The organism is Vibrio sp. 1401, from assembly GCF_033340295.1.
Map to the genome: position 1 here is coordinate 1 of NZ_JAWOWF010000005.1, position 115,343 is coordinate 115,343.

Below are 115,343 nucleotides of genomic sequence, written 5' to 3' on the forward strand. Positions count from 1 at the left end.
GCTTCCACTCGGCTATCGCTTCCTCATCAATCCAAAAGGTCAGAGAACCACGGTTTATTAAGGCTTTGTTGTACTGCTTCCAGTTAGTTGTTTTGTAACGAGGTTTAGGCATGAGGCTACGACGATTAATGGGTGTAGCCGATCAGATCGTAGCTTCTTGATTTAGTTCCATCGATTTAAGCAACAAAGCCGATTCTATATTGTGTATACACTTGCGTGTCCAAGGGATAGTCGTATTTCCCTCAGATTCGAGAATTTTTAGAACGTCGTCTACCATATACAATGGTCCATCGATATGGATACGTTTATCTGTTGTGGCAGTAGGTGGTTCCTGTTCAAAAGCACTAACGTTGAGTTGATTATTTACCATTATGGTAAGTTTTTCCAGTTGTTTTTTATGATGTTCGCATTTCAGAATCCAAAAATGCGTTGATTTGTGCTCTATATTACATGGTGTGAAGCGCATATGGCAATGAACAGAACCTTACAATACTGGTCGATTAACCTTGTTCCTCAAGTCTCACTATCCTTTAAATTTTCAGTACATCTTCAATTTTTACACCAAGGTCTCCAATCGTGGCTTCGAGCAGATACTCACTCTCTGTTTAGAATCCAATCATCTTCACACGTAAATTAGAATTCATTATCTTCATTGCAGGAAGAATCAAACGACCAATTTTGGTATTCGTACCGATAAACACGTCTAACTGTTGTAACTTACTCATACCAACCGTCCTCATTGCTTCTCACGCTGTTTTCAGCTTGGGAGGTTATCTGGCTGTGTGGACGAACAAATATGTTTAAATCGATAAGGCGTAGCGATAGTCCTAAGATGTCCATGAGGACGAGTACATTGGCAAAGGTGACACTGGTATCGCCTTTTTCTACCTTCATGACGGTTCTACGAGATAAGTTGGCTTTTGAAGCGAGATCATCAATACGCCAGCCTCTATCGGTGCGCTTTGAGCGAATGGCGCTCCCCAGTGTTTCCATACTGAACTCGGTATTCAAATCAGGCATAGGTTGTGCCTTTACCATCTTACCTTTTTTCATAAGTGCCTTTTAATGTACTTTTGTCACTATTGGGTTCGTCTTAATATATAAGTTCACTATAAGTTACTTTTGTAGTGACTGTATAAGAAATTATCTATAAGTGCAATTTAAGTCACTCATGGTTGGTTTGCGAGTTTAATACCTCTCTTTGTTCTCTATGAAAGATATTCATCAGCCAGAAGGGATATTTGGCAACAGCGTAGTATTCAGATTAGTATTGGAAGAAGACAGAGAAGAGTGCGTGATCGGGGCTTACCTGACCCATTACCTGACCCAAAATCGTCAGGTACAAAAAAAGGTTAGTAAACACTACGCTTACTAACCTTCTGGAATTTGGTGGCCCCTCCCAGACTTGAACTGGGGACCAATCGATTATGAGTCGACTGCTCTAACCACTGAGCTAAGGGGCCTTAATAGGACAACGATTATAGGGGAAGCGTTGCAAGGTGTCTAGATACCAACTAGGGCAATTGCGCTTAGTTTTTATCCACTTAGAACAGTAGATAATAAAAAAGGTGACCTAAAGTCACCTTTTTTGATTTCTAAAAGCTTGTATGCGCTGCGATTATTCGTCTAGGAAGCTGCGCAGAGTCTCTGAGCGGCTTGGGTGACGAAGTTTACGTAGTGCTTTTGCTTCGATCTGACGGATACGCTCACGAGTAACGTCGAACTGCTTACCAACTTCTTCTAGAGTATGGTCAGTGTTCATGTCAATACCAAAACGCATACGAAGTACTTTCGCTTCACGTGGCGTTAGACCTGCAAGCACGTCTTTTGTTGCCACCTTAAGGCTAGTTGCAGTTGCAGAATCTAGCGGAAGTTCTAGCGTTGTATCTTCGATAAAATCACCTAGATGCGAATCTTCGTCGTCACCGATTGGTGTCTCCATTGAGATAGGCTCTTTAGCGATTTTTAGAACTTTACGAATCTTGTCTTCTGGCATTTGCATGCGCTCTGCCAGTTCTTCCGGTAGTGGCTCGCGACCCATCTCTTGCAACATTTGACGAGAAATACGGTTTAGCTTGTTGATCGTTTCGATCATGTGTACCGGGATACGAATCGTACGTGCTTGGTCCGCGATTGAACGAGTGATTGCCTGACGGATCCACCACGTTGCGTAAGTCGAGAACTTGTAACCACGACGATATTCGAACTTATCTACCGCTTTCATCAGACCGATGTTACCTTCCTGGATCAGATCCAAGAACTGTAGGCCACGGTTGGTGTATTTCTTCGCGATAGAAATTACAAGACGCAAGTTCGCTTCAACCATCTCTTTCTTCGCACGGCGAGCTTTTGCTTCACCGATAGACATACGACGGCTGATGTCTTTAATGTTCTGTACGTTTAGAGAAGTCTCTTCTTCAATCATTTTTAGCTTAGCGATTGAACGACGGATTTCTTCTTCGTTACGTTTGATCTTTTCAGCGTATGGCTTGTCTGAAGCAAGAACTTCATCCAGCCAAGCTTCACTTGATTCATTACCAGTGAACAGCGCGATGAATGATTTCTTCGGCATTTTGCCGTATTCAACCACAGACTTCATGATCAGACGCTCTTGTGTACGAACGCGATCCATAGCAGTACGCAGTTCATTCACTAGGTGATCAAACTGTTTAGGCGTTAGACGAAACTCGCGGAATACGTCTAGCATCATTTCATTAGCAACGGTTGCTTTCGGGCTGTTATAGCCGTACTCGTTGATTGCTAATTGAAGATTTTGATAGGTGCTGCGTAGTTGGTTGAATTTCTCTAGCGCTAATTCTGGATCGATACCTACATCTTCTTCAGAATCATCTGAATCGTCATCGCTATCTTCGTCATCATCAACGTCTTCATCGTCTTCTTCTTCTAACTGAGATTCAGTCAGTTCAGAACCGATGTGTGTTGCCGTTGGTGCAGCGGTGTCGTCAGCATCTGGATCTACAAAACCTGAAATTAGGTCTGTAAGACGTAGTTCTTCAGCTTGAACTTTGTCAAATTGCTCAAGAATGTACGGAATTGTGCCTGGGTATTCAGCAACAGACGATTGAACTTGGTTAATACCTTCTTCAATACGTTTTGCGATGTCGATTTCGCCTTCGCGAGTTAGAAGTTCGACAGTACCCATCTCACGCATGTACATACGTACTGGGTCTGTTGTACGACCAATCTCACTCTCTACGCTAGAAAGTGCAGCGGCTGCAGCTTCGGCTGCGTCTTCATCGGTAATATTTGTGTCATCGTTCAGTGCTAAATCATCAGCATCAGGAGCAGTTTCTACTACCTTAATGCCCATGTCGTTGATCATCTGAATGATGTCTTCTACCTGTTCTGAATCTACGATTTCAGCAGGTAGGTGGTCATTTACTTCGGCGTAGGTCAGATAGCCTTGTTCCTTGCCTTTAATAACAAGTGACTTTAGCTGTGACTGCGGATTGTGATCCATAGACGGTATCCAACTTCGTAATCTGGTGAAGGAATCAGTATGCGAAATGCAAACCACTTACTATAACAAATTAAATCGTTGCTGACTAATTAAACAGGGTTACGCTTTTAAATCTAGCATAAGTGCTAGCAGCTCCCTTTTCTCTTCGGCTGATAAACCGACACTTCTTGCTTTGGCCTGCAGGTTTTCAATTTGTTTTTCTACGCACTGGGCAATAATTTTATCCAGTGAGTCTAAAAAGATTTCTTCTTGGTTGTCCTCATCGAGTGGAATGTCCCAACTCGCGAGACGAGACAGAAGGGTCTCATTTTGGCTGTTTCGCCAATGCTCTAATAATTGGCCTGTGTTGATATGGGGATGCGCTTGGCATTTATCAAGTACATCAACAAATAAACTTAGACCAGGAATGGGCAAATCTCTAACGCTAGTTAGATCTGGCACCATACTTACGTATTGTGGGTTTTGAATCAGTAACGCGATCACTTCTCGCATCGGCGTTCGCTTGATTTCTTTATGAGGTTGAGGCCTTTTATCCTCTTTACCTTGTTTTGAAATTAGCTGCTGTAGTTGGCGTTCATCAACCAAACCCAAACGGCGGCCAAGCAATTCTCTCAAGTATAGTCTTAAAGTGCCGCCAGGGACTTTATCAATGAGAGGAACCGCAAGAGTACTCAGTTTTGCCATGCCTTCTTTCGTGCTCATATCGACCTGCTGAGTCAATGAGCTGAACATGAATTCAGACAAGGGCATCGCATTAGACACTTGCTGCTCAAATGCTTGTTTTCCGTTTTGTCGGATATAAGAGTCGGGATCTTCTCCATCCGGCAAAAACATGAATTTTAACTGGCGACCATCCGTTAGGTAAGGCAATGCATTTTCCATGGCACGCCACGCGGCTTCACGGCCTGCGCGGTCACCGTCATAACAACACACGACGGTGCTTGTTTGCCTGAATAACACTTGCAAGTGATCACCCGTTGTCGAGGTTCCCAATGAGGCAACGGAATAATCTACGCCATATTGAGCAAGCGCGACAACATCCATATAGCCTTCAACCACTAAAATTTGTGGTGGCTCACGGTACGCTTGTAGTACTTCATAAAGGCCATACAACTCTTTACCTTTATGAAATATCGGGGTTTCGGGTGAGTTGAGATATTTTGGTGTCCCATCACCTAATACTCGACCACCAAAGCCTATTACTCGACCGCGTCTGTCTCGAATAGGAAACATCACTCGACCACGGAATCGGTCGTAGCGGTTGCCTTTATCGTTTTCAATCAACATGCCGCCAGTGACGAGCATGTCTTGGTTTTCTTTATTCTGGCCAAAGTTCTTACGAACTAAATCCCATTCATCAGCCACATAGCCGATGCCAAACTTCTGGACGATTTCACCAGACAGGCCGCGATCTTTTAGATACTCAATCGCCACCTTACTTGCTGGCTGTTTGAGTTGGTTACGATAAAATTGAGCAATGCTGCCCATTAAGTCGTATAGGTTACGTTTTTCACTGCTGCTTGCTTGTGGGCCTGATTGAAACGAACCATTACCGCCGCTACGTTGTTCGCGAGGAACATCTAAACCCAAGTATGAAGCGAGTTCTTCAATGGCTTCGACGAATTCTAGTCGGTCGAATTCCATCAAAAAATCGATGGCATTTCCATGCGCGCCACAACCAAAACAATGGTAGAACTGCTTTTCTTGACTGACACTGAATGAGGGTGTCTTTTCGTTGTGGAACGGGCAGCATGCGCCGTAGTTTTTGCCTTTTTTCTTAAGTTTCACACGTGCGTCGATGATATCGACAATATCAAGTCGAGCTAGAAGGTCATCGATAAAACTGCGAGGGATGTGTCCAGCCATAAAACCTAACAAAAAAAGAAGATGATGAGTGGAGTGAATGCCTTAAAAGAATGAGCGTATTGCCCATTGATTTCATTCCATCCATCCAGATACAAACAAGCCGTGCGCTCCAAAGGATAGCACGGCTTGCTGCAATTGGGTGGGGTACCTTAAGCCAATTTAGCGCGAACTAAACCGCTTACTTTACCCATATCTGCACGCCCTTGAATTTGCGGTTTCAGAACGCCCATTACTTTGCCCATGTCTTGCATGCCAGCTGCGCCAGATTCAGCAATCGCGTTCTCGATGAGAGCCGCTACTTCTTCGTCTGTCAGTGGTTGAGGCATAAAGTCCTCAAGAACGGTAATTTCTGCTTGTTCCGCATCAGCAAGATCTTGACGACCCGCTGCTTCAAACTGCGCTACAGAATCGCGACGTTGTTTAACCATCTTGGTCAATACTGCAAGAATGTCGTCATCGTTCAGAGTAATCTGTTCGTCAACTTCACGTTGCTTGATTGCTGATAGGGCTAAACGAATAGTACCAAGGCGCAATTTGTCCTTGGCTTTCATCGCTAATTTTTGCTCTTCTTTGAGTTGATCAATCAGAGCCATAACTAAATTCCTTTTGGAGCTCAGTTATTAGTACAGGCGAACGCGACGAGCGTTTTCGCGAGCTAGCTTCTTAGCGTGACGCTTTTGAGCTGCTGCTTTAGCGCGTTTGCGAACTGTAGTTGGTTTTTCGTAGTGCTCACGACGACGCACTTCAGAAAGGATACCTGCTTTTTCGCAAGAGCGCTTAAAACGACGTAGAGCAACGTCGAACGGTTCGTTTTCACGTACTTTAACTACTGGCATATGCCTTTCACCTCAGGGGTTATTCGTTAACGCTGGTATTCAACAGACCAAATCACAATTGTTAGGTCTCTTACCAGCTTGATCAAAAATGGTGCGGAATTTTAATCCGATCACAACTACTTTGTAAAGCCTTTTGTCGATTATTGTCTGTACAAAATTTGTTTGCAGCACCAAGGCGAGGTAATATGACGCCCAAATTTCCTCTATACAGAAAGCATACTGAGAAAACCATGCGCATTATTGGTATTGAAACCTCTTGTGACGAGACTGGCATCGCAATTTATGACGATGAAAACGGTCTCTTGTCACACAAGCTATACAGCCAAGTAAAACTGCACGCAGATTACGGCGGTGTGGTGCCTGAGTTGGCTTCACGTGACCACGTAAAGAAAACCATTCCTCTTATTAAAGAGGCACTAAAAGAAGCGAACTTAACTTCAAAAGACATCGATGGTGTCGCGTATACCGCGGGGCCTGGTCTTGTTGGGGCGCTATTAGTGGGTGCGACTATCGGTCGCAGTATTGCTTATGCTTGGGGAGTGCCAGCGGTACCTGTTCATCATATGGAAGGTCACCTATTGGCCCCAATGTTGGAAGATAACCCTCCACCGTTCCCGTTTGTGGCGGTATTAGTATCGGGCGGTCACTCTATGATGGTGGAAGTGAGAGGCATCGGTGAGTACAAAATTCTAGGTGAGTCGATTGATGATGCGGCGGGCGAAGCGTTTGATAAAACAGCGAAGCTAATGGGTTTGGATTACCCAGGCGGTCCACTATTATCTAAACTGGCGGAAAAAGGTACACCGGGCCGCTTTAAGTTCCCGCGCCCAATGACGAATGTGCCAGGTTTGGACATGAGTTTCTCTGGTCTAAAAACCTTTACGGCTAACACGATTGCTGCAAACGGTGATGACGAGCAAACCCGCGCGGACATCGCATTGGCATTTGAAGAGGCTGTGTGTGCTACGTTGGCTATTAAATGTAAGCGCGCGCTTGAGCAAACAGGCATGAAACGCATTGTTATTGCTGGTGGTGTGAGTGCTAACCGTCGTTTGCGAGCTGAGTTAGAGAAGTTAGCGAAGAAAGTTGGCGGCGAAGTTTACTACCCACGTACTGAGTTCTGTACAGATAACGGTGCGATGATCGCTTACGCAGGCATGCAGCGCTTGAAGAATGGCGAAGTGGCTGATATGTCAGTAGAGGCTCGTCCACGTTGGCCAATTGATCAACTAACACCTGTCGCTTAGTCAAATTTATGCGGTAGGTTTGAAACCGGTTCTGTGTAATAAAGGTCTCTGCTCCTCAGAGGCCTTTATTTTTAATTATTCAATGAACCGCCTCGTTTTACATTCTGACTGATGCGATCAGTTCGCGATTGTTTCAGTGCTAGGATGACGTGGAAGAATAAGAAATGGATATAACAATGAATAAGTTTGAAATTGAAGGTCAGCAACTTGCTTATCTAGATAAAGGTGAGGGCCCTGTGCTTCTATTTGGTCATAGTTACCTTTGGGATAGCCAAATGTGGGCGCCGCAAGTTGAGGTTTTAAGCCAGTCATTCCGTTGTATTGTGCCAGATCTTTGGGCACATGGTGAATCGGACGCTGCACCTGCATCGACACAGTCATTGGCCGACTATGCACAACATATGTTGGCATTGATGGATCATTTAGATATCGAAGAGTTCTCGATAGTGGGCTTATCTGTTGGCGGCATGTGGGGAGCAGAGCTAACGGCTCAAGCGCCGCAACGTGTTAAGTCACTGGTATTGATGGATACCTTCATTGGCTGGGAGCCAGAAGTTACGTATAAAAAGTATTTTGCAATGCTTGATACCATCAGCCAAGTCCAAGCAGTGCCTGCGCCAATTATTGAAGCCGTTGTGCCGCTGTTCTTTGCCAACAACGTCAATCAGGATAACCCTAAACTTGTCGCTTCATTCAAACGCAGTTTAGAAGAGCTGAACGGTGAGCGTGCGGTGGAAGTAGCTCGCATAGGGCGCATGGTGTTTGGTCGCCGGGATGTGATTGAGGATTCGGAAAAATTTGCTCTGCCGACGTTAATTGCAGTGGGCTGTGAAGATAAACCCCGTCCAGTTTTTGAATCTTATTTAATGAAAGACTGTATCACAGGCAGTGAGTTGGTGGAGATTCCCCAAGCTGGACATATCAGTTGTTTAGAGCAACCTGAGTTCGTCAACCAGATGTTGTTGAACTTCCTGAATCGAGTTCATGCATAACCAATACATCCTTCTTTAAACGAAAAACTCGGCATTAAGCCGAGTTTTTTTGTGTCAGTTTTTTCTCGCCGATTTTTGGCTCGTCGCCAGACAAAAGCCGACGAATATTTTGATGATGCTTAAATACGATTAAGCAGCACAGCATAGCAACAGGTAACGTGTATTGCGGTTTAAACATCCAAGTATAAAACGGAGTGACCAAAACCGTGACGAGAGCCGCTAAGGATGAATAGCGGAATAGCGCGGCTACTGACAGCCAAGTTAACATTACCAATCCTGTTAAGTCCAAACCAATCGGAGCGATAGCGCCAAGCGCGGTTGCGACACCTTTTCCGCCTTTAAAGTGGAAAAAGATGGGGTACATGTGGCCAAGACAGGCAGCAATGGCGATGACGCCAAGAATGATAGGGTCGATACCAAGAAAGTATCCGCCCCACACGGGGATAGTGCCTTTGAGCATATCGCACAACAAGACTGAAACAGCGGCTCCTCGTCCGCCAATACGCAATACGTTCGTTGCTCCAGGATTGTTAGATCCCACACTGCGTGGGTCTGGCAGTTTTAAGAGTCGACAGATCAAAACCGCACTGGAAACCGAACCTAATAAATAGGCGGCCATTGTCATTATCAGTGCCAGTGCGTCCATAGAAGTCCTTGATGGATTGGAATTTAATGCTCGGTTCCCGCGTAGTTGCTATCATACCCCGAATTTACATAATGCAGAAATCCTCACTGTGATAGAGCTTGCATTATGTGATTTCTTGTATATAAAGATGCTTTCGCAGTTTATACCTAAGTAACATTGTGATGACCAAAGTAAATGTTACTTAGGTATAGAATACTACGATCAAATTACCCCTCACGGGTATCCGACCTCTGTAATAGAAGGACATAAGATGGCTCTGGATAAAGTTTTTATTGAACAGTTAGAAGTAATCACCACAATTGGCGTGTACGACTGGGAGCAACAAATCAAACAAAAGTTGGTTCTAGATATTGAAATGGCACACGATAATAAACCTGCGGGCAAAAGTGATGATGTGCAAGATGCACTGGATTATTCGCAGGTGAGTGAGGCGGTACTTAACCACATTGAAAATGGTCGTTTCTTACTGGTCGAGCGCGTGGCTGAAGAAGTAGCAGAGCTTATCATGCAGCGTTTCTCTGTGCCTTGGGTGACAATCCGCCTAGCGAAGCCTGGCGCCGTGCCGCAAGCACGTGCTGTTGGTGTGGTGATTGAGCGAGGCCGAGCATGATCACCACTTATATTGGTGTTGGGACGAACGTAGAAAGAGAGCAACATGTGCTTGCTGCGTATCAGGAGCTGCAACGGCTTGGAGAAAATCTCCTCGTATCACCGATATATGAATGCGAACCTATTGGTTTTAGCAGCAAGAATTTCTACAACTTTGTCGTTGCAATGCGTACCGAGTTGTCATTAGAAGAGTTGAGCCATCAACTACGCGAGATTGAATTTAAGTGGGGACGCGAAGAAAACGCGCAAAAGTATCAGGATCGAACACTGGATCTCGATATAGTGTTGTTCGGTGAGCGCGTCTCCAAGAAAAAACCTGAGCTACCTCGCAGTGATATCTACAAATATCCTTTTGTCACAAAGCCGCTGTATGATCTCGAACCGCAATTAGTGATCCCAGGCGATGGACGCACAGTCGCAGACATTTGGCATGCTATGCAGCCAGTCGATTCGCTCAAACCCGTTTCCTTTCATTTTTAATTTGAGTTGTTTACATGAGTTATTTTGAAGCCTTTATTTTGGCTCTGATTCAGGGGCTGACAGAGTTTTTGCCTATCTCAAGCTCTGCCCATTTGATCCTGCCTTCCGCTATTTTAGGATGGGAAGACCAAGGTCTGGCCTTTGATGTTGCTGTTCACGTCGGTACATTAATGGCTGTCGTGATCTATTTTCGTCATGAAGTAATCACTTTGTTTCAAGCGTTATTTGCTTCGATCTTTAAAGGAGATCGCAGTAAAGAAGCTAAATTGGCTTGGATGATCGTGATTGCGACGATTCCAGCTTGTGTGTTCGGCTTATTGATGAAAGACATCATTGAAGTGTATCTACGTAGCGCTTACGTCATCGCGACTACTACGATCGTATTTGGCCTGTTGCTATGGTGGGTAGACAAAAACGCTAAACTCGTTGCCGATGAATACCAAACGGGTTGGAAGAAAGCTGTATTTATCGGTATTGCTCAAGCCTTAGCGATGATTCCTGGAACTTCACGTTCAGGGGCGACCATCACAGCAGCGCTTTACCTTGGCTTTACTCGAGAAGCGGCTGCCCGATTTTCGTTTTTAATGTCGATCCCAATCATTACATTAGCTGGTAGCTACTTAGGCATGAAGTTAGTGACCAGTGGTGAACCTGTCCATGTTGGTTTCTTACTTACTGGCATTATCACATCGTTTATCAGTGCGTACATCTGTATCCACTTCTTCTTGAAGATGATTTCACGCATGGGCATGACACCGTTTGTGATTTACCGTCTCATTTTGGGAGTCGGTTTGTTCGCTTTTCTATTAAGTGCATAATTGATGCTAACGAAAAACGCCCGCGAAATCCGCGGGCGTTTTTGTTTGTTCGTTACTTCTTAAGTACTGCTTTCACTGCTTCAATACGTCGTTTTTCTTGCTCGTCACGAATCGCAGGGCCTTTAAAGCCCTCTTTGATTATGGTTTGAACGTCAACTGCCGCTGCTGCTTGGTAGGCTTGCCTAAAAATATCCGCCTGTGGATATGGTTGCGTTTCCAGTCCTTTACGACCAGCGTGATCCGCTTGGCAGCAAAGCAAGATATCTTGCAGACGTTCGGAGTTACGCCACACATCAAGTTTATTGAGTATTTTAATTATGGTTTGTGGTTTAAGTTCAGCCGCGCGATGAATATTGGAGTGCTGTTCGCACACCATCAAGGCTAAATCACGAAACTCATTTGGTACCCGGACACGTTCGCACAGCTTTTTGATCAGTTTTAATCCTGTATGGCAATGCATTTTGTGGCTTGGCCATTCGCTCTCTGGTGTCACGCCTTTACCCAAGTCATGCACTTGGGCGGCAAACCTGACGGGGAGTGAGTTACTCAATTTTGCGGCTTGCTCTGCCACCATCAAAGTATGGATGCCAGTATCGATTTCTGGATGCCACTTCTCAGGTTGAGGTACGCCAAATAGTGCATCAATTTCAGGTAACACCACGGTTAATGCACCACAGTCTCGTAGAACCGATAAGAAAATATCAGGGCGAGGAGTAGAGAGAGATTTATGCCATTCTTGCCAAACACGCTCGGGAGTCAGTGTGCTCAGCTCTCCGGACTCTGCCATGTGACGCATTAACCGCATAGTTTCGTCGGCAACCGTAAAGTTTAGATCAGCAAGCTTTGCAGCGAAGCGAGCGACACGTAAAACGCGTAGAGGGTCTTCAATAAAGGCGTCTGATACATGGCGTAGCAGTTTATCGTTGAGATCTTGCTGGCCACCATATGGGTCATGGATCGTGCCATCACTCTCCATTGCCATCGCGTTAATGGTTAAATCACGACGTATCAAATCTTCTTCTAAGGTGACGTTTTGATCGAAGAAACATTCAAAACCAGTGTAACCAGAACCTGACTTTCTCTCTGTTCGTGCAAGGGCATGTTCTTCTTTACTTTTGGGATGCAGAAATACAGGAAAGTCTTTACCAACGGCGGTGTATCCTTGGGACAGCATCATCTCGGGCGTCGCGCCTACGACCACCCAGTCGTTGTCATAACTATCAATTCCGAGCAATTTATCTCGAACTGCGCCACCTACTAAATAAACTTGCACGAATTACCTCTTAATTTATGGATATGCCGTTGGACATTGTAGCAAGCAATGGTACTTTTCTTTACTCCTAAGAATAGAAGAAGAGCGTTTATACCATGTCTGACTATTCCCAGGTGGTTTTTTAGCTGGAGAGCCTAATGTATAAGGACTTTTTTGGGTTTGTCGAACAACCATTTTCGATTGTTCCAAACTCACGTTATTTGTATTTAAGCCAACGTCACAAAGAGGCAATCACACATCTCCAAGCTGGGCTAGGCGATGGCGGTGGCTTTGCTATGCTTACTGGCGAAGTAGGTACAGGCAAAACGACCGTCGCAAAAGCGATGCTGGCGAATTTGGGTGATAACACCAAAGCGGGTCTTATTCTCAATCCCACGTTTTCGAGTAGAGACTTGCTCGAAGCCATTTGCGATGAGTTCAAAATCACCTATCCGCCAGACGCAAACCTCAAACAGCTAAACCAGGTTATCCATCAATATTTGCTGCGTAATTATCGTTCAGGCTGGCAGACATTGCTGGTCATTGATGAGGCTCAACACCTTGCTGCCGACGTTTTAGAGCAGTTGCGCTTGTTGACTAACTTGGAAACCGATACCAGAAAACTGCTCAAAGTGTTGTTGGTCGGGCAGCCTGAATTGCAGCGGTTATTACAAACAACACAACTACGCCAACTTGCCCAGCGTATTACCGGGCGTTATCACCTGTTGCCGTTGGATGAAAAAGAGACAGAAGATTACATCGCATTTCGACTACATACAGCTGGTGGCGACCAGCAACTGTTTAATCGTGCTTCTTGTAAACTTATAGCCAAATACAGTCACGGTATACCGCGGCTCATCAACCTTATCTGTGACAAATCCCTCAACATCAGTTATCACCAGGGTAATGTGGTTGTGGATAAGCAAACCGTTCAGCAGGCCTGTGAAGAGGTGATGCAGTTTCAGGCAGATATTTATCAGCAAGATAAAAAAGAGCGCCGGACTTTCCGTTGGCCTGCTTGGGGCTCTGTCACGGTAGGCCTTATTGCTGCATTAAGTACGGGGTGGGCGATCGTGAATTATATGCCAGCTCAAGCGACGTCAGTGTTGACACAAGTGACGGAGCCAAGAGTAGAGCCAACACCAACCGTCGTCAGCCAACAGTTAACGGATGAGCAGCGTGCTTTATTGTTAACACAAAAACAGTCGAACCTCGCTGTAAATGATTTGTATCGTTTGTGGGGGTATCAAGCATCGGTTCGCGATAACCTTTGTTTGTCAGAACCGCAGTCGACTATGCGTTGTGAGCGTAAAATGGCGACTTGGCCGCTGTTGATGCAACAAAATCGCCCTGTGATCTTGGAGTTGAATTATCAAGGTGATGTTGGGTATGTCATTCTATATGCCGTCGGTAATGACCAAGCTGAAGTGCTCAATGGTAAGCAGCGTCTCCGTCTGCCAATTTCATGGTTAAAGCCGTTGTGGCAGGGCAATATTATCGAACTGTGGCATGCTCCGCTGAATGAAACATTACGTTTAGACATGGAAGGCCCTGCGATTGAAGTATTAGACCGATTATTAGCAGAAGCGGTGAGTGAGCCACTGCTTGAAACGTCTATTTTTGATGGTGCGATGAAAGAGCGAGTCGAGTTATTTCAACGCTGGCAAGGAATTGGTGTCGATGGTATTGCAGGTAAGCGAACGCTAGACCGACTTCAGCAAAATGTTCAGCCAGATGCGCCTCAACTGGCGAGAATAGAGAAGGAGGACGCATAATGTCAGCTGTGAAACATATAGGTCTGTTCTTGCTGCCAATCACTGCTTCTGCTATTGGAGTCGCTTGGTACTTAGATCTCTTTGCACCGAGTGTTGAAGTAGATACAACGTCCCCGATAGAAAAGGTCGAAGTGGTATCACCTTTCAAAGTATTAGACTATCCAGAGAACACCCAGTTGGCCCAATTGCCAAGAGAGTGGCCAAGTGCAGAGCTATCGCGTGATTTTGGTACATTTACCACCCCCGATGAATACACGAGCCATACACCAAGCAGAGATGAAACACGCAACTCAGCATCAACCCAAACGACTTCTGCTGCTGAAGAGGACCTCGGGTTGTCTTTGGATGATCTGGATTTATCCTCATTATCTCCTGATTTAGCTAGGAAGGTCGAAAATGCCTTATCCCGAGATGATGACAACTCTTCATCACAAACGGCACGCGTGAACGATTTAGAGCGCAACGCTCACCAGTGGCAAGGGCGTCTACCTGCGCTTAATTTGCAAACCCATATGTACGCTAGTGATGAAAATCGCCGTTGGGTGAAAATTAACAATGTTGAGTATCATCAAGGGGATGTCGTTGATGATCAGGTCACTCTAAGAGAAATACAACCGCAAGCTGTGATTGTTGAGTTCCAAGGTGAGCAAATTCGTATACCAGCGTTGTATGAGTGGAAAGGCTAACTCTTGTAGAAACACATCAAGCCAGCGAAATCATATCGCTGGCTTTTTATTTTTCAGAGCATCTTTTGCATCTATTCTGGTGATGATTTTTAGATACTCAAACAAGCAAAATATAGCTTTTCTCAGTCGTTTAAATAGCACCAATATCATTCATCTATTGATAGCGCGACTCCAGTCAGCGTTGTGTAAAAAGACACCATTTTCACGAACTTCGGAGTAATGACTTGGTCCACGTTAGACCCCATCACATAATAGGAGTCTAAACAGAGACACATGCGTATTCTGATTTTTTCTTTAAGCATTGTTGCATCGACAAGCTATGCAGCAAAGCCAGACCCATTCCCAGTTACACCAGATAGTCGCGGGCAAGATTTCATGGTCAGTGCGACGAATCCTTACGTGAGCAGTACCGGTTACTCAATATTGAAAGAAGGCGGTAACGCTGTTGATGCTATGGTCGCGATGCAGATGGTGATGTCTGTCGTTGAGCCAGATATGACCGGAATTGGCGGCGGGACTTTCGCGCTGTTTTATCAACATGACGAGAAAAAATTTCTGGCCCTTGATGGTCGAGATGAAGCGCCCTCTAGCGCGAACCCTGAAATGTTTGTTGAGAATGGGGAAGTACTCAGTCGCAACGAAATATTAGGCCCTCGTTCTGTTGCGGTTCCAGGCACGTTGCGGTTGCTTTACACCACTCATGAACAATACGGCAAGTTGCCATGGGCAGAGCTGATTAAGCCGGCGATTACATTGGCGAGCAATGGGTACGCGATGAACAGCTACACCTACGACATCGTAGTAAGAGAGCAAAGCCGACTTGAGCAAGATCCGGAAGTGAAAGCCTTGTATTGGCAAGGGGACGATATTAAGCCGACGGGAACCTTGATGAAGAACCCTAAGATGGCTGAGACGCTGAGGAAGATCGCGCAACAAGGCGATAGTTACCTTTATGGTGGTGAGCTTGGTCAGCACATCGTAGAGACGGTTAATAGTCGTATTAACGACCAACACGAGAAGTTGTCTTTAGAAGATTTTAAACATTACCAAGTGAAGCAGCGTGACATCATTGAGAGCGACTACCGTGGGAATAAAATCGTCTCTTTTGGTTACCCAGCTTCGGGCGGTGTGATGGTCGCTCAGAGTCTTGAACTGCTTGCACCCTATGACATTGCCCATATGGCGAAAACGGATGTGGAACCTTGGCGTCTCATGACTGAAGCGATGCGAATTGCAAAAGCAGATCGTATTGCGTATGCCGGAGATCCGGATTATGTGGAAGCGCCAGTTGAACAGTTGTTGTCTAAAGCCTATCTAGATCAGAGACGTGATTTAATCCCCGATAATGGCACTTCAAAAGAGGATCCAAAAGCAGGACAGATAACGCAAACTCAGTATGCGCAATATCAAGGCTTCGAGAGCAAAGATACAGGGCATATTTCTATCGTCGATAGAGATGGAAATGCAATAGCAATGACTAGTACGGTAGGAACGGGTATGGGCTCGGGTGTGATGGTCGATGGCGTTATCTTGAACGCGCAGATGGCTAACTTCTCACCTCTGCCAACGGTTAACGGCAAACCTACGCAAAACTCAATTGAAGCGGGCAAGCGTCCACGTTCGGCTATTACGCCATTAATGGTGATGGACAGTGATGATAATTTGCGTTTGGTGGTTGGGTCACCAGGTAGTTCACAAATCCCGGGGTATGTACTCAAAACCGTGGTTGGGGTGCTGGATTGGAACTTATCAGCGCAAGAGGCTATTGACTTACCAAACATCCAGTATGGCACTAAGATAGACCGCACCAAGTCTTATGACCCGACTGGTTTGCTGGTGGAAAAGAAAACGTTCGCAGAAATGTTGGTGCCTGAGTTTATGGAGCTTGGCTACCCAGTGCACGTTATTCCAGTGGTAAGCGGTTTGAATGCAATTGAGCTAAAAGATGGCAAGCTTTATGGCGCAACGGATCGTCGTCGAGCCTCTAGTTCAATGGGGGAGTAGTACTCACTTCTATCAAACGAAGCAAACTAAAAAGCCAGTCAATATCGACTGGCTTTTGCGTTCTTTTTAAAGATAAAAGCGTAAGGGTTTATGCCCAACCTGCAGGAGAGCGCTTTCTACGAGGCATGACATGCGGAAGAATCAAACCAAATAGTAAACCTAAACCTGCGACACCGCCGCCATAAGTGAAGTACTTAAGCAGCATGTCATCTTTTTGAGTATCCAGTTTTGCGCGTAGCTCGCGGTTTTCTGTTTCAACAGAAGTAAGCTGATCGCTGATCTCAGAGTATTTATTTTCTAGATCTGAAATTTGTTGGTTACGTGTTTCGAGAGAGGTAACAAGACCGGCTTTCTCTGCATCAGAAGTTTGACGAGCATTAGCAAGCTGCTCTTTTACTTCGGCTAGCTCTTTCTCAATGCGAGGAAGGCGAATTGCCATGCTCTCTTGGTTTGTCACAAACTTGCTTTGTACCCAACCAGTGCGACCACGGTCATCACGAACTTGCGTATAGCCAGTATCTCGGTTGGTTTTAATCAGTTGTACTTTAGAACCGGCGTTAACACTACCAATAATACGGTAGGTGTTATTTGGACCTGAGTGCATAAAAGTGAAGAGGTCATCAGAAATATAACGGTCTGCTGCTAGGGCCGCTGGCGCTGCTAGCAAAGTAAACAAAACCGTGATGATTAGTTTTTTCACAGTAAATCCCTTAACGATTTTTCTTGGAGACAGCGTTGGCACCGAATGATTGGAGCCGGAAATAGACGAATAGTATGCAGTTTCAAACCTCGGTGCAACAAAGAAGGGAGGCAAAGCCTCCCTTTCTGTGCGTTTGAGTCAATAATGACAAAGCGCTTACATTCTATTGACGAGTGTCTTAAGCGAACATCGCTTGAAGTCCGTAGAAGAATACTACGGCCAATAACGCACCCGCTGGTAGTGTAACGATCCATGATGCCACGATGTTACGAACTACGCCTAGGTTCAGTGCTGCGATACCACGAGCAAAGCCAACACCGAGAACCGCACCAACCAATGTTTGAGTGGTTGAAATTGGCAGGCCTGTACCAGACGCTAGAACTACTGTACATGCTGTTGCTAGCTGTGCTGCAAAACCGCGGCTAGGCGTTAGCTCAGTGATGCCTGTACCAACAGTTGCCATTACTTTGTGACCTAGTGTTGCAAGACCGACCACGATACCAATACCACCAAGAGGTAGAATCCACCAAGCGATGGTGCTTTTCGTGCTGATTTCGCCCATGTGTTCAACAGTCGATACGACAGCAGACAGCGGACCAATGGCGTTTGCAACGTCGTTTGAACCGTGTGCAAATGCCATCGCACAAGCGGTGATAACCATCAGAACGCTGAAGATACCTTCCACGCCAGAAAAGCTGCGGTCCTCTTCGCGATTAGCGAATTTTTTCTGGATGTATACGTAGCCGCCAATCATCACAAGTGCTGAAACTGCTGCTGCCCACATCCAGGCTTCACCATTGGTCAGGTGAAGACCAACGTGTTTTAGACCTTTTTTGATGGTTACAAGTGCAATCACCATTGTTGTGATGAACATGTAAACAGGTACAAAACGTTTCGCGTTAAACAGAGGGTTCTCAGTATCAAAAATCAGGCGTTGTGCGCTGACAAAGATAACGTAAGCAAAGAAACCTGAAATCACTGGCGTAATAATCCAGCTACCAACAATGCCTTGAACGCTGCCCCAGTCAACCGCTTCAGTACCTACTGATACGCATGCAAAACCAATGATTGCACCGATGATTGAGTGAGTCGTTGATACTGGCCAGCCCATGTAAGAAGCAAGAAGCAGCCATGTACCTGCTGCTAAAAGCGCAGACATCATGCCGTAGACAAGAACATCTGGTTGACTAGCAAATAAAGAAGTTTCGATTACACCTTTACGGATAGTGTCGGTTACTTCACCGCCTGCAAGGTAAGCACCTGCAAATTCGAAGATCATCGCAATGATGATAGCTTGTTTTACAGTTAGCGCTTTTGAACCTACAGATGTACCCATCGCATTAGCAACGTCGTTCGCGCCAATACCAATCGCCATCATGAAACCAAAAATCGCTGCAACAATAATCAGGACAGTGCCGTAGTTCGCAAGGATATCCATCGTAATACCTAGTTGTTTTATAACAAGCGGAACAAAATTTTACGCGCGCCAAACCATAAGACGATGAAAATAGTCATCGTCCCTATGACACGTGTTAATTATGCTCTTCGTTATGTCGTTAACTTTATGTTTTAAGATCGAGATAGCATGACTTCCAAACGAGCACCTACGCGCTGCGCTTGGTCGGCAATACCACCTACCCATTCAAGAATCTTGTATAGGAACATGACATCGATAGGGTTCATGTCAGCTTCAATCACCATCAACTGTTGGCGAAGTTCAATCTGCATGGCATCGGTATCATCTTCGATAACGTCTAATTGATGAATCATTTCAGCGACGAGCGTCACTTCACGGCCTTTGAAGCCGGTTTCTAGCAATTCATCAAGTTCATTGATTACCTTTTGCGCCTGATCGGCAGCATCAAGACAACGTTGAACGTAAGCGAGGAAGTTTGGTTGGAGAGCCTCAGGGATGACAAGTTGACGACCATATACACGGCCAGCAATGTCTTTTGCCAGGTTTGCAAGTTTGTCCTGTTGAGTCAAAAGCTCAAGCATGTCAGTACGGTCGACTGGCATGAACAAACCGCGAGGCAGTTTTAGACGGATTTCACGTTTCAGCACATCCGCTTCTTTCTCTAGGTGAGAAATTTGTGCACGGATTTCTGCTGCTTTTTCCCAATCACCCTTTGAAGATACTTCAAAGAATTTCACCAAGTGTGAACAACATTCGTTGACACACACAACGTGGCGTTGCAAAGGCTTAATTGGGGACTTTGCAAATAACCCCATAATTGTATTTACTGGCATGGTCATTCAACCTAATAACTATAACCTTAAAAAAACATACACCATTTCTGAGTGCTTGGCGAAATGTTGAACGATGGCTATAAAGGCGCGCATGGTAACGCATTAAATCGCTCATTAAAACTGTTTTAGATCATCAATCCGGCGATATTTCTCTCTTGCCGTGTGAGAAATTACGCAATATCCTGTTTCTATCTGCTTTGAAAGGTATAGCTATGGAAACCGAAATAGAACTGAAGTTTTTTGTTTCTCCTGAATTTTCAGAAACTTTAAAAGAAAAAATTTCTGAGACAAAAGTACTTCAGCATAGTTGTCGTGACTTGGGTAACACCTATTTTGATACTGCCGATAAATGGCTTCGAAAGCACGACATTGGTTTAAGAATTCGCCGTTTTGATGATGTATTCGTCCAAACCGTAAAGACAGCAGGACGCGTCGTCGCAGGCTTACATCAAAGACCAGAATACAATGCTGAGCACACTAGCGACGAGCCTAATCTGTCGCTTCATCCTCTAGATATTTGGCCTCCAGGTAAAGATGCAGAAACGCTGCAATCCGAGCTTATGCCATTATTCTCGACCAACTTCACACGTGAACAATGGCTGATTGGCATGCCCGATGGCAGTCAGATTGAAGTTGCTTTTGACCAAGGCTTAGTTGTAGCCAAAGGTGAAGACGAAGAAGAGAAGCAAGAGCCAATTTGCGAAGTTGAACTGGAACTTAAGTCTGGCCAAACCGAAGCTTTATTCACACTGGCACGCAGCTTTTGCGAGCAAGGTGGTATGCGCTTGGGTAACTTGAGCAAAGCGGCGAAAGGTTATCGACTTGCAAGCGGTTATGCGGGTGATGAAGTAAAATCATTGGCACTTGTGGACAGTAGTCCGACGGATACCGTTGAATTTTGCTTGATCAACTCTTTAGAGCACGCTTTGTCTCATTGGCATTATCACGAGCAAATTTATGCGGAGCGTGACAGCGTGGAAGCACTGCGTGAAATCAGTAATGCCATTCGTTTCATTCGTCAAACATTGACCATTTTTGGCGGGATTGTCCCTCGTCGCGCGAGCGCGATTCTGCGCCAAGAGCTTAAATGGTTGGAAGAAGAACTGAGTTGGTTGGATGAGCATGCACACCTTGAAGAGCTTTTAGATGACAAAGGCAATGTGCTGCGCAAGTTGGATGCACGTAAGTTCTTAGTATCTGAGTTGACTCAGCAGTTACAAGAGTTGCCAAGCCGTGAAGAAGTGCTAGGGTTGCTCAATTCCGCGCGTTACACAGGGTTACTGCTGGATCTAAGCCGCTGGATCTTAGCGCGCGGTTGGCAGCCATTTCTTGATGAAAAAGCACGTGAAAAAATGGCAAGTAATATCATGCCGTTTTCAGTTACTCAGCTCGATCGCACTTGGGCTGAGCTAATGGAAGCTTTCCCAGCAGAGCGCGATTTGACGGCGCAAGAGTACGTTGATCAGCGTTATCGCTTATTGCGTAACCTCTATACTGGTATTGGTTTCGCGAGTTTGTATAACTCGGATGAGCGTAACAGCTTCCGTTTACCATGGGCGGATCTAGTGCATGGTATCGATGATCTGCTAATGCTGAACCACTTACTCCCGTTGGTTGATATGCTGGAAGACGCAGAAAAAGAGCAGTTAGAACGCTGGTTGCACCGTCAAGAGCGCTCAATTTTGCATGCAATGGATCAAACCCGAGCGATCAGTGTGGAAGTTCAGCCTTATTGGCGTGAATGATCGTTCTGGTGATAAGAACAAAAAAATAGGACCGCATGGTCCTATTTTTTTGTTTCTGTTTTACGTTGTTGTAGCTCTTTTTCCATGAAATCGAGTCGTTCTAGTATTTGCGCTTGTTGGCTTAGGAGCTGCTCGAGCATACGTTCTTTATTGATTGAACTGTGCGTCTGTTGTTTCGTTGGGGCAGTAAGGATAGAGGTGATAAGACCCGAGATCATACCAAAGATACCCACCCCGCAAACAATGATGATGACAGCCAAAAACTTTCCTATGGAGGTCACAGGATAATGATCGCCGTAACCAACCGTTGAGATCGTTACAAATACCCACCACAAAGCATCGGCGCCAGTGCGAATATTCGCTTCTGGGTTTTTCGCTTCGATAAACAGCATTGCACTAGAACCGAGCGTTATGAGTATAACCATCAATAGCAGTATAGAGGCGACCGTAGTTTCGCGGCGGTTTTCTTTGAGCTGATGCAAAATGAACTTTGACGAACGCAGTACTAATACCACTCGCATAATATGAAAAATACGAGCAAAGCGCAGGGGCTCTATCAATGGGATGCTCGCCACGAAATCTATCCAATGACGTTTAAGGAATAACCAGCGATCTGTGGACCGGATCAAATCAATGGTGAGCTGTAGTAGAAAAATACTACAGATTATGAAATCCAGACCGATAAGAACTTGACGGGTTTCGTGATCGATCGGGAAAAACAACAAGCCAGAGATCACAAATAGTGCCATAAAAGACAATATTAGTGACAACAGGCCCATCGGTCGTGTGCTGTCTTTGATATCATTGTTTTTCATACGAAGCTCAAAATAAATCGCGTAACCACGCAAAGCGCGAACATAACTATAAGTAATATAAAGATTATAGATAAAGACTATATAAGACTCGGTGGAGAACTGACAATGGAAAAGCTGGCATTTAAGCCATGGGAAAGGGTCATATCCGACATTCGACTGGTGCCTAAAATGGTCATGTTGATGGTCTTCAGTACTGTCCTGATCGTGGCAAAACAACTGTGGGACGCAAACACTTTTTACGACTCACTTTTAGCGGCGACACAAAACGCGCAAGTTGCCCAACAGCATTATGAAGCATACTTAACGCAAGTTGCTTGGCAAACCGCCTTATTGATAGTGGTTTTTGTCGTGCTCTTATTAGCGGCGGCTAGAGTGATGTTGCGTCAAACACAGTATCTGAGCGACGCGATCAAACTGATGGCGAGCAAGAACCTCTCTGTTCCATTTGGTATGGATTGTAAAGATGAATACGGAGACGTGGCACGTGAATTAGAAAAGACACGTCGACAATTGCACGATGTGATTCAAATGCAAATTAATGCGTCTGATGAATTATCAACGCTCACCGAAGTCATGACACTGAGCATGTCGGAAACTAAGGAATCGGCGCAAGAAGAGTTTAACGAAATTGATCAACTTGCTACGGCGATGAGTGAAATGTCGTCGACGGTCCAAACGGTTGCGGAACATGCCCAGACGGCATCTTCTCTGACAGAGCAAGCTTCCGCACAAGCAATTTCTGGTCAGCAGTTCTTGCAAAGTACAATGGCGAAAATGAGTGAACTTTCGTCGGATATCGCTTCATCGGCACAAGCGGTTAACCAAGTTGAAGAACGTGTTGAAGCCATTGGTAGCGTTGTAGGGACGATTCAAGGCATTTCTGAGCAAACCAACCTGCTTGCACTGAATGCGGCGATTGAAGCGGCGCGAGCTGGCGAGGCTGGGCGGGGTTTTGCTGTGGTTGCAGATGAAGTTCGTAACCTTGCCCAACGTACACAACAAGCGACGGTAGAAATTCAAGAGATGATCGCACAGCTGCAAACCAGTGCTGAATCTGCGGTAGAACTCATGGAAAAAAGCGTTGTGGAAGCGGCAGATGGAAACGAGCTGGTTTCTAATGCTGGATCTGAGCTTGATGGTATTGTTGGGCAAGTGACGCAAATCAATGACATGAACTTCCAGATCGCGACGGCGTCTGGTCAGCAAAGCAGTGTTGCAGAAGAGATGAGCCAAAACCTCACCAATGTACGTGAGTTGGTGGAAGCCTCAGTTGTTGTCGTTACCGAGCTGCTAGAAACCTCTGAAATGATGCAAAATAATGCAGGTGAGCTAGACAAGAAGATCAAATCTTTCCAAGTTTAATATTCGATCCCGAACTTTTGATAAAACGCCCACAAACCTTTTGTGGGCGTTTTTATTTGCTTTCAGTCTGGTATAAAGAATGAGTTACCGTGCTTTTCAAACAAGGAAGAAAAATGCAGCTGCCTTCGCCACTGATTTCTATCGCTGAATCTGCCGTACAGAACGCCCAAGACGCAGGTTATTTTCCCCTTTGGCCCGATGAGGTTGCGCAGCAATTTCGTTATGTGGCGGGCTTAAGCCAATTTATAACCGAAGCCATTCATCGCGATGAAGTCCTAGCCCGTGAGTTGCCAAGTATGTTAGCGCAGCCAAGTCGTCAGGAGTCTTACCGCTCACGCCTTGCTGAACTGTTGGAACAATGTCCTGATGAGATGTCTGGTCATCGCGTGTTGCGTCAGTTTCGCAACCGAGAAATGGTGTACATTGCGTGGAAGGATTTCACGCATGCATGGTCTCTAGAGACGTCTTTAAGCCACTTATCTGAGTTGGCAGAAGCGATGATTTTTGAAACCTATCAATGGCAATATCAAGTGTGTTGTCAGGAGTGGGGCACGCCAACAAGTGAGGACGGTGAAGTGCAGCCGATGTTAATTATCGGCATGGGGAAACTAGGTGGTGGCGAGTTAAACTTTTCTTCCGATATTGATCTAATTTTCACGTATCCAGAGAATGGCGAAACCCAAGGCGCACGCCGCAGCATTGCCAATGCCCAGTTCTTTACTCGTCTTGGTCAACGCATCATCAAAGCGCTCGACCAACAAACCTTCGATGGTTTTTGCTACCGCGTCGACATGCGACTTCGCCCATTTGGAGAAAGTGGCCCCTTGGTAATGAGCTATGCCGCACTTGAAGATTATTACCAAGAACAGGGGCGAGATTGGGAACGTTACGCGATGATCAAAGCTCGGGTGATGGGATGTGAGATGTACCCGCAGTATCAAGAGCTACGCCAAATGCTGCGCCCTTTTGTTTTTCGTCGTTATATTGATTTCAGTGCGATTCAATCTTTGCGACGAATGAAGTCGATGATCAGTAGCGAGGTTCGCCGCCGAGGTTTGAATAACAACATTAAGCTAGGTGCGGGTGGCATCCGAGAAATTGAATTTATCGCTCAAGTTTTTCAATTGATTCGAGGTGGTCGAGAGCCTTCTTTGCGTAATCGAGGGCTGTTGGAAACGCTGCAAGGCATTGAAGAGCTGGCATTGCTTACTCCACAAGAAGTCAGCGATCTAGAAGCCGCATACAAGTACTTGCGTCAATTAGAAAACTTGTTGCAAGCAATGGCGGATAAGCAAACCCAGACGCTGCCTGATTGCGAAACCGAACGCTTAAAGCTCGCCACTGCGATGAAAATGAGCTGTTGGGAGCAATTAATTGAGCAAACCCAGCAGCATATGGCAAATGTTCACCAAGTTTTTGAATCACTAATTGGTGATGATGAAGAAGACGAGGGGACTACCGTTGCTCGTCATTTTCATGAGCTATGGGATATGGCCGACAAACAAGACGTTCTTGAGCATATCTTGCAGCAGGATATTCAGATTGAAGACTTTGCTTCATGCGCGAAAACCATCATCAACTTTAAAACCGATCTGGCCAAAAAAACGTTAGGCCCACGTGGACGCGAAGTGCTCAATCGTTTGATGCCGAAAGTGTTTGATGCGGTCTTTGCCCATCCTGATGCACAGTTTGGTTTATCTCGTGTACTTCACTTGCTACACAACATCTGCACTCGCACAACTTACTTGGAATTATTGGATGAGCATCCAGCGGCTCTGGTGCAGCTCGTACGTTTGTGTACCGCAAGCCCAATGATTTCAGAGCAGCTGTCTCGTTATCCTATCTTGCTTGATGAGTTAATCGACCCTGCGCAGCTATACAATCCCATTCCATTAGACAGTTACCGTACAGAGCTGCGTGATTATTTGGCGCGTATTCCTGAAGATGATATGGAACAGCAAATGGAAGCGTTGCGTCAGTTTAAGCAAATTTGTATTTTGCGTATTGCAGCGGCAGATATTGTTGGCGCATTGCCAGTGATGAAAGTGAGTGACCATTTAACTTATTTAGCGGAAGCTATCGTGGATGCGGTGATCAGTCAGGCTTGGTTGCAAGTGTCTGAAAAGTACGGCGAGCCAACGCATGTGAAAGATCGTGAAGGTAAAGGCTTTACTGTAATTGGTTATGGTAAAGTCGGAGGGTGGGAGCTCGGCTATAACTCCGATTTGGATATTGTCTTCATGCATGACTGCCCCGTCAATGTCTACACTGACGGCAAGAAAGAGATTGATGGTCGTCAGTTCTACCTTCGTTTAGCACAGCGTATCATTCATATTTTCTCCACTCGCACCGCTTCCGGTATTTTATACGAGGTCGATACCCGATTGCGTCCGTCCGGTGCATCGGGTTTGTTGGTTAGCCCAACAGACGCGTTCGACGACTACCAACATCAAGACGCGTGGACATGGGAACATCAAGCACTTGTCCGCGCGCGCATGATTTATGGTGATGAACCACTGGCAATTGCATTTCACAATACGCGGCATGATGTGTTGTGCAAAGCACGCGATCAAGCTGAACTGAAAAAAGACGTTGTCGAAATGAGAGAAAAAATGCGCGGTCATCTTGGGGGGAAAAAGCCAGGCCGCTTTATGCTCAAGCAAGATGTAGGTGGGATTACCGATATCGAATTTCTCGCTCAGTACCTAGTGCTCAACTATAGTCACGATAAGCCGAAATTGACGCGTTGGTGTGATAATGTGCGCATCTTTGAAACGCTCATTGCGCAAGATGTTATGGACGAAGACCAAGCAATGCAGTTGATACGTGCTTACACGACAATGCGAAACGAAATACACCGCCGAAATCTACTTAATTTAGACGCTGATGTGGTGGAAGATAAGTTTGTTGCCGAAAGGGAGTGGGTAAAACAGGCTTGGAATCAGTGGTTCAGTTAAGACCATATATTTAGCCTCGATAAGGGCTGTGATAAACTCACTTCGATTTAATTTTTGGAGACCAACAATGAAACCAATTCTACCTGATTACAACAGCGCTGGTGTGCTCATCATCGGTGATGTCATGCTAGATCGTTACTGGTATGGCCCAACCGGACGCATTTCTCCTGAAGCGCCGGTTCCTGTTGTAAAAGTAGAAAACAATGAAGAGCGTCCCGGTGGTGCTGCGAACGTTGCGATGAACATCGCATCACTAGGTGGCCATGCTCACATTGTTGGTCTAACTGGGGAAGATGAGCCTGCAAAAGTGCTGACGGAGACGCTGAGCTCACTCAATGTGAAGTGCGATTTCGTTGCACTGCCTGATTACCCAACGATTACGAAGCTTCGCGTAATGAGCCGTGGACAACAGCTTATTCGTCTCGACTTCGAAGACAAGTTTGAAAACACAGATTCTGCGCCAGTGTTATCTCGAATGGATGCCGCACTGCCAAACGTTAAAGCCGTGATTATGTCTGACTACGCAAAAGGTTCGTTAGAGCATGTTCAGGCATACATTCAAAAAGCGCGCGCAGCAAATATTCCGGTTTTCATTGACCCGAAAGGTGCTGATTTTGAACGTTACCGTGGCGCAACACTTCTTACGCCAAACATGAAAGAGTTCGAAGACGTTGTAGGTAAAGTGAAATCTGACCAAGAGCTAGTAGAGAAAGCACTGGCTTTGGTTGAAGAGTTTGAATTTGAAGCGCTTTTAGTGACACGCAGCGAAAACGGAATGACCTTGATTCGTCGTGGCCAGGAACCGTTCCACCTTCCAACTCAAGCGAAAGAAGTGTACGACGTGACAGGTGCGGGCGACACGGTTATCTCTGTATTGGCAGCGTCTGTTGCCGCAGGCAAATCATTTGAAGAAGCGTGTGCATTAGCAAACGCAGCGGCAGGTGTTGTGGTTGGTAAACTAGGCACGTCAACGCTTTCTGAGATTGAATTAGCAGAAGCGGTACATGGCAGCCAAGACACGGATTACGGTGTGATTTCAGAAAAAGCACTGATCGAAGCGGTGAAAAAAGCACGAGCTCGTGGCGAGAAAGTCGTTATGACAAATGGCTGCTTTGATATTCTGCACGCTGGGCATGTGTCTTACTTAAACCATGCTGCTGAACTGGGCGATCGCCTAATCGTTGCGGTAAATACCGATGAGTCAGTAAAACGCCTTAAAGGCCCTGGTCGTCCGGTAAACCCAACCGATCGCCGCATGGCGGTGTTGGCAGGTTTGGGCGCTGTGGATTGGGTTGTACCATTTAGTGAAGATACGCCGCAGCGTTTGATCTCAGAAGTTCTACCAAGCTTGCTAGTAAAAGGCGGTGACTACAAACCAGAAGAGATTGCTGGTGGTAAAGAAGTCATTGCGGCGGGTGGTGAAGTTCGTGTATTGAACTTTGAAGATGGCTGCTCGACCAGTGAGATCATTAATGCAATCAAAGGCGGTAAGGGCTAAGCCTGCTGTTTGTTAGCATTGAAATGCTATTTGCTCATAAAGGTCGCTAAGTGCGGCCTTTTTGATACTTGATGCTCAGAGACACTTTTAGGCTCTGAACTACAAGTAATAAAAAACGCCAGCTGATAACTCAACTGGCGTTTTTATTTATTAAGACCTGAAGTATTCAGTTAGCGGTTATTTTGCCGCTTTCAAACCTGCATCAACGTCCAAGATGTCTTGTTCGCTTAGCGTACCAACTGCTTGGCGTAGCTGAAGAACACTTAAAATGTAGTCGTAACGAGCGTTCGATAGGTTTTTGTTCGCATCGTATAGACGACGAGTCGCGTCCAGTACATCAACGATAGTACGAGTACCTACATCAAAGCCAGCTTCTGTTGCTTCTAGTGCAGAGCGTGCAGAAATAACCGCTTGCTCATACGCACGTAATGCGCCGATAGAGGCGTTAATGTTGTTGTTTTGTGCGCGAACATCTTTGACTACGCTACGGTACTGTGCTTCAAGATCTTCGCTTGCTGCCACGTATGCGTATTCAGCTTGTTTGGTTTGAGAGGTTACGTTACCACCTGTATATAGCGGTACAGCAAGGTTCACACCGATATTGAAGTTGTCACTAGTACGGTCACTATTGGCATTGCGGTTTAGGCCACTATTGAATGTGTTGTCCGTTCCTGAGTAATCTCCGTAATTGTAACCACCATCTAGAGAGAGCGTTGGTAAGTGGCCAGAGCTTGCTAGTGAAATATTGTCACGCGCGATGTCTTGAAGAATACGTGAAGATAGCAAGGTCAGGTTTTTGGTTTTTGCTTCATCAATGAGTGATTCAGCTGGTACGGTCGATGGGCTAGCGGTGAAGCGGCCAGTATCCAAAATGTTGAGATCTTTGTGCTCTTGGCCTGTAATTTCACGCAGTGACTCGTAGCTATTAGTTAGCGCGTTTTCTGCCAACACTTCGTCCGCTAGCACTTGGTCGTACTGAGCTTGTGCGTCATGCACGTCAGTGATTGCAGACAAACCTACTTCAAAACGCTGTTTAGTTTGCTCTAATTGACGACCCACTGCGGCTTTTTCTGCTCGTACGAAAACAAGATTATCTTGCGCGCGTAGAACTTCAAAATATGCTTGTGACACGCGAAGGATCAGTGCCTGTTGCGTCGCTGCGTAAGTCGCGTCTGCTTGGCGAGCGCTTTTCTCAGCAGTATCTAGAGAGATCCAAGATGCGCGATTGTATAGAGTTTGTGAGAAACTTACCCCAGCAGTTAGAGCATCTTGATCATTCGATGATTTGCCCAGAGCGCCATCGTTATAATCGTTGTCACCACGAGTTAAATTGTAACCCGCAGTAAGGTTAATTTGTGGTAATAGAGCACTACGGCTTGAGGTGATTGCTTCGAAAGCTTGGTCACGTTGTGCTGCTACACTGAGCAATTGTGGATCATTTTGTTTTGCCAAGTCGTAGATTTCAGCCAAAGAGTCTGCGAACGCAGACGTACTCATGCTACCTAGCGCTGCACTGATAAATAGTGGAAGCAATTTTTTCATTTTCTATTCCCGCGGTCCATAGATTGGTTAATTCTCAGTAGTTTAACTCAATTTGCACGATATTTACTCTAAAGTTTGCACTTTTTTACACGTAATTATCCACTTGTGCAATAAATTTTTAGCAAAGACTTAAATTAATTTGTAACTATTATACAAAAAGTTGAGCCAAGTCCTTTGAGCAAGCGAATAACAATGAGTAAACTACAGGATTCACTCAGAGAGGTGTTGAATGCAACAGCGTGACAAACAACAACAAGATTTTACTTCGCGAGATGTAAAAGTCATCTCGAAAGAAACCTTATTTGAAGGTTTTTTCAAAATGGTGAAATACCGCTTTCAGCATAGGCTATTTGCTGGTGGTTGGAGTGGAGTTGTCGAACGAGAAATGTTCGAGCGTGGTCACGCAGCAGCGATGCTTCCTTATGATCCAAAGACGGACCAGGTCGTAATCATTGAACAGATTCGTATTGGCGCGTTGGAACATGAACACCCTTGGCAGCTAGAAATTGTCGCCGGTATGATTGACCGCGATGAATCTGCTGAAGCCGTAATTCGTCGAGAGGCTGTCGAAGAAGCGGGGATTCAGGTGGGGCGCGTTGTACCTGTCACTTCTTATTATCCTTCGGCTGGTGGTTGCTCGGAAAAGCTAGACGTCTTTGTTGGTGAAGTGGATGCGTCTAAAGCGCACGGCATTCATGGTTTAGACTATGAGAATGAAGATATCCGAGTTCATGTCATGAGTCGTGAAACGGCGTATCAATGGGTGAAGGACGGGAAATTTGAAAATGGTGCGTCGATTATTGCGTTGCAATGGCTGCAATTACACCATCAAGAGTTAAAGTCAGAATGGGGACAATCCCAAACGGTGGAGAGTGAGTAATGGCACAATTGGCTGAAAAACAACAATATCATGTTGATTTAGCTGGTCTTATGAGAACGTATGAGACCAACTACGCTAAGTTGAACGCCTTATTGCCTGCTTCTGCCGAAGTTGGGGATGTACGTTGCTACCAAGCGGCGAACATGGTTTACCAATTGACCGTGAATGAAATCACAAAATACACCACAGTTGTTGAGATATGTCAGAGTGATGAAACGCCAGTGTTTCCTTTACCGACGATGTCTGTCAGGCTTTATCATGATGCGAGAGTAGCCGAAGTATGCTCAAGCGGAGAGTTCTCTCGCATAAAAGCTAAGTATGATTATCCCAATGACCAACTGATGCAGAAAGATGAAAAGCATCAATTAAACACATTCCTCGGTGAATGGCTGACGTTTTGTTTACGAAGTGGTATCAGTAGAACACCACTTGCCTTCAATTGATCGTCACGTCACTAAAGGAAAATAACAAATAACGATATAGTGGACGAATCAGGTTTTCATTTTGCAATCATCTAGTGACAGCATCAAACTTTTACAAATTACGGATACTCATCTGTTTGCTGCCGATGAGGGAAGTTTGCTAAGCGTAAAAACAGTCGATAGCTTTAATGCTGTTGTTGCTGATGTTTTACGCCGCAACGTGGCGTTTGATTACATCTTGGCGACGGGCGATATTTCCCAAGACCATAGTGCAGAATCTTATCAGCGCTTTGCCAACGGCATTGAACCGCTAGAGAAAGACTGCTTTTGGCTACCTGGTAATCATGATTACAAGCCTAATATGGGCAGTGTTTTGCCTTCGCCACAAATCAAAGCCGCAGAGCATGTGTTGCTTGGCGAGCATTGGCAGTTAATTCTTTTAGACTCGCAAGTTGTTGGCGTTCCTCATGGGCGCTTGAGTGATCAGCAATTAACGCTACTCGAAGAAAAGCTAGCCGAACACCCAGAAAGACACACACTTGTTTTGTTGCATCATCACCCGTTACTGGTGGGAAGCGCGTGGCTTGATCAACATACTTTAAAAGATGCCGAAGCGTTTTGGCAGGTTGTCGAGCGTTTTGATAACGTGAAAGGCATTCTCTGTGGTCATGTTCATCAAGATATGAATGTGCTTCACAAGGGCATTCGAGTGATGGCAACACCCTCAACTTGTGTTCAGTTTAAGCCTAACTCGGATGATTTTGCCCTTGATACCACTTCGCCTGGTTGGCGGGAGCTGCAACTACACGCTTGTGGCGATATTACGACCCAAGTAGGTCGGCTTCCTGATGGCCAGTTCCAACCAGACTTCTCTTCTAACGGCTACTAACGCGCCCGAGCTCTCTGTTCGGGCTCGCTTTTTTGTGCGAGATATCTATGAGTAAACCTTCACTTCTTCTCTATATCCATGGCTTTAATAGCTCTCCACTCTCCATGAAAGCGAATGTGATGAGAGCCTACTGCGAGCAACATAGGCCTGATATTAAGGTGATTGTTCCCCAGTTACCTTGTTATCCTCAGCAAGCGGCGAAAATGTTGTTGGATATTATCGAGCAATATAAAGACGACTATAAAATTGGTCTAGTGGGCAGCTCATTAGGCGGTTTTATGTCAACGTGGCTAAATGACAAGTTTGGGTTTAAAGCGGTAGTGGTCAACCCCGCAGTCAAGCCTTATGAGTTGCTAGTAGATTATTTGGGTAAGCAAACTAACCCATATACGCATGAAACCTATACACTTGAAGCTTGTCATATTGACGAGTTAAAAGCTCTTGATGTACAAAGCATCGCGTCGCCACATTCTTTTTGGTTATTGCAACAAACAGAAGATGAGGTTTTAGACTATCGACAAGCGGTAGATAAGTTTGCAGACGCTAAGCAAACAGTAGAACAAGGCGGTGATCACAGTTTTGTAGGCTTTGAGCGTTATCCTGCACAGATTATCGAATTTCTAGAACTGTAATTCGAAAGCGATTGGAAAAGGCTCATAGTTTTTATTGATATATCCAACCGTTTCTTGACATGGGCGGTATGCTTTCCGACTATGTTTTGCCAAAAGATCTTAAGGGTCGAGGACCCTGGCTACTTTGTTATGCATCATGTTTACAAACTCTTAGTGATGTGAACAGGGTGGCTTTTTCGTTTCCTGAGTATGGGTACGCCCATTGGTGATACTCAGACAACAAGTAAACTTTGAGAATAATTCCGTATTATGACTGAACAATATAATGCTGGTGCCATTGAAGTACTGAATGGCTTAGAGCCAGTACGTCGCCGACCAGGGATGTATACGGATACAGCGCGCCCAAACCATTTGGGCCAAGAAGTTATCGACAACAGTGTCGATGAAGCGCTAGCCGGACATGCCTCAAAAGTACAAGTCATCCTACATGCTGACCAATCACTCGAAGTGATCGATGATGGTCGAGGCATGCCTGTTGATATCCACCCAGAAGAGAAAGTATCAGGCGTAGAGCTAATTCTATGTAAGCTACATGCGGGTGGTAAGTTCTCTAACAAAAACTACCAATTCTCTGGTGGTTTGCACGGGGTAGGTATATCTGTAGTAAACGCGTTGTCAAAACGCGTTGAAGTAACAGTTCGTCGTGATGGTCAAGTGTATGAAATTGCATTTGAACACGGCGAGAAAGTGTCTGATCTGACCGTAACTGGCACATGTGGTCGTCGCAATCGCGGTACCAGCGTACATTTCTGGCCTGATGCGAAGTACTTCGATTCGGCTAACTTCTCTGTGACGCGCTTAGTCAACAACCTGCGCGCAAAAGCGGTTTTGTGTCCGGGCTTAGAAATCACATTAACCGACAAAGTTAATGGCAAAGACTATAAGTGGTACTACGAAGACGGTCTTAAAGACTATCTTGCGGAAGGTGTAAAAGGCTATCCAGTTATTCCTGAAGAACCATTTACTGGTGAGTTCTTGGCGGATACTGAAGCGGCAAACTGGGCGGTAATTTGGCAGCCAGAAGGCGGTGAAATGATCACCGAAAGCTACGTTAACCTAATCCCAACCGCTCAAGGTGGTACGCACGTTAATGGTTTACGCCAAGGCTTGTTGGAAGCGATGCGCGAATTCTGTGAGTTCCGTAATCTATTACCTCGTGGTGTGAAGCTAACGGGTGATGACGTTTTCGACCGCTGTTCTTACGTGCTGTCGGTTAAAATTCAAGATCCACAATTTGCAGGCCAGACCAAGGAACGTCTCTCTTCTCGTCAAACCGCGGCATTTGTCTCTGGCGTTGTAAAAGATGCGTTCAGTCTTTGGTTGAACGAAAAGCCTCAGCTCGCAGAGCAATTGGCAGAAGTCTGTATCGCTAACGCGCATCGTCGTATGCGAGCGGCGAAAAAAGTCGTACGTAAGAAAGTGGCTTCTGGCCCGGCACTGCCAGGTAAGTTGACCGACTGTTCTGCACAGGACTTAAGTCGCACGGAAATCTTCTTTGTGGAGGGTGACTCTGCGGGTGGCTCGGCAAAACAGGCACGTGACCGTGAATTCCAAGCCGTGATGCCACTACGTGGTAAGATCTTGAACACGTGGGAAGTCTCTGCCGATCAAGTTCTTGCGTCTCAAGAAGTACACGATATCTCAGTTGCTTTGGGTATTGACCCAGATAGCGACAACCTCGAGAGTCTTCGTTACGGTAAGATCTGTATCCTTGCCGATGCGGACTCGGATGGTCTTCACATCGCAACGCTGCTTTGTGCTCTATTTACTCGTCACTTCCGCGCACTAGTGGAAGCGGGTCATATCTATGTGGCGATGCCGCCTCTGTATCGAATCGACTGCGGGAAAGAAGTGTTCTACGCCCTCGATGATGATGAAAAAGATGGCATTTTAGAGCGCTTGTCGAAGAAGAAAGCCAAAATCAACGTGCAACGATTCAAAGGTCTGGGTGAGATGAACCCACTTCAGTTGCGTGAAACCACCATGGATCCGAACACGCGTCGCTTAGTGCAGTTAACCATTGACGACTCTACGGCGACCATGGAAATGATGGACATGCTGCTAGGTAAAAAGCGTGCAGATGACCGTCGTTCTTGGCTACAAAACAACGGCGACTTGGCAGAGGTGTAACGGATGTCTACAGAAATTACCTACGATGGCGTCGAACAATTGCCAATGCGCAAGTTCACTGAAGACGCTTATCTGAACTACTCGATGTACGTAATCATGGACCGCGCCTTGCCATACATTGGTGATGGCTTAAAGCCGGTTCAACGACGCATCATTTATGCGATGTCAGAGCTTGGTCTCTCTGCATCAGCAAAATACAAAAAATCTGCACGTACCGTTGGTGACGTGCTAGGTAAATACCATCCGCACGGTGATTCAGCGTGTTACGAAGCGATGGTATTGATGGCTCAGCCATTCTCTTACCGCTATCCATTAGTGGATGGTCAAGGTAACTGGGGTGCGCCAGATGATCCGAAATCATTTGCGGCAATGCGTTATACCGAAGCAAAACTGTCTAAGTTTGCTGAAGTATTGCTTGGCGAACTTGGTCAGGGCACGGTTGAATGGCAACCTAACTTTGATGGCACAATGAAAGAGCCACAAATGTTGCCAGCACGTCTGCCTCACATCCTGCTTAACGGTGTAACCGGCATTGCCGTTGGTATGGCAACAGACATCCCACCGCACAACGTTCGTGAAATCGCGGAGGCGACTATTCATTTGATCGACAACCCGAAAGCAGAACTGCCTGATGTGATGCAGTTCGTTAAAGGTCCGGATTACCCAACAGAAGCAGAAATTATCTCGCCGCAAGCGGATATCGAGAAGATTTACCGCAACGGTCGTGGCAGCATCAAAATGCGCGCGGTTTGGCATAAAGAAGGCTCTGATATTGTTATCACTTCTTTGCCTCACCAAGTATCGGGTGCCAAACTGCTTGAGCAAATCGCTAACCAGATGCGTGCGAAGAAGCTGCCAATGGTTGACGATCTTCGTGACGAATCGGATCACGAGAACCCAACGCGTATCGTTGTGGTGCCTAAGTCAAACCGCGTCGATTGTGATTTGTTGATGAACCACTTGTTCGCATCAACGGATCTTGAGCGCAGTTACCGCGTTAACTTGAACATGATTGGTTTGGATAACCGTCCTCAAGTTAAAGGTCTGGTGCAAATTCTGTCTGAGTGGATCGAGTTTCGTCGTACGACTGTGCGTCGTCGTCTACAACACCGCCTAGACAAAGTAATGGCTCGTCTACACATCTTGGAAGGTTTGTTAGTTGCTTACCTCAACCTAGATGAAGTGATTGAGATCATCCGTACTGAAGACGATCCAAAAGCGGTGCTGATGGAACGCTTTGGTATTACCGATATCCAAGCGGATGCAATTTTAGATACCAAACTTCGTCATCTAGCAAAACTAGAAGAGATGAAGATCCGTGGTGAGCAAGACGAGCTAGAGAAAGAGCGTGAGAAGCTAGAACAGCTACTCGGTTCTGAGCGTCGTCTGAATACACTACTGAAAAAAGAAATCAAAGCAGACGCAGAGAAATACGGTGATGACCGTCGCTCTCCAATGGTTGAGCGTGCAGAAGCAAAAGCGCTGACTGAACGTGACCTCGTACCAAGTGAGCCAATCACGGTTGTGCTTTCTGAGAAAGGTTGGATTCGTCACGCGAAAGGCCATGACGTGGATGCCGAAGGCTTAAACTATAAGTCGGGTGATAAGTATTTAGCGCATGCTCGAGGTAAGAGTAATCAGCCTGCGGTATTCCTAGGTAGTGACGGTCGAAGTTACTCTCTGGAATCGCACTCACTGCCTTCTGCTCGTAGTCAAGGTGAGCCGATTACCGGTCGCTTGAATATTACGGCTGGTAGCAGTATTCGCCAAGTCATCATGAGTGAAGAAGATCAGCTGTGGCTGGTGGGCTCAGATGCAGGTTACGGCTTTGTATGTAAAGGCGCGGACTTGCTGTCTAAAAACCGCAGTGGTAAAGCGCTCGTCACTTTACCTGCCAACTCTGAGATCATGACGCCAAAAGAGATTGAAGATTTAGACTCTGATGAAATCTTAGCAATCACTAACCAAGGTCGCATGCTGCTGTTCCCAATCAAAGACTTGCCACAACTGGCGAAAGGTAAAGGGAATAAGATCATCAACATTCCTGCTGCTAAAGCAAAAGAGCGAGAAGAAGTACTATCTCACTTAATGTCTTTACCAAAAGGTGCATCGTTAACGCTGTACGCGGGTAAGCGAAAGTTGGGTCTTAAACCGTCTGACCTTGATAACTTCCGTGGCGAACGTGGTCGCCGAGGCGGGCTACTACCGAGAGGTTTGCAGCGAGTCACTCGCATTGAAGTTGAGCTAGATGATTCCGATACGACGGAAACACCGAGCGATAGCGAGTAACGCACAAATAAAAATCCCAGCCAATGGCTGGGATTTTTTATGCTTCTTGCTTGTCTTCGGCAATGGTGACTTTCAAGGTCATCTCTTTTCCTTTGCGAATGATACCGACGTCCACGGTGGTGCCAGGACGTAAATCGGTGACGATATCCATAACACTCTGACGCCCTTGCACTTTATTGCCATCAATACTGATAATGATGTCCTGCTTTTGGAAGCCTGCCGCATTGGCTGGACCATTTGGATCAATACCAAGTACGACAATACCACCTATGTGTTCATTTCCAAGTAGGCGAGCAGTGACCGCATTAATGTCTTGGCCGTCGATTCCAATATAACCACGAATCACGCGGCCATCAGCGATGATTTTCTGCATGATCTTACTCGCTAGCGGCGCAGGGATCGCAAAAGAAATACCGTAAGTTTCTAAGTCTGTCGCTTGCTGAAAAGAGGCGGTGTTAATGCCGACGAGCTCGCCTTGTGTGTTCACTAGGGCTCCACCAGAGTTACCTTCATTGATGGCGGCATCGGTTTGAATGAATGCTTGACGACCGTCGCTAATAGATGAACGACCTGTGGCAGAAATAATGCCGAACGTTGTGGTTTGTCCAAGGTTGTATGGGTTACCGATGGCTAGTACTACATCGCCCACTTGTGGTTTGTAATTAGAGTTCAGAGGGATTACGGGCAAATTCGAACCTTCGACACGCAGCACGGCTATATCAGTACGTTTATCTGTCCCTACGAGCTGAGCCGCTGCGGCTCTGCCGTCTTGTAATGCCACAACAATTTGATCAGCTTGAGCAACCACATGATAGTTAGTAATGATGTAGCCTTTCTCACTAACAATGACACCTGACCCCAGACCTTGAGTCGAGAGTTTACTGCGATCATTCTCAACATACTTACGGCTGTAGATGTTTACCACTGCAGGCGCTGCTCTTCGGACCGCTTGATTAAACGTCAATTCGACTGATGCGATATTAACAGGTTGAGGATCAAGCGCGGCAGGAATTACGTTGTTGCGCAAAGATGGAACCGCCAGTAATACCACTGCGGCAGTAGCCAAGCCTAAAAAGACAGAACGTAATAAAAAGCTGAGCATATCCTCTCCATGCGTGAGCGCCAAAATGGCATCGAAGATGAAGAATAGCATTACATTGAAAAATAACAAAAGGGCAGCACGTCATCGCGCTGCCCTTTTCATTAGTTATTGAGCGATAAGGAAAAGTGATCGAGCCTTATCACTCAGTACTATGCATCGAAAACCTTATTTCCTATCACTTTGAAAGTGGTTAACGAATGACAAGATAAATAGTACGTTCACCACGTTGAATATTAAGAGCCAGTACACCTTTGTGTTTCTCTACGATTGTACGAAGCTCGGCAAGGTTTTTCACTCGTTGACGGTTCACACCGATAATAATGTCACCTTGTTGTAATTGATATTGAGCTGCTGGAGAGTTATCTGCAACGCTCGATACTTTAACACCTTGAATTACATCACTTGGTGTTGTATTGCTTAACTCCGCACCTTTGAGTCCCTCATGTAATGTCTCCGCTTTAGCTTTCATATTCGTAGATTCGCCAAGCGTTACATCAAAGGTTTTATTCTTACCATCTCGAACCACACCTAATGTGATTTCTTTACCTGCGCCCAGTGTTGCCACTTTTGCGCGGAGCTCTGAGAAAGTATTAATCGCTTTGCCGTTCACCGATACAATTACGTCACCGGCTTTTAACCCTGCTTTATCGGCTGCGCTGTCCGGTACGACTTGACCAATAAAGGCCCCTTTACTCGACTCGTAACCCAATGCATCAGCTAGCTCAGAGGTTACTTCGCCACCTTGCACACCCAACATGCCGCGTTTGACTTCACCAAACTCTAGAATTTGATCGGTGAGGTTTTTCATCATGTTTGATGGAATCGCAAAGCCAATACCCACATTACCGCCGTTAGGGCCTAAAATCGCAGTATTAATACCGATCAGCTCACCATTAAGGTTGACCAATGCACCACCAGAGTTACCGCTGTTAATTGCGGCATCGGTTTGGATGAAGTTTTCGAAGTTTTCAACGTTTAAGCCACTGCGGCCAAGGGCTGAAACAATACCCGAAGTTACGGTTTGACCGAGCCCAAATGGGTTACCAATCGCAACCGTAAAGTCACCGACACGCAGTTTGTCGGAATCCGCGACTTTAATCTGCGTTAAGTTTTTCGCTTTCTCTAATTTAAGTAACGCAACATCGGCCATTTCATCACCGCCAACGAGCGTAGCGTCATACTCGCGCCCGTCAAAGAGGCGAACTCGAATCTCATCTGCGCCCTTGATCACATGGTAGTTAGTGACAATATGGCCTTTCTTCGCATCAATAATGACACCAGACCCTAAACCTCTGAACGGGCGCTCTCGCCTTTGTTCCATAGGAAAATCTGGGCCAAAGAAAAATTGAAATTGCTCGGGAATGCGGCTGGTTTGTACTTGTTTACCTTCTACAGCAATACTCACAACAGCTGGGGTCACCTTCTCAAGCATTGGTGCCAAGCTAGGTAACTGTTGGCCATCCACATTCAAAGGTAATGCGGCAGTGGCTTGAACTGGGGCAATAATCGAACCCAAACTCAGAGATAGAACGGTGAGCGCAAGCAGTGGTTTTTTCATCCAATAACTCCTCTTGAAACATGTCTGCCAAAAAGAAATATCCGAACGGTTAGTTCACTTTGTTAATAACTAATATAGGGTCTAGTTCGGACAATCAAAAGGGGGAGGCAGTGCACACCCAAGTTAGAGCGAAGGTGAGGGGAAAAAGTTCAAAAAAGGGCCGATACAAATGTATCGGCCCTAGATAGAAGTAAGAGAGGATTATGATGCTTTTGCGGTTACCGCTTCGGGAGCATTAATGATTTCTTTCTCTTGATCCTTCAAAAGACCGGTGGCGCCATTAGCGTAGTCTTTTGGTTGTTCGTTAAACTCTGGTTGATCTTCTGCAATGGTTTCAGACGACATTGCCGTTTTCTTATCAAACGGGTTGTCTTGTTCTGGTAAGTTTGGCAAAAGCTCAGAAGAGGTCTTGGCCATATGTTGGTATAGCTTGGTGTAATCTTTACCTAGGGTGTCCAACATTTCTGCGGTTTGTGCAAAGTGATCGACGAGCTCTTGACGTTGTTGCTCTAATTCAAACTTGGCCGCTTCAAGTTCTTTCTGCACAGACTTTTGTTTCTTGTATTCAGGGGTGGTTAGTCTACTAATGACTACGCCTACGATTGTACCGACCAGCAAACCCACAATGGCATAAATCCAAGGCATAACTGCTCCTTATAGTTGTTTTAACAAGTCTTTTACTACTTAGTTACACGCGGTGCTCGTCCATGTTACTATGGCTTGAACAGCCGATAAAGAAAAATAGCAGTATGTCTTCGGGGACTGATAACTACTTCTCTCTATTCTCAAAGTTGACCCCGAGGTAACCCTTTTCTCTATACCTCTATACGACTTAATACGATGACACCACTACAACAATATCAAAAAGACATAGCAGAACACGGGTTTCAGCGTGATGAAGCTCAGTATCAAGCGGTCGTTGCATTAGACAAGCTTTACCATGCTATCGTTGAATTTCAGTCAGCGCCTGTGCCTCAGCTTTCCAAATGGCAAAAGCTAATGGGGAAAAAAATCGACAAGCCTGAACCACCAAAAGGTCTTTACTTTTGGGGTGGGGTAGGTCGCGGTAAAACCTACCTTATGGATGCATTTTTTGATGCTTTACCGACCCAAAGAAAAATGCGCGTCCACTTCCATCGATTTATGTATCGAGTACATGATGAGTTGAAGCTGTTAGGTGATGTCGAAAATCCGCTATCAAAAGTGGCGGATAAATTTAAAGAAGAAGCCGATGTGGTTTGCTTTGATGAATTTTTTGTTTCCGACATTACTGATGCGATGATCCTTGCAACGCTACTTCAAGAAATGTTCAAGCGGCAGATGATCCTAGTCGCGACTTCAAACATTGAGCCGCAGAACTTATATCGTAACGGTTTGCAAAGAGCGCGCTTTTTGCCCGCGATCGATATGATTTTGGCACGTTGTGAAGTGTTGAATGTCGATAGTGGCGTTGATTATCGCTTAAGAACGTTAGAACAGGCTGAAATATACCATTACCCGCTTGATCAGCAGGCTAGCATAAACCTTAACAAATATTATCAGCAGCTGACTGGAGAGCGTCAGTTTGTTGCTCATCAAATCGAAGTGAACCACCGTCAACTAGCGGTGATTGAAGCAAGCGACGGGGTGCTGCATGCGTCGTTTGCTCAGTTGTGTCAAACTGCTCGCAGTCAAAATGACTACATTGAATTGTCTCGTATTTACCACACGGTATTACTGGCAGATGTTCAACAAATGAACCGAAAAATAGATGATGCGGCGAGACGCTTTATCGCGCTGGTCGATGAGTTTTACGAGCGCAATGTTAAGTTGATTATTTCTGCTGAAGTGCCAATGGCCGACTTATATACTGACGGGCAGTTAGAGTTCGAATTTAAGCGCTGTTTGTCTCGGCTTACTGAGATGCAAAGTCATGAGTATCTCGCGCGTGAACATTTGGCCTAGATCCAATGGGTTCTTAAAAAAGTGAAGAAAAAATTAGTGATTTGGCGCAAAAAAAGGTGATTTTTTCTTCGCTCTTCTCTATAATCCTGCGACCCACCGTTACTGCAGACCTGATTATCGAAGTTATTTCGAAATTGAAGGTCGAGAGTACCAACGACTCGAAGGGGTGATGACTGGGCTCTTAGACAGTGTGGGAGCACTATTGGGTGTTCCTTTAAAGTTTAAAATTTAATTAACGGGTTATTGTTAGCATGAAAACTTTCGTTGCTAAACCAGAAACTGTAAAACGCGACTGGTACGTTGTAGACGCTGAAGGTAAAACTCTTGGCCGTCTAGCAAGTGAAATTGCATCTCGCCTACGTGGCAAACATAAAGCTGAATACACTCCTCACGTTGACACTGGTGATTACATCATCGTTATCAACGCTGAGAAAGTTGCTGTAACTGGTAACAAAGCTAAGAACAAAGTGTACTACCGTCACTCTGAATTCCCAGGTGGTCTAAAATCTATCACTTTTGAAAAGTTGATCGATCGTAAACCTGAGATGGCTCTTGAGCTTGCAGTTAAAGGCATGCTTCCACGTGGTCCTCTAGGCCGTGCTATGTACCGTAAGCTAAAAGTTTACGCGGGCGCTGAGCACAACCATGTTGCTCAACAACCACAAGTACTAGACATCTAATTGGGGATTTCGAAAATGGCAGAGAATCAATACTACGGCACTGGCCGTCGCAAAAGCTCAGCTGCACGTGTTTTCATTAAACCAGGCAGCGGTAACATTGTAGTAAACAAGCGTAACCTTGACGAATACTTCGGTCGTCCAACAGCACGTATGGTTGTACAACAACCTCTAGAGCTAGTTGAACTAACTGAAAAGCTAGACCTTTACGTAACAGTTAAAGGCGGCGGTATTTCTGGTCAAGCTGGTGCTATCCGTCACGGTATCACTCGCGCGCTTATGGAATACGATGAGTCTCTACGTCCTGCTCTACGCGCAGCTGGCTACGTTACTCGTGACGCTCGTTGCGTTGAACGTAAGAAAGTTGGTCTACGTAAAGCACGTCGTCGTCCACAGTTCTCTAAGCGTTAATTTCCTCTTATCGGGAATTATGCTTTTCAGAGTTACTCTGGAAACTGTGTACCAAAAGCTCGGCTCTATGCCGGGCTTTTTTGTATTTAAAGCAACGAACAGCCTTCACTTATCATCACACTCCGAGCAGGCCTTCTTATTCGTCCTCTTCGTCGAAAGGTTGCCAGTGCCGTTTTATATGTGTGCCTTATTTAATCGCGACTCACCACGCTTTCTCTTGCGATGCAGCATAGATGTATTCATCAGCAAGAATGTCTTTGTATCTTATTCTTCCTGTAACATCTTTTAAAATGACTTACGCTCCTTTTTGAGCATTCTGCGTGCTACAAAATTGAAAATATAAACACAGTAAGCTGAACGCGTAATACGAAATATTTCTCTGTGTAATTAACTGAAAACTACCAAGATAAAAGGTTTTATCTGCTTTCAGCGGGGCTTCTATGTGGTGCTTTCTTGTTACAAATCACATCAATTTTTTATAATTCTGCCGCTTTTGTGACGACGCGAGCGATTTGCCTCACAAATGTTACAAAAAGGTAGCTTTATCTTGTCAAAAAGTAGGGTTTTCTTTATCATTTCCCTCCAATAAATAGAACTAAATTCATTATTTGTTAGCCATGCTCTTATAAGCGGAATAATAACGATCCAAAGGGAGCAAATGGGAGAATGTTTGGATGAGCAACGCGCCTTTAAATAACGGTCGCAGGCGTTTTCTAACCGCTACAACGGCAGTTGTTGGTGGGTTAGGGGCAGTCGCCGTCGCCGTGCCTTTTATCAAATCATGGAATCCGAGTGCTAAAGCCAAAGCGGCGGGCGCACCGGTGGAAGTGGATATAAGTAAAATTGAACCAGGTCAGCTGGTTCGTGTTGAGTGGCAGGGAAAACCTGTATGGATTGTTCGCCGCACTCAAAGCGTTCTGGATAACTTAAAATCGATCGGTGATAAGCTTCGCGATCCACAATCTGAAATGGAGCAGCAGCCTGAGTACGCTCAGAATGAGTTTCGTTCGATTAAGGAAGAGTTTTTCGTCGCAGTTGGTTTCTGTACCCACTTAGGTTGTTCACCAACCTATCTACCTGACTCTTTCTCAGAGCAGGTGCAGGGCGTAAGATCTGGCTTCTTCTGTCCTTGTCATGGTTCTAAGTTCGACATGGCTGGTCGAGTGTTCCAAGGAGTACCTGCTCCGTTGAACCTTGTCGTTCCTAAGCACATGTATTTGAGCGATACCAAGCTCATTGTGGGTGTTGATGAGGGAGATGCATAATGCAAGCAATGTTAGATTGGGTTGAAAAGCGTATTCCTGCAATGAATGCTTATAAAAAGCATTTGTCTGAATACCCAATGCCTAAGAACTTCAACTTTTGGTACCTTTTCGGTTCTCTGGCGATGCTGGTTCTTGTTAACCAAATCCTAACGGGTATTTGGCTAACGATGAACTATGTTCCTTCAGGTGACGGTGCATTTGCGTCTATCGAATACATTATGCGTGATGTAGAGTACGGTTGGCTTCTGCGTTACATGCATTCCACTGGCGCGTCAGCGTTTTTCGTTGTTGTGTATCTTCACATGTTCCGTGGTTTGATCTACGGTTCATACCAAAAACCTCGTGAACTATTGTGGATCTTCGGTATGTTGATCTTCCTTGTTCTCATGGCTGAAGCGTTCATGGGTTACCTACTTCCATGGGGTCAGATGTCATACTGGGGTGCGCAGGTAATCATTTCCCTGTTTGGTGCTATTCCTGTTATCGGTGATGACCTAACGCTTTGGATTCGTGGTGACTACATCATCTCTGGTGCAACGCTAAACCGTTTCTTCGCACTACACGTTATTGCACTGCCTATCGTTTTGCTTCTTCTTGTTGTTCTGCACGTATTGGCGCTGCACGAAGTAGGCTCAAACAACCCGGATGGTATCGAAACAAAGTTGCCAAAAGGCTCAATGGGCGACGATTACAAAACGCAATTCAAGTTCCACGATTACTACACGAAGAAATATGACATCATTGATTCGATTCCTTTCCATCCGTACGGCACGGTTAAGGACTTGGTCGGTGTTGCTGGTTTCTTGTTCTTCTTCTGTTACGTGCTGTTCTTTAACCCAGAAATGGGTGGGTACTTCCTTGAGCCGCCTAACTTTGAAGCTGCAAACCCATTGAAGACACCAGAGCATATTGCTCCGGTATGGTACTTCACGCCGTTCTACGCAATCCTACGTGCGGTTCCAGACAAACTATTAGGTGTTATCCTAATGGGTGCGTCAATTGCAGTGCTGTTTGTTCTACCTTGGTTGGATCGTTGTAAAGTTCGTTCATACCGTTACCGTAGCAAACTTCATCTATTGAATATTGTACAGTTCACTATCGCCTTTATCGCTCTAGGTATTTTAGGTGCGTTACCTGCGACACCAACGTACACACTACTATCTCAGATCTTTAGCTTGTGTTACTTCATGTTCTTTGTGTTGCTGTTCTTCTACAGCAAAAATGAAGCAACCAAACCATTACCAGAGAGGGTGACATTCAAATGAAGAAGTGGATTGTAATTCTATTTGCTATGTTGCCATCACTAGCGATGGCAGCTGGGGCCAATGTTCCGCTGGATAAAGCGAATGTTGACCTTACGGATAAAGCTTCGCTACAAAACGGCGCGAAGTTGTTCATGAACTACTGTTTTGCTTGTCACTCTACGCAATACCAGCGTTACGAGCGTGTAGCAACAGACTTGGAAATTCCAACAGACTTAATGAAAGAAAACCTGATTTTCAATCCTGAAGCGAAAATCGGTGATCTAATGGTCAATGCTATGCCACCGAAGCAAGCGGCAAACTGGTTTGGTGCTCCACCACCAGATCTTACGTTGGTTGCACGAGTTCGTGGTGCTGATTGGTTATACACTTACTTACGCTCTTTCTATGTTGATCCATCTCGTCCATTCGGCGTGAACAACATCGTCTTCCCGAGTGTTGGTATGCCGCATGTGCTTGAAGAGCTACAGGGCATCCCGACGCCGATTTACGCTACGAAAATCGTAGATGGCGAAGAAGTACAAGTTGTTGTTGGTACTGAAACCGATGGCACGGGTGAGCTGAGTGAAGGCGAATATGACAAAGCGGTTGGCGATCTCGTTAACTTCTTAGTTTATTCAGGTGACCCAGTGCAGCTTGAGCGTCATGCTCTAGGCTGGTGGGTAATGGGCTTCTTAGTGCTTCTAACCATCGTTGTTGTGATGCTCAAGAAAGAGTATTGGCGCGATGTGCATTAATTGTGCTAAAATACCGTGCTAATTCCCAATTTTAATTGATGTACAATGGAGGCTTAGCCTCCATTGTTTTTATTTGTAAGTGTACTGGAGGGCTCCATGGCTGTAGCTGCCAATAAACGTTCTGTGATGACTCTTTTCTCAAGTGCATCAGATTTGTATAGCCATCAGGTTCGCATTGTACTAGCTGAAAAAGGCGTAAGTGTTGAAGTTGAGCTTGTTGACGAAGCAAACCTTCCTGCTGAGCTTGTTGAGCTAAACCCATATAAATCAGTGCCAACTCTTGTTGACCGTGAGCTAGCTCTTTACGATTCAAAAATCATCATGGAGTACTTGGACGAGCGTTTCCCTCATCCACCTCTAATGCCGGTTTACCCTGTTGCTCGTGGCAACAGCCGCTTGATGATGTACCGTATCGAACGCAACTGGTATTCACTCGCTGAAAAAGTGATGAAAGGTAATGCGGAAGAATCAGAAAAAGCACGCACAAAGCTGCGTAATGATCTTCTGACGTTAGCGCCAATTTTTGCTGAATATGAGTACTTCATGAGCGAAGAATTCAGCTTGATCGATTGTTACCTAGCTCCACTATTGTGGCGTTTGCCTCAACTTGGTATCGATCTTGTTGGCCCTGGTTCAAAAGAAATCAAGGTATACATGAACCGCGTATTTGAACGTGATTCGTTCCTTGCTTCTTTGACTGAAGCTGAACGTGAAATGCGCCTAGTTCGCTAAGCGATTTAAAACACGTTATGGATATTGCAAAAATGACTGCTCGCCGCCCGTATATGCTTCGCGCATTTTACGACTGGTTAGTAGACAATGACTTGACTCCTCACTTGGTTGTGGATGCAACAATGCCAGGGGTGCGTGTCCCGGTTGAATTTATTCAAGATGGTCAAATTATTTTGAATATTGCGCCACGTGCAGTGGGTAATCTTGAGTTAGGTAATGATGCGATTACCTTCCATGCTCGCTTTAGCGGTCGTCCGCACTCAGTGATCGTTCCTGTGTATGCTGTTCAAGCTATTTATGCACGTGAGAATGGTGCTGGTACTATGTTTGAACCAGAAGAAGCGTACACTCACATCGAAGAAGAAGTGATGACCGAGGAAGAATCATCCCCATCGTTCACAACGGTTAGCGATGAGCCTTCTGAGTTAGTTTCTGATTCAGATGCCGAAGAGGACGATGCTCCTCGACCAAAAGGCAAACCAAGCTTAAGAGTGATTAAATAATAAAAAAGCAGCGTTACGCTGCTTTTTTCTTTTTAACTTGTTGAAGATGATTTCAAGCCAGACTTTGGAAATTACTCACTAATCGTAAAGACTTCGACGTTCTTTTCACTTTCTGTACTTGCCTCACTTTCTATTGTTTGTACACCGTCACTCGGTAAGTCTACTTCAACAGGCTCCATTTCGCCGTATTGGAACCCTTTAATGACTTGTTTTACGCCTGAGATATTACGCGCGATTTCTGTCGCTCGATCGCCTTGCTCTGGCGTGACATAACCAAACAGAAAAACGTCGCCATCTTCGGTGATCACTTTAACCTTAACACCATTAAGCTCAGAATCAGTAAGCAAAGCTGACTTTACTTTGGTTGTGATCCAGCTGTCATTGCTAATCTGGGTAACAGTGAGTGGCTCTTTTTGTTTGATTTGATTGTGTATGACTTTTACACCACTAACTTCTCGAGCCCTTCGCTCTAAAGTAAGGATAAGGTCTTGTGTCGGAGCTTGTCCCATAAGGACTACAGTCCCATTATATGAACTGGCAACGACACGAACTTCACCTTTAAACGGTGCTTTATTGCCGATCGCCGCAACTTCGAATTCGATGTTATTGTCCTGCCAGATTTGTTTTGTCGTGCGTGTGTCCGTGACAATATTCGCTGTGGTTGCTGCACCTGCGATAAACAAACCTGCGCAACCACTTAAACTCAATGCTGTTAATAAGATAACAAGGCTACGTATCATAATTCTGACTCTCAGTCTTGGTTACTCTTCGTGAGCAGGGAAAAGCACTTGGTCAATAAGATCACAAAGGCAATGGAGTGTTACCATATGTACTTCGTGAATACGTGCAGTGCGGTGTGATGGAATACGAATTTCGACGTCGTTCTCACCGAGCAGTCCTGCCATCTCTCCGCCATCTTTTCCTGTTAGCGCGATAATCGTCATGTCTCGAGTTACGGCTGCTTCCATCGCTTTGATAATATTTTTACTGTTACCGCTAGTCGACATGGCAAGCAAAATGTCGCCTGGTTGACCAAACGCTCGTACCTGTTTTGAGAAGATTTCCTGGTAGTGGTAATCGTTGGCCACTGCGGTTAGGGTGGTATTATCGGCGGTTAAGGCCATTGCTGGTAGGCTAGGGCGCTCAGTTTCAAAACGGTTTAAAAGACAAGAAACAAATTGTTGAGCGTTTGAAGCACTGCCGCCATTACCACAACATAAAATTTTATTGCCATTAAGCAGGCTCGACACCATCGCTTGAGCTGCATGAGTAATGGCATCAGGCAGCGCCTCTGCTGCTGCGATTTGAATTTGAATACTTTCTGTAAAGCTGTCTTTAATGCTGTCTAGCATCGCTTATCCTTCAGAGATTGCGTTTTCTATCCAGTTGATATCTCGCCCATTATCATGAATGGCGATGACATCAAATCGATAATCGATATTGTGTTTTAAGCGCTTTTGTTGGCTAAGCCAAACTTGTGCGGTTTTGACTAGCTTGCGCATTTTAGCGTGCGTCACCATTTCTGCTGCCGAGCCAAAGTGATTGTTCTTACGGTATTTGACTTCAACAAACACAATAGTTTCACCTTGTTGGAAGATTAAATCAATCTCACCGACCTTAGTCAGAAAATTTTGTTCAATAAAGTTTAAGCCCTGGCGTTGTAAATACTGCTTCGCCAGAGCTTCATATTGATTTCCGATTTGGCGCTTACTAAAGAGCCCCACGCTCAGCCCAGCTTAGCTCACGCTGTACAACACAATTATTGTCGATACTTAAAATACCGGTTTGGCCGCCAACTGAGTAGCCCGGAACGACCTTCATTTGTGGCAGCTCCCCAATCAATTTATACGCATCCATACCCAGTGCTTTCAAACGTTTTTCCATGTTAGATTGCTCTGACCACAGCTCGTTCATTTCAGCGGTCACGCTAGGGTCTGGGTCAATCAGTAATGGGATATCGCTGTAGATGATGCCTGTTAGATCTTCGTAAGTCGCGCCGCCACTGTTGCTACGCGAGCTAGAGAAAATTTGAGGAGCTTTGGCGTCTGGGTTAATCGCTACCTCAATAAATGGCTTGATCAAAGTCAGTTCCGTGCTTCTAGCAACAATATAAACCGCATCGACATCACGACGGCTACGTGGCTGTGTTTCAAGCTTGATACGCATTAGTGATTGCATCTGAGCAATACGTTGTTTGCTTTCTTGCAGACCAAATACTTCATTGATGTCTTTTTGAAGTTGGCGCTTGTCGCCAAAATAACTTGCTGCGACTTTATTAGAGCTGTACTTGCGCCATTCTTTGTTGAACGCTTCAGTTACGCGCTCACCAAAGCTGCCCTTTGGTGCCAGGATCAGAGGGAAGTTATAGCCTTCGCTGAACAAGTGTTTCGCTGCTTGTGCGGCTTCTTGTTCTGGTGATAATGCCAAGTAGCAAATATTGCTATCTGGTTGCACATCTTCGGGAATATTTAGCGCAAGGGCTGGAATCGTAGGACCATTTTCTGAGCCATCCATGGTTGTGTGCAATAGCTCAACGTTTTCTTTTTCTAGGGGACCAACAACAAAGTCGATGTTTTCATTGATCAAACGTTGTTTAATTTGGTCGGCGTTATACGCATTAGTGTCTATTACCGTGAGGGTAGCGCTTGGATCACGGTTACGATCATTCATCATCGCAAACACAAAACCATCACGAATTAATTGCGCTTGTGGCGAGAATTTACCAGTAAGCGGCAGTAACAAAGCGGTGTTGTTTGGTTTAACGATGTCTAGAGAGAGAATGTTTTGAATCTCTTCTGGTGTGTAGATAGCGGCTGGGTGCGATGGGTTCTCGTTTAACCAGCGTTCTAGGGTATTTTTTAGTTGAGATAAGTTGCCCGACAACGTTTTCGCATAAATAGCGAGTTGTAGCCAACCATCCAAAACATCTTCATTTGGCTCTGTTTCTAATGAGGTCAGTTCGTACTCGGAATAGCTGCCAAAGTTCATCCAAATACGGCTAGAAATCTCTCTCTGCTCCGCGGACGATGCATATTGGCCAAATGCAACCAGTTGGCGGTTTGCCTCAAACGCTTGGTTAAGACCTTGATAAGCGTCGGCACGCATCAAGTAATAGTCTTTCCATTGCTCATTTGGTAACTTCCACCAAGGTTTAAAATTCAACAATTGCAGCAACTGAGAGTAATTACCCTGTTTTTGCTGTATGGTCGCACGCGCTAGTTGCCACTCTGCTTGCTGAACTTCGGTTAACTGTTGACGAGCCAGGCGCTTGATCAACATTTCTGCTTGATCAAACTGGTTTGCTTGAATCGCGGCTTTGGTTGCCATGATCAACCAGTCATTTTGTAAACTGCCTTCCGTGCTATCAGCTTGGATCATATAGTTCTGAACAGACTGAGTAGGCTCAAGTGTTACATCAACGCCATCAGGCTGTCTTGGACCTGAAGAACAGGCGGCGAGCGTAATTGCTAGTGCAACAGGAGTAAGTATGCGTGGTACACTGAGTCTCTTATGGTTAATCATTGCCGTGAGTTCTCTATAATTTTGTACAAAATTGTCTCTATATTAATCGTTGAAGTGATGGTAAACAAATGACAGATAAAAATAAGTTGCCGAATGAGGGGCCAACTCTCTATATCGTACCGACTCCAATCGGAAATTTAGCGGATATCACCCAACGTGCTATCGAAATTCTGTCGACTGTGGACATCATTGCCGCTGAGGATACTCGACATACGGGCAAATTACTGTCTCACTTCAATATTCAAACCAAAACTTTTGCTCTACATGACCACAATGAGCAGCAAAAAGCACAAGTTTTGGTAGAAAAGCTGCTTTCCGGTCAGTCTATCGCATTAGTTTCTGACGCTGGTACGCCACTTATCAGCGACCCAGGATACCATTTGGTGACAAAATGTCGTCAAGCGGGCGTTAGAGTTGTGCCTCTTCCAGGTGCCTGTGCGGTCATTACGGCGTTAAGTGCCTCTGGCTTGCCATCTGATCGCTTTAGCTTCGAAGGTTTTTTACCACCGAAAAGCAAAGGTCGTAAGGATAAATTCCTAGAGATTGCTTCGGTAGAGCGTACGTGTATTTTTTACGAGTCACCGCACCGTATTTTAGACTCTCTACAAGACATGTTAGACGTTCTTGGCCCAGATAGAGAAGTTGTGTTGGCAAGAGAGCTAACAAAAACCTTTGAAACCATTCAAGGCATGCCGTTAGGTGAGCTGATTAAATGGGTGAAAAGTGACGATAACCAACAGCGTGGTGAAATGGTATTGTTGGTACATGGCCATCGTGAAACAACAGACGACTCACTACCTGAAGATGCTTTACGCACGTTAGGGATTTTGACCAAAGAGCTGCCTTTGAAAAAAGCAGCTGCTTTGGTGGCAGAAATACATAACTTGAAGAAGAATGCGCTATATAAATGGGGCTTAGAAAACTTAGACTAAGTGCCGCTAGCGAGATAAATGGTCAATGAGGGCTGATGTTTAGGAATCGGCCTTTTTATTATCTATTTTTGGCGCGCTGACTAAAAAGTCATCACTTAGTGCATTCATTTCATCATATCTGTGATCTAACTAGACTCTGAAGTGAGAACTCTATACAATCCGCCCTCGGAGCTGACTGGGTAGTCGCTGCTTTGTTGATGTCCTTCGGGAGACTGACGTCGAAGTCCCTTTGGGAGACTGACGTTGACGTCCTTCGGGAGACTGACAAAGGGGAGGAAAGTCCGGGCTTCATAGAGCAAGGTGCCAGGTAACGCCTGGGGGGCGCAAGCCTACGACAAGTGCAGCAGAGAGAAGACCGCCGATGGCCCGTAAGGGTACAGGTAAGGGTGAAAGGGTGCGGTAAGAGCGCACCGGACGACTAGCAATAGTTCGTAGCAGGGTAAACTCCACCTGAAGCAAGACCAAATAGGCCTCCACATTGCGTTGCTCGCGTAAGGAGGCGGGTAGGTTGCTCGAGCCAGTGAGTGATTGCTGGCCTAGACGAATGGCTACCGCCGCGCAAGCGGAACAGAACCCGGCTTATGTGTCGGCTCCACCTATTCGAGACCCATCTCTACTTCGGTAGTGATGGGTTTTTTGCATTTAATTGACGCAAACTATGTCATTACCAATAAACTTGGCGTAAATCACGTCTAACTTTAGACTTGTGGTGGCGATGATGTAGGAAATCAGTACACTAAAGAATCGCTTCAAGATCATTCAACGAGAAAGCTATGACCGAAACCTTCCAACATATTTCCGTGTTATTAAATGAATCCATTGATGGCTTAGCTATCAAACCAGACGGCGTCTATATTGATGGAACATTTGGCCGTGGCGGTCACAGCCGGACAATTCTATCTAAACTCGGTGAAAATGGCCGACTGTACAGTATCGACCGTGACCCTCAAGCGATCGCTGAGGCAGGCAAAATCAATGACCCTCGCTTCACCATTATTCATGGTCCATTTTCTGGTATTGCTGAGTATGCTGAAGAGTATGGGCTAGTTGGAAAAGTGGATGGTGTTCTTCTGGATTTAGGCGTTTCTTCTCCTCAGTTAGACGACGCAGAGCGTGGCTTTAGCTTTATGAAAGATGGTCCGCTAGATATGCGTATGGACCCGACATCAGGTATTCCAGTATCTCAATGGTTGATGGAAGCAGACCTCGATGATATCACTTGGGTCATTCGCGAGTTCGGGGAAGATAAACATGCGCGCCGTATTGCAAAAGCGATTGTTGCCTACCGTGAAGATGAAGAAAATGAGCCAATGGTTCGCACTGGTCAGCTGGCAAAATTGATTTCAGATGCCGCACCGAAAAGTTTTAAAGAGAAAAAACACCCTGCGACTCGTGCTTTCCAGGCTTTTCGTATTTACATCAACAGTGAGTTAGAAGAAATTGATACGGCACTTAAAGGCGCGGCGAGCATTCTTGCTCCTGAAGGCCGTTTATCTGTGATTAGCTTCCACTCTCTGGAAGACCGTATGGTCAAACGTTTTATCCGTAAAGAGAGCAAAGGGCCTGAAGTGCCACACGGTATTCCAATGACGGAAGAGCAAATTCGTGCTCTTGGTAGTGCGAATATGAAAGCGGTGAGCAAAGCGATTAAACCAAGCAAACAAGAAATTGAAATGAACCCTCGTTCGCGCAGCTCTGTGTTAAGAATTGCAGAAAAGCTTTAATTATTATGACGAAATCCACTCCTAATCTTGCTAAGTTGATTGCAACGGATCTCCTCACTGTTGGTCGCTGGCCATTACTGTTGTTGCTATTGATCGTGGCATCGGCAATGGGAGTGGTATTTGCTACCCACCATGCGCGTCAAGCGATCACCGAGAAAGACCATACGTTGGTTGAACGAGAACGATTAGATAGCGAATGGCGTAACTTAATGTTGGAAGAAACTGCCCTCGCGGAACACAGTCGTGTTCAAGACCTTGCCAAAAAAGAACTTGAAATGAAACGACCTGATGGCGATAAAGAAGTGGTTGTCACGCTCAAATGATTAGAAAAAAATCCAACACGAAACAAGCCAATAAGCGTAAACCTGTAGCAAAAGAGAAAGCGGCTACGGGGGATAAGAAAACCGATAACAAAGCAGTGAAAGTGGCGGTCGAAGAATCTTTCTTGATTCGTTGGCGCTTCCATCTATTACTGTTTTTTGTTTTTTGTGCATTTGCCCTTTTGGTGGCACGCGTAGCCTACATCCAAATCATTGAGCCAGATAACCTGATTAAACAAGGTGACCTACGTTCGGTTCGTGTTAAATCCATTCCTTCTGCTCGCGGTATTATTTCGGATCGAAATGGTGAGCCGCTTGCTGTCAGTGTACCGGTTGAGGCGGTTTGGGCAGATCCTGCCACGATATTTAAAGAAAACGCGTTAAGCCAGACCAAAAGTTGGCATGCATTAGCGGATGTTCTTGGTATTGACCGACAAGGGTTAATAGACAAAATCAAGCGCAATGAAAAACGCCGCTTTATCTACTTGCAGCGCCAGGTCAGTCCGGCCATGGCGAACTATATTCGTGAGCTAAAGCTGCCAGGTGTTGGCCTTAAGTCGGAATCTCGTCGTTATTATCCTGCAGGTGAGGTTAGTGCTCACTTAGTCGGTGTAACAGGCATTGACGGGCATGGCCTAGAAGGTGTGGAGCGTAGCTACGATGAATGGCTCACTGGCGCGGCGGGTAAGAAAACTATTCGTAAAGACCGTTATGGTCGTGTTGTGGAAAACATTGCTTGGCAAGACAAGCAAGAAGGTAAATCACTTCAGTTAACCATCGATCAGCGCCTACAGGCGATTGCGTATCGTGCGATTAAGCAAGCCGTTGCGGACCACCGCGCCACTTCAGGTTCCGTTGTCATGTTGGATGTAAAAACGGGCGCCGTATTGGCCATGGTTAATGCTCCTTCTTACAACCCTAACAATCGTAGCGATTGGCAAAGCTATCAAATGCGTAACCGAGTGATCACAGACTCAATGGAGCCCGGTTCGACCATTAAGCCTTTCGTTATTTTAGCCGCCTTAGAAAATGGGATAGCCGATAAAGATACCATCGTAGATACCGGTAATGGTGTCCTACGTTTAGGTGGTAGTCGAGTCAGAGATGTCTCTCGCGTAGGCAAAGCGAGCTTGACCACGATCCTTAAAAAGTCGAGTAATATCGGTGTGACGAAGCTAGCAATGCAAATGCCGGTAGAGGCGCTTCTTGGGCTGTACAGTTCAGTGGGTTTTGGTGAGCTTTCTGGCCTAAACCTAGTCGGGGAAGTGACGGGTATTTTTCCTACACGAACTCGTTGGTCGCCAATTGAGCGCGCCACGATTGCGTTTGGTTATGGTCTATCAATTACACCAATCCAGCTAGCCCATGCTTATGCGACGCTTGGAAACCTTGGCAAATACGAGCCTATTCATATTATCGAAAGCAATGATCATGACATGTCACGCCAAGTGGTGAGTGCGAAGTATGCGCGTCAAGTATTAGACATGTTGGAAACCGTAACTCAAAAAGGGGGCTCGGCTCGCAGAGCGGCAGTTCCTGGTTATCGAGTGGGAGCGAAAACAGGTACATCACGTAAAGCTTCTGCCGGTGGGTACAGCGATGAGTACATCACCTACACGGCTGGGCTTGCTCCGGTTAGCGATCCGCGAATTGCTTTAGTAGTGATCGTAAATGAGCCTCAAGGCGATGACTACTATGGTGGTTCGGTAGCGTCTCCTGTCTTCTCTGAAATCATGAAAGGCGCGCTACAAATACTCAATGTTGCACCTGACGAAAACAAATTCCAACAGTAAGCCCTGTGGTTTACTGAGCAAACAAAATTAAGAAAACCTGAGCCAAAGCTCGGAGAACAAATATGACTAAAGCCATCAGTATGGACGTGCTGCTTTCCCCTTGGGTGGATTGCCCTAGCTTATCGTCCGTTCTTGTTTCTGAATTGGAGCTCGACAGCCGAAGAGTTCAACCTGGAACCACGTTTGTAGCAGTGATTGGCCATGTTGTGGATGGGCGTAAATTCATTGCCTCTGCAATTGAGCAAGGTGCAAATGCAGCCCTGGCGCAAGCCTGCGATGTCAAAACACATGGTACGGTGGAAATCATTGATGATGTTCCCGTCATTTACATTGATAGGTTGGACCAACGTTTATCCGCAATTGCTGGAAAGATCTATGCTTACCCTGATATGGATTTGATTGGTGTCACCGGCACCAACGGCAAAACCACCATTACCCAGTTAATAGCGCAATGGCTAGAACTGCTTGACCATAAAGCGGCGGTAATGGGAACAACAGGAAATGGCTTCCTCAATAACTTGCAACAAGCTGCGAATACAACGGGGAATGCCGTTGAAATTCAGAAAACGCTCTCCTCTCTCGCAAATCAACAAGCCACATACACCGCGCTAGAAGTATCTTCTCATGGCCTGACGCAAGGTCGTGTCAAAGCATTATCATTTGCGGCGGGCGTGTTTACTAACTTAAGTCGTGACCACTTAGATTATCATGGCACGATGGAAGAGTATGCCAATGCAAAGCTTGGGTTGTTCACGCAACACCAATGTGAACGTGCCATTATCAATGTTGATGATGAAGTCGGTCATCAATGGGCGTCGCAGTTAAGTAATGCGATCGCTGTCTCGCTCAAGCCGAACACTGAATTTGAAAGCGCAATTTGGGCGACGGAAGTCAGTTACGCAGAGTCAGGGATTACTATTAAGTTCGATGGTAAATTTGGCTCAGGTGAATTGCACGCGCCATTGATTGGTGAGTTTAATGCAACCAACTTAATGCTCGCTTTTGCGACCTTATTAAGCTTAGGTAAAGAGAAACAAGCGTTACTCGAAACTGCAGGTCAACTGCAACCCGTACTCGGCCGAATGGAGTTATTCCAAACTGAGGATCGTGCCAAAGTCGTGGTCGATTATGCTCATACTCCTGATGCTTTAGAAAAAGCGCTGCAAGCTTTACGAGTTCATTGTGAAGGCCAGCTGTGGGCTATTTTTGGCTGCGGTGGCGATCGCGATGCAGGTAAGCGCCCAATGATGGCGGAAATTGCAGAGCGTCTGGGCGACAGAGTGGTGTTGACTGACGATAACCCACGCAGCGAAGATCCGGTTCAGATTGTGAAAGATATGTTAGCTGGGCTGTCAAAACCTGCTGAAGCGATTGTTCAGCATGACCGCTTCAAAGCGCTGTCTTATGCCATTGAAAATGCTTCGCCAAATGACATTATCTTGTTAGCTGGAAAGGGCCATGAAGATTATCAGATTCGTAATGGCGAAACGATTCATTACTCCGACCGCGAGTCCGCAATGCAACTTTTAGGATTGACCTCATGATCAAAGTAACGTTATCTCAAATTGCAGACATCACTCGTGGTGAGCGATTCGGCGACGAGCTACTTATCGACGCGGTTTCTACTGATACACGAACGATTGAGCGTGGGGCTTTATTCGTCGCGTTAGTTGGGGAGCGCTTTGATGCGCACAACTTTTGCCAACAAGCGGTAGATGCAGGTGCCGGTGCTTTACTCGTAGAAAAACGCTTAGATGTGAATGTGCCGCAAATTGTGGTGTCGGATACCAAACTTGCATTGGGTGAGTTTGCTTCTTGGGTGCATCAAGCATGCAAAACACCTACCGTTGCCATCACCGGAAGTTGCGGTAAAACGACCGTAAAAGAAATGGTTGCGAGTATCCTGCAATTGAAAGGCAAAGTGTTATTCACGGCGGGTAACTTCAATAATGATATTGGTGTTCCGTTGACATTATTGCGCTCACAGCAGGATGATGATTATGCCGTGATTGAGCTTGGTGCTAATCATATAGGTGAAATTGCTTACACGACTCAGTTAGTAAAACCAGATATCGCGTTAGTGAACAATGTAGCCGCCGCTCACCTTGAAGGCTTTGGTTCTATCGATGGCGTGAAACAAGCCAAAGGTGAAATCTACCAAGGCCTTTCAGCTGGTGGTATTGCGATTGTTAACCTAGACAGCAATGGTGAAGCCAAGTGGGATGAAGTGTTAGCAGATAAGAAAGTCATTACTTTTTCACAAAGTAATACTGATGCAGACTTCTTCGCTTCTAACATCGTATTGAACGCCGCAGGTGAAGCAAGCTTTGACTTACATATCGCAGCAAGCTCACAAGAAATTGAACTGTCTCTGGGTATTATAGGTCAACACAACGTTGCGAATGCGATCGCTGCTTCTATTATTGCGTTACAAATGGGCGCCACATTAGAAGAGGTTCGCGCTGGCCTTAAACATTTGAACAAAGTGAAAGGTCGCGTCGAGGTTGAAGCGCTGAGCGAAAAGATAAAATTGATTGACGACAGCTACAACGCGAGCGTGCCAGCCATGAAAGCGGCAGTTGATTTATTGGCCGCTTTCCCAGGTCAACGCTGGCTGATTTTAGGTAATATGGCGGAATTGGGCGAGGAAAGTCTTGCACTTCATCGTCAAGTCGGGGAACATGCTGCCCCACAAAAATTTGAACATGTTCTCACATATGGTGCAGACGCCAAGGTGATCAGTGATCTTTGCCAAGGCATTCATTTTGAGACGCACCAAGAGATGATTGAATACATCAAGCAGCATCTAGACCAAGCCGTTCCTGAAAACCATACGATATTGGTGAAAGGAGCGAATGGTGCACGTATGTTTGAAGTCGCTGCTGCTTTGAAGGAGTATTATTAATGATTATTTGGCTTGCCGAGCTGCTACAGCCATACCTGTCTTTTTTCCGATTGTTTGAATACTTGTCTTTTCGAGCAATCCTAAGCGTATTAACCGCTCTAGGTCTGTCATTATGGATGGGACCAATCATGATCAAGCGTTTGCAAATGCTGCAAATTGGTCAGGTAGTGCGTAACGAAGGTCCTGAATCTCACTTTAGTAAGCGTGGTACCCCAACAATGGGCGGTATCATGATCTTAGCGGCCATCTCAATCACGATTTTGCTATGGACAGACTTATCCAACCCTTACGTATGGGCGGTACTGACAGTCTTACTTGGCTACGGTGCGGTCGGATTTGTTGATGATTATCGTAAAGTGGTACGCAAAAATACCGATGGCTTGATCGCGCGTTGGAAGTACTTCTGGCAGTCGTTGATCGCGTTTGTCGTCGCTTTCGCATTGTATGCTTACGGTAAAGACACAGCAGCAACTCAGCTAGTGGTGCCATTCTTTAAAGACATCATGCCGCAGCTTGGTTTGATGTATATCATTCTGACTTACTTTGTCATTGTAGGTACAAGTAACGCGGTTAACCTGACTGATGGTCTAGACGGTTTGGCAATCATGCCAACGGTTCTTGTTGCAGCAGGCTTCGCGGTTATTGCATGGGCGACCGGTAACGTTAACTTCTCTGAATACCTTCATATTCCATACTTACCACATGCTTCTGAGTTGGTTGTCGTATGTACAGCAATCGTCGGTGCAGGCCTTGGTTTCTTGTGGTTTAACACGTATCCAGCACAAGTGTTCATGGGTGATGTCGGCTCACTAGCGCTTGGCGGCGCGTTAGGCACTATTGCTGTTCTCGTTCGTCAAGAGTTGGTGTTGGTGATCATGGGCGGTGTGTTTGTGATGGAAACGCTGTCGGTAATTCTACAGGTGGGTTCATACAAACTGCGTGGTCAGCGCATTTTTCGTATGGCACCGATTCACCACCACTACGAATTGAAAGGTTGGCCAGAACCTCGCGTAATCGTGCGTTTCTGGATTATTTCTATGGTTCTTGTTCTGATTGGTCTTGCGACATTGAAAGTGCGTTAATCGCACTTTCCAAGAACAAGATTTACAGTGTGATCAAATATGGAACGTTGGCAAAACATACATAGTGTTGTCGTCGTAGGGCTCGGTATTACCGGGCTCTCTGTCGTTAAACACCTAAGAAAAAATCAGCCACAGCTTGTGGTCAAAGTCATTGATACTCGCGTAAACCCTCCGGGTGCAGAGCGCTTGCCGGAAGATGTTCAACTGCATAGTGGTGGTTGGAATACAGACTGGCTTTCTGACGCGGATCTTATCGTGACCAACCCTGGTATTGCGCTAGCGACACCAGAGATCCAAGCCGTATTAGCAAAAGGTACGGCAGTAGTAGGTGATATCGAGTTATTCGCTTGGGCGGTGCAGAAACCGGTGATTGCGATTACGGGCTCAAACGGTAAGAGCACAGTAACCGACCTCACAGGTGTGATGGCTAACGCTGCAGGTTTGGATGTTGGCGTTGGTGGTAACATCGGTGTGCCTGCTCTGGATTTGTTAGAACAAGACGCAGACCTATATGTACTCGAACTCTCGAGCTTCCAGTTAGAAACGACGTCAAGCTTAAAGCTCAAAGCCGCTGCGTTTCTGAATCTTTCTGAAGATCATATGGATCGTTATCAAGGCATGTCTGACTATCGACAAGCTAAGTTGCGTATTTTTAACCATGCTGCTCTTGCAGTCGTGAACCGTGATGATCAAGAAACCTTCCCAGACGCAGAGATGCCATTGGTGACATTTGGCAGCGACAATCAGGACTTTGGTCTCGAGGTGGATGGCAACCGTACTTGGCTGCTCGATCACGGTCAACGAGTTGTCGCAAGTGATGAGCTTAAGTTGGTTGGTAAGCACAACTTATCTAACGCTCTGGTTGCTTTAGCGCTATTAAAAGCTGCGGACGTAAACTATCACAAAGCATTGAATGCACTTAAAAATTACACGGGACTGACACACCGATGCCAGGTGGTTGCGGATAATCAAGGCGTCAAATGGGTGAATGACTCTAAAGCAACTAATATTGCCAGCACTATGGCTGCGCTATCTGGTTTGGAATCGACAGGCAAGCTCTACTTACTCGTTGGTGGTGTTGGCAAAGGTGCTGACTTCTCGCCATTAAAACCGATCTTCGCGACGCTTAACTTGCAACTGTGTTGCTTTGGCGCTGATGGCGATGAATTTATGCCACTGCATGAATCTGCAATACGTTTCGACACTATGGAAGATGTGATTCAACAAGTATCTTCGCAGTTAAAACCAGGTGATATGGTGATGCTGTCTCCTGCATGTGCTAGCTTTGATCAATTCGACAACTTTATGGCAAGAGGTGATGCTTTCGCTGCTCTTGCTCAGAAATATGCATAATTAAAGGTTACACACTTCGTGGGTTTAGGTAACGTTAAACGCAGTATTGGCAATTGGCTCAAGCATCCAGCCCCAGAGGCGATGTTTGATCGTCAGTTAGTGTGGATTGCACTGGGTTTGATGTTGACTGGTTTGGTCATGGTAACCTCTGCATCATTTCCAATCAGCTCTCGATTAACGGAACAGCCGTTCCACTTTATGTTTCGTCATGCGACGTTTCTCGTGCTGGCGTTAGGGACCTCCGCTGTTATTTTGCAAGTGCCTTTGCAAGAGTGGTTTAAGAAGAGCCATTACTTACTTTGGGCTTCTTTCGCACTGTTGATCATCGTGCTCTTGGCGGGTAAGTCGGTTAATGGTGCGTCTCGTTGGATTCCCCTTGGGCTGTTTAACCTTCAGCCAGCGGAAGTCGCGAAGCTATCGCTGTTTATCTTCATGTCTGGTTACTTAGTTCGAAAGCAAGACGAAGTACGACAAACGTTCTTTGGTGGCTTTATGAAGCCAATCATGGTGTTTGCCTTCTTCGCAGTATTACTACTTGGTCAGCCAGACTTGGGGACGGTCGTCGTGATGCTGGTCACGCTGTTTGGCATGCTTTTTATCGCAGGTGCAAAACTAACCCAGTTTCTCGCCTTGATGGTGGCAGGTATCGGCGCTGTAGTAGGTTTGATTCTCGTCGAGCCATACCGTATGCGACGAGTAACCTCCTTCCTTGACCCGTGGGAAGATCCATTTGGCAGTGGCTATCAGTTGACTCAGTCTTTGATGGCGTTTGGTCGTGGTGAATGGTTCGGACAAGGTCTCGGTAATTCAATTCAAAAACTGGAATATCTACCGGAAGCGCATACCGACTTTGTGTTTGCCGTACTTGCTGAAGAGCTTGGTTTCGTAGGCGTAGTGCTGGTCTTAATGCTGATTTTTAGCTTGGTGCTAAAAGCGGTTTACATCGGCAAGCGTGCATTTGAAGAAGGCGAAATGTTCGGAGGTTATCTGGCTTTCGGAATTGGTATTTGGTTTGCGTTTCAAACCTTGGTTAATGTTGGAGCTGCCGCCGGTATTGTTCCAACTAAAGGTTTAACACTTCCACTCATCAGTTATGGTGGTTCTAGTCTAATAATTATGTCCGTCGCAGTGTCCATACTACTGCGTATCGATTACGAATGCCGCTTGAAACGCGAGCAACAACAATCAGAACAACAAGCTAATGAAACAAAATAAACGTTTGATGGTGATGGCTGGTGGTACTGGCGGTCACGTATTCCCAGGTTTGGCGGTAGCAAAACAGCTTCAAGAGCAAGGTTGGGAGATCCGTTGGTTAGGTACGGCGGATCGAATGGAAGCGGATTTGGTGCCAAAACATGGCATTGAAATCGACTTTATCAAAGTGAAAGGGTTACGAGGTCAAGGCGTTAAACGTCTTCTTGCAGCACCATTTCAAATTATCAATGCCATTATGCAGGCTCGTGCTCACATGAAACGCTGGCAGCCAGACGCAGTGCTTGGTATGGGCGGTTATGTTAGCGGCCCGGGCGGTATTGCCGCTTGGATGAGTGGCATTCCTGTTGTTCTGCATGAACAAAATGCAGTAGCAGGTTTAACGAACCAATGGTTATCGAAAATCGCTAAGAAGGTTTTTCAGGCTTTCCCAGGCGCTTTTCCAAATGCCGAAGTGGTTGGGAACCCAGTTCGTGAAGATGTGACTCAATTAGCAGCGCCAATTGAGCGCATGCAAGAGCGCCAAGGTCCAATTCGCATTTTGGTGATGGGTGGCAGCCAAGGCGCACGTATTCTTAACCAAACTCTGCCAGAAGTGATGTCGAAATTGGGCGAAGATTACTGTATTCGTCATCAAGCGGGCAAAGGTGCCGCCGAAGAAGTGAATGCAGCATACCAAGCTAATGGTGTGGTAAATGCAGAAGTAATGGAATTCATTGATGACGTTGCAGAAGCTTACGCATGGGCTGACCTTTTAGTTTGTCGCTCTGGAGCGTTAACCGTTTCTGAAGTCTCGGCGGCAGGTGTAGGCGCTATTTTTGTTCCATTCATGCACAAAGACCGCCAGCAAGCACTTAATGCAGACCATTTGGTGGATTGCGGCGCGGCGAAAATGATTGAACAACCAGATTTAACCGTTGAGTCTCTGACTCAGCAGATCCAACAATTGGATCGCCAAGCTTTACTTACAATGGCTGAGCAAGCGCGTGGCGCTGCAAAATTGAATGCTGACCGAGTTGTCGCACAAGCCATTGTCGCTTTGACCGAAAAGCGTTAACCGAATTATTGAGAATAGAATTGATGACAATCCAACATACACAAGACTTAGCTCAGATTCGCGCAATGGTGCCAGAGATGCGCCGCGTGAAATCCATCCACTTCATCGGTATTGGTGGTGCGGGCATGAGCGGCATTGCAGAAGTGCTGTTGAACGAAGGCTACCAAATCACAGGTTCTGATCTATCAGAGAACGCTGTGACAGAGCGTTTGGTATCAAAAGGTGCGACGGTATTTATTGGTCATCAAGCCAGTAATGTAGAAAAAGCAAGTGTGGTTGTTGTGTCAACGGCGATCAACGAAGAAAACCCAGAAGTGATGGCGGCACGTGAATTACGCATCCCTATTGTACGCCGCGCAGAGATGTTGGCTGAATTGATGCGATTCCGTCACGGTATTGCCGTTGCGGGTACACACGGTAAAACCACGACGACCGCTCTTGTCACTCAAATCTATTCTGAAGCCGGTCTTGATCCAACGTTTGTGAATGGCGGTTTGGTGAAAAGCGCAGGTACAAATGCGCGTCTAGGCTCGAGTCGTATTCTAATTGCAGAGGCAGATGAAAGTGACGCGTCATTCCTGCACTTGCAACCAATGGTGAGCATTGTTACCAATATCGAAGCCGATCATATGGATACCTATGGTGGTGACTTTGAAACCTTAAAGCAAACCTTCATCGATTTCCTTCATAATCTACCGTTTTACGGCCAAGCAATTGTTTGCATTGATGATCCTGTGGTTCGAGAGTTAATCCCACGTATCAGTCGTCAAGTGATAACTTACGGTTTTTCTGAAGATGCCGACGTACGTATTGAAGATTATCGTCAAGAGGGGCAGCAAGGCAAATTTACGGTAGTACGTAAAGGGCGAGCTAACTTAGATATCACGCTGAATATTCCAGGTCGTCACAATGCATTGAATGCGTCTGCTGCGATTGCGGTTGCTACTGAAGATGACATTGAAGACGATGCGATCCTAAAGGCAATGGCTGGTACGCAAGGTACGGGAAGACGTTTTGATCACCTTGGCGAGTTTGATACTGGCAACGGCCATGCAATGCTTGTTGATGATTACGGCCATCATCCCACAGAAGTGGATGTAACCATTAATGCAGCACGCAGTGGTTGGCAAGACAAGCGTTTGGTGATGATTTTCCAACCGCACCGTTATAGCCGTACTCGTGATTTATACGATGATTTCGCGAATGTGCTTGAACAGGTAGATGTATTGATCATGCTGGATGTTTACGCAGCGGGTGAAAAGCCGATTGCAGGGGCTGATGGGCGCGCTTTATGTCGCACAATTCGCAGCCGAGGCAAGGTAGATCCGATTTTTGTTCCAGAAATCGAGCAATTACCTTCAGTTTTAGCTAACGTTATACAAGACGGCGACCTAATCTTAACGCAAGGTGCGGGTGATATTGGTAAAGTGGCGAAACAGCTGGCAGGTCTTAAATTGAATATAAACAAGATGCTTGGCTGACACATATTGTTGACGCGAAGGACAGATAAAGACTCAGATCTCGATTTTGCGTCAATATCATTGTGATTTATTGCTATCAGTGTTTGATAGTTTACAAGAGCTCAGTATAATCCCAAGGTTAAAGTCAAGACTTTTACCTCTGCGTAATTATATGGGTAAAAAGTACACGACAAAAGTCAGGAAACGAAGACGTTGTTGAATATTGCACTGAATGACGAGCGACCAAACACGGGTAACAACCGTGGTCGCCAAGAAAAAATCTTGGGTGCGTTATTTTTCGTTGTGGTTGTGACTTTAATTAGTTCTGTTTTGTACGCGGCGATCAGTTGGATGTGGGATGACCAAAGGTTACCTCTCTCCAAAATAGTACTTCAGGGGAAACTGGAGTATGTCCAAGCTGACGATGTGCAGGCTGCATTTAGTCGAATTGATCACATCGGTACATTTATGTCTCAGGATATTGATGTATTACAGCAAAGTGTCGAAGCTCTGCCATGGGTAGCGCATGCCGCAATCCGAAAGCAGTGGCCGGATACAGTAAAAGTTTTTTTGACGGAGCATCAACCAGAAGCCATTTGGAATGGCAACGAACTGTTAGATAAAAACGGGTTCGTTTTTGATGGAGATGTTGCTCTGTTGCAAGAAGAAAAAGTGAAGCTGTACGGACCCAAAGATAGCGGACCGGAAGTCTTACAGACTTACCGTGATTTGAGTCCTAAGTTTCAGCAATTGGGTTTAGCGATATCGTCTCTGGTATTAAACGAGCGACGAGCTTGGCAAATCATCCTTGATAACGGTATTCGATTGGAGCTCGGTAAAGAGTCTCTTCTTGAGCGTATAGAGCGCTTTTTTAAGCTCTATAACAAGCTTGGCAGTGACACGCAAAGAATCAGTTATATCGATCTTAGGTACGATACAGGAGCCGCAGTTGGTTGGTTTCCTGAACAAGAGTTAGAAGAGAGTACAGATGACTAAGGCCGCTGATGACAACATTATTGTTGGTCTTGATATAGGCACTGCAACCGTATCGGCTCTAGTGGGTGAGGTTTTACCAGACGGTCAAATTAATATTATTGGCGCAGGTAGTAGCCCCTCACGCGGCATGGATAAAGGTGGCGTGAATGATTTGGAGTCGGTTGTAAAATCAGTACAACGTGCAATTGATCAAGCTGAATTAATGGCAGAGTGCCAGATCAGCCGAGTCTTCATTTCGTTGTCTGGTAAGCATATCGCAAGCCGAATTGAAAAAGGTATGGGCACGATTTCTGATGAAGAGGTGTCTCAAGAAGACATGGATCGCGCTATCCATACCGCAAAATCGATTAAAATCGGTGATGAACAGCGAATTCTTCATGTGATCCCGCAGGAGTTCACCATTGATTACCAAGAAGGAATCAAAAATCCGCTTGGTTTATCTGGGGTAAGAATGGAAGTGAGTGTCCACCTTATCTCATGCCATAATGACATGGCACGCAATATTATTAAGGCGGTAGAACGCTGCGGCCTTAAAGTAGAACAACTCGTATTTTCTGGGCTTGCTGCTAGTAATGCAGTAATCACCGAGGATGAAAGAGAGCTTGGAGTTTGTGTGGTTGATATTGGCGCCGGCACGATGGATGTGGCCATCTGGACTGGCGGTGCGTTACGTCACACAGAAGTATTTTCGTACGCAGGAAATGCTGTAACCAGTGATATTGCTTTTGCTTTTGGTACGCCAGTGAGCGATGCTGAAGAAATAAAAGTCAAATATGGCTGTGCTTTGAGTGAACTGGTCAGTAAGGATGACACGGTTAATGTACCAAGCGTAGGTGGACGACCATCACGTAGCCTGCAACGTCAAACGTTGTCAGAAGTGATTGAGCCACGCTACTCTGAGCTTATGGGACTGGTTAACCAAACTATCGACTCTGTACAAGCAAAATTGCGCGAAGAGGGTATCAAGCACCATCTGGCTGCGGGAGTTGTACTCACCGGCGGTGCTGCGCAAATGGACGGAGTGGTAGAATGTGCGGAACGCGTATTCCGCAATCAAGTAAGGGTCGGCAAACCGCTCGAAGTCAGCGGATTAACTGACTATGTAAAAGAGCCGTACCATTCTACGGCAGTTGGATTACTTCATTACGCAAGAGACATGCAGTCTAGCGACGATAGCGATTATAATGAACCTAAACGCTCATCTGTAACTGGCTTTTTCGATAAATTGCGTAACTGGATACAAAAAGAGTTTTAACCTGAGTTGCAGGATAAACGGAGACAACACATGTTTGAACCGATGATGGAAATGTCTGACGATGCAGTAATCAAGGTCGTTGGGGTTGGTGGCGGCGGTGGTAACGCCGTTGAACACATGGTGCGTGAATCCATCGAAGGTGTGGAATTCATCAGCGTCAACACTGATGCGCAAGCACTTCGTAAGACAAGCGTTGGCAATGTTATTCAGATCGGTGGTGATATTACTAAAGGTCTGGGTGCAGGTGCTAATCCACAGGTTGGCCGTGACGCAGCTCTCGAAGACAGAGATCGAATTAAAGATTCCCTGACTGGCGCCGATATGGTGTTTATCGCAGCTGGTATGGGTGGCGGTACCGGTACTGGTGCAGCGCCTGTTATTGCTGAAGTGGCTAAAGAGCTTGGCATTCTAACAGTAGCGGTAGTAACTAAACCGTTTAGTTTTGAAGGTAAAAAGCGTTTGGCATTTGCTGAGCAAGGTATCGATGAGCTCTCTAAGCATGTTGACTCTTTGATCACGATTCCAAACGAAAAGCTACTTAAAGTACTTGGTCGTGGTGTAACACTACTAGAAGCTTTTGCAAGCGCTAACGATGTTCTTAAGAATGCCGTTCAAGGTATTGCTGAGCTAATTACTCGCCCTGGCATGATCAATGTCGACTTTGCGGACGTAAGAACTGTAATGTCTGAAATGGGTCACGCAATGATGGGTAGCGGCATCGCCAAAGGTGAAGACCGTGCTGAAGAAGCGGCTGAAATGGCAATTTCTAGCCCACTTCTGGAAGACATCGATCTAGCGGGCGCTCGTGGTGTTCTTGTCAATATTACTGCTGGTCTGGATATGCGTCTTGACGAGTTTGAGACGGTTGGTAATACAGTGAAGGCATTCGCTTCTGACAATGCGACTGTTGTTATCGGTACTTCTCTAGATCCTGATATGACTGACGAAATCCGCGTAACAGTTGTAGCGACAGGTATTGGTAATGAGAAAAAGCCAGATATCACGCTAGTTGCGGGTGGTAAAGCGAAAGTGGCACCGACGCCGCAAGCTCAACCACAGCAACAAGCAGCGGCAACGCAAGCTGAAGAAAAACCGGCACAGACCTTGCAAAATAATCAAGTGCAAGAGAAGCCACAGGTAACTCCTCAGCCGACAAACACTGCTCCTTCTTCTCCAGCTTCGTCGAGCCAAAGTTCTGCGGCTCCAAAGCAAGAAAAGGAAAGTGGTTATTTAGATATACCGGCATTTTTGCGTCGTCAGGCTGATTAATCTTTAACCCATAAATTTGACATGGCTCAAAATTATGGTAGCATTCACGGTCGACGTTACAGACGGCCGTGTTTTGTAGCAAATTTTTGAGAGGCAAGCAGATGATCAGACAACGTACTCTGAAAGAAATAGTGAAAACAACTGGTGTGGGTCTCCACTCTGGTCGTAAAGTCACACTTACTCTGCGCCCGGCTGCTGCAAATACAGGTATCATTTACCGTCGTACAGATGTAAATCCACCTGTAGATTTTCCAGCTGATCCAGCTTCAGTTCGTGACACCATGCTTTGTACTGCATTGGTAAACGATGAAGGTGTGCGTATTTCAACTGTTGAGCACTTGAATGCGGCACTTGCTGGTATGGGCATCGATAACATTGTTGTCGAAGTAGACGCACCTGAAATTCCGATCATGGATGGTAGTGCAAGCCCATTTGTATACTTGCTACAACAAGCAGGTATCGAAACGCAAAATGCGCCAAAACGCTTCATCCGTATCAAAAAGCCAGTTCGTTTTGAAGATGGTGATAAATGGGCAGAATTTGTACCATTTAACGGCTTCCGTATGGACTTCGAAATTGAGTTTAATCACCCAGCGATTGAATCAGACGAGCAACGTTTGCTGTTTGATTTCTCGTCAAAAGGCTTTGTTCGTGAGATTTCTCGAGCACGTACGTTTGGCTTTATGCGTGATATCGAATATCTACAATCTCAAAACCTAGTTTTGGGTGGTAGTTTTGACAATGCTATCGTTTTGGATGATTACCGTATTCTTAATGAAGAAGGTCTACGCTTTGAAAATGAGTTTGTGACTCACAAAGTGTTGGATGCGATTGGTGACCTTTACATGTGTGGCCACCCAATCATTGGTGAATTCCGTGCCTTTAAATCTGGCCACGGTTTAAATAACCAACTGTTACGTGCTGTTCTTGCAGATCAGGAAGCGTGGGAGTGGACTACATTCGAAGAAGAAGTCGGCTCACCAGTAGCATTCGCAGAACCAAATATGGTGCTTGCGTAAATACTTGGCATTAGAATTAATAAAAAACCAGGCTTATGCCTGGTTTTTTGCTATTTGGCTTTAATCTTCTACTTATCAATAACATTCAAGCTTTCAGCATATTGAAATAACGTTCACTTACGATCTTCCTTTTCTGCCATATCGGCTAATCGTTTTAAACGCTCTTGAATTTTAGGTGGCGCCATGTCGGCAATCGTCATTAATGACTTTGCTGCAGATTCTGTTAGTGGTGGACGCTTAGGTCTGTCGTCTTGTTGAAAGCGGTTTCTATATAGTGAAGGATTGATCCTCACTTCAACGCTCATCAGCTTGGCAAAGCCTTGAGTACGAAGTTTATTTAGGATCATGAGGCGATCGTAATCGATCTTCATTTTGATTGCGGCACTAGAGACATCGATCAATAGATGGCCGTTACGAACATTCGCTACTCGGCAATGATCGGCCGTCCCCATGGGTAAGATCTCTTGCAAAGCTTGGTTAAGCTGTAAGATTTCTCCAGCATGTTCTTGAATCTGCTTGAACTGTGACTCAGCAATAACATCTTCAGTCGAGGTTGGACGGTGATCACGCATAGGTAAAATCTAATTTTGTTGAGATATAGCTATTCTAGAGCAGCTTTCTATCAAGGTATAGTTTACATTAACGTCTTTAGCTTCAGTTTTACAATGTAGCAAGGTAAAAAGCAAAGTTTGCTCTGGATGGATTACACATATTGCGGTATGCAATATCGGCTAATCAGTCACCACTTTAAGTAAAAACTTCAGAGTGCTTCAAACAAATACGTCTATTTATGGTTGTATCGATTAAAAATCCTTACACTAAGCCACATTGTTTCAAAACTTAGCCTTGAAATATGGATGTTTGAACTCAATATCTTTGATAAATGATTTATCTCAGTATTCTTAGTTCCAAACTGGCAGAGACTGAAGGCATTATGAGTAGATCGGGAACGGTCTGAATAAAGAGAGATTCACGAAAAATGATAACTAAGCTACTGACAAAAGTGATTGGCAGTCGCAACGACCGAACACTGCGCCGCCTTAGAAAAATTGTAAAAGAAATTAATAACTTTGAGCCAACATTCGAAGCTCTAAGTGACGAAGAGTTAAAAGCAAAGACGGTTGAATTCCGTGAGCGCCTAGAGAAGGGTGAAACTCTTGATAAACTACTTCCAGAAGCTTTTGCTACGGTTCGTGAAGCATCTAAGCGTGTCTACGGTATGCGCCACTTCGACGTCCAGCTTATCGGTGGTATGGTTCTAAATGCGGGTCAAATCGCTGAAATGCGTACGGGTGAAGGTAAAACGCTGACGGCAACGCTTCCTGCTTACCTAAATGCCCTGGCTGGTAAAGGCGTTCACATTGTAACAGTGAACGATTATCTAGCTAAACGTGATGCAGAGACAAACCGCCCTCTATTTGAATTTTTAGGTATGACTGTTGGCGTAAACGTGCCAAACATGCCTCCTCAAGAGAAAAAAGAAGCGTACCAAGCTGACATCTTGTACGGAACGAACAATGAATTTGGTTTTGACTACCTTCGTGACAATATGGCTTTCCGTAGCGAAGATCGCGTACAACGTGAACGCTTCTTTGCAGTTGTCGATGAGGTGGACTCAATCCTAATTGATGAAGCTCGTACCCCTTTAATCATTTCTGGTCCTGCTGAAGATAGCTCTGAGCTATACACCCGAATCAACCTTTTGATCCCGCATCTTAAAAAGCAAGACAAAGAAGACTCTGAAGAATATCGTGGTGATGGTCACTACACTGTTGATGAGAAATCAAAGCAAGTATACCTCACAGAAACGGGCCAAGAGTACGTTGAAGAACTGTTGGTGAAAAATGGTCTTATGGAAGAGGGTGACACACTTTACTCTCCGACTAACATCAGCATGTTACATCACGTGAATGCCGCTTTGCGTGCTCATGTGTTGTTTGAGCGCAACGTTGATTACATCGTTACTGACGAAGGTGAAGTAGTAATTGTTGATGAACATACTGGTCGTACAATGCCAGGTCGTCGTTGGTCTGAAGGTCTTCACCAAGCAGTAGAAGCGAAAGAAGGCGTTAAGATTCAAAACGAAAACCAAACTTTGGCTTCGATTACCTTCCAGAACTACTTCCGCTTATACGAAAAACTGTCTGGTATGACAGGTACTGCGGATACTGAAGCGTTTGAGTTCCAATCTATTTATGGCTTGGAAACGGTGGTTATCCCAACCAACAAACCTATGATTCGTAACGATATGCCGGATGTGGTGTACCGTACCGAAGCTGAGAAGTTTGCGGCAATCATTGAAGATATCAAAGAGCGCGTTGCGAAAGGTCAGCCAACATTGGTTGGTACCGTATCGATTGAAAAATCAGAACTACTCTCCAACGCCTTGAAGAAAGCGAAGATCAAACACAACGTATTGAATGCGAAATTCCATGAGAAGGAAGCGGAAATTGTTGCTGAAGCGGGTATGCCGGGTGCGGTAACTATCGCGACCAACATGGCCGGTCGTGGTACGGATATTGTGCTTGGCGGTAGTTGGCAATCAAAAGTGGAAGCTTTGGAGAACCCAACTCAAGAACAAATCGATGCGATTAAAGCAGAGTGGAAAGTGGTACATGATCAAGTACTAGATGCTGGTGGTCTACACATCATTGGTACTGAGCGCCACGAATCTCGCCGTATTGATAACCAGCTACGTGGTCGTTCTGGTCGTCAAGGAGATGCGGGTTCATCTCGCTTCTACCTATCTATGGAAGACTCTTTGTTACGTATTTTCACTTCTGATCGTATGGCGAGCCTTATCCAAAGTGGTATGGAAGAAGGCGAAGCAATTGAATCGAAAATGCTTTCTCGCTCAATTGAAAAAGCACAGCGTAAAGTGGAAGGTCGTAACTTTGATATCCGTAAGCAGCTACTAGAATACGATGATGTGGCAAACGATCAGCGTAAGGTTGTCTACGAGCTGCGCGACGAATTGATGAACGTTGAAGACATCAGCGGTATGATCGAGCAAAACCGTGAAGATGTGCTAACAGCGGTTATTGATGAGTACATCCCGCCACAATCACTAGAAGATATGTGGGACGTTGAAGGTCTACAAGAGCGCTTGAAAGCAGACTTCGATCTTGATGCGCCAGTGAAGCAATGGCTTGAAGAAGACGATAAGCTTTACGAAGAGGCGCTACGCGAGAAGATCATCAATCTAGCCGTTGAAGTGTACAAAGAGAAAGAGGAAGTGGTGGGTGCGCAAGTACTTCGTAACTTCGAGAAATCGGTTATGCTTCAAACGTTGGATACGCTTTGGAAAGAGCACTTGGCAGCAATGGATCACTTGCGTCAGGGGATTCACTTACGCGGCTATGCGCAGAAGAACCCGAAACAGGAATACAAGCGTGAATCGTTTGAACTGTTTGAAGGTCTACTAGAAGCGCTGAAAACTGATGTGATTACTGTTCTATCTCGCGTTCGAGTTCAGCAACAAGAAGAAGTTGAACGTATGGAAGAGCAACGTCGTGCGCAAGCTGAAGAGGCCGCTCGTCGTGCTCAAGCGCAACACGCAGCAGCACAAAACCCTCTTTCTGAAGGTGAAGAATCTGAAGAAGGTTCAAGTCAGCCAATGGTACGTGATGAACGTAAAGTAGGTCGCAATGAGCCTTGCCCTTGTGGTAGTGGTAAGAAGTATAAACAGTGCCACGGCAAAATCGACTAACGTATTAGTCAGATAATGTTTTAAAGAGTCGCCTAGGCGGCTCTTTTTTTAAGCAAATTCTGTGGCTGTCGAATTTCATAAGTTTTGATAGCATCGGATAGTTTTAGAGATGCAAAGACCGTTGAAGTGTAACGGCTTGAGAGTTAGGAAACCCTATGAAAAGAATTCACATAGTCGCGGCTATTATTTTTAACCAAGACAAATCAAAAATTTTTATTACAAAGCGTCCAGACGACAAGCATAAAGGCGGGTTTTGGGAGTTTCCCGGCGGGAAAGTCGAGTCAGGAGAAAGTATTGAACATGCTCTAGCAAGAGAACTTGAAGAAGAAGTAGGAATTGAAGTTACTGAGCAAGCCCTTTTCGAGCATTTGGAATATGACTATCCAGACAAATCACTTAAGTTTGATTTTATTACGGTATCTAAGTTCAGTAATGAGCCTTATGGCCGAGAAGGTCAAGAAGGTCGCTGGGTTGAGATAAGAGAATTGGGTAACTATGCCTTTCCTGAAGCGAACGTGCCTATCTTGGAGCGTGTCGTAAAAGAGTTCGCTTAAGCCTGATGAACTTGCTTGTGGTAACCACGGTATGTTGTTAGTTTAAATAGATTAAGCGAAACGAGAGAACGAGAGCAAACCTCGTTATCCAGAGAAGGAGAGAAAGCGCAATGGTTCGTATTGCAATCGCAGGAGCAGCAGGCCGAATGGGCCGTAATTTGGTTAAAGCTTCACACCTTAATCCAGAGGCGACAGTGAGCGCGGGATCAGAACGACCTGAGTCCTCACTTGTCGGTGTCGATATCGGTGAACTTTGTGGTGAAGGTAAATTCGATGTGTTCTTAACGGATGATCTTGCTAAAGACGTCGATAATTTTGATGTAATCATCGATTTTACTGCCCCAGTAAGTACGTTGGCGAATCTTGAACTGTGTAAGAAGCATGGAAAGAGTATTGTGATTGGGACGACTGGTTTCAGTGATGCAGAGCGTGAACTGATTGACGAAGCCGCTAAGCAAGTGCCTGTTGTCATGGCACCTAACTACTCTGTTGGTGTGAACCTAGTATTTAAGCTTCTTGAGAAAGCAGCCAAAGTGATGGGCGGCTACTGTGATGTTGAGATTGTCGAAGCACATCATCGTCATAAAGTTGATGCTCCTTCTGGTACCGCTATCGGGATGGGCGAAGCCATTGCTGGTGCGATGGGCAACAAGCTGAATGATGTAGCTGTCTATGCGCGAGAAGGTATCACAGGTGAACGTACTAAAGATGAGATCGGCTTTGCTACAATTCGCGCTGGCGATATTGTTGGTGAGCACACAGCCATGTTTGCTGATATCGGGGAACGAGTGGAGATAACGCACAAAGCGACCGATCGTATGACGTTTGCTAATGGCGCCGTCAAGGCCGCTGTTTGGTTGAGTGCCAAACCAGCGGGCTTTTATACCATGACAGATGTTTTGGGATTGAATGAACTCTAAATACATAATTATTCGCCGGCGGTAGCCGGCTTTTTTATATCTATAGAATTAGTTGTAAATGAAATGATTCTAACAGAAAGTATTTTGGTGCTTACTTTTGTTGTTGTTTTGGTTGCTTTGTGGGTGTTTTGGGTTTTGATGCCTAAAAACTAATGTCTTTTTTGCCGGCTGAACGTTTGCGTGAAAAACTCATACTTTTTTGTGATCTCTAAAAAGTTCAAATTTGTAAAATTCATTAAACCTCTATGCCCCTCTATGTAATAGCATGTAAAAGTTATCTTTTTGGGCCTTACTGATTCAAAATGACCTTACTCGCTAGAAATTAATCATTTATTTTTGATTGTAGGTTGACAGGTTTCGAGTCCAACTTTAGAATACCGCCAATTTGTCTGAAATACCTATTTATGTAGATTTTATAGGTAAAGGAAGGCATGTTTGCAGTTTGATTTATTTTTTTTGCATTTTTATTCTGGAGGTTGTCTTGGGTAAATTAGCACTGTTGGTCCTAGAAGATGGGACAGTGTTCCGCGGAGTGTCCATAGGGGCAGATGGTCTTTCCGTTGGTGAAGTCGTTTTTAATACCTCGATGACGGGGTATCAAGAAATCCTCACTGATCCTTCCTATTCTCAGCAAATCGTCACTCTCACTTATCCTCACATTGGCAATACCGGAACCACTTCCGAAGATGAAGAATCCTCTTCCATTCATGCACAAGGCCTTGTGATTCGCGATCTTCCTCTAATCGCTTCTAACTTCCGTAACGAACAATCCCTCTCTGATTATCTTAAGTCTCAAAATATCGTTGGCATCGCTGATATCGATACTCGTAAGCTCACTCGTATCCTGCGTGAAAAAGGTGCTCAAAACGGCTGTATTGTTGCGGGCAACAACCTAGACGAAGCTTTGGCACTAGCGAAAGCAAAAGAATTCCCAGGCTTAAAAGGAATGGACCTTGCGAAAGAAGTTACAACAAAAGAAGCGTATCAATGGAAGCAAGGTTCGTGGACGCTTGAAGGTGGACTTCCAGAGGCGAAAGATGACAGCGAGCTGCCATACCACGTTGTCGCTTACGACTTCGGCGCAAAACGCAACATCTTACGAATGTTGGTTGACCGCGGCTGCCGCTTAACGGTTGTACCTGCAGAAACGTCAGCGGAAGAAGTTCTGGCACTAAATCCAGATGGCGTATTCTTATCGAACGGCCCTGGTGACCCAGAACCATGTACTTACGCGATTGAAGCAACCAAAGTGTTCCTAGAAAAAGGCCTACCAATTTTTGGTATTTGTCTAGGTCACCAAATTCTGGCGCTAGCATCAGGTGCGCAAACGGTGAAAATGAAGTTTGGTCACCACGGTGCAAACCACCCAGTAAAAGATTTAGAGCGTAACGTTGTGATGATCACTTCGCAAAACCACGGCTTTGCGGCCGATGAAGCAACATTACCGGAAAACTTACGTGCTACTCACGTATCGCTATTTGATGGCTCTTTGCAAGGTATCCACCGCACAGACAAGCCAGCATTTAGCTTCCAAGGTCACCCAGAAGCGAGCCCTGGTCCACATGACGCGGCACCGCTATTTGACCACTTTATCGAACTAATCAAAAAACACAGCGCTTAATTCGGAGTAGTAGATAATGCCAAAACGTACTGACATTCAAAGTATTCTAATTCTTGGTGCTGGTCCGATTGTTATCGGTCAGGCATGTGAGTTTGACTACTCTGGCGCACAAGCGTGTAAAGCTCTTCGCGAAGAAGGCTACCGAGTTATCCTGGTTAACTCTAACCCAGCAACGATTATGACTGACCCAGAGATGGCAGATGCGACTTACATCGAGCCGATTCAGTGGGAAGTGGTACGCAAGATCATCGAGAAAGAACGTCCTGATGCAGTTCTGCCAACTATGGGTGGTCAGACAGCACTTAACTGTGCATTAGATTTAGAGAAGCACGGCGTTCTCGCAGAGTTTGGCGTAGAGATGATTGGTGCAACGGCTGATGCAATCGACAAAGCGGAAGACCGTTCTCGTTTTGATAAAGCGATGAAGTCTATCGGCCTTGAGTGTCCTCGCGCAGATACAGCGAAGAGCATGGAAGAAGCTTACAAAGTTTTAGATATGGTTGGCTTCCCTTGTATCATTCGTCCATCGTTCACCATGGGTGGCACTGGTGGTGGTATCGCGTACAACAAAGAAGAGTTCGAAGAAATCTGTCGTCGCGGTCTGGACTTATCTCCGACCAACGAACTTCTTATCGATGAGTCACTAATCGGTTGGAAAGAGTACGAAATGGAAGTCGTTCGTGACAAAGCGGACAACTGTATCATCGTATGTTCAATCGAGAACTTTGACCCAATGGGTATCCATACGGGCGACTCAATCACGGTTGCTCCAGCACAAACACTGACTGACAAAGAATACCAGCTTATGCGTAATGCATCGCTAGCCGTTCTACGTGAGATTGGTGTTGAAACAGGTGGTTCAAACGTACAGTTTGGTATCAACCCGAAAGATGGTCGTATGGTCATCATCGAGATGAACCCACGTGTATCTCGCTCTTCTGCGCTAGCATCAAAAGCAACAGGCTTCCCAATCGCGAAAATTGCCGCGAAACTGGCTGTTGGCTTTACGCTAGACGAACTACAAAACGACATCACAGGTGGTGCAACACCTGCGTCATTTGAACCAACTATCGACTACGTCGTAACTAAGATCCCTCGCTTTAACTTCGAGAAATTTGCTGGTGCAAACGATCGTCTGACAACTCAGATGAAATCGGTTGGTGAGGTAATGGCGATTGGTCGTAACCAACAAGAATCTCTTCACAAAGCACTGCGTGGCCTAGAAGTTGGCGCAACTGGTTTTGATGAGATGGTCGATCTGGAAGCGCCAGATGCACTGACTAAGATTCGTCACGAACTTAAAGAAGCAGGTGCAGAGCGTATCTGGTACATCGCCGATGCATTCCGAGCGGGTATGTCAGTCGACGGTGTGTTCAACTTGACTCAAATCGACCGCTGGTTCCTGGTTCAAATCGAAGAAATTGTAAAACTCGAAGAACAAGTCAAGGCGGGCGGCTACGCAGGTTTGACCAAAGAAGTGCTTCGTCAGATGAAACGCAAAGGCTTCTCTGATGCTCGCTTGTCTAAATTGCTTGGTGTCGCTGAAAGTGAAATTCGCCGTGCTCGTGAGCAGTTTGATATTCATCCGGTTTACAAACGTGTGGATACATGTGCAGCAGAGTTTTCTTCTGACACGGCTTACATGTACTCATCTTACGATGAAGAATGTGAAGCAAACCCAACAGACAAAGATAAGATCATGGTTCTTGGTGGCGGTCCAAACCGTATCGGCCAAGGTATCGAATTCGATTACTGTTGTGTTCATGCATCACTTGCGCTGCGTGAAGACGGTTACGAAACCATTATGGTTAACTGTAACCCAGAAACGGTATCTACTGACTACGATACGTCTGATCGTCTGTACTTCGAGCCAGTAACTCTGGAAGATGTACTGTCTATCGCTCGCGTTGAAAAACCAAAAGGTGTGATTGTTCAGTACGGTGGTCAAACGCCACTTAAACTGGCTCGTGCTCTAGAAGCGGCTGGTGTGCCAATCATTGGTACTAGCCCAGATGCTATCGACCGTGCGGAAGACCGTGAACGCTTCCAAGCCGCTGTTGACCGTTTAGGTCTACTTCAGCCAGAAAACGCGACAGTAACAACGATGGAGCAAGCGGTTGAGAAATCGAAAGAAATTGGCTTCCCATTAGTTGTTCGTCCATCTTATGTACTCGGTGGTCGTGCGATGGAAATCGTGTACGACGAGCAAGACCTGCGTCGCTACTTCAACGAAGCAGTAAGCGTATCGAACGAGTCTCCAGTTCTGCTAGACCGTTTCTTGGATGATGCAACCGAAGTTGATATTGATGCTATCTGTGACGGTGAACGCGTCGTTATCGGCGGTATCATGGAGCACATCGAACAAGCGGGTGTTCACTCTGGTGACTCTGCATGTTCACTGCCTGCATACACGCTAAGTCAGGAAATTCAAGACAAGATGCGTGAGCAAGTTGAGAAGTTAGCATTCGAACTCGGTGTACGCGGTTTGATGAACACGCAGTTTGCTGTGAAAGATAACGACGTTTATCTAATTGAAGTGAACCCTCGTGCTGCTCGTACGGTACCATTCGTATCGAAAGCGACAGGCGCTCCTCTAGCGAAAATCGCTGCACGTGTAATGGCGGGTCAATCTCTAGAGTCACAAGGCTTTACTAAAGAGATTATCCCTCCTTACTACTCAGTGAAAGAAGTGGTTCTGCCGTTCAACAAATTCCCTGGTGTTGACCCTCTATTGGGCCCTGAAATGCGCTCAACAGGTGAAGTAATGGGTGTGGGTGCAACGTTCGCAGAAGCTTACGCGAAAGCAGAGCTAGGTTGTGGTGCGGTTTATCCTGAAGGTGGTCGTGCGCTACTGTCTGTACGTGAAGGTGATAAAGAGCGTGTTGTTGACCTAGCTTCTAAGTTAGTGAAACTGGGTTACCAGTTGGATGCGACACACGGTACTGCTGTAATTCTGGGCGAAGCGGGTATTAACCCACGTTTGGTAAACAAAGTACACGAAGGTCGTCCACACATTCTTGACCGCATCAAGAACAACGAATACACCTACATCGTAAACACGGCTGCTGGTCGTCAAGCGATTGAAGATTCGAAAGTTCTACGCCGTGGTGCACTGGCAGAAAAAGTGAACTACACAACGACACTGAATGCAGCGTTCGCTACATGTATGTCTCATACTGCAGACGCAAAAGCGTCAGTAACTTCGGTTCAAGAGTTGCACGCTAAAGTGAAAGCGAGTCTAGACGCGTAACAGATAAAAATCAGTAAGCTCATTAATCAGGGCTTACATGACAACCTCATTGCCCGCTCATTTGAGCGGGCTTTTTTATATCGAGGTTTTTCTAAAATGAAGAGCATTAAAGTGTGCTAGGAACGATTGGTATGCTTCGCTTTTGAAGATCATTAAGCTAATGATGGCAAGCAATGTACCCAAAGAGGAAGAAATAGTACTACCACTTGCTGCAACAAAATTAATGCTGCAAGTGAGAATGATAAAAGAGATAGTAAGTAAGTTTATTTTTGCAGCAATACTTAATCCTTTGCTTATTGTCAGAATGTTTGGAATGCATACAACAACAACCGTAATAGCTCCCAATGTAAGAAGGTAAGTATCTAGAGCAATGTGTTGAGTGAAAGAAAACCAGTCATTCCAAATGCTCAAGCTAATAGCCAGACCAATAGTCAATGCCAAGTATAAACATATACTTAGTGAGATGTTTGCTATGCTAATTGATTTAGTATTCAACTTTCAATTCCTCATAGATTCCAATTGCAAGATTTCTTAACTCTCCCGAATAACCGCTTCCTACTATGCTAATTGAGCCTCCAATTGCATCTAGAAGCTGATGAGAAATGGATGCGGATATTGTTGCTTGTGAATACCTCTTAGGAATTTCTCCTGACAACATTAGCTGTTTACGAGCTTTATTCGAAATGCTCGGAAGGTTTTTACGGATGATTTCTTTAGTTAATCTTGTTCTTTCTTGTCTGTTTAAGCCTTTTAGAATCTCGGGAACGCCTTTCTTAGTGGTTTGCTTAAGAGATTGAACCATTTTTATCGTTTGATATCCACTAGCGCCCGCTCCAGCTAAGGAGATGTAATCTAAAGCTTTAGTTGTATTTTGATACCACTTATTACTGTCTATATCCGATAATTTGTCTGGTGATTTAGATACTATACGGGTTCTTGCTACTCCAATAGCACATTGAGCTGTGGCAGCAACAGTAGCGGCGTGTGAGATATAGGACATAGTTACGCCCACAGGACCACTTACTGGTATTGTTAGCCCCGAACCAACTACCCCAATCCAGCCAATCGCTGCACCAATACAGCTAATGCTCGCTGATAGAAGCTCTTGATTGAATCTTGATTTTGACTCTTCCTGTTTTATTTTTTTTGCAAATTCTTGAGATGATTGTAATTTTATCGGTTCTCGTAGAATGATAAAGGTAGGATTGATATGGCATGTGGATTTAAAGTCTCTTAAGCGTACAACGGTGAATTTGTTATCAATATAAATTACACCCGCACCGCTAGTCTCTGGTTTAGAGTCAATAACGCTGAATAGCTGATTAACATTCACTATCTGTTCGATTTTTAAGCGTAATTGCTGCTCTTTTATTGATGGTCGAGTTAGTAAGGCTTCCATTATTTTCGTTTTTTATCAGATTAAATATTTCCTATTAAGACAGCATTTTCTTTTTCTATCAAAATATTAAGAGGCTCTTGAGGTGAGGCTCTATATTTGGATGTAATTGATATTTTTAATGTATCATTCTCTAGATTTATTGACTGATGAAAATTAGGAATAGATTGGTGTCTTGACTTTCCATTGGTAGTTTTGTGAATAAGTGCTACCGTTTCTTCCTCTTTGATACCTCTTCAAAAAGGAAGTGTAGTGGAAATCACGGTTGAGATTTTGTTGGCCTTATTTTTGGTTGCGACTGCCGCAGGCTTTATTGATGCGATGGCTGGTGGGGGGGGGCTCATTACGCTCCCTGCGCTTTTGGCTGCGGGGTTGAGTCCGACTCAAGCTCTAGCAACCAATAAGTTACAAAGTTCGTTTGGCAGTTTCTCTGCTAGCTGGTATTTCGTGCGTAACGGTATTGTCAGCTTAAAGGAAATGCGTTTTGCGATACTCTGCACTTTTATAGGCGCTGCAATCGGTGCCGAGGCTGTGCAGTTTATTGATGCTAGCGTACTCACCAGTTTGATCCCTGTTCTTTTGATAGCCATTTCCCTCTATTTTTTACTCGCGCCAAGTACGCGAAAAATCGATGGAGAACCAAAGTTATCTGAAGCGATGTTTGCGCTATGCATTGGTGGCGGAATCGGTTTCTATGATGGCTTTTTTGGCCCTGGGACTGGATCTATTTTTACTGTTTGTTTTGTTGCACTAGGTCACTTTTCTTTGGTCGAAGCCACTGCTAGAACCAAAATTCTCAATTTCACGTCAAACATTGCGGCACTACTCTTTTTTATCTTCGCTGGGTTGCCCGTGTGGAAGCTTGGCTTAACCATGGCTGTTGGCGGTTTTCTTGGTGCTCAGTTAGGAGCGAAGGTCGTGGTAAGTAAAGGACAAAAATGGATTCGTCCTCTAGTTATAGTGATGTCGATGCTTATGGCAACGAAACTTCTTTGGCAACAACATCAGCAATGGATTCTGTCAGTGCTTTAACTCGTTCGCTACGATATGTGCTGTGACGTAAGCAGATATGTATTGGTCGAACTAACTGATCTAGCTCTTCAAAGTCATAGCAGAACTTAGATGTGATATTAAGTGTCGTTAGGATAGATTTAGGGATTAAAGCGGGAGCCATACCTCCCAAAGCCAGTTGTGCTGCCGCAGTATACGAATCCATTTCCATCAAAGGTTCGATTCCGTGTTTGGATAAAATAGCTTGTTGATATGTGTTGGCAGGGTTAGTTAGGTCATTGGTCAAAATAGCTTTAGGTAGTTGTGAAAGTGAATGTCGACTGACAATTGAGAAAGGTTCATCGGCGAGGTGAAGGCTCATTAATCCATGATGAGGTGGTAGATAGCCAGCGCAAAATCCCAATGTTGCTTTGCCTGATTTCACATTCTCAATAATGCGTGGCGTATGATTGGTCGATATTCGTATGTACTGATCATGGGCAAAGTGTTCTGCCATGATCATGCTGAGGTATCCAGCGACTAAGGTTTCAGAGCAGTCTATCTTGATCAAAGAAGTATCTTCTATTTGTTGTTGATCATAGATCTGACCTCTTAACTCATTGAACGTTGGCTCGATCGTGTTGATGAGGGCAAGGCCATCGGAGGTCAGCTTTATGTGCCGACCATTTGGCTCTATTAATTTTTTTCCTAACTTCTTCTCTAGATTTGAAATACGTTTACTCACGGCAGATTGACTAATATAGAGTTGACTGCCCGTGCGGCTCATGGTTTTTTCTTTACTGAGGACAAGTAACGTTTCAATACCTTCAAGCAACATAATGATTAATGAAAGTTAGGAATGGTTGAGATAATTTAGCGAATTGCCCAAGAATTGGCGAATCAAATGAGCATAAATGAGAGGAGCCGACACTTGGTCGACTCCATGGTGAGTGATGTTGTTTGTGTTTAACGGTTAATGGCGAAAGTTGGCAGGGATAGATGCCAACGAATCGCACCGAGACGTATAATGAGCGTTGAGATTACACCAGCGAGTAAAGCCGTTGAGTGGTCATAACCCATGTTTACCGCCATCGTATGGAAGATGCCGCCAATAATACATGCCGTAGCATAGACTTCGCTTCTTAATACCATAGGAACTTCGCGAGCCAGCACGTCTCGTATAATGCCACCGCCACAGCCAGTAATAACCCCCATTATCACCGCGACCATCCCAGAAGCATTGTAGGCGAGTGCCTTTTCTACTCCTATTCCCACAAATACAGCGAGACCGATGGCATCACAAACGGGTAATACCCACCATGAGAGTCGCTTGGGTCTTCGAATAACAAGCATGGTTAGTAGACACGTAACAAATATCACCCATAAGTAAGTCGTATCTGTTATCCAAAATACGGGAGTGGCACCAAGCGCCATGTCTCGGATTGTTCCGCCACCTATAGCAGTCACACTGCCGAGTACGATAACGCCGAATGGATCCATTTTTAAACGGCCAGCCAGTAATACGCCAGAGATAGCGAAAACAGCGGTACCGAACAAATCGATCATATAAAGCAGCATGGAGTCCATGTTACTTAGTACCTTTAAATAGTGTGAGAAAAAATGGGCGGAAATTGTACGGTATTTGCCACGAAATCGTTAGCGTTTTTGACGAACGCTTTTAAAGTGCTCACACACTTCCTTGATCGCGTTCAATGTGCGTGGTGTCGGACGGTTAATCCAATCAGAGTTTAGGGACCAGATGTGTTTGTTTTTAAGAGCAAGAAGCTCATTACTCCACTCAGCCCACATACCATCGTTACTCATTGCGTGACGAGAAGTAAAAATAACCTCTGGCTGGCGAGTAATGACTTGCTCGATGCTAACTTGAGGATAAGGCGCGCTAGATGTGGCGAAAATGTTCTCACCACCGCAAAAAGTAAAGACTTCACTTGGCCAGTTCTTTCCGGCGACAGTGATGATAGGCTTTTCACTCAACTGATAAAAGTAACGAACTTTCTCGTTCGTGTTGTACTGTTCTTTTAGTGTACTCAGTTGCGTTCTAAAATCTTCAGCGGCCTTTTTTCCTACTTGTGGAGTTTCGCTGTATTGGCTGAGTTGCTCAATATTGTTGGCGATATCTTCTAATGAACCTGTAGTGGAGTAATAGATAGGAATACCGAACTGTTTAATTTTCTCCAACTCTTTAGCGGGGTTTCCGGCTGGCCAAGCAATCACTAAGTCCGGCTGAAGAGCAATAATGCGCTCTAATTTAATTCCTTGATAATTTGAGACTCTTTCTAGCTGCTTTGCCTGTTCTGGATAATCGCTCATTTCGCTGACAGCAACAAGCTGGTCTCCTAGCCCTGCTGCAAAGGCAATTTCGGTGGCATGTGGAGCTAAACTTATAATGCGTTGAGCGGGTTGAGCGAAGGTCGCTGTCGAAACAAACAGCGTTAATGCGAAGCATAATTTATTCATCATAATCCTTGATAAATTATTCCTAAAAGCAAACTTTGGATTGCGATCCAAGCCAGGACGCGCCAAACGAGCAGCGTATGTATTTGTGAAAGGTGAATAGCCGATGGCGCAATGCGCCCACCGATTTTTGCGCGCTCTGCACGCACACCTTGATAGATAGCAGGGCCGCATAAAGACAGTTGTAGTTTGTGTCCGATAGTACATAACACCCAGCTAGGTCCTGGTAAGGGCCAAGACTTCGCTTGCTGTTGTATTCCAGAGAGCACATTACTTGTATTCTTTCCGGCAGCTAAAAGTATGGCAAAGAGACGAAGTGGAATAATATCCAGAGTAGCAACCAGTTGAATCACAGGTTTACCAAACGGCAAATATTGGCGTCGGCTAGGGGACCACACTCGCGCTAATTCTGTTGTGAGTCGATACATTAACGCACCAATGCCACCTGTTAGTGCGTACCAAAATAGCACACCGATCACGTTGCGGCTGTATCCCATAATCAGGGTTTCTGAGCCAGCTTTACCTATGCCAACGATCGAGAGGCTACCAGTATCGCGATTAAGGTATGGTCTCAGTAATGCTCGACACTGAGCTTTGTCTTCCGAAGACATACTAGTTACGAGCTGTTTCGTTAACGTTTCGCTGTTGCGCCAGTCTAGCGCAAGGATCAATAGAACCAGTTCATATAAAGGGATTTGCCAAACAAATGGCTTTACTGCAATCAGTAATATCAAACAAGGAAACAGCATCAAGCCTAGTGCAAGACTGCCTGAGATTACACTCTGTGAGTAATTGTGATTATTGTTCACTTTGTTGGCTAGCTGTTCTGCTAGCTTTCGCCATAAAGTGATGGGGTGCGCTGAATGGGGGATTGGCACTAGAAGGTGCAAGGGCAGTGCGCCCCACATTATAAGGAGCGCACCGTTGGCATAAAATGACTGAAAAACTTCTTCCATGAATGAGTCGTTTACTTAATGAGTTCCAGCATTTTGAATACCATTTCGGAAGAGCTTTTTGCTGCTAGAGGTAGAAACTCATCAAAGCTCATTGGTGATTCTTTATCAGCGACATCAGAGATTGCACGCACAACAACAAACGGTGTGTTGAATTGGTGACAAGTTTGAGCGATAGCAGATGCTTCCATTTCTACAGCGATAACAGACGGAAAGTGTTTACGAATAAACTCTTGACGCTCAGCAGTACAAACAAACGCATCGCCAGTACAAATTAGGCCGCGAACCGCATGAGTGTTTTCCATTTGTGCTAGGGCTTTTTCTGCTAAGTCCATTAGCTTGTCATCCGCTTTGAATGCAGCTGGTTGACCGGCCATTTGGCCAATTTCATAACCAAAAGCGGTTACGTCTGCATCGTGATGACGAACTTCTGTAGAGATAACTACATCGCCAAGGTTTAAGCTTGAATCGAAACCGCCAGCAGAGCCTGTGTTAATCACAACGTCTGGTTGGTATTCATCAAGAAGGATTGTCGTGCCCACTGCCGCTGCAACTTTACCGATGCCCGATTGTAGTACGACGACTTCAACATCGTTAATTTGACCAGAGAAAAACGTACAACCTGCTTTATTTACAGTTTTGCAGTTTGTAATTGCTTGCTTCAGGATGGTCACTTCTTGTTCCATCGCACCGATGATACCAACTTTCATAACACTCTCTTTGGGTAAATATTTTAGTTGGCCGAGAGTATAGCACTCCCCGTTGGCAGTTTTCTATTTGATGAGCTTAGCTTGAGTGAGCTTTTCTCGTAATTGATCGGCGCGCTTTCTGTTTACGCCAAAGTCAGAGTAGCCCACACGAGACTCCGAGCGCACAATCAGTTGGTCTCCTGCTATTTTTAGTTCGAGGTCATCCACGAAGCGCATGATTTTAGATGTGCACTCGATACGAAGGTAGTTGCTTTCTTTCACCGCGGTTTTCGCGCCTGGCAGTTCAAGCGCAACTTGCTCAATAGCGTCGATGTTCGCTGAATCCACTAAGATGAATGGCGTTAGGTTGTATTTTTCTCGCGTGTCTTGGGTGGAGACGCAGTTTGGTTTGTCACCACAAGGTGATTGAGAACGATCCGTCATGGTTTTGACTCCTTGGCTACAAGCGGTTAAGCCGAGCAAAGTAATGGAAAGGAGAGCGGCTTTTTTCATTGGTTTTATCCCTTATCATAGGAATTTAATTATATGTAATAAAAGAAAAAAGGATCCAATAGTAGGATCCTTTTTGAGACGTTAACAGTGATTAAACTTCGAGGTAATCGAGAATGCCTTCTGCCGCTTTTCGTCCTTCATCAATTGCGGTTACGACAAGATCAGAACCTCGTACCGCATCGCCACCCGCGAAGATCTTTTCGTTGCTGGTCTGGAACTGGAACTCTTGCTTCGCTGGGGCTTTGATACGACCCCATTGATCCAAATCGACATCAAACGGTGCTAACCAGTCCATTTTGTGCGGCTGGAAACCAAACGCCATGATAACAACGTCTGCTGGTAGAACGTGCTCGCTGCCTTCAACGGGCTCTGGACGTCGGCGACCCGCTTCATCAGGTTCACCAAGTGCGGTTTTCACCACTTTGACCCCCGAGACTTTGCCTGACGCATCCACTTCAACTCCCAAAGGCTGAAGGTTGAACATGAACTTCACGCCTTCTTCCTTTGCGTTTTTTACCTCGCGACGAGAGCCTGGCATGTTGGCCTCATCACGACGATAAGCACAAACTACGTTGGAGGCTCCTTGGCGAATTGAGGTACGAACGCAGTCCATTGCGGTATCACCACCACCCAGTACGACGACTTTCTTTCCTGCCATATCGATAAAGGGTTGGTTACTCTCAAGACCCATGACTTTGTAGGTGTTCGAAACTAAAAATGGCAGCGCGTCATACACACCCGGCGCATCTTCATTATCTAGACCTGCACGCATGTATTTATAGGTGCCAACGCCCAAGAAAACAGCATCGTATTCATCAAGTAGCTCTTGCATTTGGACATCTTTGCCTACTTCCATGTTCATGCAGAACTCGACGCCCATTTCAGTGAACACACGGCGGCGGTTTTCCATCACGCCTTTTTCAAGCTTGAATGAAGGAATGCCGAAGGTCAGAAGGCCTCCAATTTCAGGGTAGCGGTCAAACACGACGGGCTTAACGCCATTGCGCACTAGGATATCTGCGGCAGCCAAGCCAGCTGGGCCTGCTCCAATGATTGCGACCTTTTTATCGGTCCACTCCACCTTGGACATATCTGGCTTCCAGCCCATTTCAAACGCTTTGTCGGTAATGTACTTTTCTATGTTACCGATGGTGACGGCACCAAAGTCATCATTAAGCGTGCATGAACCTTCACATAGGCGGTCTTGAGGACAAACGCGCCCACATACTTCCGGTAGGCTGTTGGTTTGATGCGATAGTTCAACCGCTTCAAGAATACGACCTTCATTGGCAAGTTTTAACCATTGAGGGATGTAGTTGTGGACTGGGCATTTCCATTCACAATATGGGTTGCCACAATCTAAGCAGCGATCCGCTTGTGCAGTCGCCTGTTGTTTAGTGAACGGTTCATAGATTTCAACGAACTCGATCTTACGAACTTTGATAGGCTTTTTCGCAGGATCTACACGCTGCACATCGATAAATTGATAAACGTTCTGGCTCATGATTCAAACATCCTCCATGATTACTGTGCTTGAACACGCAGCTCTGCGGCACTGCGGCTCTGGTGACCAAGTAGCGTGCGAAGATCTGCCGCTTGTGGTTTCACCAAATAGAACTTTGGAATCCATTCATCAAAGTTCGCCAAAATATTTTCAGCATGACTCGACCCTGTTTCTTCAAGGTGTTCCGCAATTAGGCCACGCAAATGTTCTTGGTGGATGTAAAGATCGGACAATGAGATGGCTTCGACAGACTCAGTATTAACTCGACCTTCAAAGCTTTGGTTCTCATCCAGAACATAGGCAAAGCCTCCAGTCATACCCGCGCCAAAGTTCACACCTGTCGCACCAAGAATGGCAACAATACCGCCAGTCATGTACTCACAAGCGTTATCGCCAGCACCTTCAATGACGGCTATCGTACCTGAGTTTCGTACGCCGAAACGCTCACCTGCTTTACCGGCTGCAAATAGTTTACCGCCGGTCGCGCCGTACAGACAGGTGTTACCAATGATGGTTGCTTCATTACACTTAAATGCAGTGCCAAGGTGAGGTTTGATAACCACTTTACCACCCGCCATGCCTTTGCCCACGTAGTCGTTCGCATCGCCCGTGAGGTAAAGCTCTACACCACCTGCGTTCCAAACACCAAAGGACTGGCCTGCGGTGCCGTCAAGATAGATTTTGATAGGGGAAGCCGCCAACCCTTGGTTGCCATAGCGTTTTGCTATTTCGCCAGATAAGCGTGCACCAACAGAACGATCAGTGTTGATGACATTGTAGAAGAAACTTGCCGATTGACTGTTTTCGACCGCATGCATGGCATCATCAACGATCTTTTGGTTGAGCTCAGCTTTATCAAACGGTTTGTTTGGCTCTGTCCAAAATAGCGGATGGCCCTCAGGTGATACTGGAGCTTCTAGAATATTGGATAGATCCAGCTTGGTCTGTTTCGCTGTAAATCCCTCTACTGCCTCAAGTAAATCGGTACGACCAATCAAGTCCGTCAGCTTTTCAACGCCAAGTTCGGCGAGTAATCCGCGCACTTCGTCTGCCAGGCCGATGAAGTAATTCATCACCATTTCTGGTAGACCTTTGAAATATTCTTTACGCAGTGTCTCGTCTTGAGTCGCAACCCCAGTTGCACAGTTGTTGAGGTGACAAATTCGTAGGAACTTACAACCCATAGCGACCATTGGCGCAGTACCAAAACCGAAGCTTTCTGCACCTAAAATTGCGGCTTTAACTACGTCTAAACCAGTCTTTAGACCACCGTCTACCTGTAGGCGGATCTTATGACGCAGACCATTAGCAACCAGAGCTTGTTGTGTCTCTGCCAACCCCAACTCCCAAGGGCTACCAGCGTATTTTACCGAAGTTAATGGGCTTGCTGCGGTACCACCGTCGTAACCCGAAATGGTAATAAGATCAGCGTAAGCCTTGGCTACACCCGTTGCGATGGTGCCGACACCTGGCTCGGAGACGAGTTTTACCGAAACCAGCGCATTCGGGTTGACTTGTTTAAGGTCGAAGATCAGTTGGGCCAAATCTTCAATCGAATAGATATCGTGATGCGGAGGAGGGGAGATCAGAGTCACGCCTTGTACCGAATAACGCAGTTTTGCGATTTCTGCGGTGACTTTGTGTCCTGGTAGCTGTCCACCTTCACCCGGTTTCGCACCTTGTGCCACCTTGATTTGCAGTACATCCGCATTAGTCAGGTAATGCGGCGTTACACCAAATCGGCCAGAAGCAATCTGTTTGATACGTGAGTTACGCTCAGTACCGAAACGGCGAGGATCTTCACCGCCTTCACCCGAGTTAGAGTAACCACCAAGACGGTTCATCGCCGTTGCAAGTGCTTCATGCGCTTCTGGGCTAAGTGCGCCAATGGACATTGCCGCTGAGTCAAAGCGTTTGAACAGTTCAGTGCGTGGTTCTATTTGCTCAAGTGGCAGCGGTGAGTCTGATTTTTTCAGCGACATTAAGTCACGCAGCATGGCAACAGGGCGTTGGTTTACCTGCTTAGCAAAGCTCTGATAGTCGTTACTTTCGCCAGATTTAACGGCCTGTTGCAGCGTGCCGACGACATCCGGGTTGTAAGCATGATACTCACCTCCATGGACGTACTTTAACAAGCCGCCATGATCAATCGATTTGCGTTTCGCCCATGCTTTACGAGATAAGTTTGTAAGATCTTGCTGGAAGTCGTCAAAATTCGCGCCTTCAATTCGAGTTGTGACGCCTTTAAAACACAGATCGACCACATTTTGGCTCAAGCCAACTGCTTCAAACAGTTGTGAGCAGCGGTAAGAGGCGATGGTTGAGATCCCCATTTTCGACATGATCTTGTACAGGCCTTTGTTGATGCCGTATTGGTAGTTTTGCATCACATCGCGGTAGTCTTTCTCTAGTGCTTTATCATCAATCAGTTTACCTAACGCTTCATAAGCAAGGTATGGGTAAACCGCAGTGGCACCAAAACCAAGCAAGACGGCAAATTGGTGTGGGTCACGGGCTGTTGCGGTTTCGACAACAATGTTGGCATCGCAACGTAAGTTCGCGTCAATCAGACGAGTTTGAACGGCGCCGACTGCCATTGCTGCCGGAATTGGTAACTTACCTTTGACCAAGGCTCTGTCCGAAAGAACCACTAAAACCGTGCCTTCACGAACGACTTGCTCTGCTTGCTCACACAGATCATCAATGGCTTGTTTAAGATCTTTTTGTTGTGGGTCGTAGTTGATATCGAGAATGGTATTACGGTAATGATCGTCACTCAGCTCTAGTAATTGCTGCATGTCTGAATAGAGCAGTACTGGAGAATCAAAGGTTACACGATGCGCGTGGCCATCGGTTTCACAGAAGACGTTCATCTCCTGGCCGATGCTGGTCGCCAGCGACATGACGTGTTTCTCACGCAGTGGATCGATTGGTGGGTTGGTGACCTGCGCGAACTTCTGACGGAAGTAATCAGTCACCAAGCGCTCTTTCGAAGAAAGAACCGCCATCGGGGTGTCATCACCCATCGAACCGACGGCTTCTTGCCCCATATCACCGAGGACACGCAATACTTGATCGACTTCTTCATTGCTCATAGCAAACTGCTTTTGATAAGTCTTAAGCAAGTCTTCATCAAAGCTGCGCTCACCTACTTGATCTTCAGGCAGCTGAGAGAACGGTGTTAGTTTGCGAACGTTGTTCTCCATCCATTCGCGATAAGGGTGACGAGATTTCAGGTCATTATCGATCTCGCTAGATTGCCAAAGCTTACCTTTACGAGTGTCGATGACGAGCAATTCCCCCGGACCTACACGACCTTTTTTGGCAACTTCATCTGGGGCGTAATTCCAAATCCCTACCTCAGACGCCAGAGTGATCAACTTGTCTTTGGTAATTACATAACGCGCAGGACGTAGACCGTTTCGGTCTAGGTTACAAGCAGCATAACGACCATCGGACAGTACGATACCTGCTGGGCCATCCCATGGTTCCATGTGTTTGGAGTTGAAATCGTAAAACGCACGCAAATCCGGATCCATGTCAGGGTGGTTTTGCCATGCTGGCGGCACAAGCATACGCATGGCACGGAAGATATCCATGCCGCCAGCTAAAAAGAGATCTAGCATATTATCTAGGCTAGACGAGTCTGAGCCTGTCTCGTTCACAAACGGTGCTGCAGTTTGTAGGTCAGGCAGCAGTGGTGACGAGAACTTGTAAGCACGAGCGCGTGCCCATTGTCGGTTACCTTCAATGGTATTGATCTCACCATTATGAGCAAGGTAGCGGAACGGTTGAGCTAATGGCCAACGCGGTTGAGTGTTGGTAGAAAAACGCTGGTGGAACAGACAGATAGCAGATTCCATACGTAGATCGGCAAGATCAAGATAAAAGCGCGGTAAGTCCGCAGGCATGCATAGGCCTTTGTACACCAAAACTTGAGTCGATAAGCTACAGATGTAGAAATCCGGATCTTCGGTGATTTGTTTCTCGATGCGACGGCGTGCGATGTAGAGACGACGTTCAATGTCGCGTTCGCGCCAACCTGCCGGTGCAGAGACAAAGACTTGCTGAATATTTGGAAGCGAGTTGGCCGCAATTGGACCGAGTACTTCTGAATTAGTTGGTACTTCACGCCAACCAGCCACAGTTAGCGTCTCTTGCGCCAGTTCTTTGTTGACGATGTCTTTAGCGAGTTGAGCTTTGACTGGATCTTGGTTGAAGAAAATCATCCCTACGGCGTATTGCTTGCCAAGGTTGAAACCATTTTCTTCGGCAATAAGACGTAAATAGGAATCGGGCTTTTGTAATAGAAGACCACAACCATCACCTGTTTTACCATCGGCGGCGATACCACCACGGTGAGTCATGCGGTCAAGTGCAGAAATTGCTGTACGTACCAGCTTGTGGCTTTGTTCGCCTTCCATATGCGCGATCAAGCCAAATCCACAGTTGTCTTTCTCAAGACTTGGATCATAAAGAGCCATTGCAATTCTCCCTTTGCTTATCCGTCATCCCGACAGATATATCAACACTGCTTACGTTGATATCGATGACTAACTATGCGTCATCTTTATAGCTTTATGTATAATTATTCAGTAAAAGTTGTGAAATATTTAACATTTTTTGAGTGTTTTATTTTCATCAACTTCACAAGCTATAGCTTATTGTAAAAAAGGTCAAGTTATTAGTGGATCATCACGTGAATATACGATTTACCATTTAATAAGCTAAAATAGTTTAATAATTTCAAATAGATAGAAAATTGATTGTTACAAAAAAGTAACATTTGATTCTGTGGGAGATAAAAAAGACCAGCATAAAATGCTGGTCAAAATAGAAAGATTGGAAGGAATTGTTTTCTTTCTTCACCGATAGCCATCGATATTGCTGATGGCTATTAGGCAATTGAAAGAGAGAAGCATGACTGCTTCGTTAAGCAGAAAGCATCAGTGAATCTGCTTTTGCTTCTAGGTTTGTGCCACCCATTAGGTAATCATCGATAGCACGGGCACATTCGCGGCCTTCATTGATACAACGAACCACCAAAGATTGGCCTGTTCGCATATCACCAGCAGCAAATACGCCTTCTTGGTTAGTAGCAAAATCTTGAGTTGCTACGTTACCGCGATCGTCTAGTGCGATATCCAGTTGAGCAAGTACGCCTGTTGGTTCAGGGTGTAGGAAGCCCATCGCTAGAAATGCCATATCACATGGAATCACACGCTCGCTGCCTTCTACTTCTTTGAAGCTTGGGCGCTCGCCTGGTTTTGCATCTTGCCAAACGATATCAGCAAGACGAAGGCCTGTGACTTCACCTTTGTCATTTCCGATGAACTCTTTGGTCAGGATGTTCCAGTGACGATCGACACCTTCTTCATGAGAGGTCGAAGTACGTAGGATCATTGGGTATTGAGGCCAAGGCATATTGGCTGGGCGCTTCTCTGGTGGAATCGGCATGATTTCCACTTGAGTTACGCTTGCTGCGCCGTGACGGTTTGACGTACCTACACAGTCTGAACCGGTATCGCCACCACCAATGACAACCACATGTTTACCTTTTGCGTGAATCTCTTCCGTTTTCAGGTCCATGTTATTGGCGCGACGGTTGTTTTGACCTAGGAATTCCATCGCGAAGTGAACGCCTTTGAGCTCACGACCCGGAACGGGCAAATCACGTGGAACCGTTGAGCCACCGGTTAGTAGAACCACATCGAACTCTTGACGCAATTGTTGAGCATTTACATCAACACCGACGTGTTGGTTTACTTTAAACTCAATGCCAGCTTCTGCCATTAGATTGATCTTGCGATCAATGACTTCCATGCTCAGTTTAAAGTCTGGGATACCAAAACGTAGTAGACCGCCCACTTTCTCGTCTCGCTCGAATACCGTCACAGTATGACCTGCGCTGTTTAGCTGCTCAGCAGCTGCAAGGCCAGCAGGACCTGAACCAATGATCGCAACGGTTTTGCCAGTGCGAGAGCGTGGTGTTTTTGGTTTGGCGTACCCTTCACGATACGCCGTTTCTACGATGGTTTTTTCGATATTACAGATAGTGATTGGGTCTTGGTTGATACCAAGAACACAAGCACTTTCACATGGAGCAGGGCAAACACGACCAGTAAACTCTGGGAAGTTGTTCGTCGAGCTTAGGATGTTCCAAGCTTCTTCCCAGCTATCACGATAAACCGCGTCGTTAAATTCTGGGATGATGTTACCGATAGGGCAGCCGTTATGACAAAACGGCACGCCACAATCCATACAACGAGAAGCTTGAGTATTGATCTTGTCACCAAACTCCTCGTTCAGAACGAACTCTTTGTTGTTCTTGATGCGTTCAGCTGGGTCAATCTTCTGTGGTAGTTCACGACCATGCTCTAAAAATCCAGTAGGCTTACCCATTATACGGCCTCCACTTGAGTTTCGTTTCCTTGAGACAGTGCTTCAGCTTTGCGTTTTTGAAGAACCGCTTTATAGTCACGCGGCATTACCTTAGCCATAGAGGCTAGGCTAGCTTCAAAATTGTCTAGGAAAGACTGAGCGACTTCACTTCCTGTGAATTGAACATGCTTAGTTAGCATGTCGAGTAATAGATCTCTGTCTTCTTGCTCGATTGGATCTAGGTCTACTAGCTCTGGGTTCAGTTTCGACTCAAAGTCACCTGATTTATCCCATACGTATGCCACGCCGCCACTCATACCTGCGGCAAAGTTACGACCTGTTGAACCTAGGATAATTGCTGCACCGCCCGTCATGTATTCACAACCGTGGTCACCGACGCCTTCTACTACTACTTTCGCGCCTGAGTTACGAACACAGAAACGTTCACCAGCCATACCGCGAATGAAAGACTCACCCGAAGTTGCACCGTAGAAACACACGTTACCAACCACGATGTTGTCTTCCGCGACAATACTTGATTTTGCATCTGGGTAAAGTACTAAGGTACCGCCAGATAAGCCTTTACCCCAGTAGTCGTTCGCGTCGCCTTCCACTTCGAACTTCACGCCCTTAGCTAGGAATGCACCGAATGACTGGCCCGCAGAACCTTTGAACTTCACGTTCATTGGCTGAGGTAGACCCGCATCTTTGTACACTTTCGAGATTTCGTTCGACAACATGGTACCTGCAGAGCGGTCCGTGTTGACGATAGGGAACTCGGCATTCACCGCTTCGCCTTTCTCTAGTGCAGGAATCGCTGCTTGAATCAGCTTACGGTCTAGCACTTCTTCTAGGTTGTGGTTCTGTTGAGCTTGGTTGAATACACCATCAGCTTCACGTGGTTGCTCAACGTGGAGAACAGGAGACAGATCTAGGTTCTTGTATTTCCAGTGAGAAATGTCTTGGCGGATCTTCAGTTTCTGACCTTGACCGACCATTTCATCGATAGTGCGGAAGCCAAGCTCAGCCATGATTTCACGTAGACCTTGTGCCATGTATTGGAAGAAGGTAACGACGTCTTCTACGCGGCCATCAAAGCGCTCGCGAAGCGTCTTGTTCTGAGTCGCGATACCAACAGGACAAGTGTTCTTATGACACTTACGCATCATGATACAACCTTCAACCACTAATGCTGCGGTTGCTACGCCCCATTCTTCTGCACCAAGTAGTGTTGCCACTGCAAGGTCGCGAGGTGTCTTCATCTGACCATCTGCTTGAACCACGATACGGTTACGTAGACCGTTCTTCAGTAGCGTTTGGTGCGTTTCTGCCAAGCCAAGTTCCCAAGGAAGACCGGTATGGCGGATTGAAGACATTGGTGATGCACCTGTACCGCCGTCGAAACCTGCGATTAGTACAACGTCCGCTTTCGCTTTCGCTACACCAGAAGCGATCGTACCTACGCCTGCTTCTGATACCAGCTTCACGTTTACACGGCCTGCGCGGTTCGCGTTCTTCAAGTCGTAGATAAGCTGAGCCAAATCTTCGATTGAGTAGATATCGTGGTGTGGTGGTGGAGAGATAAGGCCAACGCCCGGAGTCGAGTGACGCGTTGCACCGATCCAGTCATCTACTTTATCGCCTGGTAGCTGACCACCTTCACCTGGCTTCGCACCTTGAGCCATTTTGATTTGCAGCTCTTCAGCGTTAGTTAGGTAGTAAGAGGTTACGCCGAAACGACCTGAAGCCACCTGCTTGATTGCAGAGCGTTCCCAATCGCCGTTCTCTTTGCGCTCGAAACGCATTGGGTCTTCACCACCTTCACCAGAGTTCGATTTCGCGCCAAGACGGTTCATCGCAACAGCTAGTGTGGAGTGTGCTTCGTAAGAAATAGAACCGAATGACATTGCACCGGTCGCGAAGCGTTTCACGATGCTTTCAATTGGCTCGACTTCGTCGATAGAGATAGAACCAGCTGGGTTCTTAATGAACTCAAGTTGGCTACGTAGGGTTACCGCGTTGTCACCTTGCTTATCTACAGCAGTCGCGTATTGCTTGAACTGATCGTAGTTCTTGTTGCGCGTAGACTCTTGCAGTAGAGAAATGGTTTCTGGGTTGAATAGGTGCTTCTCACCACGCTGTTTCCATTGGTAAACACCACCAACATCCAGCATTTGAATTGGGATTTCGCGTTGTGGGTAACCGATGCGGTGACGGATCAGCACTTCTTTGGCGATATCATCAAGGGTAAGACCTTGGATACGAGAAACCGTACCTGTGAAGTATTTGTCGACCACTGACTTGTGGATACCCAACGCTTCGAAGATTTGTGCGCCGTGGTAAGACTGTAGCGTCGAGATACCCATCTTCGAGAAGATCTTCAGAAGACCGCCATTGATCGCTTTACGGTAGTTGTTGAACAGATCACGAGGGTTCGCTTCTGGATCCAACTTCTTCGTACGTTGAAGTTCAATGATGGTTTCAATCACTAGGTAAGGGTTAACCGCATTCGCACCGTAACCAAGTAGCGTTGCAAAGTGGTGCGTTTCACGCGCGTCACCAGTTTCAACCACGATGTCACACTTCGCACGTAGACCTTTACGGATCAAGTGGTGGTGCACTGCGCCAACTGCCAGCATTGCTGGGATCGCCGCGTGGTTTGAATTCACTGCGCGGTCAGTGAGTAGGATGATTGAGTAACCATCGATAACCGCGTCTTCTGCGTATTGGCAGATACGTTTTAATGCACGCTCAAGTTTGCCTTGATCTTCACTAGCTTGGAATACGATATCCAACGTTTTCGCTTGTAGGTGCTCGTTATCGATCGCACGTAGTTTTTCAAGCTCTGAGTTCGCCAGAACCGGCGATTCTAATTCGACTTTCTGACAGTGAAGTGGTGTTTCAGTCAGAAGGTTTTGGTCTTTACCCAAGTAAGTGTTCAGCGACATAACCATACGCTCACGGATCGGGTCGATCGGTGGGTTGGTTACCTGTGCGAACAGCTGCTTGAAGTAGTTAGAAAGATGTTGAGACTGATGAGATAGAACCGCAAGAGGCCAGTCGGCACCCATTGCTGATAATGGCTCTTTCGCGTCATTCGCCATTGGAACGATGATTTCGTTCACTTCTTCAGTGCTTACGCCAAACGCTTGTTGGCGGTGTAGAAGGTGTTCTGGCTTAGGTTGGCTGAACTGGTTGCTCGCATCTGGCAGCTTCTTCAAGCTCAGTAGGTTTTCTTCTACCCATTTCTCGTAAGGCTGTGCCGTTGCGATGGTGTCTTTCACTTCTTCATCGGAGATGATGCGACCTTGCTCTAGGTCTGCAACGAAGATACGACCCGGTTGTAGACGACCACGGAACTCTACGTTCTCTGGTTCAATATCCACAACACCAGATTCAGATGCCATCACTAGGAAGTTATCTTTGGTCACTGTGTAGCGAGAAGGGCGCAAACCGTTACGGTCTAGTGTCGCACCAACTTGAACACCATCAGTAAAACATACTGAAGCAGGACCATCCCATGGTTCCATGATGTTCGCGTGGTACTGATAGAACGCGCGACGTTTAGGATCCATGTTTTTGTTTTCTTGCCATGCTTCCGGGATCATCATCATCAATGCGTGTGGCAGGCTGCGACCAGAAAGAACTAGGAGCTCAAGTGCCATATCGAAGTTAGATGAATCCGAGCTGCCTTCCTGACAGATTGGAAGAAGCATGTCGATTTCAGCCTGAGTAAACAGGTCTGATTCTAGGATTGCTTCACGGGCTTTCATCCAGTTCAAGTTACCGCGAACTGTATTGATTTCGCCGTTGTGGGCAATGTAACGGAAAGGCTGTGCAAGACGCCATTTCGGGAAGGTGTTGGTAGAGAAACGAGAGTGTACCAGTGCCAGTGCAGTCACCATGGTCGGGTTTTGCAGATCGAGGAAGTACTGAGGTACTTGCTCGGTCGTTAACTGACCTTTGTACACCAATGTCTTGTAAGACATGGAGTTAATGTAGAAGTCGTCACCAATGTTCGAAACGCTTTCTAGGCAAACACGTACTGTGTAGTTACGAAGCACGTACAGTTTGCGTTCTAGTTCTTCAGGTGTGATGCCAGGGCCACCAGAGATAAACACATGCTCAAACTGAGGCTCTGTGCTTAGTGGGTCTGCACCAATCATTGAGTTATCGGTTGGCAATACGCGGTAGCCGATAACTTCAAGATCTAGACGTTGTGCGTTACGTTCTAGAATGTCACGGCATTGCTCGCGTTTGTATTCGTCTTTCGGGAAAAGAACGACACCAACACCATACTTTTCAAACGAAGGCAGTTTAATGCCTAGCTTAACGGCTTCTTCTAATAGGAATTCATGAGGTTTTTGTAGCAAGATACCCGCACCATCACCGCTGCATGGGTCACAACCTTGACCACCACGGTGTTCCATGCGAGCCAGCATATCCAATGCTTGAGTCACTACTTCATGAGATTTACGGTTTTTAAGGTGAGCAACAAAACCGATACCACAAGCGTCATGCTCCAGTTCCGGAGTGTACAGACCCTGTGGATTTTGCTCTCTATCTACCATAGATACATCCTTCCAGTTCAATGTCGACGCAAAAGTACCGGGCAGCAAATACTACCTAGACTATTGATTACGTCTTGTCCTTTATATTTATTATCGCCACCGATCTAGGTTGACCGGTCTTGATTCCTTTCCGTATCTCGCAGGAAAAGTTTTGCGAGAAAAACAATCCTTGGTGGTATCCCTTTATTTATTATCACTATCTAGTGATTTATATAGGTAGGAGTGGGATAACACCGACAAATCCCGCAGTGTGCTTTGTAATAAAAGTCACAAAAATAACGGGGTTGTGTAAGTATCCTACAATTTTGTCACTTCAGAATGCAATGAAAAACTCGGCGTTGTGACCCAATTTTTTCGTTTAATTATGCATTTTTAGTTTAACATTTACGCAACATGAACGATTTTTGTCTTTAATTATGCAAGTTTATTGATTTTGACCCGCATGATGGGTGTTTGAATTGATTAATATTGTGTGTTTTTTCTTGCAGGGATGTAATTTATTTACACAGATCGTAGTGAGATTGATTACGATTTATTGTTGGTGAGAATTTATGCAGTTACATGAGTTGGTCAATACAATCGGCCAAGATCTTCAGCGTCGATACGGTGAAAAGGTTCATAAGTTAACATTGCACGGTGGATTTAGTTGCCCTAACCGCGATGGCACGATTGGGCGGGGAGGATGTACATTTTGCAATGTGGCTTCGTTTGCAGATGAAGAAGTCCAGATAAAAAGCATTCACGAACAGTTAAAAGATCGCGCAGGTGAAATTCACAGAGCGAAGAAATATCTCGCTTATTTTCAGGCCTACACCAGTACCTATGCCGAGGTACAAGTTCTCAAAAACATGTATGAGGAAGCACTAAAGGCTGCAGACATGGTTGGTCTTTGTGTGGGGACGCGTCCTGATTGCGTCCCTGATGCGGTATTGGATTTACTGTCGGGCTATGTACAGCAAGGTTATGAAATTTGGCTAGAACTAGGTCTTCAAACCGCCAACAATGACACCCTAAAACGTATCAATCGTGGTCATGACTTTGAGTGTTATGCCGAAATCACTAAGCGTGCTCGAACACTCGGAATCAAGGTTTGTACTCACTTAATTGTGGGTTTACCCAAAGAAACCCGCGCCGAAAATATTGAAACGCTGCAAAAAGTGTTGGCCGTGGGAACGGATGGCATCAAGTTACATGGCTTGCATATTGTCGAAGGTAGCACCATGGCGAAAGCTTGGCGTGCTGGAAAGCTAGAAGCCCCTGAATTAGAAGAATATGTTGCGATCGCCAGTGAAATGATTCGTATGACACCACCAGATGTGATTTATCATCGCGTTTCATCAGCAGCCAGGAGGCCCACGTTATTATCGCCTCTGTGGTGTGAAAACCGTTGGCTAGCGATGACGGAAATTGGTCGAGATCTCAGTGCTCATGGTGCTCAAGGGAGTCTTACGGGGAATACCTTTATCTATACTAAACCGGAATTAATAGCAGATCGCTCAATAAATAACTGATATATTTTAACCAGTGTTCTTTGAAGGTTTAAACGATGGATCAGTTACTCAATTGGCTTTGGGGTGGTCAAGGCGGTTATGGCTATGTCGTCTTGTTGTTAATCGCAGGCGTGTGCGCGTTAGCACTGATCTATTTGCACTTTCAGACGTCACTTAAGCAACTAGTAACGGATTCTCCCTATCCAGTCATAGTGGTGGACACTAGCCATGCTCAGCTCTTGCTATCTAACCAGGCTGCGATGCAGTTATTAGGCATTCGCTCTTTGGGAACGGGGTATTTGTATCCTGCTTTATTCGATATTCATGAGCTTGAGCAGTTTCTCGAGCGCTTCTCTAGTCGTCATTTTCGTCAGCAGGCTTTTGACTGGCGACTATCTGATAGTGAATCTATTAAAGTGGAGCTGTCAGGCAGAAAGAGTTTATTGCGCAATCATCGAGTTTGGATTCTTTATGCTCAGCCATATCAAGCCACTCACCAAGAGCAGCAACAAGAACTTGCCCAATTAATCATCGCACGTTCGGCATTAGACTCACTTTCAGAGCTAATTTGTACCCAAGACCGCCAAGGCAATCTGTTAACGACCAATCGAGCATTTGATCAATTCTGGCAAGGGCGAAGGGAAGAAGCTTGCGCATCCAAGGCCTTGGGTGAGATGACCAGAAAGAGCGAACGTAAATGGACAACGGATCCACAAGGTCGAAGTTGCTTATTGGAAGTCAATCAAAACTCTCTTGTTTCGCCGAGTGGTGAGCTTATCGGTACGCTGTCTATTAGTCATGACGTGACTGAATGGCACAAGATGCAACAGAATCTGCGAGATGAAATGGAGCGTCGCAAAGATACAGAGGTGGTGCTAGCGCAAAGAGATACTATCTTACAAACGATTCTGGATGCCAGTCCGGACTCTATTGGTATTTTCAATGAGAACATGGTCTATCAAGCGTGTAATCAGCCTTTTGTTAAGGCGTTAGGCATTTCAAAAATTTCTGATTTGATAGGTAAGCGCCTCCAAGACGTGATTCCTAAAGAGATGTACGCGCGCTTAGCAGACAGTGACTTAGAAGCATTACGCCAGTTAGAGCCAGTTCGATACATAGATAAAGTCGTGAGTAGTGATGGTAAAAGTACGTGGTTTGATGTGGTGAAATCGCCTTTTAAAGATAAAGCATCAGGAACGAATGGTGTGCTGATCATGGCGCGTGATATTTCTGAGCGTTATCTTGCAGAACAAAAGTTGGAAAAAGCCAACCTAGAGTTAGAAAAATTGAGCTTTATGGATAGCTTAACTCAAGTATCGAACCGACGCCGTTTCGACGAACAACTGCAGGTATTGTGGTACCACCATGCTAGAGAAAAGCTGCCGCTCACCATCATGTTATGTGACATCGACTTTTTCAAAGATTACAACGACTGCTACGGTCACCAACAAGGTGATGAAGCGTTAGTCAGTGTCGCTACCGTGTTTACACAAGTCATCAATCGTTCTTCGGATTGTGTTGCGCGTTATGGTGGCGAGGAGTTTGGTTTTATATTGCCGAATACCACCACGGAAGGTGCGCGCAACGTAGCGCAGCGTATTCATGAGAAAATTCTACAGCTTGATATGGAACACGACAGTTCAGAAGCATCTGAACGCCTTACCGTCAGTATCGGTCTGGTCTCTTACATTCCTCAGCATGGTGATGAACCCGAAATGGGCATCGCTATGGCTGACAGTGCGTTATATCAAGCTAAAGCTGATGGACGTAATCGCACCTGTATTCACCCCAGTTCTTGCTAACGCTTTGTGACCGCTTGCTCTAAGTTGATAGCTGATTGTTTAAATCACCGTATTAAACACGTTAAACTTACAGAAGCCTGTGCGCTCGTTGGTTTATCTTTCTATCTCGTGTCACAAGCGCAGATCGCACCGTGTGTTTTTCACTAATCAAACAGACCTAAATTGCGTTAGGTCGAGTGCATTTACCTGTTTTTCATCATCGAATGGCGCTATCTAGCCACCACCATGGAGTAGTTAATGAAACCCATGAAAAATCTCGCCCAGTATTATGTCGACTTGCTAGTCAAACTGGGGATTGTTCGCTTCTCTATTTTGCTAGCCCTTGCGCTGGTGGCATTAGCTGTTGTGGTGCAGGTAGGGATTACTTTAGCTCTTAAAGGGCGAGTAGATGATATCGACATTGTCCGTTCGGTGTTTTTTGGTCTATTGATCACCCCTTGGGCGGTTTACTTCCTCTCTGTGGTTGTCGATCAACTAGAAGAGTCTCGCCAGCGTTTAACTAAGCTGGTGTCCAAACTGAAGGACATGCGTTCGCGAGATCAAGAGCTGAATTACCAACTTCAACAAAACATTGAAAAGCTTAACCAAGAAATTGAAGAGCGTATTAAAGCGGAAGAAGCACGTGAAGAGGCGATGCAAGACCTCGAAAATGAGGTGTTCCAACGCGAACGTACTCAATTAGAGTTGGCAGAACGTACCGCATTACTGCGTTCATTTATTGATGCCTCACCAGACTTAATTTACTACCGCAATGCGGATGGTGTTTTCTCTGGCTGTAACCGCGCGATGGAAGAGCTAACGGGCAAGAAAGAGCACCAGTTAGTCGGATTAAGCCCTTGGGATGTGTATAGCAAAGAAATCGCCGAGCATATCGTTGATACTGACCAAAAGGTTTTTGCCGATAATCAAGCGATTACTTACGAGCAATGGCTCGAATACCCAGATGGTCGCAAGCATTACTTTGAGCTTCGTAAAGTGCCATTTTACAGCAAAGATGGCCGCCACCTTGGTCTCGTTGGGTTCGGTCGTGATATCACTGAACGTAAGCGCCATGAAGAGTCGTTAGAGAAAGCAAGCCGCGACAAAACTACCTTCATCTCAACCATCAGTCATGAGCTGCGAACGCCGCTGAATGGCATTGTAGGCTTAAGTCGTATGCTTCTAGATAGTCCGTTGACAGAAGAGCAGCGTAAACACATGCAGACCATCAATGTGAGTGCGATTACGCTAGGTAACATCTTCAACGATATTATCGATATGGATAAATTTGATCGCCGTAAGTTAGAACTATTACCTGCGCCACTTAACTTCGAAGACTTCGTCGCAGAGATTGAGAGTATCTCAGCTCTGATGGCGGAACAAAAAGGGTTACGCTTTGATTTAGAACGTTTAAGCGACTTGCCAAAAGCAATTGAAGTGGATGCAACCCGTCTACGTCAGGTGATTTGGAACCTAGTCAGCAACGCAATGAAGTTCACCAAAGAAGGTGGCGTTGTGATGACAGTGAGTGCGGATGTCGAAGACGATTTTGCGACCATTATTATGGAAGTGGAAGACACAGGTATTGGTATTCCAGACGAAGAGCTAGATAAGATCTTTGCGATGTACTACCAAGTGAAATCAGGCAAGGACAACCTGCATGCGGTCGGTACAGGTATTGGTTTGGCGGTATCTAAGCAACTGATCAATATGATGGATGGTGACATTACGGTTACCAGTGAGGAAGGCTTTGGTAGCACTTTTACTGTATCGATCCACGTTCCGATTGTTGAACTAGCTGAGCCAGTCATTGATGCGAAACGCGACAATGTGCGCCTCAACATATTTATGGTCGAAGACATCGAGCTTAACGTAACTGTGGCTAAATCGTTACTTGAGAGCCTAGGGCACTCTGTCACCGTGGCAATGACGGGCCAAGAAGCGTTAGTGAACTTTGTGCCAGAAAAATACGACTTAGCGTTGTTGGATATCCAACTGCCTGATATGACGGGCTTTGATGTCGCCAATTATTACCGCAAGCATTATAACAATCTTCCTCCATTGGTCGCCTTAACTGCTAATGTAATGAAAGATCGTCGTGAATACTTAGATAACGGCATGGATGATGCGATCAGTAAGCCGCTGGCAGTGAATGCTATTCAGTCAGTGATTGATAAATTCTTCGCTCACCAGTTAGAACAACCTAAGGAAGTGGTGAGCGGTCCCGAAACAGTGGAAGAGCCAGTGCCTTCTCCTGTGATTGAGACACATTTGCTCGATATGGATATGTTAGAGTCTTACGTCGACATTGTTGGTGCAAAACCTGTCTACGACAGCATAAAAATGTTTGAAGATATGATGCCAGACTATATCGATGTCTTAGATTCGAACATGACAGCGAAAGATCAAGATGGGATTGTTTCTGAAGCGCATAAAATCAAAGGTGCTGCAGGTTCAATTGGCCTGAAACGTATCCAAAGTGTGGCGCAAAAAGCACAATCGCCCGATATGCCTGCATGGTGGGAAAACATTTCAGACTGGGTTGAAGAGATCAAAAATGAATACCAAAACGATATTCAAGTCCTCAAAAGTTGGTTGGAACAAAGGAAATAACATGAAAAGAATCGCACCATTGGCGTTAGTCATGGCATTGATGGCAGGCTGTAGTTCCGTTCCAAATGTGAATTGGCAACAAAACAGTCAGATTACGATTAATGAGGTTAATGTTGAGCTCAAAAGTAATTTATGGGTTAACCTCATGCCGAATATTGGGGACGTGGAAGAGCAAAGTATTCAAGGTGCACTTTACCTCGAAGGAGATCAGTTACTTCCTGCAAATCTAACGGCAGAAGCTCTTATTATTAAACAGGGGCAAAAAGAGTGGTTGGTGGACAGTGCGTCTTTAGATACTCGAACGCACAGTGAAAGCCGATGGGAGGTGGCGTTCGCGTCTCACATTGATGTGAACACAGAAAAATCGGTTGATATCGCAGTGCTTCTAGACGATGCGGGTAAACAGCGTTGGTTAGTCGAAAAGTACGTGAAGATTAACAAGGTTTATTAACCGCAATGATGTTGCATTAGTCGTTAGACCTAAAACAAAAAGGGCTTGCTCAATGAGCAAGCCCTTCGGATATTAGCGGTTAAATCTAGTCTTCTAGATCGCCACAGAAGCGGTAACCTTCGCCGTGGATAGTGGCGATGATTTCTGGCGTACCTGAAACAGACTCAAAGTGCTTACGGATACGACGAATCGTTACGTCTACAGTACGGTCGTGTGGCTTAAGTTCACGACCAGTCATCTTCTTAAGAAGATCTGCACGAGTTTGAATCTTACCCGGGTTCTCACAGAAGTGCAGTAGTGCGCGGAACTCAGAGCGAGGTAGCTTGTAGCTATCACCAGCAGGGCTTACTAGAGAGCGGCTGTTGATGTCTAGTACCCAACCGTTGAATTCATACTTTTCTACCGAGCGCTTCTCTTCTTGCACCGCGTTAGAGCTCATTGAGCGACTAAGTAGGTTACGTGCACGAATAGTTAGTTCACGTGGGTTGAATGGTTTAGTGATGTAGTCATCTGCACCAATCTCAAGACCTAGGATCTTGTCTACTTCATTGTCACGGCCTGTCAGGAACATTAAAGCAATGTTCGCTTGCTCGCGTAATTCACGCGCTAGTAGAAGGCCATTCTTGCCTGGAAGATTAATGTCCATAATAACCAAGTTGACTGAGTTATCAGACAACACTTGGTGCATCTCTTCACCGTCACTGGCTTCAAAAACAGCGTATCCCTCTGCTTCAAAAATACTCTTAAGAGTGTTACGAGTTACTTGCTCATCTTCAACGATAAGAATCTGCGGGGTTTGCATTGGCGGTACCTAAATTTGTGACAAAATTGTGCTAATAGAATAAATTCTAGGCAAAAATATAACATACAGGTAATGTGATTTTGATAATAAATCAAGTTGATCAAAAAAACACTTCTTTCAGTTATCCGCCCTCCATGGAATTTTGCCAACTCACCAGTATCCAATGGCGACGTTTATTCTAAAGGGCTTGTTTACCTTTCATTTCCTGCTTTCAGTGGGGCCTGAAACGTAAACACCCTAAGATATTGAGCGGATTTTATATTGTTAACAGCATGCTAACAATGCTCAAATGTTAATTCCATTCAGTTTGTTGATTTATATCAATTGATGAAATGTAACTGTTATTAATCGTTTAAGACTTATGATAGAAAAAAGTAATAAGAACATAGACGCATCGTTATGGAATGCTTATTCAGAATCTTTTTTCAGATTCGAAGCCGAGTGGCGTGTTTCAAACTATGCTGTGATAACCGCTTGGAACCCATACAGTAACTTGAGGTCCAAAGAAGAGAACAGCATAAACAATCACGCGTTAGAAAAACAGCTACAGCACGTTAATTACGCGCCTGTCACGGTAGGTGATAGCGCTTTTACATGGTATGAGGAAAGCTTTGCCGTCGAGTTGTCGCCAGAGGTAGCCGTTGAATTGGCGAGTGACTTTCAACAAAACGCGATTTATTACGTCATTAATGACCAACTTTATCTTATTGCGTGCTCGCAGCCGAAAGTTTTTCATACGTTAGGCTCCATTAAACCTCGGCTCGTATAGAAGGTATAGAAAAGGATACTGCTCACTGAAGCACCGCTTGGGTGAGAAAATTCACGGAGGAAATATGAGAGACATTACACCCGATATTTGTGACCAATTTGAAGACCAAGTGAGCTTGCTTACTTTACCATTGCAGAACTTTGGTCAACGTAGCGCTTTTTACGGTGAAATCGTTACGGTGCGCTGCTATCACGATAACTCGAAAGTGCGTGAAGTACTGGGCGAAGATGGAACGGGTAAAGTATTGATTGTTGACGGACATGGATCGTGTCAGAGAGCATTACTCGGCGATCAATTAGCGATACTCGGAATAGAAAATGGGTGGGAAGGTATCATTGTCTATGGTGCAATACGCGACGTAGCACAAATATCTCAAATGGACATTGGCGTTCAAGCTCTTGGAACTAACCCGTTTAAAACAGAGAAACGCGGGATAGGAGAGGTAAACGTAACCTTAACGATGCAAAACCAAATCGTTCAACCTAAGCACTACGTTTACGCGGACTGGAACGGTGTGTTGATTTCTAAGCAAAAGCTGGACTTCTAAAAACGAAAGCCTAAACCAACCTCAAAGCCTTGTTGCCAATCTTGGTAATCAAGAGTCGCGTGAAGATCCAGTTTATCGGTAATTTTTACGCGACTTGATACTTCAGCCGCGAGGCTACTGTCGTCTTGGCGAATACCTTCCGCTGTTTCGTTCTTGTAAGAGCGAACTGTACTTTTCAGCGTGACACGATCATTAAAGTGATAGCTGATCCCACTCAAAAAACCACTTTGATTTTTGGTAGGAGAGTTATTGACTCGCGCACCGACATAAACGTCTACCGAATCAAAAAGTTCGTAAGCGTAACCCGTATCGATATTCCAAACATCAAAACTGTCAGACTGATAACTGTCGCTGGAAATGAATAGTTTATGAGGAGAAGGGGATGTTTTACCTGGAAGCGGCGGAAGCTCGTTTGCTAGACAAACACCAGGCACAAAAAACAGCAACAGAAAAAGCCCTCTTTTCATGTTCACCACTCCTTGTGTCAACTTTTTTATTAGTATGCGCCCAAAGCTTCTCACTATTAAAGCATAGAATATGAAAGCTAGCTCACCTATTTTCTAAATAATTCGATCCTATGAACATAAGTCACAGTTAAGTTGTTGTTATGTGTCACAACTCTCTCGAATTATTTGATCGTACGTTTTATGGCAAAGATCAGACTAGTTATTAGATAAAAAACCGAACTGGTGATGATGGTTAAGTCCTTTACAAAAACTAACTGTAGATTTTTAAATGATCAATAATGTGTAATTAACTATAAATATCAATGACATTGCTTAGCAGAATTCTCTGAAAGATGGAAAAACAAACAATTTTTTGTTGACTATGTATCAGAAACTCGGTAAACGTAGAGTTAAGCAAACACAATTAACGTTGAATATTTATTTATGCCATCTAACAGCCTAGTAGTAATGACCACGACCATTATTATTACCGACACGACACATGTTGGGGCAGGCTGCTGAGCGAAAGAAATTCACAAAAAAGGCCTGTATCCAACAAGATACAGGCCTTTTTTTATGCTTTTTTATCCAGAATTTAGACAAATTTAAGAAGATATACCGGAGGAAGGGATGCGAGTATTGAAGTTTGGCGGATCATCACTAGCTGATGCAGATCGCTTTTTGAGAGCGGCAGACATTATTGCCAATAACGCTCAACAAGAAGAAGTGGCGGTTGTTCTTTCCGCTCCTGGTAAAACAACAAACAAATTGGTTGCGGTCATTGAAGGCGCATTGCGCAATGGTGAAGCAGAACTACAAATCAAAGAGTTGGAGGAGTCGTTTAAAACGCTCTTCACTCAAGTCCAAGCAGTACTACCCAATATCGATGGTTCAGCTTTCGATAACCAAGTGAAAACTTCTCTCTCTCAATTACGCCAATTCGTTCATGGCATCAATCTTCTTGGCATGTGCCCAAACAATGTTAATGCACGTATTATTAGCAAAGGCGAACGCGTTTCGATTCAATTGATGAAAGCGGTGTTAGAAGCCAAAGGCCAGCCTGCACATCTTATCGACCCAGTTGAATACCTATACGCAAAAGGTGATCACCTTGAAGCCATGGTCGATGTTGAAGTTTCGACTCAGAACTTCCGCCAGAATCCTCTTCCTCAAGGTCATGTGAACATCATGCCTGGCTTTACCGCAGGTAACGAGAAAGGTGAATTGGTAACACTTGGTCGCAATGGCTCTGATTATTCGGCGGCGGTTCTTGCGGCGTGTCTGCGCGCAGATTGTTGTGAGATCTGGACTGACGTAGACGGTGTATACAACTGCGACCCTCGTTTAGTGGAAGATGCTCGCTTACTTAAATCTCTTAGCTACCAAGAAGCAATGGAGCTTTCTTACTTCGGTGCTTCCGTTTTGCATCCGAAGACCATTGCTCCTATCGCGCAGTTCCACATCCCATGTCTGATCAAAAACAGCTTTAACCCACAAGGTGCAGGAACTCTGATTGGGCAAGACACTGGTGAAGACAATCTGGCGATCAAAGGTATCACGACGCTAAACGACCTAACTATGGTTAACGTCTCCGGCCCAGGTATGAAGGGTATGGTTGGCATGGCAAGCCGCGTGTTCGGCGCAATGTCTTCCGCTGGTGTGTCTATTGTTCTTATTACTCAGTCTTCTTCTGAGTACAGCATTAGCTTCTGTATTGAGGCAGAAGATAAAGCAAAAGCGCAACAAGTACTGGCCGATGCGTTTGAGTTGGAACTGAAAGATAGCTTATTAGAGCCGGTCGAGTTTATTGATAATGTTTCAATCATAACGTTGGTTGGTGACGGCATGCGTACATCGCGCGGTGTTGCATCTCGCTTCTTCTCATCTCTTGCTGAAGTGAACGTAAACATTGTAGCCATCGCACAGGGCTCATCTGAGCGTGCTATCTCAGCCGTGATTCCTGAAGATAAAATCTCTGAAGCGATCAAAGCGTGTCACGAAAACCTATTCAACTCTAAGCACTTCTTAGACGTATTCGTGGTTGGTATTGGTGGCGTTGGTGGTGAGCTGGTGGATCAGATCGAGCGTCAACAGGCGAAGCTTGCGGAAAAAGGCATCGTGATCCGCGTGTGTGGCTTGGCAAACAGCAAAGGTCTTCTGCTTGATAGTGAAGGTCTTCCACTCGATCATTGGCGTGATCGTATGTCGGCAGCGACAGAAGAGTTCAGCCTAGCGCGTTTGATTTCTTTGGTTCAACGTAACCACATCATCAACCCAGTATTGGTTGACTGTACATCAAGTGAAGATATCGCGAATCAATACGCTGATTTCTTAGCTGCTGGTTTCCATGTCGTTACACCAAATAAAAAAGCAAACACAGCAAGCATGGCTTACTACCATCAGCTTCGCGATGTTGCGCGCAGCTCTCGTCGCAAGCTGATGTACGAAACAACTGTGGGGGCGGGTCTACCGGTAATCGAAAACCTGCAAAACCTAATCTCAGCGGGCGATGAGCTAGAGCGCTTCAGCGGTATTCTTTCTGGCTCTCTGTCATACATCTTCGGTAAGTTAGATGAAGGTATGAGCCTAAGTGAAGCAACTAATATCGCAAAAGAAAATGGTTTTACTGAACCGGATCCTCGTGATGATCTTTCTGGTATGGATGTCGCGCGTAAGCTTCTGATCCTGGCTCGTGAAGCAGGCATGTCTCTAGAACTAGAAGACGTTGTGGTTGATCAAGCACTGCCACCAGGTTTTGATGATTCTGGTAGCGTTGATGAATTTATGGCGCGTTTACCTGAAGCAGACGCCTACTTTAAAGAATTATCTGCAAAGGCAGCGGAAGAAGGCAAAGTACTGCGCTACGTTGGTGAGATTAATGAGGGCAAGTGCACAGTAAGCATCGCAGCGGTGGATGAAAACGATCCAATGTATAAAATCAAGGACGGTGAAAACGCACTGGCATTTTACAGCCGTTACTATCAGCCAATCCCACTAGTGTTACGTGGCTATGGTGCAGGCACCGAAGTAACGGCTGCGGGTGTATTTTCTGACGTGATGCGTACTTTAGGTTGGAAACTAGGGGTATAACAATAATGAGTTCAAGTGATATGGATGTAGTGGTTTATGCCCCAGCATCAATTGGTAATGTAAGCGTTGGCTTTGATGTGCTGGGGGCTGCCGTGTCTCCAGTGGATGGCACACTATTGGGTGACCGTGTATTGGTGAAATCTGGGGCTGATCCGTTCAGCCTTAAAACGGCGGGTGATTTTGTTGAGAAATTGCCAACTGAACCAAAAGAGAACATCGTCTACGACTGTTGGCTCGTGTTTTCTCGCGAGCTAGATAAAAAAGGTGTTGAGCTAAAACCACTTGAAATGACGCTAGAAAAGAACATGCCAATAGGCTCAGGTTTAGGCTCAAGTGCATGTTCTATCGTGGCGGCGCTGGATGCTTTAAACCGATTCCATGGTCAACCGCTGAATGAGACTGAGCTGCTAGCACTGATGGGGGAAATGGAAGGCAAAATCTCTGGTGGTATTCACTACGATAACGTCGCGCCGTGTTACCTTGGTGGTGTCCAGTTGATGCTTGAAGAGCTTGGTATCATCAGTCAAAAAGTGCCTTGTTTTGATGATTGGTACTGGGTGATGGCGTATCCGGGTATCAAGGTATCAACGGCGGAAGCGCGTGAGATCCTACCATCTCAATACCGCCGACAAGATATCATCGCTCATGGTCGCCACCTTGCGGGCTTTATTCATGCGTGTCATTCTGGTCAGCCAGAACTTGCTGCAAAAATGATCAAAGACGTGATCGCAGAACCGTATCGTGAGAAACTGCTTCCAGGTTTTGCGAATGCACGTCAATACGCAGCGTCTGCGGGTGCATTGGCAACCGGTATTTCTGGCAGTGGTCCGACACTGTTCAGTATTTGCAAAGAGAAAGATGTCGCTGAGCGAGTTGCTCGCTGGTTAGAACAAAACTACGTACAAAACGAAGAAGGATTCGTCCACGTTTGTCGTCTAGATAAGCAGGGTTCGAAAGTAACAGGAAGTGAGCTATGAAGCTTTACAATATAAAAGAAAATGATGAACAAGTTTCCTTTGGCCAAGCCGTTCGCCAAGGGTTAGGTCGCAATCAAGGCCTATTTTTCCCATCGGAATTACCAAAATTTGAAGATATCGATGCGCTGCTTGCAGAAGACTTTGTCTCTCGTAGCACTAAGATTCTATCGGCGTTAATTGGAGATGAACTTACAGAGGAGCAAGTGAATGCTCTTGTTGATGCTGCATTCCAATTCCCTGCGCCAATTAATCAGGTCAAAGACGGTGTTTACGCTCTGGAACTGTTCCATGGCCCAACGCTTGCATTTAAAGACTTTGGTGGTCGCTTTATGGCGCAATCTCTTGCAGCCGTTTCGGACGGTGGCAAGATCACCATTCTGACTGCAACTTCTGGCGATACTGGCGCAGCCGTTGCGCATGCTTTCTACGGTATGGAAGACATCAACGTTGTGATTCTTTACCCGAAAGGTAAGATCAGCCCACTGCAAGAGAAGCTATTCTGTACGCTTGGTAAAAACATTCACACTGTCGCGATCGATGGAGACTTCGATGCGTGTCAGGCACTGGTTAAGCAAGCTTTTGATGATTCTGCACTGCGTGAAGAGATCGGTCTGAACTCTGCAAACTCAATCAACATCAGCCGTTTGATGGCGCAAATCTGTTACTACTTTGAAGCAGCTGCGCAAATGAGCAAGCAAGAGCGTGAAAACCTAGTGGTATCAGTACCAAGCGGTAACTTCGGTAACCTAACTGCTGGTCTACTGGCAAAAGCGCTGGGCTTGCCTATCAAACGCTTTATCGCGGCAACTAATGCCAATGACACGGTTCCTCGCTACCTAGAAACAGGTAAGTGGGAGCCAAAACCAACAGTAGCAACGACATCGAACGCGATGGACGTGAGCCAACCAAACAACTGGCCTCGTATCGAAGAGCTATGCCGTGTGAAAGAGTGGGGCTTGGAGACGCTAGGTAAAGGTGCAGTATCTGATGAGCAAAGCGCACAGTCAGTGAAAGACTTACATGCTCTAGGCTATCTATGCGAACCGCACGGTGCGATTGCTTACCGCGTTCTTGAAGAGCAACTGCAAGACGGTGAAACCGGTCTGTTCCTATGTACTGCTCACCCTGCGAAGTTCAAAGAAGTGGTGGATGATATTCTAGAATCCGATATCGACCTTCCTGCACCACTAGCGAAGCACGCTGCGATGGAGCTGCTATCGGAAGATCTCGACGCAGACTTTGACGCATTGAAACAAGTACTGCGCCGCGTGCAATAAGCTTCAAAGTATAGTAAGTATCAAAACAGAAATAACGAGAGGTGAATGAGTAATCATTCACCTTTTTTATTGTCGGTAAGTTTTGACTCTCTTTATTATTGAGAAACGAACTTAACTAAATGAGATGGAAAGAGAAGCATGCATTTTTTGATTTTTCTTGGCTCAGTGAGAAACAGCACGCCACCACGACCAGCCCGTTTAGGAATGCGAGTCAGTAAAGCGTGTGAAAAACTCATCGCGAGTCAACATTCGCAACATACGGTCGAAATCATCGACCCTTTGAATTACGACTTTGGTGATGTGTTTAAGCCCGAGTTTGCTTATCACCGCTCTAAAGTTCCGCAGCACCTAAGTGAGTTGGCAGATAAAATCAAACATGCGGATGGGTATGTGATGGTTAGCCCGGAATATAACCATTCGATGAGTCCTGCTCTGGCGAACACGCTTAACCATTTCGGCAGTTCGCTGTTTTCTTACAAGCCGAGTGCTATCGTGACCTATTCTGCCGGACAATGGGGTGGTGTTAGAGCTGCCGTTTCTATGCGTACCTTCTTATCTGAACTTGGATGTCTACCTGTCTCTGCGATGATCCACATTCCGAAAGCGCAAGAAGTGTTTGATGAACAGGGCGTTGCTGAGGATGAGTCGGAGCAGACGCAGTGGGATAACTATATGAATCGCACTATGCATCAATTGATTTGGTGGGCTGAAGGGGCGTCACTGCAAAGAGATAGGCGTGATCCAACCTCTTTAGCGCAAGCGTTTCAGAAAGATCCTTCGCAAAGAAATGCACCTTAGAGGCGAGTTGCTTTCCATTATAGAAAGGGTTTAGAAGGATTCTGAAACAAAAAAAGCTTGGTCATTGCAGACCAAGCTTTTTAAATTCTAGCGAGCTAGTTTACTGAGAGATTATAGAGTCTCAGTAAAAGTACGAGCGATTACATCACGTTGTTGCTCTGGAGTTAGCGAGTTAAAACGTACTGCGTAACCAGAAACACGAATAGTTAGTTGTGGGTATTTCTCTGGGTGTGCAACTGCATCTTCTAGTGTTTCGCGTTTAAGCACGTTCACGTTTAGGTGTTGGCCGCCTTCGATACGAGGAGCAGTTTCGATTGCAACTTCACGGCTTTCGTATTCACCTAGGTCGCTGATTGCGATAACTTGGTCTGCTTCGTAGCCAGCAGTTGCAGCAACACAGCGAGCTTCATTTTTTTCGCTATCTAATAGCCAGATAGAGTTTAGTAGGTCGTCGTTTGCCGCTTTTGTAATTTGGATACCTTGGATCATCACTATCTCCTAGACCACTTACGTGGTGATTATTGGTGTTAATTTTCGAATTTTCGTTGAGCTGAGTATTATATAGCTAATATCCACTATTTTAATATTGATTTAAGTCAAAAAACAACCAAAAACATTATTTTTATTAAGGTGATTTTATTGAGTTAAATCAATAAAACCTTTGAAAACAAACTAATTACAATTTATTTGAGAATATAAAAAATATTTAATAACTGGTTTTGTTGTAAATTTACTATAAATTGAGATTAAAGTTTAAACTGGTTAACGCAACTATCTGTATTTAGGTAGCAATACTGAAAGTCTAAAGTGATTAAATGACAAACATGAAAAACAAGCTTGGGAATAAACTCATTGGTGCACATGTCTCTGCTGCTGGTGGGGTCGATCAAGCTCCGTTGAGAGCTCGTGAAATTGGCGCGAATGCCTTCGCACTATTTACAAAAAACCAACGCCAGTGGGTGGCGAAGCCTTTAGAAGCAAAAACCATCAGTGCGTTTAAAGCGAACTGTAAAATGCTGGGTTTCGGAGCAGAGCATATTCTTCCCCATGATTCTTATCTGATTAACTTGGGTGCGCCGGAAGAAGAAAAGCTGAATAAATCCCGCGCGGCATTTATTGATGAAATGGAGCGTTGTAATCAGTTGGGGCTGACTTTGCTTAACTTCCATCCGGGTAGTCACCTAAAGAAAGTCTCTGAACAGGAGTGTCTCGCGACGATCGCCGAGTCGATCAATCTTGCGCATAAAGCGGTGCCGAATGTGATCGCTGTTATCGAGAATACGGCAGGTCAAGGCACTAACTTAGGCTGGAAGTTTGAGCACCTAGCTGAAATCATCGAGCAAGTGGAAGATAAAGATCGTGTCGGCGTTTGTATTGATACCTGCCATACCTTTACTGCTGGTTATGACTTACGTACAAAAGAAGATTGCGAGCGCACCTTTGCAGAGTTCGACCGTATTGTAGGTATGCACTATTTAAGAGCAATGCATCTAAATGATTCAAAAGTAGAGTTTGCCAGCAAAGTAGATCGCCACCATTCTCTTGGTAAAGGAGAGATCGGGTGGGATTGCTTTGAGTACATCGCGAAAGACCCTCGTTTTGATGGTATCCCTCTGATTTTAGAAACAATTGATCCAGATATTTGGCAGCAAGAGATCAACACGTTGCGTCAATTCCATTTAGCGGCCATTGACAGTTAATAGCGTAACCACAAAGTTGGCACCTTTCTTTCTTAGTCACTGAACATCAATCTCTGAATTAGCAAAGAAGGATGCCAACATGTCTCGACCATTCTCTTTTACTCCTTATACTTACACTCGTCGTGTGCTTCGCTTACCGATGCCTAATCGTCACATTACCGGACAGGGGCATTTTCGAACGCC

At 45.5% G+C, this 115,343-nt stretch carries 94 protein-coding genes, 1 tRNA gene, 1 other RNA gene, 1 pseudogene and 1 other annotated feature; of the genes and pseudogenes, 60 read left to right on the forward strand and 37 right to left on the reverse strand.

What is annotated here, in order from left to right:
- The 7 genes and pseudogenes from R7Z77_RS04105 to rpsU all read right to left on the reverse strand — a co-directional run.
- Nucleotides 1–112, reverse strand: a pseudogene (locus R7Z77_RS04105) (IS5/IS1182 family transposase); the annotation flags it as partial.
- 605 nt (nucleotides 113–717) lie between these two features.
- A complete protein-coding gene (locus tag R7Z77_RS04110; protein ID WP_025500616.1) occupies nucleotides 718–1,053 on the reverse strand; it encodes a helix-turn-helix domain-containing protein in 336 nt (111 codons plus the stop codon).
- A gap of 334 nt (nucleotides 1,054–1,387) precedes the next feature.
- A tRNA-Ile gene (locus R7Z77_RS04115) sits at nucleotides 1,388–1,463 on the reverse strand.
- A 155-nt stretch (nucleotides 1,464–1,618) separates the two neighbouring features.
- Nucleotides 1,619–3,481: an RNA polymerase sigma factor RpoD gene (gene rpoD / locus R7Z77_RS04120; RefSeq protein WP_005395986.1), complete on the reverse strand. Its 1,863-nt coding sequence runs from the start codon at nucleotides 3,479–3,481 to the stop codon at nucleotides 1,619–1,621.
- Between the two features lie 99 nt (nucleotides 3,482–3,580).
- Complete coding sequence (gene dnaG, locus R7Z77_RS04125; RefSeq protein ID WP_005379719.1) at nucleotides 3,581–5,347, reverse strand: DNA primase; 1,767 nt, start codon at nucleotides 5,345–5,347, stop codon at nucleotides 3,581–3,583.
- Between the two features lie 149 nt (nucleotides 5,348–5,496).
- Nucleotides 5,497–5,940 (reverse strand): GatB/YqeY domain-containing protein, encoded by a 444-nt coding sequence (locus R7Z77_RS04130; RefSeq protein WP_005379720.1) that lies wholly within the window; start codon nucleotides 5,938–5,940, stop codon nucleotides 5,497–5,499.
- 27 nt (nucleotides 5,941–5,967) lie between these two features.
- Nucleotides 5,968–6,183, reverse strand: a complete 216-nt coding sequence (gene rpsU / locus R7Z77_RS04135) for a 30S ribosomal protein S21 (RefSeq protein WP_001145625.1) — start codon at nucleotides 6,181–6,183, stop codon at nucleotides 5,968–5,970.
- 230 nt (nucleotides 6,184–6,413) lie between these two features.
- Between rpsU and tsaD the strand changes: the two genes are divergently transcribed.
- Together tsaD and R7Z77_RS04145 are read left to right on the forward strand one after the other, a co-directional pair.
- Nucleotides 6,414–7,430 carry a tRNA (adenosine(37)-N6)-threonylcarbamoyltransferase complex transferase subunit TsaD gene (tsaD, locus tag R7Z77_RS04140; RefSeq protein WP_005379854.1) on the forward strand — a complete coding sequence of 339 codons (1,017 nt, stop codon included), beginning with the start codon at nucleotides 6,414–6,416 and terminating at the stop codon, nucleotides 7,428–7,430.
- A gap of 176 nt (nucleotides 7,431–7,606) precedes the next feature.
- A complete protein-coding gene (locus R7Z77_RS04145; RefSeq protein WP_053350197.1) occupies nucleotides 7,607–8,422 on the forward strand; it encodes an alpha/beta fold hydrolase in 816 nt (271 codons plus the stop codon).
- Nucleotides 8,423–8,456: 34 nt separating this feature from the next.
- Here the strand turns inward: R7Z77_RS04145 and plsY are convergent, their stop codons facing one another.
- Nucleotides 8,457–9,068, reverse strand: a complete 612-nt coding sequence (plsY, locus tag R7Z77_RS04150; RefSeq protein WP_005379857.1) for a glycerol-3-phosphate 1-O-acyltransferase PlsY — start codon at nucleotides 9,066–9,068, stop codon at nucleotides 8,457–8,459.
- Between the two features lie 250 nt (nucleotides 9,069–9,318).
- Between plsY and folB the strand changes: the two genes are divergently transcribed.
- The 3 genes from folB to R7Z77_RS04165 are packed head-to-tail and all read left to right on the forward strand — an operon-like array spanning nucleotide 9,319 to nucleotide 10,975.
- Nucleotides 9,319–9,678, forward strand: coding sequence for a bifunctional dihydroneopterin aldolase/7,8-dihydroneopterin epimerase (gene folB, locus R7Z77_RS04155; protein ID WP_053350198.1), 360 nt, complete (start codon nucleotides 9,319–9,321; stop codon nucleotides 9,676–9,678).
- Entirely contained in the window at nucleotides 9,675–10,157 is a 483-nt protein-coding gene (folK, locus tag R7Z77_RS04160; RefSeq protein WP_005387457.1) for a 2-amino-4-hydroxy-6-hydroxymethyldihydropteridine diphosphokinase, read from the forward strand. Before folB ends, folK begins: the two co-directional genes overlap by 4 nt.
- 14 nt (nucleotides 10,158–10,171) lie before the next feature.
- A complete protein-coding gene (locus R7Z77_RS04165) occupies nucleotides 10,172–10,975 on the forward strand; it encodes an undecaprenyl-diphosphate phosphatase (RefSeq protein WP_017636143.1) in 804 nt (267 codons plus the stop codon).
- Between the two features lie 52 nt (nucleotides 10,976–11,027).
- Here R7Z77_RS04165 and R7Z77_RS04170 read toward each other — a convergent pair whose 3' ends face one another.
- Entirely contained in the window at nucleotides 11,028–12,248 is a 1,221-nt protein-coding gene (locus R7Z77_RS04170) for a multifunctional CCA addition/repair protein (protein ID WP_262646479.1), read from the reverse strand.
- A gap of 137 nt (nucleotides 12,249–12,385) precedes the next feature.
- Between R7Z77_RS04170 and R7Z77_RS04175 the strand changes: the two genes are divergently transcribed.
- The 3 genes from R7Z77_RS04175 to ggt all read left to right on the forward strand — a co-directional run bounded on the left by R7Z77_RS04175 (nucleotide 12,386) and on the right by ggt (nucleotide 16,692).
- The gene (locus R7Z77_RS04175) at nucleotides 12,386–14,002 is read left to right on the forward strand and encodes an ExeA family protein (protein ID WP_154204851.1); all 1,617 of its coding nucleotides are present in this window, start codon (nucleotides 12,386–12,388) and stop codon (nucleotides 14,000–14,002) included.
- The gene (locus R7Z77_RS04180) at nucleotides 14,002–14,688 is read left to right on the forward strand and encodes a general secretion pathway protein GspB (RefSeq protein WP_005387437.1); all 687 of its coding nucleotides are present in this window, start codon (nucleotides 14,002–14,004) and stop codon (nucleotides 14,686–14,688) included. The genes R7Z77_RS04175 and R7Z77_RS04180 overlap by 1 nt, the downstream gene beginning before the upstream one ends.
- 273 nt (nucleotides 14,689–14,961) lie before the next feature.
- Entirely contained in the window at nucleotides 14,962–16,692 is a 1,731-nt protein-coding gene (gene ggt / locus R7Z77_RS04185; RefSeq protein ID WP_318136606.1) for a gamma-glutamyltransferase, read from the forward strand.
- An 88-nt stretch (nucleotides 16,693–16,780) separates the two neighbouring features.
- Here ggt and R7Z77_RS04190 read toward each other — a convergent pair whose 3' ends face one another.
- The 3 genes from R7Z77_RS04190 to R7Z77_RS04200 form a co-directional block, all read right to left on the reverse strand.
- Entirely contained in the window at nucleotides 16,781–17,392 is a 612-nt protein-coding gene (locus R7Z77_RS04190) for a TIGR04211 family SH3 domain-containing protein (RefSeq protein WP_005379900.1), read from the reverse strand.
- Between the two features lie 178 nt (nucleotides 17,393–17,570).
- Nucleotides 17,571–18,830, reverse strand: coding sequence for an inorganic phosphate transporter (locus R7Z77_RS04195; protein WP_005379898.1), 1,260 nt, complete (start codon nucleotides 18,828–18,830; stop codon nucleotides 17,571–17,573).
- 131 nt (nucleotides 18,831–18,961) lie between these two features.
- Nucleotides 18,962–19,642, reverse strand: a complete 681-nt coding sequence (locus R7Z77_RS04200; RefSeq protein WP_005379896.1) for a TIGR00153 family protein — start codon at nucleotides 19,640–19,642, stop codon at nucleotides 18,962–18,964.
- Nucleotides 19,643–19,854: 212 nt separating this feature from the next.
- Between R7Z77_RS04200 and R7Z77_RS04205 the strand changes: the two genes are divergently transcribed.
- Nucleotides 19,855–21,387: an inorganic triphosphatase gene (locus R7Z77_RS04205; protein WP_005379894.1), complete on the forward strand. Its 1,533-nt coding sequence runs from the start codon at nucleotides 19,855–19,857 to the stop codon at nucleotides 21,385–21,387.
- Nucleotides 21,388–21,428: 41 nt separating this feature from the next.
- On the opposite strand, the gene R7Z77_RS04210 is transcribed toward R7Z77_RS04205, so the two are convergent.
- Complete coding sequence (locus R7Z77_RS04210) at nucleotides 21,429–22,202, reverse strand: potassium channel family protein (protein ID WP_005387432.1); 774 nt, start codon at nucleotides 22,200–22,202, stop codon at nucleotides 21,429–21,431.
- 105 nt (nucleotides 22,203–22,307) lie between these two features.
- Here R7Z77_RS04210 and R7Z77_RS04215 point away from each other — a divergent pair, with 105 nt between their 5' ends.
- From R7Z77_RS04215 to hldE, 3 genes are all read left to right on the forward strand, one after another.
- Nucleotides 22,308–23,564, forward strand: coding sequence for a methyl-accepting chemotaxis protein (locus tag R7Z77_RS04215; RefSeq protein ID WP_005379890.1), 1,257 nt, complete (start codon nucleotides 22,308–22,310; stop codon nucleotides 23,562–23,564).
- 113 nt (nucleotides 23,565–23,677) lie between these two features.
- Nucleotides 23,678–26,521 (forward strand): bifunctional [glutamate--ammonia ligase]-adenylyl-L-tyrosine phosphorylase/[glutamate--ammonia-ligase] adenylyltransferase, encoded by a 2,844-nt coding sequence (gene glnE / locus R7Z77_RS04220; RefSeq protein ID WP_318136607.1) that lies wholly within the window; start codon nucleotides 23,678–23,680, stop codon nucleotides 26,519–26,521.
- Between the two features lie 67 nt (nucleotides 26,522–26,588).
- Nucleotides 26,589–28,019 carry a bifunctional D-glycero-beta-D-manno-heptose-7-phosphate kinase/D-glycero-beta-D-manno-heptose 1-phosphate adenylyltransferase HldE gene (gene hldE, locus R7Z77_RS04225; protein WP_017633601.1) on the forward strand — a complete coding sequence of 477 codons (1,431 nt, stop codon included), beginning with the start codon at nucleotides 26,589–26,591 and terminating at the stop codon, nucleotides 28,017–28,019.
- Nucleotides 28,020–28,196: 177 nt separating this feature from the next.
- On the opposite strand, the gene tolC is transcribed toward hldE, so the two are convergent.
- The gene (gene tolC / locus R7Z77_RS04230) at nucleotides 28,197–29,561 is read right to left on the reverse strand and encodes an outer membrane channel protein TolC (RefSeq protein ID WP_017820248.1); all 1,365 of its coding nucleotides are present in this window, start codon (nucleotides 29,559–29,561) and stop codon (nucleotides 28,197–28,199) included.
- Between the two features lie 229 nt (nucleotides 29,562–29,790).
- On the opposite strand from tolC, the gene nudF reads away from it, so the two are divergent.
- The 6 genes from nudF to parC all read left to right on the forward strand — a co-directional run bounded on the left by nudF (nucleotide 29,791) and on the right by parC (nucleotide 36,803).
- Entirely contained in the window at nucleotides 29,791–30,441 is a 651-nt protein-coding gene (gene nudF / locus R7Z77_RS04235) for an ADP-ribose diphosphatase (protein WP_017820247.1), read from the forward strand.
- Nucleotides 30,441–30,884, forward strand: coding sequence for a DUF1249 family protein (locus R7Z77_RS04240; RefSeq protein ID WP_017633603.1), 444 nt, complete (start codon nucleotides 30,441–30,443; stop codon nucleotides 30,882–30,884). Before nudF ends, R7Z77_RS04240 begins: the two co-directional genes overlap by 1 nt.
- A gap of 61 nt (nucleotides 30,885–30,945) precedes the next feature.
- The gene (gene cpdA, locus R7Z77_RS04245; RefSeq protein ID WP_005387419.1) at nucleotides 30,946–31,752 is read left to right on the forward strand and encodes a 3',5'-cyclic-AMP phosphodiesterase; all 807 of its coding nucleotides are present in this window, start codon (nucleotides 30,946–30,948) and stop codon (nucleotides 31,750–31,752) included.
- A 47-nt stretch (nucleotides 31,753–31,799) separates the two neighbouring features.
- Entirely contained in the window at nucleotides 31,800–32,384 is a 585-nt protein-coding gene (gene yqiA / locus R7Z77_RS04250) for an esterase YqiA (RefSeq protein ID WP_017820245.1), read from the forward strand.
- A gap of 249 nt (nucleotides 32,385–32,633) precedes the next feature.
- Nucleotides 32,634–34,514, forward strand: a complete 1,881-nt coding sequence (gene parE / locus R7Z77_RS04255) for a DNA topoisomerase IV subunit B (RefSeq protein ID WP_005387417.1) — start codon at nucleotides 32,634–32,636, stop codon at nucleotides 34,512–34,514.
- Nucleotides 34,515–34,517: 3 nt separating this feature from the next.
- Nucleotides 34,518–36,803 (forward strand): DNA topoisomerase IV subunit A, encoded by a 2,286-nt coding sequence (parC, locus tag R7Z77_RS04260; protein ID WP_318136608.1) that lies wholly within the window; start codon nucleotides 34,518–34,520, stop codon nucleotides 36,801–36,803.
- A 37-nt stretch (nucleotides 36,804–36,840) separates the two neighbouring features.
- On the opposite strand, the gene degS is transcribed toward parC, so the two are convergent.
- The 3 genes from degS to zapG all read right to left on the reverse strand — a co-directional run bounded on the left by degS (nucleotide 36,841) and on the right by zapG (nucleotide 40,108).
- Complete coding sequence (gene degS, locus R7Z77_RS04265) at nucleotides 36,841–37,905, reverse strand: outer membrane-stress sensor serine endopeptidase DegS (protein WP_017633606.1); 1,065 nt, start codon at nucleotides 37,903–37,905, stop codon at nucleotides 36,841–36,843.
- Between the two features lie 190 nt (nucleotides 37,906–38,095).
- On the reverse strand, nucleotides 38,096–39,463 hold the full coding sequence (locus tag R7Z77_RS04270) for a Do family serine endopeptidase (protein ID WP_025768400.1): 1,368 nt from the start codon (nucleotides 39,461–39,463) through the stop codon (nucleotides 38,096–38,098).
- 201 nt (nucleotides 39,464–39,664) lie between these two features.
- Nucleotides 39,665–40,108 carry a Z-ring associated protein ZapG gene (zapG, locus tag R7Z77_RS04275; RefSeq protein WP_005379861.1) on the reverse strand — a complete coding sequence of 148 codons (444 nt, stop codon included), beginning with the start codon at nucleotides 40,106–40,108 and terminating at the stop codon, nucleotides 39,665–39,667.
- A gap of 195 nt (nucleotides 40,109–40,303) precedes the next feature.
- Between zapG and zapE the strand changes: the two genes are divergently transcribed.
- From zapE to sspB, 8 genes are all read left to right on the forward strand, one after another.
- Complete coding sequence (zapE, locus tag R7Z77_RS04280; protein WP_262646474.1) at nucleotides 40,304–41,407, forward strand: cell division protein ZapE; 1,104 nt, start codon at nucleotides 40,304–40,306, stop codon at nucleotides 41,405–41,407.
- Between the two features lie 251 nt (nucleotides 41,408–41,658).
- Complete coding sequence (gene rplM / locus R7Z77_RS04285) at nucleotides 41,659–42,087, forward strand: 50S ribosomal protein L13 (RefSeq protein ID WP_005372872.1); 429 nt, start codon at nucleotides 41,659–41,661, stop codon at nucleotides 42,085–42,087.
- A gap of 15 nt (nucleotides 42,088–42,102) precedes the next feature.
- Nucleotides 42,103–42,495, forward strand: a complete 393-nt coding sequence (gene rpsI / locus R7Z77_RS04290; protein ID WP_005372876.1) for a 30S ribosomal protein S9 — start codon at nucleotides 42,103–42,105, stop codon at nucleotides 42,493–42,495.
- A 674-nt stretch (nucleotides 42,496–43,169) separates the two neighbouring features.
- Nucleotides 43,170–43,760, forward strand: a complete 591-nt coding sequence (petA, locus tag R7Z77_RS04295) for a ubiquinol-cytochrome c reductase iron-sulfur subunit (protein WP_005372877.1) — start codon at nucleotides 43,170–43,172, stop codon at nucleotides 43,758–43,760.
- Nucleotides 43,760–45,025 (forward strand): cytochrome b, encoded by a 1,266-nt coding sequence (locus tag R7Z77_RS04300; RefSeq protein ID WP_005372880.1) that lies wholly within the window; start codon nucleotides 43,760–43,762, stop codon nucleotides 45,023–45,025. The genes petA and R7Z77_RS04300 overlap by 1 nt, the downstream gene beginning before the upstream one ends.
- Entirely contained in the window at nucleotides 45,022–45,759 is a 738-nt protein-coding gene (locus R7Z77_RS04305; RefSeq protein ID WP_262646473.1) for a cytochrome c1, read from the forward strand. The genes R7Z77_RS04300 and R7Z77_RS04305 overlap by 4 nt, the downstream gene beginning before the upstream one ends.
- Before the next feature lie 96 nt (nucleotides 45,760–45,855).
- Nucleotides 45,856–46,491, forward strand: a complete 636-nt coding sequence (gene sspA, locus R7Z77_RS04310; RefSeq protein ID WP_005372897.1) for a stringent starvation protein SspA — start codon at nucleotides 45,856–45,858, stop codon at nucleotides 46,489–46,491.
- 17 nt (nucleotides 46,492–46,508) lie between these two features.
- Nucleotides 46,509–46,994, forward strand: coding sequence for a ClpXP protease specificity-enhancing factor (sspB, locus tag R7Z77_RS04315; protein WP_262646472.1), 486 nt, complete (start codon nucleotides 46,509–46,511; stop codon nucleotides 46,992–46,994).
- A 71-nt stretch (nucleotides 46,995–47,065) separates the two neighbouring features.
- On the opposite strand, the gene R7Z77_RS04320 is transcribed toward sspB, so the two are convergent.
- Genes R7Z77_RS04320 through R7Z77_RS04335 form a run of 4 tightly spaced genes read right to left on the reverse strand, consistent with a single transcriptional unit; the run spans nucleotide 47,066 to nucleotide 50,516 of the window.
- A complete protein-coding gene (locus tag R7Z77_RS04320; protein WP_047101992.1) occupies nucleotides 47,066–47,734 on the reverse strand; it encodes a BON domain-containing protein in 669 nt (222 codons plus the stop codon).
- A gap of 21 nt (nucleotides 47,735–47,755) precedes the next feature.
- Nucleotides 47,756–48,346: a phosphoheptose isomerase gene (locus tag R7Z77_RS04325; protein WP_005372901.1), complete on the reverse strand. Its 591-nt coding sequence runs from the start codon at nucleotides 48,344–48,346 to the stop codon at nucleotides 47,756–47,758.
- A gap of 3 nt (nucleotides 48,347–48,349) precedes the next feature.
- A complete protein-coding gene (locus R7Z77_RS04330; RefSeq protein ID WP_005372903.1) occupies nucleotides 48,350–48,718 on the reverse strand; it encodes a YraN family protein in 369 nt (122 codons plus the stop codon).
- A complete protein-coding gene (locus tag R7Z77_RS04335) occupies nucleotides 48,705–50,516 on the reverse strand; it encodes a penicillin-binding protein activator (RefSeq protein ID WP_005372905.1) in 1,812 nt (603 codons plus the stop codon). The genes R7Z77_RS04330 and R7Z77_RS04335 overlap by 14 nt, the downstream gene beginning before the upstream one ends.
- Before the next feature lie 68 nt (nucleotides 50,517–50,584).
- On the opposite strand from R7Z77_RS04335, the gene rsmI reads away from it, so the two are divergent.
- From rsmI to lpxC, 16 genes are all read left to right on the forward strand, one after another.
- Nucleotides 50,585–51,448 carry a 16S rRNA (cytidine(1402)-2'-O)-methyltransferase gene (gene rsmI, locus R7Z77_RS04340; RefSeq protein ID WP_047101994.1) on the forward strand — a complete coding sequence of 288 codons (864 nt, stop codon included), beginning with the start codon at nucleotides 50,585–50,587 and terminating at the stop codon, nucleotides 51,446–51,448.
- A gap of 167 nt (nucleotides 51,449–51,615) precedes the next feature.
- Nucleotides 51,616–52,046, forward strand: an RNA gene (gene rnpB / locus R7Z77_RS04345) — RNase P RNA component class A.
- Between the two features lie 175 nt (nucleotides 52,047–52,221).
- Nucleotides 52,222–53,172 (forward strand): 16S rRNA (cytosine(1402)-N(4))-methyltransferase RsmH, encoded by a 951-nt coding sequence (gene rsmH, locus R7Z77_RS04350; RefSeq protein ID WP_017633610.1) that lies wholly within the window; start codon nucleotides 52,222–52,224, stop codon nucleotides 53,170–53,172.
- 5 nt (nucleotides 53,173–53,177) lie between these two features.
- On the forward strand, nucleotides 53,178–53,495 hold the full coding sequence (gene ftsL, locus R7Z77_RS04355; protein WP_005372920.1) for a cell division protein FtsL: 318 nt from the start codon (nucleotides 53,178–53,180) through the stop codon (nucleotides 53,493–53,495).
- Nucleotides 53,492–55,285, forward strand: coding sequence for a penicillin-binding transpeptidase domain-containing protein (locus R7Z77_RS04360; RefSeq protein WP_086046525.1), 1,794 nt, complete (start codon nucleotides 53,492–53,494; stop codon nucleotides 55,283–55,285). Before ftsL ends, R7Z77_RS04360 begins: the two co-directional genes overlap by 4 nt.
- A gap of 62 nt (nucleotides 55,286–55,347) precedes the next feature.
- On the forward strand, nucleotides 55,348–56,829 hold the full coding sequence (gene murE / locus R7Z77_RS04365) for a UDP-N-acetylmuramoyl-L-alanyl-D-glutamate--2,6-diaminopimelate ligase (protein ID WP_225466622.1): 1,482 nt from the start codon (nucleotides 55,348–55,350) through the stop codon (nucleotides 56,827–56,829).
- Nucleotides 56,826–58,190 carry a UDP-N-acetylmuramoyl-tripeptide--D-alanyl-D-alanine ligase gene (locus R7Z77_RS04370; RefSeq protein ID WP_005372928.1) on the forward strand — a complete coding sequence of 455 codons (1,365 nt, stop codon included), beginning with the start codon at nucleotides 56,826–56,828 and terminating at the stop codon, nucleotides 58,188–58,190. Before murE ends, R7Z77_RS04370 begins: the two co-directional genes overlap by 4 nt.
- Nucleotides 58,190–59,272 (forward strand): phospho-N-acetylmuramoyl-pentapeptide-transferase, encoded by a 1,083-nt coding sequence (gene mraY, locus R7Z77_RS04375; protein ID WP_005372931.1) that lies wholly within the window; start codon nucleotides 58,190–58,192, stop codon nucleotides 59,270–59,272. The genes R7Z77_RS04370 and mraY overlap by 1 nt, the downstream gene beginning before the upstream one ends.
- Nucleotides 59,273–59,311: 39 nt before the next feature.
- On the forward strand, nucleotides 59,312–60,625 hold the full coding sequence (gene murD, locus R7Z77_RS04380) for a UDP-N-acetylmuramoyl-L-alanine--D-glutamate ligase (protein WP_033906092.1): 1,314 nt from the start codon (nucleotides 59,312–59,314) through the stop codon (nucleotides 60,623–60,625).
- Nucleotides 60,626–60,643: 18 nt separating this feature from the next.
- On the forward strand, nucleotides 60,644–61,840 hold the full coding sequence (gene ftsW / locus R7Z77_RS04385) for a cell division protein FtsW (RefSeq protein ID WP_005372933.1): 1,197 nt from the start codon (nucleotides 60,644–60,646) through the stop codon (nucleotides 61,838–61,840).
- Nucleotides 61,827–62,894 (forward strand): undecaprenyldiphospho-muramoylpentapeptide beta-N-acetylglucosaminyltransferase, encoded by a 1,068-nt coding sequence (gene murG / locus R7Z77_RS04390; RefSeq protein WP_318136609.1) that lies wholly within the window; start codon nucleotides 61,827–61,829, stop codon nucleotides 62,892–62,894. Before ftsW ends, murG begins: the two co-directional genes overlap by 14 nt.
- A 23-nt stretch (nucleotides 62,895–62,917) precedes the next feature.
- Nucleotides 62,918–64,375 carry a UDP-N-acetylmuramate--L-alanine ligase gene (gene murC, locus R7Z77_RS04395; protein WP_005387395.1) on the forward strand — a complete coding sequence of 486 codons (1,458 nt, stop codon included), beginning with the start codon at nucleotides 62,918–62,920 and terminating at the stop codon, nucleotides 64,373–64,375.
- A gap of 192 nt (nucleotides 64,376–64,567) precedes the next feature.
- Nucleotides 64,568–65,350, forward strand: coding sequence for a cell division protein FtsQ/DivIB (locus R7Z77_RS04400; RefSeq protein WP_005387393.1), 783 nt, complete (start codon nucleotides 64,568–64,570; stop codon nucleotides 65,348–65,350).
- Nucleotides 65,343–66,605 carry a cell division protein FtsA gene (gene ftsA, locus R7Z77_RS04405; RefSeq protein ID WP_005372946.1) on the forward strand — a complete coding sequence of 421 codons (1,263 nt, stop codon included), beginning with the start codon at nucleotides 65,343–65,345 and terminating at the stop codon, nucleotides 66,603–66,605. Before R7Z77_RS04400 ends, ftsA begins: the two co-directional genes overlap by 8 nt.
- 30 nt (nucleotides 66,606–66,635) lie before the next feature.
- Nucleotides 66,636–67,874, forward strand: coding sequence for a cell division protein FtsZ (ftsZ, locus tag R7Z77_RS04410; protein WP_017633617.1), 1,239 nt, complete (start codon nucleotides 66,636–66,638; stop codon nucleotides 67,872–67,874).
- A 101-nt stretch (nucleotides 67,875–67,975) separates the two neighbouring features.
- Complete coding sequence (lpxC, locus tag R7Z77_RS04415; protein WP_005381871.1) at nucleotides 67,976–68,893, forward strand: UDP-3-O-acyl-N-acetylglucosamine deacetylase; 918 nt, start codon at nucleotides 67,976–67,978, stop codon at nucleotides 68,891–68,893.
- A 113-nt stretch (nucleotides 68,894–69,006) separates the two neighbouring features.
- Here lpxC and R7Z77_RS04420 read toward each other — a convergent pair whose 3' ends face one another.
- Nucleotides 69,007–69,465: a DUF721 domain-containing protein gene (locus R7Z77_RS04420; RefSeq protein WP_054578503.1), complete on the reverse strand. Its 459-nt coding sequence runs from the start codon at nucleotides 69,463–69,465 to the stop codon at nucleotides 69,007–69,009.
- 407 nt (nucleotides 69,466–69,872) lie between these two features.
- Between R7Z77_RS04420 and secA the strand changes: the two genes are divergently transcribed.
- From secA to carB, 5 genes are all read left to right on the forward strand, one after another.
- A complete protein-coding gene (gene secA, locus R7Z77_RS04425) occupies nucleotides 69,873–72,602 on the forward strand; it encodes a preprotein translocase subunit SecA (RefSeq protein ID WP_005381868.1) in 2,730 nt (909 codons plus the stop codon).
- Nucleotides 72,603–72,757: 155 nt separating this feature from the next.
- Nucleotides 72,758–73,156, forward strand: coding sequence for an 8-oxo-dGTP diphosphatase MutT (mutT, locus tag R7Z77_RS04430; protein WP_005387387.1), 399 nt, complete (start codon nucleotides 72,758–72,760; stop codon nucleotides 73,154–73,156).
- 110 nt (nucleotides 73,157–73,266) lie between these two features.
- On the forward strand, nucleotides 73,267–74,076 hold the full coding sequence (gene dapB / locus R7Z77_RS04435; RefSeq protein WP_053304339.1) for a 4-hydroxy-tetrahydrodipicolinate reductase: 810 nt from the start codon (nucleotides 73,267–73,269) through the stop codon (nucleotides 74,074–74,076).
- A gap of 481 nt (nucleotides 74,077–74,557) precedes the next feature.
- The gene (gene carA, locus R7Z77_RS04440; protein WP_017821483.1) at nucleotides 74,558–75,697 is read left to right on the forward strand and encodes a glutamine-hydrolyzing carbamoyl-phosphate synthase small subunit; all 1,140 of its coding nucleotides are present in this window, start codon (nucleotides 74,558–74,560) and stop codon (nucleotides 75,695–75,697) included.
- Nucleotides 75,698–75,713: 16 nt separating this feature from the next.
- Complete coding sequence (gene carB / locus R7Z77_RS04445) at nucleotides 75,714–78,947, forward strand: carbamoyl-phosphate synthase large subunit (protein WP_005381854.1); 3,234 nt, start codon at nucleotides 75,714–75,716, stop codon at nucleotides 78,945–78,947.
- A 75-nt stretch (nucleotides 78,948–79,022) separates the two neighbouring features.
- Here carB and R7Z77_RS04450 read toward each other — a convergent pair whose 3' ends face one another.
- A complete protein-coding gene (locus R7Z77_RS04450; RefSeq protein WP_169644219.1) occupies nucleotides 79,023–79,442 on the reverse strand; it encodes a hypothetical protein in 420 nt (139 codons plus the stop codon).
- Nucleotides 79,432–80,346 carry a hypothetical protein gene (locus R7Z77_RS04455; RefSeq protein WP_318136610.1) on the reverse strand — a complete coding sequence of 305 codons (915 nt, stop codon included), beginning with the start codon at nucleotides 80,344–80,346 and terminating at the stop codon, nucleotides 79,432–79,434. Before R7Z77_RS04455 ends, R7Z77_RS04450 begins: the two co-directional genes overlap by 11 nt.
- 249 nt (nucleotides 80,347–80,595) lie before the next feature.
- Between R7Z77_RS04455 and R7Z77_RS04460 the strand changes: the two genes are divergently transcribed.
- The gene (locus R7Z77_RS04460) at nucleotides 80,596–81,375 is read left to right on the forward strand and encodes a TSUP family transporter (protein WP_005381847.1); all 780 of its coding nucleotides are present in this window, start codon (nucleotides 80,596–80,598) and stop codon (nucleotides 81,373–81,375) included.
- On the opposite strand, the gene R7Z77_RS04465 is transcribed toward R7Z77_RS04460, so the two are convergent.
- The 10 genes from R7Z77_RS04465 to gltB (R7Z77_RS04510) all read right to left on the reverse strand — a co-directional run bounded on the left by R7Z77_RS04465 (nucleotide 81,317) and on the right by gltB (R7Z77_RS04510) (nucleotide 98,419).
- Nucleotides 81,317–82,171, reverse strand: a complete 855-nt coding sequence (locus R7Z77_RS04465) for a LysR family transcriptional regulator (RefSeq protein WP_017821479.1) — start codon at nucleotides 82,169–82,171, stop codon at nucleotides 81,317–81,319. The two genes, R7Z77_RS04460 and R7Z77_RS04465, sit on opposite strands and share 59 nt — an antisense overlap.
- 128 nt (nucleotides 82,172–82,299) lie before the next feature.
- Nucleotides 82,300–82,920: a TRIC cation channel family protein gene (locus R7Z77_RS04470; protein ID WP_005387377.1), complete on the reverse strand. Its 621-nt coding sequence runs from the start codon at nucleotides 82,918–82,920 to the stop codon at nucleotides 82,300–82,302.
- Nucleotides 82,921–82,989: 69 nt separating this feature from the next.
- Complete coding sequence (btuF, locus tag R7Z77_RS04475) at nucleotides 82,990–83,811, reverse strand: vitamin B12 ABC transporter substrate-binding protein BtuF (RefSeq protein WP_181881276.1); 822 nt, start codon at nucleotides 83,809–83,811, stop codon at nucleotides 82,990–82,992.
- The gene (locus tag R7Z77_RS04480; protein WP_158159558.1) at nucleotides 83,811–84,764 is read right to left on the reverse strand and encodes a cobalamin biosynthesis family protein; all 954 of its coding nucleotides are present in this window, start codon (nucleotides 84,762–84,764) and stop codon (nucleotides 83,811–83,813) included. Before R7Z77_RS04480 ends, btuF begins: the two co-directional genes overlap by 1 nt.
- An 11-nt stretch (nucleotides 84,765–84,775) precedes the next feature.
- The gene (gene mtnN / locus R7Z77_RS04485; protein ID WP_005381837.1) at nucleotides 84,776–85,471 is read right to left on the reverse strand and encodes a 5'-methylthioadenosine/S-adenosylhomocysteine nucleosidase; all 696 of its coding nucleotides are present in this window, start codon (nucleotides 85,469–85,471) and stop codon (nucleotides 84,776–84,778) included.
- 63 nt (nucleotides 85,472–85,534) lie between these two features.
- The gene (locus R7Z77_RS04490) at nucleotides 85,535–85,963 is read right to left on the reverse strand and encodes a DUF1499 domain-containing protein (RefSeq protein ID WP_017633627.1); all 429 of its coding nucleotides are present in this window, start codon (nucleotides 85,961–85,963) and stop codon (nucleotides 85,535–85,537) included.
- A gap of 91 nt (nucleotides 85,964–86,054) precedes the next feature.
- Nucleotides 86,055–87,467, reverse strand: a complete 1,413-nt coding sequence (locus tag R7Z77_RS04495) for an FAD-dependent oxidoreductase (protein ID WP_213967412.1) — start codon at nucleotides 87,465–87,467, stop codon at nucleotides 86,055–86,057.
- Between the two features lie 20 nt (nucleotides 87,468–87,487).
- On the reverse strand, nucleotides 87,488–91,951 hold the full coding sequence (gene gltB, locus R7Z77_RS04500) for a glutamate synthase large subunit (RefSeq protein WP_158159560.1): 4,464 nt from the start codon (nucleotides 91,949–91,951) through the stop codon (nucleotides 87,488–87,490).
- A gap of 448 nt (nucleotides 91,952–92,399) precedes the next feature.
- Nucleotides 92,400–93,869, reverse strand: a complete 1,470-nt coding sequence (locus R7Z77_RS04505; protein ID WP_138938955.1) for a glutamate synthase subunit beta — start codon at nucleotides 93,867–93,869, stop codon at nucleotides 92,400–92,402.
- Nucleotides 93,869–98,419, reverse strand: coding sequence for a glutamate synthase large subunit (gene gltB, locus R7Z77_RS04510; protein ID WP_158159561.1), 4,551 nt, complete (start codon nucleotides 98,417–98,419; stop codon nucleotides 93,869–93,871). The genes R7Z77_RS04505 and gltB (R7Z77_RS04510) overlap by 1 nt, the downstream gene beginning before the upstream one ends.
- A gap of 551 nt (nucleotides 98,420–98,970) precedes the next feature.
- Between gltB (R7Z77_RS04510) and R7Z77_RS04515 the strand changes: the two genes are divergently transcribed.
- The 4 genes from R7Z77_RS04515 to R7Z77_RS04530 all read left to right on the forward strand — a co-directional run bounded on the left by R7Z77_RS04515 (nucleotide 98,971) and on the right by R7Z77_RS04530 (nucleotide 104,754).
- Complete coding sequence (locus R7Z77_RS04515; protein WP_017633631.1) at nucleotides 98,971–99,930, forward strand: TIGR01212 family radical SAM protein; 960 nt, start codon at nucleotides 98,971–98,973, stop codon at nucleotides 99,928–99,930.
- 35 nt (nucleotides 99,931–99,965) lie between these two features.
- Nucleotides 99,966–101,711: a GGDEF domain-containing protein gene (locus R7Z77_RS04520; RefSeq protein ID WP_213967411.1), complete on the forward strand. Its 1,746-nt coding sequence runs from the start codon at nucleotides 99,966–99,968 to the stop codon at nucleotides 101,709–101,711.
- Nucleotides 101,712–101,948: 237 nt separating this feature from the next.
- On the forward strand, nucleotides 101,949–104,303 hold the full coding sequence (gene arcB, locus R7Z77_RS04525) for an aerobic respiration two-component sensor histidine kinase ArcB (protein WP_005381826.1): 2,355 nt from the start codon (nucleotides 101,949–101,951) through the stop codon (nucleotides 104,301–104,303).
- Nucleotide 104,304: 1 nt separating this feature from the next.
- A complete protein-coding gene (locus R7Z77_RS04530) occupies nucleotides 104,305–104,754 on the forward strand; it encodes a hypothetical protein (protein WP_158159562.1) in 450 nt (149 codons plus the stop codon).
- Between the two features lie 85 nt (nucleotides 104,755–104,839).
- Here R7Z77_RS04530 and arcA read toward each other — a convergent pair whose 3' ends face one another.
- Complete coding sequence (gene arcA / locus R7Z77_RS04535; protein WP_005381824.1) at nucleotides 104,840–105,556, reverse strand: two-component system response regulator ArcA; 717 nt, start codon at nucleotides 105,554–105,556, stop codon at nucleotides 104,840–104,842.
- A gap of 361 nt (nucleotides 105,557–105,917) precedes the next feature.
- Here arcA and R7Z77_RS04540 point away from each other — a divergent pair, with 361 nt between their 5' ends.
- Together R7Z77_RS04540 and R7Z77_RS04545 are read left to right on the forward strand one after the other, a co-directional pair.
- Nucleotides 105,918–106,325: a DUF3293 domain-containing protein gene (locus tag R7Z77_RS04540; RefSeq protein WP_005381823.1), complete on the forward strand. Its 408-nt coding sequence runs from the start codon at nucleotides 105,918–105,920 to the stop codon at nucleotides 106,323–106,325.
- A gap of 64 nt (nucleotides 106,326–106,389) precedes the next feature.
- Nucleotides 106,390–106,872, forward strand: coding sequence for a putative 4-hydroxy-4-methyl-2-oxoglutarate aldolase (locus R7Z77_RS04545; protein ID WP_005381822.1), 483 nt, complete (start codon nucleotides 106,390–106,392; stop codon nucleotides 106,870–106,872).
- Here the strand turns inward: R7Z77_RS04545 and R7Z77_RS04550 are convergent.
- A complete protein-coding gene (locus R7Z77_RS04550; RefSeq protein WP_005381821.1) occupies nucleotides 106,869–107,339 on the reverse strand; it encodes a hypothetical protein in 471 nt (156 codons plus the stop codon). The two genes, R7Z77_RS04545 and R7Z77_RS04550, sit on opposite strands and share 4 nt — an antisense overlap.
- 423 nt (nucleotides 107,340–107,762) lie before the next feature.
- On the opposite strand from R7Z77_RS04550, the gene thrL reads away from it, so the two are divergent.
- The 5 genes from thrL (at nucleotide 107,763) to R7Z77_RS04575 (ending at nucleotide 113,460) form a co-directional block, all read left to right on the forward strand.
- Entirely contained in the window at nucleotides 107,763–107,840 is a 78-nt protein-coding gene (gene thrL / locus R7Z77_RS04555) for a thr operon leader peptide (protein ID WP_074192076.1), read from the forward strand.
- Nucleotides 107,776–107,895: a sequence feature (Thr leader region), on the forward strand. (Overlaps the previous gene by 65 nt.)
- Before the next feature lie 53 nt (nucleotides 107,896–107,948).
- Nucleotides 107,949–110,408 (forward strand): bifunctional aspartate kinase/homoserine dehydrogenase I, encoded by a 2,460-nt coding sequence (gene thrA / locus R7Z77_RS04560; protein ID WP_017821509.1) that lies wholly within the window; start codon nucleotides 107,949–107,951, stop codon nucleotides 110,406–110,408.
- A gap of 20 nt (nucleotides 110,409–110,428) precedes the next feature.
- Nucleotides 110,429–111,385 carry a homoserine kinase gene (thrB, locus tag R7Z77_RS04565; RefSeq protein WP_206959440.1) on the forward strand — a complete coding sequence of 319 codons (957 nt, stop codon included), beginning with the start codon at nucleotides 110,429–110,431 and terminating at the stop codon, nucleotides 111,383–111,385.
- Nucleotides 111,382–112,662, forward strand: coding sequence for a threonine synthase (gene thrC, locus R7Z77_RS04570; RefSeq protein WP_213915919.1), 1,281 nt, complete (start codon nucleotides 111,382–111,384; stop codon nucleotides 112,660–112,662). The genes thrB and thrC overlap by 4 nt, the downstream gene beginning before the upstream one ends.
- A 138-nt stretch (nucleotides 112,663–112,800) precedes the next feature.
- Complete coding sequence (locus tag R7Z77_RS04575; RefSeq protein WP_054578519.1) at nucleotides 112,801–113,460, forward strand: NADPH-dependent FMN reductase; 660 nt, start codon at nucleotides 112,801–112,803, stop codon at nucleotides 113,458–113,460.
- A gap of 111 nt (nucleotides 113,461–113,571) precedes the next feature.
- Here R7Z77_RS04575 and grcA read toward each other — a convergent pair whose 3' ends face one another.
- Nucleotides 113,572–113,949, reverse strand: a complete 378-nt coding sequence (gene grcA / locus R7Z77_RS04580; RefSeq protein ID WP_005381814.1) for an autonomous glycyl radical cofactor GrcA — start codon at nucleotides 113,947–113,949, stop codon at nucleotides 113,572–113,574.
- 326 nt (nucleotides 113,950–114,275) lie between these two features.
- Between grcA and nfo the strand changes: the two genes are divergently transcribed.
- Entirely contained in the window at nucleotides 114,276–115,160 is an 885-nt protein-coding gene (gene nfo / locus R7Z77_RS04585; protein WP_017821508.1) for a deoxyribonuclease IV, read from the forward strand.
- Nucleotides 115,161–115,343 lie beyond the last annotated feature (183 nt).

What these genes read in the sequence shown, in the direction of transcription:
- R7Z77_RS04110 (WP_025500616.1), bottom strand. Translation starts at nt 1,053, where the DNA reads ATGAAAAAAGGTAAGATGGTAAAGGCACAACCTATGCCTGATTTGAAT.
- rpoD (WP_005395986.1), bottom strand. Translation starts at nt 3,481, where the DNA reads ATGGATCACAATCCGCAGTCACAGCTAAAGTCACTTGTTATTAAAGGC.
- dnaG (WP_005379719.1), bottom strand. Translation starts at nt 5,347, where the DNA reads ATGGCTGGACACATCCCTCGCAGTTTTATCGATGACCTTCTAGCTCGA.
- R7Z77_RS04130 (WP_005379720.1), bottom strand. Translation starts at nt 5,940, where the DNA reads ATGGCTCTGATTGATCAACTCAAAGAAGAGCAAAAATTAGCGATGAAA.
- rpsU (WP_001145625.1), bottom strand. Translation starts at nt 6,183, where the DNA reads ATGCCAGTAGTTAAAGTACGTGAAAACGAACCGTTCGACGTTGCTCTA.
- tsaD (WP_005379854.1), top strand. Translation starts at nt 6,414, where the DNA reads ATGCGCATTATTGGTATTGAAACCTCTTGTGACGAGACTGGCATCGCA.
- R7Z77_RS04145 (WP_053350197.1), top strand. Translation starts at nt 7,607, where the DNA reads ATGAATAAGTTTGAAATTGAAGGTCAGCAACTTGCTTATCTAGATAAA.
- plsY (WP_005379857.1), bottom strand. Translation starts at nt 9,068, where the DNA reads ATGGACGCACTGGCACTGATAATGACAATGGCCGCCTATTTATTAGGT.
- folB (WP_053350198.1), top strand. Translation starts at nt 9,319, where the DNA reads ATGGCTCTGGATAAAGTTTTTATTGAACAGTTAGAAGTAATCACCACA.
- folK (WP_005387457.1), top strand. Translation starts at nt 9,675, where the DNA reads ATGATCACCACTTATATTGGTGTTGGGACGAACGTAGAAAGAGAGCAA.
- R7Z77_RS04165 (WP_017636143.1), top strand. Translation starts at nt 10,172, where the DNA reads ATGAGTTATTTTGAAGCCTTTATTTTGGCTCTGATTCAGGGGCTGACA.
- R7Z77_RS04175 (WP_154204851.1), top strand. Translation starts at nt 12,386, where the DNA reads ATGTATAAGGACTTTTTTGGGTTTGTCGAACAACCATTTTCGATTGTT.
- R7Z77_RS04180 (WP_005387437.1), top strand. Translation starts at nt 14,002, where the DNA reads ATGTCAGCTGTGAAACATATAGGTCTGTTCTTGCTGCCAATCACTGCT.
- ggt (WP_318136606.1), top strand. Translation starts at nt 14,962, where the DNA reads ATGCGTATTCTGATTTTTTCTTTAAGCATTGTTGCATCGACAAGCTAT.
- R7Z77_RS04195 (WP_005379898.1), bottom strand. Translation starts at nt 18,830, where the DNA reads ATGGATATCCTTGCGAACTACGGCACTGTCCTGATTATTGTTGCAGCG.
- R7Z77_RS04200 (WP_005379896.1), bottom strand. Translation starts at nt 19,642, where the DNA reads ATGCCAGTAAATACAATTATGGGGTTATTTGCAAAGTCCCCAATTAAG.
- R7Z77_RS04205 (WP_005379894.1), top strand. Translation starts at nt 19,855, where the DNA reads ATGGAAACCGAAATAGAACTGAAGTTTTTTGTTTCTCCTGAATTTTCA.
- R7Z77_RS04210 (WP_005387432.1), bottom strand. Translation starts at nt 22,202, where the DNA reads ATGAAAAACAATGATATCAAAGACAGCACACGACCGATGGGCCTGTTG.
- R7Z77_RS04215 (WP_005379890.1), top strand. Translation starts at nt 22,308, where the DNA reads ATGGAAAAGCTGGCATTTAAGCCATGGGAAAGGGTCATATCCGACATT.
- glnE (WP_318136607.1), top strand. Translation starts at nt 23,678, where the DNA reads ATGCAGCTGCCTTCGCCACTGATTTCTATCGCTGAATCTGCCGTACAG.
- hldE (WP_017633601.1), top strand. Translation starts at nt 26,589, where the DNA reads ATGAAACCAATTCTACCTGATTACAACAGCGCTGGTGTGCTCATCATC.
- tolC (WP_017820248.1), bottom strand. Translation starts at nt 29,561, where the DNA reads ATGAAAAAATTGCTTCCACTATTTATCAGTGCAGCGCTAGGTAGCATG.
- nudF (WP_017820247.1), top strand. Translation starts at nt 29,791, where the DNA reads ATGCAACAGCGTGACAAACAACAACAAGATTTTACTTCGCGAGATGTA.
- R7Z77_RS04240 (WP_017633603.1), top strand. Translation starts at nt 30,441, where the DNA reads ATGGCACAATTGGCTGAAAAACAACAATATCATGTTGATTTAGCTGGT.
- yqiA (WP_017820245.1), top strand. Translation starts at nt 31,800, where the DNA reads ATGAGTAAACCTTCACTTCTTCTCTATATCCATGGCTTTAATAGCTCT.
- parE (WP_005387417.1), top strand. Translation starts at nt 32,634, where the DNA reads ATGACTGAACAATATAATGCTGGTGCCATTGAAGTACTGAATGGCTTA.
- parC (WP_318136608.1), top strand. Translation starts at nt 34,518, where the DNA reads ATGTCTACAGAAATTACCTACGATGGCGTCGAACAATTGCCAATGCGC.
- degS (WP_017633606.1), bottom strand. Translation starts at nt 37,905, where the DNA reads ATGCTCAGCTTTTTATTACGTTCTGTCTTTTTAGGCTTGGCTACTGCC.
- R7Z77_RS04270 (WP_025768400.1), bottom strand. Translation starts at nt 39,463, where the DNA reads ATGAAAAAACCACTGCTTGCGCTCACCGTTCTATCTCTGAGTTTGGGT.
- zapG (WP_005379861.1), bottom strand. Translation starts at nt 40,108, where the DNA reads ATGCCTTGGATTTATGCCATTGTGGGTTTGCTGGTCGGTACAATCGTA.
- zapE (WP_262646474.1), top strand. Translation starts at nt 40,304, where the DNA reads ATGACACCACTACAACAATATCAAAAAGACATAGCAGAACACGGGTTT.
- rplM (WP_005372872.1), top strand. Translation starts at nt 41,659, where the DNA reads ATGAAAACTTTCGTTGCTAAACCAGAAACTGTAAAACGCGACTGGTAC.
- rpsI (WP_005372876.1), top strand. Translation starts at nt 42,103, where the DNA reads ATGGCAGAGAATCAATACTACGGCACTGGCCGTCGCAAAAGCTCAGCT.
- petA (WP_005372877.1), top strand. Translation starts at nt 43,170, where the DNA reads ATGAGCAACGCGCCTTTAAATAACGGTCGCAGGCGTTTTCTAACCGCT.
- R7Z77_RS04300 (WP_005372880.1), top strand. Translation starts at nt 43,760, where the DNA reads ATGCAAGCAATGTTAGATTGGGTTGAAAAGCGTATTCCTGCAATGAAT.
- R7Z77_RS04305 (WP_262646473.1), top strand. Translation starts at nt 45,022, where the DNA reads ATGAAGAAGTGGATTGTAATTCTATTTGCTATGTTGCCATCACTAGCG.
- sspA (WP_005372897.1), top strand. Translation starts at nt 45,856, where the DNA reads ATGGCTGTAGCTGCCAATAAACGTTCTGTGATGACTCTTTTCTCAAGT.
- sspB (WP_262646472.1), top strand. Translation starts at nt 46,509, where the DNA reads ATGGATATTGCAAAAATGACTGCTCGCCGCCCGTATATGCTTCGCGCA.
- R7Z77_RS04320 (WP_047101992.1), bottom strand. Translation starts at nt 47,734, where the DNA reads ATGATACGTAGCCTTGTTATCTTATTAACAGCATTGAGTTTAAGTGGT.
- R7Z77_RS04325 (WP_005372901.1), bottom strand. Translation starts at nt 48,346, where the DNA reads ATGCTAGACAGCATTAAAGACAGCTTTACAGAAAGTATTCAAATTCAA.
- R7Z77_RS04335 (WP_005372905.1), bottom strand. Translation starts at nt 50,516, where the DNA reads ATGATTAACCATAAGAGACTCAGTGTACCACGCATACTTACTCCTGTT.
- rsmI (WP_047101994.1), top strand. Translation starts at nt 50,585, where the DNA reads ATGACAGATAAAAATAAGTTGCCGAATGAGGGGCCAACTCTCTATATC.
- rsmH (WP_017633610.1), top strand. Translation starts at nt 52,222, where the DNA reads ATGACCGAAACCTTCCAACATATTTCCGTGTTATTAAATGAATCCATT.
- ftsL (WP_005372920.1), top strand. Translation starts at nt 53,178, where the DNA reads ATGACGAAATCCACTCCTAATCTTGCTAAGTTGATTGCAACGGATCTC.
- R7Z77_RS04360 (WP_086046525.1), top strand. Translation starts at nt 53,492, where the DNA reads ATGATTAGAAAAAAATCCAACACGAAACAAGCCAATAAGCGTAAACCT.
- murE (WP_225466622.1), top strand. Translation starts at nt 55,348, where the DNA reads ATGACTAAAGCCATCAGTATGGACGTGCTGCTTTCCCCTTGGGTGGAT.
- R7Z77_RS04370 (WP_005372928.1), top strand. Translation starts at nt 56,826, where the DNA reads ATGATCAAAGTAACGTTATCTCAAATTGCAGACATCACTCGTGGTGAG.
- mraY (WP_005372931.1), top strand. Translation starts at nt 58,190, where the DNA reads ATGATTATTTGGCTTGCCGAGCTGCTACAGCCATACCTGTCTTTTTTC.
- murD (WP_033906092.1), top strand. Translation starts at nt 59,312, where the DNA reads ATGGAACGTTGGCAAAACATACATAGTGTTGTCGTCGTAGGGCTCGGT.
- murG (WP_318136609.1), top strand. Translation starts at nt 61,827, where the DNA reads ATGAAACAAAATAAACGTTTGATGGTGATGGCTGGTGGTACTGGCGGT.
- murC (WP_005387395.1), top strand. Translation starts at nt 62,918, where the DNA reads ATGACAATCCAACATACACAAGACTTAGCTCAGATTCGCGCAATGGTG.
- ftsA (WP_005372946.1), top strand. Translation starts at nt 65,343, where the DNA reads ATGACTAAGGCCGCTGATGACAACATTATTGTTGGTCTTGATATAGGC.
- ftsZ (WP_017633617.1), top strand. Translation starts at nt 66,636, where the DNA reads ATGTTTGAACCGATGATGGAAATGTCTGACGATGCAGTAATCAAGGTC.
- lpxC (WP_005381871.1), top strand. Translation starts at nt 67,976, where the DNA reads ATGATCAGACAACGTACTCTGAAAGAAATAGTGAAAACAACTGGTGTG.
- R7Z77_RS04420 (WP_054578503.1), bottom strand. Translation starts at nt 69,465, where the DNA reads ATGCGTGATCACCGTCCAACCTCGACTGAAGATGTTATTGCTGAGTCA.
- secA (WP_005381868.1), top strand. Translation starts at nt 69,873, where the DNA reads ATGATAACTAAGCTACTGACAAAAGTGATTGGCAGTCGCAACGACCGA.
- mutT (WP_005387387.1), top strand. Translation starts at nt 72,758, where the DNA reads ATGAAAAGAATTCACATAGTCGCGGCTATTATTTTTAACCAAGACAAA.
- dapB (WP_053304339.1), top strand. Translation starts at nt 73,267, where the DNA reads ATGGTTCGTATTGCAATCGCAGGAGCAGCAGGCCGAATGGGCCGTAAT.
- carB (WP_005381854.1), top strand. Translation starts at nt 75,714, where the DNA reads ATGCCAAAACGTACTGACATTCAAAGTATTCTAATTCTTGGTGCTGGT.
- R7Z77_RS04455 (WP_318136610.1), bottom strand. Translation starts at nt 80,346, where the DNA reads ATGGAAGCCTTACTAACTCGACCATCAATAAAAGAGCAGCAATTACGC.
- R7Z77_RS04465 (WP_017821479.1), bottom strand. Translation starts at nt 82,171, where the DNA reads ATGTTGCTTGAAGGTATTGAAACGTTACTTGTCCTCAGTAAAGAAAAA.
- R7Z77_RS04470 (WP_005387377.1), bottom strand. Translation starts at nt 82,920, where the DNA reads ATGGACTCCATGCTGCTTTATATGATCGATTTGTTCGGTACCGCTGTT.
- btuF (WP_181881276.1), bottom strand. Translation starts at nt 83,811, where the DNA reads ATGAATAAATTATGCTTCGCATTAACGCTGTTTGTTTCGACAGCGACC.
- R7Z77_RS04480 (WP_158159558.1), bottom strand. Translation starts at nt 84,764, where the DNA reads ATGGAAGAAGTTTTTCAGTCATTTTATGCCAACGGTGCGCTCCTTATA.
- mtnN (WP_005381837.1), bottom strand. Translation starts at nt 85,471, where the DNA reads ATGAAAGTTGGTATCATCGGTGCGATGGAACAAGAAGTGACCATCCTG.
- R7Z77_RS04490 (WP_017633627.1), bottom strand. Translation starts at nt 85,963, where the DNA reads ATGAAAAAAGCCGCTCTCCTTTCCATTACTTTGCTCGGCTTAACCGCT.
- R7Z77_RS04495 (WP_213967412.1), bottom strand. Translation starts at nt 87,467, where the DNA reads ATGAGCCAGAACGTTTATCAATTTATCGATGTGCAGCGTGTAGATCCT.
- gltB (WP_158159560.1), bottom strand. Translation starts at nt 91,951, where the DNA reads ATGGCTCTTTATGATCCAAGTCTTGAGAAAGACAACTGTGGATTTGGC.
- R7Z77_RS04505 (WP_138938955.1), bottom strand. Translation starts at nt 93,869, where the DNA reads ATGGGTAAGCCTACTGGATTTTTAGAGCATGGTCGTGAACTACCACAG.
- gltB (WP_158159561.1), bottom strand. Translation starts at nt 98,419, where the DNA reads ATGGTAGATAGAGAGCAAAATCCACAGGGTCTGTACACTCCGGAACTG.
- R7Z77_RS04515 (WP_017633631.1), top strand. Translation starts at nt 98,971, where the DNA reads ATGCAGTTACATGAGTTGGTCAATACAATCGGCCAAGATCTTCAGCGT.
- R7Z77_RS04520 (WP_213967411.1), top strand. Translation starts at nt 99,966, where the DNA reads ATGGATCAGTTACTCAATTGGCTTTGGGGTGGTCAAGGCGGTTATGGC.
- arcB (WP_005381826.1), top strand. Translation starts at nt 101,949, where the DNA reads ATGAAACCCATGAAAAATCTCGCCCAGTATTATGTCGACTTGCTAGTC.
- R7Z77_RS04530 (WP_158159562.1), top strand. Translation starts at nt 104,305, where the DNA reads ATGAAAAGAATCGCACCATTGGCGTTAGTCATGGCATTGATGGCAGGC.
- arcA (WP_005381824.1), bottom strand. Translation starts at nt 105,556, where the DNA reads ATGCAAACCCCGCAGATTCTTATCGTTGAAGATGAGCAAGTAACTCGT.
- R7Z77_RS04540 (WP_005381823.1), top strand. Translation starts at nt 105,918, where the DNA reads ATGATAGAAAAAAGTAATAAGAACATAGACGCATCGTTATGGAATGCT.
- R7Z77_RS04545 (WP_005381822.1), top strand. Translation starts at nt 106,390, where the DNA reads ATGAGAGACATTACACCCGATATTTGTGACCAATTTGAAGACCAAGTG.
- R7Z77_RS04550 (WP_005381821.1), bottom strand. Translation starts at nt 107,339, where the DNA reads ATGAAAAGAGGGCTTTTTCTGTTGCTGTTTTTTGTGCCTGGTGTTTGT.
- thrL (WP_074192076.1), top strand. Translation starts at nt 107,763, where the DNA reads ATGCCATCTAACAGCCTAGTAGTAATGACCACGACCATTATTATTACC.
- thrA (WP_017821509.1), top strand. Translation starts at nt 107,949, where the DNA reads ATGCGAGTATTGAAGTTTGGCGGATCATCACTAGCTGATGCAGATCGC.
- thrB (WP_206959440.1), top strand. Translation starts at nt 110,429, where the DNA reads ATGGATGTAGTGGTTTATGCCCCAGCATCAATTGGTAATGTAAGCGTT.
- thrC (WP_213915919.1), top strand. Translation starts at nt 111,382, where the DNA reads ATGAAGCTTTACAATATAAAAGAAAATGATGAACAAGTTTCCTTTGGC.
- R7Z77_RS04575 (WP_054578519.1), top strand. Translation starts at nt 112,801, where the DNA reads ATGCATTTTTTGATTTTTCTTGGCTCAGTGAGAAACAGCACGCCACCA.
- grcA (WP_005381814.1), bottom strand. Translation starts at nt 113,949, where the DNA reads ATGATCCAAGGTATCCAAATTACAAAAGCGGCAAACGACGACCTACTA.
- nfo (WP_017821508.1), top strand. Translation starts at nt 114,276, where the DNA reads ATGACAAACATGAAAAACAAGCTTGGGAATAAACTCATTGGTGCACAT.